This window comes from Sinorhizobium medicae, assembly GCF_007827695.1.
Lineage (GTDB): Bacteria > Pseudomonadota > Alphaproteobacteria > Rhizobiales > Rhizobiaceae > Sinorhizobium > Sinorhizobium medicae.
The window spans coordinates 1-90,637 of the sequence record NZ_VITA01000021.1 but is presented as its reverse complement, the minus strand read 5'-3'; the positions used below and the strand labels follow the sequence as shown (position 1 = coordinate 90,637).

The window sequence follows — 90,637 nt, the reverse complement described above, 5'->3', positions numbered from 1 at the left end:
TGCGATACCTTCATCGTCTTCCGTTCCTTTCCCAGCCAGGAAAATGCACCGGAAAACTCTAACCAAAACTGGTCCAGTTTGAAGGGTTCAGATCACCCTCAGGCGTCGAGGCGACCAGGGAGCCAACCCCGGACGTGAGATAATAAACATGGTCTATGGGGGCGCCGGCCTTAGCAATAAGAGCGCCCCTAGCCACTTTGACATAGGCGAGGTCAGGAGCAATCTGGTTATGGTCGGGCTCCGGAAGCAAGTCCAACAACTGGTTGTCAACCGCAGCTTGGACTGGAATTGCCATTGCCTTCCCCTCAATGGGAGCCGGGGGCCGCGGCTCAGTCGGCATCTTTCTGCCAAAAATTGCGGATCATGTTACATAACTCTAGCATGCCGGCTGCCCATCGACTATGTGCAAGCAGCAGCATTCTGAAAGGCCAGTCGTCTCCAATCCGACGGTGAACGTACGTTTCCGGACGCTTTGTCCTCGGGGCGAAGTATTGACTCGCCATGTAGACAAAGACGCGTAGACTTTCCCCGAGGCGGTCGCCAGTCCCGGGAGGAGAGCTAATGAGACCCCAAAGAGTATCCACCCTTGATCCACTAGGGCCTGACGAGCTCGAGTTGATCGAAGGCATTTTCCTTAACGAACTGCAATTGCGGGCCTTACCACTGAAGTCCGAGGAGGCTGCAATACTCGCAGCGAGGCTGATTGGTGCCTATCAGTCTGGAGTACGCGACGCTGCAGGCCTCGCCGCGGCGGCGGAACGTATGTGATGCAGCACCTCCCGATCACCTTGAAGCGCACTTGCGTACTCCCACGCGTCGCAGGTCACCTGCTAAAATTCGTGCAACTAAGGCAGGCTGCGTGGGCTATTTCCGCGATCGGAACGCCGTCATAAGCGTATCTCCGAGATAGCGCGGCAGCGCCATGCACGCCAACATCCATAGTGTGGTTATGCACCGACGTTGTTAATGACGAGTCGAGTCACATGAACAGGCGTACCGCGTAGGAGTGCGGAGCAAGGTAGGTTTGGACATGCCCTTATCCTCCTTGTAATGGTCTTTACCATCCGCAACCACACGGAGATTGCCCTGTGCCCAGAGCAGAGTCTCATGTAGCCCGAGTTGAAATGCAGTGCTGCGACCATGCGGATGCTGAGGGGCTGAGATGAGATATCCGCTCCAGCTGCAATTTTGCTGCACATGGACGAGTTCGACGTTCTCCGCGTCAGAACGCATTGAAGACGACGAACACAAGTCCAGAGCCTTCCGCACCGAATACCTGGCTGCAGATGGCGAAGCGGTTATCAGGTGCTCCACCTGCTTTCAAAGCATAGTCGATGCCAATGATGGCGGTGCCCGACCACGAAAAGGCGGTCGCCAGCTCTCGCAATAGAATGACGATGCCGTCGAATGCGCCGCTCAGGTTACGGAGTGCAAGGCACGCGGGTGAGTGCGTCAGAAAGCGTGATTGCGGTTCGTTTGCCCCCGCGTGTGAGGCGAACGCAGAAGATCCACTCGAAGCGCTCGAAGGGGGAAGATATGTCTTGCGGTCCCGCGATTCATGCTGCTGCTCGAGCTCACGCATCTGCGCCATGAGCCGGTCTTCCAGCCTGCAGGTGTGATCATACCGATGCGAATCGGATTGGCGACAGGCCGACAGCTTCTTCAGGCGATAGTCCGAAACGTGGAAGGCTTCCATGGGTGAGTCGCAAGGTTACGCGGGTCTGGCGACCCGAATCGCAGTAAAGGCTCCGAATGTGCGATATGGCCGGGGAGGCGGAACGGATTAGACTGAGCGGTCATGGCAGATCCCGCTGAACCGGAGGTACGCAATATTTTCGAGATCTGCATCGATTCCGTCGGAGATGCCGAAGGCGCCCAAGCGAAGTTGAGCGCCATCCCGACGATGAGACTGATCTAGCGTCGAGCATTGCATTGGCCGCGCGATCCTTCGGCCTTTCCGAAGGGCTTCTCTGAACCCAGTACTGGAATTTGTCAGGCAATGTACGCAGCCGTTGCTGAGACATGCGAAGATACAATTCTGCGTTGATTGTTGAACATCGGCGATACATCTGGAGAGCACAGCTTGGGAGTCGTTTTTTAACTCAAATGGAGTCTTTCTATGTCGTCTAATTCCTTGAGCCGACGCGGTTTTATGGCGGCTGCCGCGATTGTCAGCGCGGCATCCATGTTGAAGCCCCCCATGTCGTTTGCTGCCAGTAGTGCGGCGGACGAGATCCGACCCTTTAAAGTCAATATTCCCGACAGCGCGATACAGGAACTCAGACAGCGGCTTGCCGTGGCTCGCTGGCCCGCAAGGGAGAACGTTGCAGATGATTCCCAAGGAGTCCAGCTCGATCGTCTGCGTAGTCTCGTCGACTATTGGGCAGATGGCTACGACTGGCGAAAAGTCGAAGCACAACTCAACGCGCTGCCAATGTTTATTACAGAAATAGAGGGCCTCGACATTCACTTTATTCACGTCCGCTCAAAACACGAAGACGCCCTGCCGCTGATTATGACGCATGGTTGGCCCGGCTCAGTGCTGGAGATGCTCAAAGTCATTGATCCGTTGACAAATCCCACCGCGCATGGTGGCACAGAGGAGGACGCATTCCATCTGGTAGTTCCGTCGATTCCTGGCTTTGGCTTCTCGGGAAAGCCGAACGTCCGCGGCTGGGGTTCGGACCATATCGGTCGCGCCTGGGGCACGCTCATGAACCGATTGGGATATGAAAGGTTCGTCTCTCAGGGCGGTGATTGCGGATCGGTCATCTCTCAGCGCATGGCGCACCAGAACGTTCCTGGTCTTATTGGTATTCACCTCAACATGCCCGCAATCGTTCCCAAAGAGATCGTGCCAATTCTGGCCGCCGGAGCTCCCGCACCCGCTGATCTCACCGATGAGGAGCGTGCATGTTTCGACAAGCTCGCGATTTTCTATCGTGGCAGCGCCGCGTACGCACAAATGATGGTCACAAGACCTCAGACAATTGGCTATTCGCTCGTAGATTCGCCGATCGGAATGGCCGCTTGGATGTATGACAAGTTCGCTGAGTGGACGTATAGCAACAAGCAGCCCGAAAAGGTCCTTACACGCGACGAAATGCTTGATGACATTTCGCTGTATTGGTTTACTGAGACGGGTGCCTCGTCTGCCAAGATTTACTGGGAAGACCACACCAACAACTTCAATGCGCTTGAAAAGATACCTTCTGTTCCCGTCGCAGTTAGTGTCTTTCCGGGAGAAATCTATCAAGCTCCAAAATCTTGGACTGAGCGGGCTTTTGGCAACCTCATCTATTTCAATAAGGTTCCGAACGGCGGCCACTTTGCCGCATGGGAGCAGCCTACAATCTTCACGGAGGAAGTTCGGGCGGCGTTCCGGACCATGCGCTAACATACTTACCCAGTGGTCGCCGTTTATTGCGGCGGCCATAGCGCATTGCCAATCCCCCAGCATTAACCCTGACCGTGCTTTACTCAGCAGCCAATTACCAAGATGTGTCGTGCAAACGAAACTCGTATGTGGGCTTGGCATAGCAGTTCCCGCAAGGGCAGAATGATCTGGCCGCCCATAGATCCTTTGGGAAGAAGGGTGGAAGGATCCCGGGTTCTCCGTGAGAGCTGGCATGAGGGGAGCTCAGTCGCGGCGTGAGATCTTCAGCGTGTGTCTCTAGCGCGGCAGATCGATATTATTTCGCACTGATCTTGTAAGTGATGCGGAAGAAGAGCACGCGGATGGCCGCTGACAGCTTCCGGCCTAAAACGGAGCTTTTGGTAAACGCTGTGCCGGTAACACTTGGGGGCAATCATTGCGATTGAACCTGAGCCGTTCAACGTTACGGCAACCGGCCGATGCTGCGACATCGAACTTACAGGGGCAGGGCGCGTGGTGGCGTCCGATCAACCGTTCGGCGGTGGTAATAGGCCATTCGGCATGACCGCGACCTTTAGAACGCCGGACAGCCCAAAAAAAGAGGCCCCCACTACCGTCTAGGGTGACACGCCGCGGATACTGAGCCTCCGGCAATCGGATGCCGGAGGCGGAGGGTTAGTTGGAAGCGGTCTTGGCGGTCTTTTCGGTCAGACCCGCCACAATATTCGGATGAGAGACCATCGCTACATGCGAGCGGCCCTTCACAACGACGGTGTCTTTCGACTTCGCGCGTTCTGCCATCCATTTCAGCGCCTTGGGCGGAATATTTTTGTGCGTCGCCGTACACAAACTACGACGGATCGTTTTCGGCAGGCTCCCCGGCAGGTTCCTTAGGGGCAGCCTCCGCGACTGGCCGTTGACTTGCGGCCATTTGCTTGGCTTCCTTAAGGGGCAGGTCGCCCGCGAATTGTTTGCGGAACTTCATCTGCTCGATATAGAGATCATGACCGCCGTCAGGCAAGGCTACTGGGTCGGCGGGCGTGGGACCGGAGGTGCTTCCGGGAAATTTCTCGCTGAGTTTAATGGCACTTTCGCCAGCTTCCGGAGCAAAAGCCGCCACGTATACCAAAGCTTTCACGTTGTCATGTCCAACTGCCGCGCCGGAAATAACGTGGCCGCCATATGAATGTCCAACTAGAGCGACCGGTCTCTTGATGCCGGAGAGGGTAGAGGAGACGTACGCCGCGTCACTTTTGAGAGCCTGTGTCGAAGTTCTCCGGTCATTTCGTTAGTGTGGCGACGCCGCTCATTCACGACTTCCTCGACCGCAAGGTCGCCGGGGGGTACTGAATATAATACCGCGCAGCCCTCTAGCTGCGCAGTATTTATATCGTCATGACAGTACGGCGCGAGGTTCGAGAAATGCCTCGAGTCCGAACACACCGAATTCTCTCCCGATACCGGATTGCTTGAAGCCGCCAAAGGGTGCCAGCGGGTCATGCGGCGCATCGTTGATGAACACGCGGCCTGCTTCGATCTGGTTCGCGACGCGTTTCGCCCGCTCGACATCAGAGGAAAAGACGTGCGCCTGCAAGCCGTAATCGGTATCGTTTGCGATTGCGATGGCGTCTTCCTCATCCCTATAGGGGATCAGTGAGAGAACCGGTCCAAAGATCTCTTCGCGGGCGATGCGCATGTCGTTGCGAACGCCGGTAAAGATGGTCGGTTTAACGAACCAGCCGCGGTGAAGCCCTTCCGGCCGACCTTCGCCGCCTGCAAGCAGTCTGGCACCTTCTTCCTGTCCTAATCGGATATAGCTTTGTACGCGATCCCACTGCTTTTGGCTTACCATTGGACCTACTTGGACCTGGTCGTCTGCAGGGTATCCTGCCCTGAACTCCCTGACCGTGTGGCTGAGACGTTCCTCGATCTCGTTGAGTCTGCTTTCAGGAGCGAGGATGCGAGTTCCGGCGATGCATGCCTGCCCGCTGTTTCGGAACCCTGCTGCCAGCACCTGCGGGATGACGACCTCAAGATCGGCGTCGTCCAGAATGACAGTCGGACATTTGCCGCCGAGTTCCATGGTGACACGCTTCATGGTGGCTGCGGCGGTTTGGACGATCCGGCGCCCGGTCGCTGTGGAACCTGTGAAGGTGATTTTCGAAACGTCGCGGTGGGTCGTCAGAGCCGCGCCAACGACGTTTCCGTATCCGGTAACAATATTGAATATGCCATCGGGCAGGCCCGCAGCATGAAGGCACTCGGTGATCACCTGGGTCTGAAGAGCGCTCTTTTCCGATGGTTTGATCACCATCGTTGCGCCGGCAGCAATGGCGGCAGATAGCTTGCCGCAGATAAAACTATAATTGCTGTTCCAGGGCGTGATCGCGACGGCAACCCCTGAGGGCCGCATCTCCACGTCGGCGCTTCCCATCCGACGTCGAAATTCATAGTCTTTCAGCGTTCTTGCCATCTCCAGAAAGACCATGCCTGCCCTTGGTGCAGAAAAGCCGATGAAATTGGATGGCGCGCCATATTCTTCGCGCATGGCGCAGGCGAGATCGTCGGTTCGCGCCAATACCGCAGCATGCAAGCGGTTCAGCATGTCGATCCGCTCTTCCTTCGCCGTATTCGAGAAGGTCGAAAATGCCCTTTTGGCGGCGGCGACCGCACGGTCTGCGTCCTGCGCGTCCGCGAGCCGCACGCTACCAATTTGATCTTCGGTCGCCGGATTGAACAGTGGCGCCCATTCGTCCCCATGAGGCTCGATGAACTTGCCGTCGATGTAGGTTCGATCGATGATGTGCACGTTTCTTCTCCTGTGAAAGCTCGAGATGACTTCACAGCAAAAATGGCATGCGCTAGGTGTTGCGGGTAGTTGGACAAAATTGGACGCGCTGATGAACTGGATCGCGCAATGAGGGCAAGCCTCGTCGAGCTAGAAGCCGTTGCCGCAGTTGCGCGTCACGGCGGGTTCCGGCCAGCAGCGCGAGAGCTTGGTATGTCGTCATCGGCCTTGAGCCATGCGATCGCCGCGCTTGAGGAGCGCCTTGCCGTCAGGCTGTTCAACCGCACCACGCGTAGCGTGGCCTTGTCTGCGGCTGGCGAGCAATTCCTGTCTGAGATTGCGCCGGCGCTGCAGACGCTCGAGAAAGCCATCGAGAATGTGGGCGAACATTCAGAGCGTCCTTCCGGGAGACTTCGTCTGAATATGGCGCCGGGCGCAGCGCGCATTCTGCTGCAGCCGCTTATTCTCGAGTATAGCCGCCGATACCCAGAGGTCGATATAGAGGTCGTTACCGAGAATGCGCTTGTCGATGTAATCGGTAAGGGATTCGATGCCGGCATCCGCCTGACGGATTCGATCTCACCCGACATGGTTGCCGTGCCGATCATCCCCAAAATGCGTTCTGTCGTCGTTGGATCCCCACGCTATTTCGACGGTCGTCAAAAGCCAGTCGTGCCGGGTGATCTTTCGCAACACATCTGTATCCAGATGCGCATGACGAGCGGGAGGTTTTATCGCTGGGAGTTTGAAAAGCGAGGCGAAACACAGTCGATTGCTGTCACCGGTCACCTAACGTTCGACGGGTCTGACCTTATCCTGGAGGCAGCTCTTGCCGGCTTCGGCCTCGCCTTTCTGGGTGAGCACGCGCTTGCGCCACATATTGCTTCAGGCAATCTCATTCCCGTTTTGGAAGACTGGTCTCCCCATTACGCGGGGCTCAGCCTTTACTTCGCCCAACGCCGCCACATGCCAGCCAAACTGCGCGTTCTCATCGAGCTGATCCGCCAGAGCGCGACTAGGTACAACTGGTAGAACGGTGCCTGTCTTGAAGCTTAGAGTCCGAGGTCTAGGTTCGAAACGTAACCTGCATGCTTGCCGGCGCTCCCATATCTTCGCCAAAGCCTCGCCTGTTGGGAACCGGTGGGTCACAAGATTTCGAGTTTGCGTCGGCAGGCTACAGCGATATGCTTGACGGCGAATATCTGGGAGGAACGTCATGATACGCAGGCTTGCTTTGGTCCTGACCGCCTTGTTTTTGTCGCCGCTCGCGGCGGGCGCCCAAGAACCCACCATGAGCTTCTTCGTCACCAGTGCCAACCCGGGAAAGGGCGGTGATCTGGGAGGGCTCACTGGGGCTGACGCCTATTGCAATACTCTGGCAACGGCGTCCGGCTCCACGGGCAAAACCTGGAGAGCGTATCTTTCCACCGATAGCGAGAACGCCAAAGACCGGATTGGCGCCGGCCCCTGGCACAACGCCAAGGGTAAAAAGATCGCCGACGATGTCGCCTCGCTTCACAGTGATGGCAATAACATAACGAAGCAAACCGCTCTCAACGAGAAAGGTGAAATCATTCCCGGCCGCGGCGACAATCCTAACCGGCACGACATACTGACTGGCTCTAAGGTCGATGGAAGTGCTGCGCCGGAAACATGCGGAAACTGGACCATGGGAGGTGCGGAGGGTGCTGCTATGGTGGGCCACAGCGATCGCACCGGATTGGACGATTCCGCCGCAGCCAAATCCTGGAACTCTTCGCATTCGACGCGAGGCGGCTGCTCAATCGAGGCGTTCAAGACTACAGGCGGAGACGGTCTCTTCTACTGCTTCGCAGCCGATTGAGTGGCCTGCGTGACGCTCTCGGGTTGATGTCGCGGAGGCTAAATGCCGAGCCACGGTCGACACTATCTTAACGGTGATCCGGCGAAGGTGACCGGCGGCAAGAGAAAGCAGTAAGCTGGCCATGCTACAACGGGCCCGGCGTCTCCTGCCGTCGAATGCCGGAAGGTCCAGCCAAGATGCTAACGATGGTCTCACACGAAAAAGCCGACGTTGGCCGAGCGGGTCGAAGCGGCCGCCGGTACAAAAAGACGCTCTGGGCAGAGGGCCTGACTGCATACCTGCCGCAGAACTTGAGCGTTGTACGAAATGCGAATGCCGCAAGACAATGGTGAAAGAACGATCAATCGTCCAGCAAGAGCGTGCGCAGTGGATCGCCTCCGTCGATGAACAGTTGTCCTTCCGGCGTCAACGCCGCCGCAACACGGCGTTTCGCCCGTCGCCCCGCTTCGGGGTGGCGTCCGTCCAGAGCACCGACGCGCACGGCGACTGCGATATCGTACGGCATCTCACCCGCTCCCAGCTCGAATTCCTCAGCGGTAACCTGGCGCAAGCTCAGCCTTCCGGATTCAATCTCCGCCTGCGATGCGGATCGTGCCTGCTCGATCACTTTGGCGGATCGGTCAATGGCGAGAACGTGCCCGCCGCCAATCCGCCCCGCGATCTCACGGGCCATTGCACCAGGCCCGCAGCCGATCTCCAGCACGCGCATGCCCGGCCGCAGCGGCAGCGCATCCACGATGGCGAGAAGCCGCTTCGACAGGTCCTTGGCCATTCAAATCTCCTTCGCCCGGCTTGCCGGACATTGAATCCGCGCGCGTGCGGCTCACAGATGGTAACGCATGACCAGCGCGGTGGTAACGGTCGCGATGCCGGGAACGGAAGCGACTTGCGGCGCATATCCTCGACACTCTCGATTGAATCGGCATCGATGCTGACGAGCAGATCGATTTCGGCAGCCAGGGAATCGATCCGCATGACGAATAGGATTGCTTTCACCCGCAGCGCGAATTGGTTGCACGTTTTGCCGCTCTCGGAGCGGGCACGAAGAGGTGCGGATTGGGCGATGGCGCGGGGAGACCCCTGGACGAACGTATAGCCGGCCAGCGCCCCGCTTCCTTCCTGACGAGCCAACCGGTGCTGGGTGGCGTTGCGCGGCAACCTGATGTGCCGCGCCAGCGAGCCGATCGGGGCGCCGGCGTTCCTGCGCAACAGCGATATCAGCTCTAGATCTTTCTCGTCCAAGTCTTAGCTCTGGCGATTTGCATGCGAATTCGGCGAATTGCTGGCGGAAGCCCCGCGGCATCATAGGTCAAAATGGCTTCCTCAAGAAGACGAGTGAAGCGATGACATAGACAAAAGCACCAATCACCGCAGAGGACACGATTCAGGCATGGGCGGCCGCTATCACCGCACGCGACGTTAAAGCCGTCATGACCTGTTGCGCGGACCCGTTGCTCGTCTTCGACGTGGTAAGGCCCAGGCAGCGTGAGGGTCACATGATTTGTCGCCGGGCGCGGGAGGAGGCTTTACCGTAGCTGGCGGAACCGGAAAATACCTACAGCTTGTTTGTTACCGGCCGGGGCCCTGAATCCGTTCAATATAACGGTGCGCGGAGCGCGCAACCATATCATGACCGCCTTGTCGAACATTCTGGTGGGAAAAAGCCCCATAGATCCTTTCAAAACGCCACGGCGCCAACCGATCGGCGACACTCCTTACTTCCGCGGCGCTTAGCGGCAGCATGTTTGGATAACTCCACATGAACGACACATGATCGGCTCCGGGAGTGACCTGGACGATATCTCCGGCGAGCAGAACACCGTGCCCATCCTCACCCGTCCAATGAAGCACTGTGCCGCCGCCGAAATGACCGCCGCCATGAACAAGCGTGACAGAGGAGGAGAGGACGAGAGCATCCTCTTCCCATAAGCGGATGTGATCGGAAGGGCGGCAGATCCAATCCTTGTCCGCAGCGTGAAGATAGATCGGTGCGTCGAACGCGACGGCCCAGTCCTGCATCGTCGTGTAGTAGTGAGGGTGTGAGATGGCGATAGCGGTCAAGCCCCCAAGCGCATGGATGATTGCGTTCGTTGCTTCGTCAAGGAGAGCTATGCAATCCCAGAGCACGTTCCCGGCCGGCGTACGCAGAAGCAGGGCACGCTCGTTGATGGCGAAGGCGGGAACAGTCTGGATTGCGATTAGGTCCGGCTCAAGTTGGAGCCACGTGTTGCGGTGATCCAGAGCAAGATCCTCCATCGTGGTCCAAGCCTGCCCCGAGGCTGGCACATATTGTCGTTCGTCAGCGCAGATCCGGCATGTTTTTGGCAAGTGCTCTCCTTCATCGAAAGAGGTGCCGCAGGCGGAGCAAAGAAAAATCGTCACGAGAACCTCCTTAATGTCCTGACCGAATTCCCTCAAAAAGGTAGAAAAACGATGTTTGCGGTGGAAAGGGAGTCATTGCTTGCGTATAGCAGCTGTCGCACTGCATGCGTTGATCTTCGGCTATTCAGGACGACGACCGGCGGTTGAGACTTCCCCAATGCTTGTCAGTGATGCCGCCTTCAGGCCACCCGTCGAACTCCGGTTTGAAATTTTCTATCTTGAGTTCGACGCTGACGAAACAACGCAGTCGTAAATGATGGGACATAAGATCGAGATAGTAGTCCTGGCCGCCGACGCGAGGTAGTGCTGGCTGGCAACGAAGGTGAAGGTTTGCGACCTGGCGCGCCAAGATCTGCCGGCCGATGCTCTAGTAGAGCAAGATGAGTTCTCGATTGGCAGTGACAGCCGCCTTCAGGCGAGCCGTCCGGATCTTGTCTTAAGCTCGGGAAGAACGATTGGGCGTAGTTTCACGAGTTGATCTTTATCAGGGTGAGCCGTCACTCGATTGCGTGCGCCACTGATCAGCTGGTATCGCGTGGAGCATGGGTCGTTTAGCTGGCCGCTTCGGAAGGAGCGACCCGCGCCAGAAGCAGACGTGCGCCGGGCTCTCGTTCCGGCGCAGACCTTTCGTTCCACGACTGCGTGTCGTTTACCGCCGAGAGAAAGCCGGGCAGGCAGGTGCCTGCGCCGGTACGACGGGATCAAGGTCCTCGATAACCTCGCCGTCCGTGCGAACGCTTCGCGCTGCGATTGCCCTCCTTGTCTCGCTCTTGGACGGCGACAGCCCCGCGACGCTGCAGGCCTCACTGCGGCGGCGGAGCGGATGTGAGGCCGGCACAAGACATTCCGGTCAGTAATGGTAGATGCCTGCAACGGGTCGAGAGAACCGTTCTTCAAGGGCACGCGTTATCGCGAGGATGTTCGCGTTTCGTGCTAGAAGCATCGCGTAACATATCGCCTGGAAGGAATTGACACTGGGCTGTGTCGGCCAAAAAACTGGCTCACGTGCGTGGCGGCATCGTACTTGGTTCCTGATCTGCACAGGGTCGGCTATATTCTCGGTATGGTGGAACCGCTATATACTTTCGGCGACTTCGTGCTGGATCCCCGCAGCGGGCTACTGCGGCGGAAGGGAGAGTCGGTGGAAATCGGCTCCCGCGGTCTCGCGCTTCTCCAAGCATTGCTGGAAGCCAGGGGCGGGATCGTATCCAAGGCCGAACTGATCGAACGAGGTTGGCCGAACACGATTGTCGAGGACAGCAACCTTACCGTACAGATCGCAAGTTTGCGAAAGGCGCTTGGACCGTCTCCCGACGGGCGTGAGTGGATCACGACAATACCTCGGGCTGGCTATCGCCTAGTCACGGCTTATGCGGGAGCTTCCAGTCTGACGTCAACCAGGCCCGCACTGGCGGTTCTGCCATTTATCAATCTTGATGGCGGTTCTGACCAGGGTTATTTCGCGGACGGCGTTGTCAATGAGATCATCACCGCGCTCAGCCGCTTCAGAAGCTTCGCCGTGGTCGCGCGCAACGCATCCTTTTTCAACAATTTGCGATTTCCTGACGTACGATTGGTCGCCAAGGAACTCGGTGTCGGCTATATGCTCCAAGGCAACATAAGGCGTCCGGGCAGCCGATTGAGAATCTCGGTACAGCTCGTTGACGGCAGTGGCACACATCTCTGGGCGCATAGCTTCGATGAGGAACTTGATGATGTGTCCGTTTTCCAGGACCGAATAGCCGAGAGCGTCGTGTCACTGGTTGAGCCGCATATTCAAGCGGCCGAGATCGAACGCTCACGTCGAGACCGGCCGGGGAGCACTGCCTCTTACGATATCTATCTGCAAGCGCTGGCAAAAATCTCAACGGAGTCTGAACTTGACAATGCGGAGGCTTACGCCCTCCTCATGAGAGGCATTGAGGCCGAGCCCGACAATGCTCTTCTGCTCGCCCATGCCGCGTGGGCGCTCGAGCATCGGCACACGATGGGTTGGCCATCGCTTGGTGAGGACGATGTAGGAGAGTGTGTGGCGCTGGCGCGGCGCGGGCTCGAACATGCTGCGGGAGATGCGATGGTGATGGCGCATTGCGGCGTCGCCCTGCTGCAAACCGCAAAGGACTACGATTGGGCCTTGGCGGTCCTGCAATCTGCGGCGGAGGCTAATCCAAACAACCTGATGGTCGTAGTCCGGGCCGGCCTTGCGCACCTGCATTGCGGGAGCCTTGACGAGGCCCTGACCCACTTTCAAAGGGCAAGCCGGTTGAGCCCGGGGGACCGCGGCGCTCACTTCTCGCTCTGCGGTATTGCAGACGTGCACTTGATCCACGGCAACTATGCCGAGGCGATTACCTGGGCCGCTCGCGCGCTCGCGAGCAATCCGAATTTCGATCCGAACCTCTGGGTGCTGATCGCAGCGAATGCCCATCTTGGCCGAATGGAAGAGGCGGATCGGTATCTGCGTGAGCTAAGGCGACGTGTTCCGGAGGTCACAATCGCCCGCATCAAGGCCGGACAACCTCGCAAGGACCCGACGAGGACCGCCGCCTTGCTCGAAGGGTTACGCAAGGTCGGCCTGAAGGAAGGCTGATCCCCGGGCCATTTCGGCCGCATCACCAGAGTGGTCGGCTAACTATCCGGTTTGGAGCTGGACGAAACATAGAGAAACGCTACTGTCACCGGCGATTTCGGAACTTTTAGGGAAGCGATTCAAGACAGGAAGAGACCTGTTGAACGAGCCTGTTGCTACAGCGCATATGCGATGGAGGTCAGGCCAGATGGTTACAGCATTGACGGTTCTTTCCCTGGATCAGGGCAACATTCATAGATCTGCGGTTTACCATCGCGAGCGGCTCGTTGAACAACAGCAAGAGGCCAGCGGCGAGTGTGCGATGGGCCGAAGGGGATGCCAGACTAACGCTTCCATCTTCTTGGGATTCATCAAAGCACTTCTCGTTTTTCGATCTTCACCGAGTGAACCCGCGACGGGGACGGTCGAAGGCGGCGGGACATTGATGTGATATGCGCGATGCATCACGCCCGACTTCCACCACTCGGGCGTGATGCATCGCGACGGCCGGCTGTTCCCAGGACAGCATGCAATGAAGCCGATCAGCACGCGGCAGCTCTATCGCATCGTCGCCAGGGCGGTCCAGGCCGCCGACAAGCGCATCGGCCGCTCACGCTAGGCCACAGCTTCGCCACCCACCTATTGGAAGTCGGCACCGACATCCGGATCATTCGGGTCCTGCTCGGGCACGCCAAGCTGAACAACACCGCCTTCTACACTAAGGCCGCGATCCGCACGGTGCGAACGGTGACGAGCCCTCTCGACAAACTCGGCCTGTTCAAGCCGGGAGAGATATCGCCCATTGGTTGGAGCTCGCCGACATCTTCCGACTAACCGGGTCTGCCTACCGATCGGACCATGCAGGTCATCTGAGCCTGCAGCAACTCAAGGTCGGCAATTGAGCAGTGTCGCACCGCAGCCCTCAGTGGCCAAGTCGAGGCTTGCGAGGATTGCGGCCTGTGGCGCCGACCGTCAGCAGGTGACGAGGCTCGCAACCGACGAGTTCATCCACCGCTTCCTCATCAATGTTCTGCCGCGTGCCTTCCACCGCATTCGGCACTGAGGCCTGCTCGCCGGCTCCGCCCGCAAGGCCAGCCCCGCGCTCGCTCGCGAACTGCTCAACGTCGCCGCGCCACCTGATGACGATACCCCGGATGAACCCGACGGCTCCGGCCGCAATGCCCATGCTGCGGCGGCGCATGATGATCATCGAGATGTTCGAACGGTGGAGGCAGCTGCGTGGATCGCCAAACAAAACCCTGCCGAACCGGGAGACTGTCTCATGACCCGGCACGGTATGATTCGGCCTTCAGTCACAGGCGTTCAACCTCCGGCGAGTGGCCCACACGCGTCCACGCCCATGCTCGAACGTAAAAGGTGCGGGTCCAACCGCGCGACGAACCAGCAACACCGCGCGAGGGGAAAACAAAGTCACATAGCCGGATCCATCCCGGCGCTTCTTGAAGACGGTCGCGCCATTGACAAGACAGGCGGAAATCCGAAACCCGATAGCTATCTTGCCGTCTGCGGGTTCCTTGCTTGGTCGCTTTCGTACGCCTGCCGGCGCCCGAACGCTTCAAGGAAGGGGACTGTCGTCTATAGCCGCATTGCCCGGATAACTGACGTCTTGCAACGACCTGATTGCCGGCGTTCGCGCTCGACGTGCCGGCACTGCCTCGACTTCCATAGCGGTATGCGGACGGAGAAGCCGCGCAACGCCGCCAAAGCAGAGGTCGCCCGATGCGGTCTTTCACATGTTCGGGCGTGCGCGCTCAAAGGCTGAAGAGTAGATTGATCCGGAACAATGCGTTCCGTTCTACTTCGACTAAACGTTCAGCAATCATCTTCCGTTTGCATTTGCCGGCAGGGAGAACGCCAGCCAAAGGAGAACACCATGGAAAACTGGACCGCAAATCTGATGACGCGAACCGGCGTCAAGATACACGTCAGGCCCGTTCGGACTGCAGATAAGCCGATTCTTGCCGAATTCTTTACCCATGTCACCAAAGAGGACCTGAGTTTCCGATATCTTGCTGGCCTGAACGAGGTTGGCAAGGAGCGTATCGCGGCCCTCACCGACGTCGATCACGTCCGGACGGAGAATTACTTGGCTTTCGGCGAAAGCGGCGATCTGCTGATCGCCACCGCCATGCTAGCCTGTGATCCCGCGTTCGAGCGTGGCGAGGTGGCGATCAGCATTCGGTCGGACTACAAGAATCGCGGCGTTGGCTGGGAGCTCCTGGGTTTTCTCTCGAAGGTCGCCCAGGCGAAGGGCGTCAAGGTGCTCGAGTCCATCGAACGGCGCGAGAACCGTGCGGCGATTGAAGTCGAGCAGCAGATGGGATTTACCACCGTGACCGATCCCGACGACCCCACGATCCTCCTCGTCCGGAAGGAACTCAGAAAGGCGTGAGACGCCGCCGCGCTTGAGCAATTTGTTCGGCCGGAGCATCGCCGTTCCGTAGAGGTGCTGGCACGTCCAATCTGGACCACGATTGCGCGAATGACTGCGGCAAGTTCGACGCTACCACGGAGGCTGGAGCCTCTTCCGCTTCCAGACTAGGCGTTGGAACTTGAGTCCTGTCAGTGTTCTGTTGTCGCATTGCACAATGATCATCGACCGCGCTCTGGCCTCGGCTGGCTGACGCATCCAAAGCTCGCCCAGTCCGCCAACCCGCCGCTGCCGCCGCAGAACTATTCAGCCGCCAGGCGCTTGAGCATTTTCCGTTCGACGGTCTTGACAAACTTCTCGACCGTGGCGACGCAGTGGCCGCAGGTCATGTCTTCGACGTTGAAGTGATACATTGAGAATTTCCTCTCACTTGAGCGAATGTGGAGATTCTAACGATGGCTAGGCCAAGGGTGTGCTCTACAATTTTTGGCTGTGCACCGCTTGATGAGTGTGGCGAGACCAGAAAAGCCGAGGCAAAGATTGGCGCAATGCGGCTGACAGCCGGTAGCTCTATGCCCAGACGCGGCCGTTAGACAGGTCCACAGCCTGTCGCGACTCCCTGCTCGAAAAGCGGCAGGGCGGGTTTGCGGTGGACTTGACCGAGCTGAGATCGAACACTCCAGCATCCATTTCCAGCCACAAACTGGACAGTATCATTCGGTGCAATTCGTGCGTTGACGGTGAGAAATCACTTGTAGACAGTGAACGAGGCGCGCGTCGGTTGCTCGTGGTTCCTGGCGAATTTTGAATTGCCGCACCGCCTTGGCGAAGGCGCGGCTTGGAAGTAATCGGGGCTTGCGATGCACGCGCTTATTCAGTCTTCGTGCCCATGTCGCCACGCCTGCTAGCGGATTTGCGATCGAGGCTGCAGGAGTTGTGCAGAAACTGGGAACGGAGCAAATGACCACAAGCGTTTTGGAAGCAAGTGGCGGCGTGAAGCAAGTCATCTGCATCAATTGGGGCACAAAATATGGAGCCCCGTTTATTACGCGCAACATCACGCCGCCTTTTACCTTCACCTGCTTTAACACAATCGCGCAGTCAGCAGATTCGCAAGGCCGCAAAGGGCGGAGCGAACGGAAGCAATCTCGCGTCACGGTAACACAGCTTTGTTTGCCGCTGTGGGCCAAAGTGGTCCTGCGTCCGGTGCTCACGGTACAGTCGTCGCCCAAACGACGCCTCTCGCAGTGACAGGCCGGGATCGAACTAACTGAGGACGCGAGGTGAAGCCCTGACCGTCTCCGGTCAGGGCTCTTTAATCAATCTTTCGTCCTGCAGTATGAAGCAAGGACACGGAAATAAGGTCCGCCGCAAAGCCTACTACAAGCACTGGCTATGCTAGAGGCTGTGTCGATGCAGGGTCAATGTTATACGAAGGTATTAGCTTTTCCAGTAACACTTTAGGGGTTTTTGTCTTCCAATTTTACCGCCCATCGCACATCGGCGGAGTGCCTTCTCCCCAGGCCGCGATGCTACGCGATCCCGAGACCGCCCATGTGATTTCGCCGGTAGTCGCAGCTGCCGTCTGCATGTTTCCGGCGTTGCGCTGAAATAAATGAGTATGGCTTACACGACGCGCTTCCTCAGTGAGCTGCCTTCGTTACGGCGGGCTGCGCGAGCGTGCGGATCACCTCGGCGAGGAGCCGGCCGCGCCCCCGCTCAGGCCTGTCGAGATGAACGTAGTGCGTCGCCTCGGGGACCGTGACTGTGCGTACGCTTGCAGTCTCACTTAAATCCTGCGCCAGCGTAGTCACGGCAGGCCGGCTTCGTGCCCCGCGTGCGCCCAGGAAGCGCGGCAGATGCACACGATCTTGAGCTTGCTGCCGGCATGGGCGTGGCCTTCGCGCCCGAAGGGCGCGTTCGATGCGGGTGGACGGTGTGGGATGGTGCCCCTGACGGGAATGCCGGACGACCTCACCGCGGATCTCGCAATCGTATGGAAGCCACGCGGCGCTCGCCGGGCGCTGGTCGCGTTCCTGCAGACGGTCAGATCCATGCGGCGGAGTTAGCCTCGCGTTGTCCTGGCAAATTCCGCGAGGAACGGCCGAGGTGATCGGGCGCTCTTAAAACCCCCATAGTGCAGCGGCAAAGCTCCGACTGGGGACAGAAGCAGGCACTCGGCGAAGTAAGCTCACAAGGTATTGGCGCAAAGCCCGTTTGACAATCGAAGCGCCCGCGTTGAGTGGCATCACGCGGGCGCGGGAGAGTGCCGGGAAGGCGCCACTGCGAAGGTCGGTCCGTCTGGCGGTTGAATGATTCTACGCGACCTTGAACTCGGACGTCTCGCCCGAAAATGTGCAGGTCGCAGTCCAATCCATCGCGAAGATTTCGTCTTTGGGCGTTGCGGTAATATGGTACTTGTCGCCCTTCTTCGGGCGCTTCTTGGAATCGAACTTGCCGCAGGCGAATACCGTCTCGCTGCCGCTTCCGGTTCCATTTTCAAGCAAATGATCTTCTCCGCCAGCGTGTATAACAGAGACTTGCTCCCAATCAGACATGGTTCCTACCTCCATCTGGTGTCGACTGTGATGTGAAATGTGGTAAAACTTCTCTGGCGGATGACGCTCCGCAGGGAAGAACAGACTGGCGCGGCGAAAGCTATTTTCCGCCGCGCGCCTCCACCCAGGACTTGTCAGTCGGTGGCGGCAATGGGCCGGAGGGCTTGCCGGTCTGGCCCCAGGCGGACATCTTGGGAAAACTTGGGCCGATAAGTGCCTTATAAGATTCGACAAAGCTCAGACCGCCGGCGCCCGGAGTTGCCGAGAGGCAGGCATATACATACACGCCGCCGGAATATCCCTCGGGCAAGATGGTCAGGTTTTTGTTGAGGTCACGTGCCGTCAGGTAGAAGTCGTCCCCCTTGCTGCCGATCACGGGCTGGCCTTCGTCACCGAATGCTGCGCCGTGCGCCACAATGAACAGTTTCTCCGTCGGGCGAAGATCGGGGATGTCCCGGTCAAAAACTTTGTACCATTCGCCGAAGACATGGTGGTTGCCTTTGGCTGCGTCTCGAGCAATGTCTTCGACCATTCGATCGTCAGTGCAGGCTGCGATGATCATCGGAATCCTCCATCGAGTTGGTGTTGGTGGTCATTGGCATTCAGATCAGGTGAAGAAGCGCAGATAGAAGGGTTCGTCGCTTGGCGGCCCAAAGGAGCCGAAGACCTCCGTGATGTTGGTCCGGGTTTGCTTGTTCGAAAGGTCCAGCGTCGTCGAAAGCAGGGTCGAAGCGATCCTGAAACTCCCCGAACTGGGGCCATCCGTTACATTCAGGCACGTCAGGTATAAGTGAATCTGAGACGTGCGGGTTTGATCAAGGATGAGACAGTTGAATGCTGTCGGTTCACCGAACTTGCTTAGATAGGAGCCGATGGGTTGCGCCAGGGCTGAAGCGTGACTTCCCCCGACGATATTGGCGCAAATTGAAGCAAGGGCGCCCGGCAAATCTCCGATGGGCATCGTACGGTCCAGCGCTTGCGATGTTGTCGCGCTTTCCACCTGGTTTGGAACCATCTGCACGGCATTCTGCCAAGTGCTAGGCTCCAGGTTGCGCGACCGGTCGTCCGACAGCCTCTGGATCAAGGCAGAGCAAATCCCCTCTGCTTCGAGGGGGTTGTTGGTTTGGGGGCCGACCACTAAGAATAGACCCGCAACTGTTTTCGCAAATGGGTTCATGTCGGTTCCTTCCGCGAGCGGCAGCGGGCACGCGGCACCCGCCGTGCGACAGAGCATCGGTAGAGGTCGCCGGTTTGCTCTATCGCCCGGGGTCGAGCGGACACGTTTTGCACCGAGCCGCACCGTTTGTGTCTGGTGAGCTGCGTTTTTCGCGGTCGAGATCTGAAGCTCAGACCTGTGGTTTGATGTCGCTTTGAGGCGTGGAGCCGCCGTTGAAGAAGTTTTTGGCCTTCTTGAACTGCTCGGTGGAATTCTTGTTCACCAGCTCCTGGAAGTTTTTGTAATCGGCGCCGCCTTTCCTGATGCGCCGGGTCTGGATGAGGTTTGTGACCTCCGTATAGTCCATGTCGATATTGACGTATTGCGTCGACGAGCAGGAAGACTTTAACTCGAGGAAGTACTCCTTGAACTCGATCTGCCGCAGGACGATTGCGCCGTAATCGTAATATCCGCCGGCCCCGTTATCGAGAAGGTAGCTCTGATAGGTGCAGGTCAGCGCTTTGTACTGCTGCGCCTTGCTGCTGGCACTGAAGGTCAGGTTGCCCATTTCGGTCAGGAAGGACTGGAAGTCCGTCAGCAAAGATGCCCCGTCGGTGACGATCGCTTTGGCAATCAACGACAGGAACGTGCCGGAGACGGATGTACCGGCAAACTTGTTCGAGTAGCTTTTCTGCTTCTGCCCTCCGATTGAGAGATCGGGAATGTTACCGACGACGTTCGTCCAGGTGTTTATGTCGAGTTTTTTCGAGTCGATATCGGGATAGTGCGTATGCATGTAGTCGTGGATGAGACCGCCCATCGCTAGAAGATTGTCCTGATTTTCGTTCATGATCCCGCCCCATTTCGGATCATCGGTTTTCTGGCCAATGAGGTGGAATTGGACTGTGCCCTGGTCGTTGGCAATTTGGTCGTCGCTTGGGGCCTCAGTATCGGTCTGGGCCAGCATCAGGGGTTTGGCATAAAAGAAGGTACGTGCTGCATCGTAGCTCTTGTTCGAATAGCTCTGTTCATGTTCCTGGACATTCACTGCGGATACGCTCGACATGCTTGCCTCCTACTGTGAGATTTGAACGTTGCTCCGAGAGACGTGGGCTTCCCCCTTAAAACTAATGGGTGCAATGATCCCCATCTATGCTCTCATTAGCTGTATAGCAGGTTGTTTCGGCCTGGACCTTTGTCTCAGACAGGCTTTTCTCTGCGGAATGCAATTTTGCGGTAACTGAGCGGCGGCAGGCCATGAATGGCCTTGAACGCCGTCGAAAAGTTGTTGCTGTTCTCATAACCCAGCGTTTCCGCGATTTTGGCGACGCTTTCCTCCCCACTGCGCAGGCGCTGGGCTGCCTCGGCCATCCGGAAATGGCGCAGCCAGGTGATGGGCCCGCAGCCGAAGGACGCTTCAAAGCGATTGACGAGCGTGGTCCTGTTGGTCCCAACCAACCGGGCCAGCTCGCTCAGCGCGGTCTGCTGATTGATGCGCTGCGCCAACAGATCGCACGACTTTTGCACGAGCGGATCAGCTGAGAAGAATAGCCCGGCAGACCGCCGCTCGATCTCAGCGACGCAGCTGGCGAGCCGCCTGAGAACTTCCTGCTGGATCAGCGGCCACAGCAGGTAGTCCGAATATCCGCTGGCGAAAATCGCGTCACGGTGCAGGCTGCTTTCAGAAACGAGTGCCAGTTGCAGCAGTTCGGAAGAGAGTTCTGTGGGCTTGTGCTCGTCTCGCTGGCGCTGTCGGCAGTCGACGATAAGAATCTGTGCCGCGCGTCCCAATCGCAACCGTTGGTGATCGACAACTTCGACGTGCCGCAGGGAGCTTGCTAATCGCGACAGAGTGATAGCCACTTCTGAATCCGAGCCAAGATATGCAGCCAGGAAGGAAGCATGCACCTCGAATACACCCTGAGATTCTGGCCCACCGACGGCTTGCCTGAGGCCAATCCGGGGCTGGGAGGGTCGTGAGCTTAGTTTAGATCGACGGAGTTCAGCGCACGGATTGGCACATGTTTGCAATCAACGCGTCTTAATGGAAGAAAAAAACAACCTTTGGGTGAACAAACAAATACTCATGCTCCTTTCCGGATCGTGGATGGTAGGCGGACGTCGCACCAGTAACCGGTTCAGAGGGGCCGGGGGCCATGATTCAGGGAAGGGGGTACGGCGCAATGTTCGGCGTCGGTCCTCACCGGATGGGATACCTAGGACCGGAAAGTGCGGTCGTGCATGGGCGATGCAGTTGCGCTGGACGCGGAGGCTCTCGATACCCTCCGCGCCACGATCTATATCGGCCTTTGTCCGCTGGGGTGCGCCGAGCGGGGTTAGCAGTTCAGCGTAGAACCGCCGTTCGCCGAGCTTCCACTTCTCCCGAAATGGTGGGCGTAAGCCTGTATACCCGCAAGTGCCGCCTCAGAGATCTGAATTTCCCGCCGTCCAAGACAGATGATGAAGTCCCCTATAACAAATCTCTTGATCGGAGCTGTGGGGCGCTTTTGCAGCAGAATGAGCGGCTGTCAACTAAACTCCCGAGCGTAGCTCGATGGTGGGCTATTGTGCCAGACGGGACAATGGCAGGACTATGTTCACTGATAAGCCGGTCTTACGCCAGTCATAGCTGAGGATACCACCGAATTGGCGGGTCACAGTCGCGTCCACCAACGTGCTGCCGAAGCCCTTGGATACAGGGGGGGAGGTTATTTCTCCTCCCCCGTCTTCACTCCAAGTGATGCTCAGGTCGTCGCCATTGACTTGCCAGACAATATCCACCCGGCCATTGTCGCCGCGCAGCGCCCCGTATTTAGCCGCATTGGTTGTCAGTTCATGAAAGACCAGCGCGAGTCCGTTGACCGATTGCTCGCCGCAAAGAATTGCAGGGCCTTCAAGAGAGAACCGGCTCCTGCCGAAAATTGCCGCAGGCTTGTGCGGCTCGATGACGATGCTTATCAGGTCCGCAAGATTGGAGGCCGCCCCTTGGACGTCGCTAAACGATGGCTTCACCAAGGAATGCGCAGCGGCGAGCGCATGCAACCGGCCAGACAATAGCGAGACCAAATCATCCTTACTATTTGTGCTGCGGGCGCTGATGCGGACCATGCCGTCTACGATGGTGAAGAGATTTTTGAGCCGATGGCTCATCTCTCTGGTGAGCAATTCCTGCTGTTCAAGCGCCTGCAGGAGTTCCTGTTCGGATCGGGCCATCTTCAGTGCTACGCCGATGAAATCGGCAAGCTCCTGCAGAGTGGCTCCGTGACCGCAGTGGAAATACCCGATCCTGTCGGCGACGACCCAAAGGGTCCCGAGTGGTTCCGTCCGCCCAATATATAGCGGCACAAGCAAAACCTCTGGCAGCGACAAGCCCGATGGTATCCAGTCATAGACGCGTTCTGGATGGATCGCCAGCGTCGGTGCGCCGCGGTCGAGCGTGATACCACAGGGGGAGTAATCGCGGGGAGTAGTCGCCCCGTTGAACGGCGAGAGAATTCCCCTCAGATTATGCCAGCGGAACACCGGGAACGGTTCTGTCTGTTCGAGCAGGCTGACACCTGCGGAAATCGCGCCTGTCAGTTCCATGGCGAGTTCGACGAACTTTGGGAGCACCTCTCCAGGGCCATCGTGCATGCGTCCGGCGAGCTGAAGAAGTGCGGCCTTCTCCTGCGCGGCATCGCTGGGTGGCACTGGCCGCTGACTCAGGTCGACCGTGTAGACCGCCGCAACGTCGGGCTTGGACACCTTCGCCGCTTCCATCTTCTCGGTTCCCTTTCCGTGAGCGCAGACCCGCGAGATTGATAAGTATCCTATTTACACGATGTAAGCAAAACAGCCGACTTAGGCCAGTCCTCAGGATGCACCTGTTTGCGACGGTTATCTGCGCTCGCTGCCAGTACTGCCATTTGGACACGTGTGGCATCGTGCAGGAGCTCGCAGTGGGTGCAATCGCTGTATACGTGTGATGTCATGTTGCTCGCGGATCAATGTTCCTTGAATGCCATTGTCAGAATTCTGTCCTCGCTCATCTCCTCGCGCGAGAGGATGCCCGCCAGCCGGCCCTTCGACAGAATCGCGACGCGGTCGCAGAGGGCGAGGATCTCCGGGACCTCTGACGAAGCGATCAGCACGGTCAGCCCTCGCTCGGCCTCCCGCACCACGATTTCGTAGAGATCGGACTTGGCGCCTACATCGACCCCGTGGGTCGGCTCGTCCAGAAGCAGAATGCGCGGGTCGGCCATCAGCGCGCGAGCGAAGATGACCTTCTGCTGGTTGCCGCCCGAGAGCGTCGAGATTGGTTGAGTATCGCGCGCCATGCGGATGCCGAGGCGATGGCGGTAAACCTCCATACGCGTCACATCGCCTTTACGGTCGGAAAACAGCGTCCCGGAGAAACGGCGCAGGCTGCTGATCGCCGCATTCTCGCGCACGGAGTGTTGCGGCAGAATACCGGCAGTCTTGCGGCCTTCCGGCACCAGCGCGATGCCATTTCTGACTGCCGCGCTCGGATCACGGTGGCGGACCGGGGTGCCGAAGAGTGCCATCTCGCCCGATGCGAGCGGCCGCGCACCATGGATCACTTCAAGAAGTTCGGTGCGGCCAGCGCCTACCAGTCCGAACAGACCCATGATCTCGCCTTCGCGCACGTCAAAGCTGATATTCTCCAGATGGTCGCTGTCGCAGACCTGCCGCAATGACAGTGCCAGGGTGGTTTCGCGGAGCTGGCGTTGGCGGTATTCGTAAATCGCCGGCTTGCCGGTCATGTCGGTGATCAGCTGCTGGCGCGTGGTCTCGGCGGGGCGCCGTTCGCTGACGATCGCGCCGTTTCTCAGCACGACGAGACGGTCGCAGAGCGACAGCACTTCCTCCAGCCGATGGGTGATGAAGATGATGGCGGTTCCGGCCGCGCGGGCGGCGCGCACATAGGCGAAGAAGCCCTCAACCTCATGCGGCGTAAGCGATGAGGTTGGTTCGTCAAGGATGAGCAAGCGCGGATTTCGACCAGCCGCCTTGGCGATCTCGATGAGCTGCTGTTCACCGGCGCGCAGTGTCCCCGCCTCGCGGCGAGGATCAATGCCGCTCGCGCCGACGCGGCTGAGCAGCGCTCCGGCCTCGGAACGCATCCTGCCGAAATCGACGAAACCTCGCTTTGTGGTCGGCATGCGGCCGAGGTGAAGGTTCTCAGCTATACTGAGCGCGCCGATCACTGAGAGTTCCTGGTGCACGAAACTGATGCCCGCCTCAATGCCATCGGAGACAGTACCGATCTGTGTCGGCTGCCCGTCCATCTCGATCGTGCCGGAATCGGGATGGAGCCCGCCGGACAGAATATGCATCAAGCTCGACTTGCCGGCGCCGTTTTCGCCGAGCAGCCCGACGACTTCGCCCGCATGGAGATCGAGATCGACAGAATGCAACACCGTGTTGCCGGCAAAGCTCTTGGCGATGCCCCGAGCCCGCAGGAGCGGCCCGCAGGACGAGCTGCCGGCAACGGATTTGCTGCCGGCAGCTGTGGTCGCGCCTTTACTGTACATCTTCGGGCGTCAGGAGCTTGCCGGCAACGGGGATGATCTTTGACCGCGGCTCGGTGCCGGCGACAAGGTAGTTGTAAAGCATCACGCTGGAATCGAGCGCCTGCTGGTAGGGCGCCTGATCGAGAAGGCCGACCATTTCGCCAGTCTTGAGATACTGCATGTTGTCTGGCGTATGGTCGAAGCCAACGACGCCGACCTTGCCGGATAGGCCAAGGTCCTTGACCGCCTTGGCCGCGCCGAACGGACCGCCGGCGGTGACGTAGACCATAGAGAGGTCGGGGTTGGCGGTCATCATGTCCTGCACCAGCGAGTAGGCAGACTCGGCCTTGTCCTTGTTCTCGAACGGGCCGACGATCTCGATATCCGGATGGTTGGCCTTCAGAAAATCGAGCGCGCCGTTCATGCGCTGAGTATGCTGGGTAGCACCGAAATAGCCGGTGATCACGCCGAGCTTGCCGTTGCCGTTCATCTTCCTGGCGATGTACTCGCCGATCTGCTTTCCGGCTGACGTGGCGTTCTGGCCGATGAAGGCGAGACGCTTCGACGGCGCCGCGCCTTCGGCGATGATGTTGAACACGGGAACGCCCTCGTCGGTCGCTTCGTTGATGATGCGGGCCGTGCCGTCGAAGATCGGAACGACGACGATGCCGCTATAGTTCTTGGCCAGCGCTCCCTCGATCCCGGCGACAACGGCTTCGGCAGAAAGCTCGTCGCCGAGGTCGACGAAATCGACCGTTGCGTTGAACTTGGAGAGATAGTCGTTGGCCGCCTTAGCGCCCTCGGTTACCGGAGTCCAGAACGGGTTGTTCTGGAATGACAGGAACGCGATCTTGATCGGGCCCTTGGTGTTTTCTACTGCGACAACAGTGCCGCCTTCCGGCGCCTGTGCTGCGGCCGGCATCGCAAAAGCGATCGTGGCTGCTGCCGCGAAAGCCAGTGATCTGAAGGTCTTCAATATCATGTCTCTTCTCCTCAACCTTGAAAATCAGTCGTCGTCGCCGCGGCGCTGGAGCCCATCCAAGCCCACCGCGAAGATGATCACGAGCCCCTTGGTCACCACCTGCCAATAGGCGGAGATGCCGAGCAACACGAATGCGTTGTTGAGCAGCGCCATCAGCAGCGCGCCGATGATGACACCGATGATCGAACCGCGGCCCCCGCTGAGCGCGGTTCCTCCTAGGATTACGGCGGCGATAACGTCTAGCTCGTAACCCATGCCGAGATTGGGATCGGCACTGGCGAGATTGCCAGCAAGAATCAGTCCGCCGAGCCCCGCGAGCAGGCCGCATAGCGCAAAGACAAAAAGCCTAATATAGTGGATGTTGACGCCAGCCAGGCGTGACGCCTTGGGATTGTCGCCGATCGCGTAAATCTCGCGGCCGGTCACAGTTCTGACGGCGAAGATGTGAACGATAATCGCCAGCACGATCATCAGCAGGAACGAGACCGGTATATTGTGGATGCGGCCCGCACCAACGAATTCGGCGAAGCCGCCGAATGGCACCGGAATGCCGCCTGTCATCAATAACGCGATGCCGCGAGCGATTGACAGCGTGCCGAGCGTGGCGATGAACGGATTGATGCGGAAGCGGGTATATAGCAAGCCGTTGACCACGCCGCAGGCAAGACCCGTCGCAAGGCCACCGACCAGCCCGATCGTCTCGCTGCCGGTATCGCGCATCAGAACCGCCCCGACCACGGCGGAAAGGCCGATGACAGAACCAACCGAGAGGTCGATGCCGCGGGCGATGATGACCAGCGCCTGGCCCAGCGCCACGATCGCGACGACTGAGGCCTGCCGGCCGACATTGAGCAGGTTGCGCGGCTCAAGGAAGTAATCGCTGGCAAATGACAAATAAATGGCCACCGCCGCCAGCATCGCAAGCACCGAGGCTTCGCGATGTTTTCCAAGGTCACGGATGAAGGAAAGGCTCTGGTTCATTCCGCTCACCGTCGATTGAACACGGGCTGGCGCTTTTCCTTGAAGGCCGCACGGCCCTCGGCGGCATCGGCGGTCGCAAAGCAGATTGTCTGCAGGTCACGCTCGTATTCGATCGCCTTATCGAGCGGCATGGAAACCGCGGCTTTAAGATTCGCCTTTGCGGTTTCGGCTGCGATCGGCGCGCGGGCGGCGATTGCATCCGCAATGGCCCGGGCACGGGCGAGTAGTTCGGTCTGCGGCACGACCTCGCTGATGAGGCCCCAGGCCAGCGCCTTCTCCGCCGTGATCGGATCGCCGGTCATCAGCATCAGTGCCGCATTGGAGGCACCGATCGAATGCATCAAATGCGCCGCCATGCCGCCGCCGCCGATCCAGCCGAGCTTGATCTCGGGAGCGGCGAACTGGGCATTGTCGGAGGAGATGCGGATGTCGCATGACATGGCGGTTTCCAAGCCGCCGCCGAGGGCATATCCGTTGACCGCGCAAATCGTGGGCTTCAGCAGCGCGCGAAACGCGTCGCAATAGTCTGGCCGGTTGCGGAACTGCCAGGGGGTCTTGTAGGTGTCGAGCTCCTTGATATCAGAGCCGGCGCAGAAGGACCGCTCGCCGGCACCCGTGAGAATGACGCAGCGGATCGAGTCGCTATCATTGCATTCGTCGACCGCGGCGACGATTGCGTCGGCCATTTCGGGCGTGACTGCGTTCAGCTTCTGCGGTCGATTGAGCGTGATGGTGGCGATGGCGCCGTCCACATTGAACAGGATGTCTTGCGTCATGGTGATCCTACCTTTCGCCGCCCTTGCTGCCGCGATGATCTGCATAAAGTGTCTGGAGTCGGTTGATCACGCCCCTGGCCGGCGCCTTCTCGAGGAATGACTCGCGCAGCAGGGCGGAAGCCCTGCTTTGGAACGCGATGTAGCCGTTGTGGCGCGGACGCACATAGGCCTGCTCCAGCGTGGCGACGGTGTTCGAATAGAACCTGCCCCAGCGGGCATTCACGCCTGCATCATGCCAGGCTTCCCGCCGGGACGGCTGACCTTCATGGCACGGTATGAAGCCGATCTGCGCGTCGGCGCTCATCAGCCAAAGCAGGTGCCGCTTCAGTGCCGGCGTCACCTCGCAGCGGCGGGATATGCCGATTCCGGTGCCGCCGAGAGTGGAGCCGGGACGGTCGCCAGGTTCTAGCCGCGGCGCATTGTGGAAGGTGATCGGCCGGCCGCTTACCGGCGCGGCATAGTTCACGTAGCCGTAGACCAGCGGCACGAGGGCGACGTCGTCGTGGGCCGCCATGTGCTCGAGGATACTGATCGGGTTCTTTTGGCGAACCACATGCGGGCTGCGAGCCGCAAGCTCGTTCATTAGGTCGTAGACTTCGGTGCCGACTTGCTCCGAGACCAGAATGTCTGGATCCCGCTCGGCCGGCGGCTCGCCGAGCGCCGTGGCTATCGACAGGAAGGAGAGTGCGGCATGCGGTCCGGCCAGCGACAGCGCCACCTTGCCGGTTTTCTGCGACAGCAACAGCACCTCGTCCCAGAGAATGGGGGCGGGGCCGACGAGCAGGTCGGCGCGCGCAGCCATCACCTGGGTCGCCGCATCGAGCGGAAGGGCCCAGTGTTGGCCAGTGAAGTGGTAACTGCGCAAGGAGGGGCCGATGCTCTCGGCTCTCAGCAGGTTGATCGTCGCCTCCTCGAAGATGCTCTCCAGCGGCTGCAGGCAATCGCCATCCACCGCCTCGCCGACATGGGGATGATCGAGCACGACCAGGTCGTAACGGGCGCAGAGATCGGCGATCGGATAGGACTCGAAGCCTTCAAGCGGCTGCTTGTCCCAGTCGATTGCCAGGCCGCTTTCGGCCAAATCCAATCGGCGAGCCGCGGCGGCCAGCGCGTTATAGCCGCGCGGATGGTCCCAAGTCAGCGCTTTTAAGCGTTGCATAGTCACGCCTCTCCGGCCTTGACCGCACCGGCCTTTTCCAAGGCGCCGATGCGGGCTTCGTCGTAGCCGATATCCTTCAGGACCTCGCGTGTGTGCTCGCCGGTCAGTGGCGCGCCGCGCGCGATCACGGAGGGCGTCTTAGAGAACTTGATCGGGAAGCCCGGTGTCTTAACTCGGCCCTCGGTCGGGTGGTCATATTCGACGAAGGTGCCGTTATGCTTGATCTGCGCGTCCTCGACCAGATCGGCGTAGCCATAGACCGGTCCGCACCAGATGTCGGCGGCGCGCATCAGTTCCAGCCATTCAGCCGAGGTCCTCGTCACCAGCTTCTCGCGGGTCTTGGCAAAGATTTCGTCTCGCTTCGACCATGTATCGACTTCGTCCATCATGGTGAGGAAACTCTCCTCTCCGATCACCTCGCCCAGCGTCTTGAGCTTGGGGAAGGCGACGATGATGTAGCCGTCGCTGGTGGCAAACGCGCCGTAGGGGGCGCGGATATAGACGTGCGCATGGGGTTCGGCCGAACGCTGCTGCGGCTTATTTCCAATGGTGAAGACGGAGAGTTCCTGCATCTGTAGTGTGGTGATCGCATCCAGCATGTTGACCTGCACCAGTTGCCCTTCGCCGGTGCGCTCACGGTGGAACAGGGCGGCAAGCGCACCTTCGAATGCTGTATAGGCGGTGACTGCATCGACGAGGTACTGGCCGGCGGCAGTCGGGGGCTCGCCGAGGCGCCCGGCCGACAGCATGGCGCCGGACATGCCCTGCAGGACAAGGTCCTGGCCGGGACGGTCAATATAGGGGCCATCTTCGCCGTAGCCTGACATTGATACGTAGACGAGGCGAGGGTTGATCTTCGATAGGGTCTCGTAGTCGACGCCGAGGCGCTTGGCGACACCAGGGCGATAGTTCTGCAGGAAGACGTCGGCGGTCTTGACGAGGTCGAGCAGAACCTGCTTGCCATCAGCCGATTTGAGGTCGACGGCGAGCGAGCGCTTGTTGCGGTTTAGCGAGAGAAAGGAGACGTTGACCTTATTTCCGCCGGCGCCGCCGGCTGAGACATGGCGCTGCCATTCACCTGTCACCGGTTCGACCTTGATCACGTCTGCTCCCAGGTCGCCAAGGCGTTGCGCCGCAAACGGGCCAGCCATGGCGATCGAGCAGTCGAGAACGCGAACTCCGTTTAGAATACCCATTTATTTTCAGGTCCTTGTGATAATTGACGCAGTCAATGCATGACCCAGCCGCCATCGACATTCAGTGTCTGGCCGGTGATGAAGCCTGCGGCATCGGAAATCAGGAATGTCAGGGCATTGGCGATGTCGCAGGCATCGCCGCGGCGCTTGATGGCCTGGTGGTCCAGCACGAAGCGCGTGTAGCTTTCCGGATCCGAATGGATCTTCTCGGCATCCGTCGGGAAGGCGCCGGGTGATACCGCATTGACGGTGACCCCATAGGCGCCGAATTCCCGCGCCCAGGCGCGCGTGAGCCCGACCAAGGCGCCTTTTGACTGCACATAGGGCGCCAAATGGGACCAGCCGCCGTAAACCGTTACACTGGCGATATTAACGATGCGGCCCCAGCCCTGTGCACGCATGTGCGAAAGGGCTGCCTGGACGCAGACGATGCCGGCATCGACATTAACGCACTGGACCGCCTGGAACTCCTCGATCGTGTAGTCCTCGAAGTTCTTTGACGGATAGATCGCAGCATTGTTGATGACGATGTCAAAACCTCCGACCTCGGCAGAGACACGATCAAGTTCGACGCGAAGGCCCTTGAGATCTGAGAGGTCGAGCGCGCGCACAGTGAGCCCCTGCAGGTTTTCGCGCGCCGCGGCGGCGATAAGGCTCTCGACCTTCTCCGGATTGTTGTCGATGGCCACGACTTTTGCGCCGGCCCTCAGGAAGCTCAGTGTCGTGGCGGTACCGAGGCCACCGGCCGCACCCGTGTAAAGAATGACCTTGCCTGCGATGCATATCGCCGGATGAATTCCCTTGCCTGTCGAAATCTGCATGTTCATCACCGTCCTCTGATCGGAATGTGATTGCCGGTCGGCTGCGGGAATTCCTCATCAGGCTGGGCGCAGAGCGCACGGATGCGCCTCTCGCTCGCGGCAATCGCGGCATCATCAGTCAGGATGCGAAAGAGGCTGTCGTAGCGGCGCTCGTCCCCGTGCTCGAGCCAAATCAGTTCGTCGCGCTCGCGGGCGGCGGTATGGCCGAGCACGTGGTTTGTCGAAGGTTCTATGCCGAGCGCGTATTGGCCAGCCTGCAGGTTCTGCCATTCATACATGCAGGGGAACTGATCCTTGCGGGTGACGATCTCCAAACCAATGCCGAGTTCGTCGTTGACAAGTGCGACCGGCACTTCTCCCGACCCATGCGCCACGAGTTCGTGCTGCCAGACCTGCTCGTGAAAGTTCAACTGCGGCGCCGGCATGGTGCGATAGCCGACGTCCTGCTTCCGGTAGTTGTCACCGGCATGCGCGGCCCAAACCACTTCCTTCACCGGTGCGAGATAACGCGCGTTTTCCGCGAGCACGGGATGGCCGATATTGATGTGGTAGCAATACATGTGCGGCGTCTTGTAGAAACCGCGATTGATCACCCGGTCCGTCAACCGGATATCGTTGGTGCCGGCCTTTATCTCGATGCGGCGCAGTAGTTCCAGATGCTCGCCGAACACAGTGCCCTGGGTGACGACGCCTTCGCACCAGAGAACGCAGTCGTCGCCGCGCCATTCCTCGCCATAGCCGGAGAGCTTGCCGGGAATGGTACCGATGCGCCCATGCAGGGAATGGCTGATGGTCTTGCGCGGGCCGTAGACATAGGTGTCGCCCGGCTCGTCGTTCATGAACAGGATGTGGTCGAGACCGCAGGTTACCATCAGGCCGGAGAAGGAGCGCAGCCAGGCAAGCCCGCCTTCACCCTCGTATTCGGCAAGGCCGGGATGCTTAAAGCCGGCGGGCGAATTCCAGCCGATCGCCATACCACGATATTCGCAGTCGGCGATGTCGAGGGCGCGGTCGACCAGCACAGTAAAACGCAGGCCGGTGCCACTGCGAAATTCCAGCATCCGGATGCCGCGCTCGACACCATCGCCCAACGTCATCAGCCGTACGCCGGCAAATTGCGAAAAGGCTCCCGCGTGGGCAGCGATGTCGCGGCGCGACAACGCTTTTCCATAGAGTTCTACCATACTCTTTTCTCTCTTATGTGCCGGGTTTGGCGATGCCGGATGTCATGCCGATGGCGGTGGGTGGCAGATACTGGCCCGACCACCCTATGGGCGGATCAAAGACCCAATGCGCGCAGCTTGCCGTCGAGGAACTTCTTCGCCCGCAGCACGTCGCCCTCGTCCAAATGTTCAATGATCATAGGAATGTTCGGATGTTTCTTCGCGAGGCGTCTCAAGTACAGATCGTAGTTCAGCGAACCTAGGCCGGGGGCCGGAAGCTCGATCTCGCCGACGCCACGGAAGGTATGGCTCTCCAGCGCATCTTCGTCGCCAATATCGGCGTGCTTTTCCGTCTTGTCGTCGCCAGATCGCTTGACGTCCTTGGCATGGGCGATCTTGATCTTGTCCGACAGCGTGTCGAAGACCTGATTCAGGATATCGTCCATGCGGTCGATGTTGTGGGTCTCGAAGTAGTTGGTCGGGTCCATCAACAGGCCGAGACCGGGATGATCAACCTGCGCGAACATCTTTACCGTCTCTTCGACCGAGCCAACGACGTTGTTCACGTAGGTCTCCAGGAGGAAGACGGCGCCGTGGTCATAAGCATGCTGCGACAGGTCTGCGATGACCTTACGACATTCTTCGAAACCTTCCTCCGTCTTGTTCTTGGGGTGATGTACCCAGTCGGACTCGGTGTTGTAGGTACCGGTTTCGGAGATCACGTAGGGCGTGCCGAGATATTGCGCGTGGCTGATGATTTCCTTGAGGTAGCCAACGCGGCGCTCACGCTCGGCCTTGTCCGGATGGATAATATTTGTGTAGCCAGAAATGCAGGAAATAGGCAGGTTATTGTCACGGAAGGCCTCGCGGATGCGGACGCACTTTTCCTTGGTGATCTGCCCGGCCGACAGCTCCATGTCCTTGAAATGCATGTCGAGCTGCACGGTATTGAAGTCGAGCGCGCGGATCTTCCTTGCGGTCTCCTCCAGACCGTAGGGGAAGTAGCCCGAGAAAATACCAGTTTGCATCATAATCAAATTCCTCCCATGAAATTCAGATTGCGATTTCGGAAAGCCTTACCGTGCGCGCCTCCGCGATGGAGCGGTAACCTGCTTCCACCAGCGCAACGGTCTTCACGTTGTCGGCGACTGAGAGAGCCGGGGGCTCGCCCGAGTTCACCGCGTATTGCAGCTGTTCCATCACGCCGATGAAGGCGTGGGGGAACCACATCGTCTGCCATTCTGGCGTCACCCACTTGCCGCCTGTAGTCTTCTTCGATGCATAGGTGAGGGTCGAGGGCGAGCCGTCCGGCCAGCCAATCGATCCTTGGGCAACGCCATCGGTGCCCTCGACGCGCCACTTGATGTAGAAGTCGCTGTCAAAGCCATCTTCGCGCGGCCCTGCCCAGACGTCTTCCATAGACACGGCAAGAACGCCGTTCGGGAAGGTCAGCGTCGAGACGGTTATGCCGTCCTTGTGGTCAAAGGTCGTGCGTGGGTCCGTGCGGGTGACGGTGGTGATGGTTTCGGGATCGCCGAACAGGAAGCGCAGAACGTCGAGATGGTGCACGCTCATGTTGGACAGCGTCAGCCGGTCATACCCCTCGAGGAAGCTCTGCCAGTGCGGAATGGCTCGCATCTCGATGGTCGCCATTACGATGGTTCCCAGTTCGCGGCGATCGAGGATCTGCTTCAGCACCCGCATCGATTGGTCGTAGCGCATGTTCTGGTTGACCGAGAGGATCTTGCCGGCCGCGGCCGCCTCGTCGCGCAAGGCCTTTGCCTCCTCAAGAGTCAGCGCCAGTGGCTTCTGCGCCAGGATCGCCTTGACATGCGGCGCGCGAAGCGCCTGGCGGATCAGGGCCGGCTGTTGGTCCGGCGGAAACGCGATGTCGATGATCTCGCACTGGGTGTCGGAAATTAGGGCGGATGGCGTTGCGTGGACGGTCGGAATGTCCCAGCGCAGGGCCACTTCCCTTGCCTTGGCCTCGGTACGCGATGCGATCGCGGCAACCAGAAAACCGGCCTCTCTGTAAGCCGCAAGGTGGCACTCAGCCATGATCATGCCGGCGCCGATGCAGCCGATCCGGTAGTTATTTACCCTTACCGGCGGGTCGGGCGTGAAGCCATTGGCCGTGTGCATGCTGTCCTCCCAGATCTGTCATCCATCTCGATCTTGGGCTCGAAGGGCCCCTGGATCGATCCTCCGGCTTCCCGTCAGACGAGCTCCTCACTGCCGGTTCGGCCGGATACTGTTCCGACAGCCAATCAAAGTCAACATCAAATGCAATCATTTTTTTCGTCAAAATAGCGCAGAATTATACCAAGACAAAAAAACTGGGGGAGATTCAGGCGGATCAAGACATTTGACGAGGCTATCTCTTGCAAAATCGCAAAACACCGGTACATCAAAAGCAATCATTTGGTGGAGTTTTCGTGCGATCAACATTGGCTGACATTGCCCGAGAGGCTGGAGTATCTAGCGCCACGGTGGATCGGGTGTTGAACAATCGCAGCGGCGTGAAGGCGCGAACCCGCGATATCGTCATCGAAACAGCCCGGCGGCTAGGCTATTTCGGCGCGTTACAGGAAGGCGGTGGGTGCGTGCAGTTGGACTTCGTGCTGCCCGCTGGTACCAACACATTCATCGCTAATCTTCAACAACAGATAGAGATGCAGGCGAGCGGACGTGACGATCTGGATGTCCGCGTGCATTCTGTTGAAGGCTTCAATCCGTACACGTTGGCGACGAAGCTTAACGAACTGCATGGCAGGACCATGGGGGCGGGGGTGATCGCGCTCGACCACCCGGCGGTTCGCGAGGCCATGCGGTCACTCGCTGCACTTGGCGTGCCGATCATCACGCTTGTCTCCGATATCCTACATGTCCCAAGGCTTGGGTATATCGGCATCGACAACCGTGCGGCGGGCCGGCTAGCCGGCTACCTTTTGGGACGACTGCTGGGGCCGGGAGGCAGGCGCAAAATCGCCCTCTTTGCCGGTTCGCTGTCCTATCGGGGCCACGAGGAGCGGGAGATGGGCTTTCGTCATGTCGTTTCCGAGGAATTCCCTCATCTGGAGGTGGTAGAGCTGCGCGAGATCCGCGATGATCGAGCGCGCGCGCTCACCGAAACGCGCTCGCTTCTTCAGCGTCATCCCGACCTGGCTGGCATTTATAATATCGGCGCGGGCAATTCAGGTATCGGCGAGGCACTAATGGAATCTGGCGGCGCCCGCAACGTCATCTTTGTCGGACACGAATTGACTGAAAACAGCAAACAACTTCTGCTCAATGGTACACTGGACGCAGTCATCGACCAGAACCCGCGTGTGGAGGCGCGCGAGGCTCTGTCAATGTTGGCGCGTTCCGTGCGAGGTGAGCCACTTGAATATCATCCGCCGAGGTTGCAAGTTATATTCCGCGAGAACATTCCCGAAAATTGACGTTCCTTTTCACATGTGGAACGGCCCGGCTAGTGAGAGCATTTATTGCGGAAGTTCCCGTCCGACGGTGCAGTCATATGTCCGGCCTGTCTAACGCGGTCGATGACCGCTTGCCAAGATGAGATCCGCGATGCCGATCGCCTTATTCCTTTGTCGCGCTCGAGCCGCATAGACGATCTGATCAGTATCGAGATTTCGCCCATTGGGATCATCGCGCACTTAGCGCCTTGCCACTTGATCCGGCGGCAGAGCGCCGGAACCTCTTCTGTTCCTATGCTCTTAGGACATCGCCGGCATTTCATAGGTACCGCCCTTGACGAGAGTGCGCAGGTTCTCCGCGCGATTTTGTTGCCAGCGCAACGGCGGCAACCTTGTAAGGTCTTCGCGCCATCAGAGACGCCAGCCAGGCTGGCAGCTTTGCCCCCACGGCACGCTAGCTTCAGGATTGATGTCGCGCCGACGATGAGCAATGTTCTTAACCGCTTGTTGCCTTGCTTTGATAACCTGCCAAGGCGGGCAACAGCATCAGCCTTTACGGCCGCCGCGATTGTCGCATCGCGTTTCTTAATGCGGACAGTGAGCATCTCGATCTGATCAGCCATCTCAATCAAGGCCGCACGAGCCGCGTTTGGGTCAATGATCCTCGTAGTCGCGAAGGATGAGGATCATCTTGGCGACCTGGCCATTCCTGCTGCTGCGATGATGCCCATCTATGCTATGTACGCACGCAGAGCGTTCGCTGTCCGGCTGCGCTGGCGTACGAACAGCTGGCACGTCTTCAAAACGATGCAGGTAGCCTGCTCGTCATACGTCTTGGCCCAATCCATCGTCGGTCGCGTGACCGCCTCTCAGATTGCTTCCGCGCCTGTCTTGTTGCGCTTGACGTGAGGCCTTCACATAGCCAGCCGGCATCATTCGCACCTCCAAGCTGATTGAGTTCGCCCGAGAGTGGCCTCTGGCATAGGCCTCGGGGCCGACAAGGCAAGGCTCCAGCTTGCGAAAGAATTCCAGCACCTGCGATCGCGGTAAACCGCGGCGCGCTACAACACTTTCGTGCTCGGCAATGGCATGCACTTGAAAGGTCGCCTTGGTCAGGTTGGGGAGGATTGTAGTATTCTTCTCCATGGAGTGGCCAAGCGGCAGCATGCGTGCTCTGAGGAGCTCAGTGCCTGCTCTGCCATTGATTGTCTTCAGGCGGATGGATTTGTCGCTTTGCACGTAAAAGTGAGAATGCGGCTGTTTCAGCCGGATGTGGCAATTTAACTGCAGCTGCGAAGACGCCACCGAACGGCATGTACGGGTCAGGATCTCCCCAATAGCGCTGCTAAATCGTGCTTGATTCTGGCCCATCATTTTCGCCCGCAGCATTTTGAGCATCTCTAGAGAGCTCGACGATGGCTACTCTGGCAAGCAGAGCCGGTCGCAGATGCAGCGGCAGGATGGGACTTGCTGGAGTAGGCAGGTCCGTTCCGTAGCGAGGACACTATCGAGATCTGGAATGATGTGCCGAGAACCCTGGATCGCAACTGTTCCGTGGTGACGGGGAAGGGGGCTCGGCACGCTTCGCATTTGGAGCAGAGCTGCGCACCCTGCTGATCGCGACATGCGGCGCTTACGCTAGATGACAGTGATTTGTCAGGTCGTCTTGCTGGTGGCCTTGGTGCGCCGGAACAATTCCAGTTTCTCAGCGAGTTCTGTATCCGATACTGGTTTGCCGATCGTTGCAAGCGCCGTCTCCGGATGCTCAGCGGCAATCGCTTCCTGGCCGGTCACGAAGATGCTTGGAATGCCGCGATCGCGAAGCCACTTTGCGGCAACCGGACCAGTACGGCCATCGGCCAGATCGATATCTACCAGCACTCCGTCGACGTCGATCGCATCAAAGTTGCCAACGAGTTTGGCGAAGCTGTTAGCGGAGCCTGCAAAGACGTGCCCCAGATCCTCGATGATCGCCTCAATGTGGAAGACTATCAGGGGATTGTCTTCAAGATAGAATATCCGCAACGGTGGGGCGGAAGAATTCATGTGACCAATCTCCTATGCCTCCGGCTGCCTCGACGACAGGTGCGAAAGCGGGCCCGATACGCTGCAACGCAATCCCTGTGGATGAAACAGTATGAGCGGCGGCGTGCTAAACAGACTGGACAACGCCGAGCGGATGTACCGCGTTCCATATCCGCTCCTCGACGGTTCAGATACTGGCGGCCCTCCACTCTCGACCCATTCGAGGCTCAGCAGATCGGCTTCGTGCGAAGTGGACCATTGCAAGCTGACCCGTCCTTCTGGTGTCGAGAGCGCGCCATATTTAAGCGCGTTGGTTGCCAGCTCGTGAAGGCAAAGCGCAAGCGTGGTCGCGGCATCCTGACGTAGCAGGACCGTTGGACCTGTGAAGACAAGGCGATCAGTGTCTTTTACCCGGTAAGGACTGAAGGTCAGTTCAACAACGCTGGAGAGTTCTACCGCTTCACCGTCCGCCTGAAAGACGGCCGAGTGTACGTTGGCAAGCGCCGCGAGCCGGCCGGCGAAGTCGTCCGCGAACTCATCGAGCGAAACAGCTCGCCGCCGGGTCATCTGAAAGATGGAGGAGATGCTGGCCAGAATGTTCTTTACGCGGTGATTGAGTTCGCGTCGAAGTTCTATTTCACGCTCGATGCGATCGCGTATGTCCCGTTGGCGCAGACGTGCCAGCAGAATGGACTGGATGCCGCTAAGCAGTTCCAGCGTCGTGACAGGGCGCTGATAATAGAGTTGGCGCGAACGCGGCCAGGCTACCGACAGCTCGGCGCGGATGCGGGCCTGAGGCACGGCGCGGTCGAGCAGAATGACAAGGGGCATCTCGGACCATTCGGGCTGATCGATCAAATGCCGGCGGATAACTTCCAGCACCTGCGGATTGAGCGCCTCGTGGGTCGCGACAAGAACACCTGGGCCCTGTTCCAACAGCGCCGTCAGCTCTTGCACTCCCTCCGCGCGCCGGACGGGCAAGCCATTATGGGTCAGGAGCGTTTCCAGATGTTCGGCGTCACGCCGATAAGGTGCCATCGTCAACACCCAGTCGAGAGGGCTGTCGGTCGCGTCCACGAGAGATTACGCCTCCGGGAGCGGATTATACGGGATCACCGTGACGCCTGAGCTTTGAATGAACAATTCGCGTACGTCGAGATCGTGCGGGCCATGCCGCTTCTTCACGACCGTGATACTGCGCCGGAGCCTGCCCTCGTGTTCCGCAATTCGCAGTAGAAGCACGGTGTCACCCAGAAAGCTCACATCGACGTCGATGCCAACGCCCTGGCCAAGCAGGCCGTGCTGAGCGACGATGAGCATAGTGAGCACCCCGGCCCGGGCGAGATATTTGAGAAGCGACTGTATGTCGCGAACTGCCTTCTCACGGTGTGGCAGTGAATTCAAATAACCGGTGAAGCTGTCGATTACGACGACCTTCACCTTCGCACTCTTCACCGCCTGCTGGACAATCTGGCCGAACTCTCCCGGCGAGATCTCGTTGGGATTGAAGTCACGGATGATCAGCTGACCATCCTCATGGAACTGACGCAGAGCCATTCCTAGCCCTTCCGAGCGTCGGAAGAATGTCTCGATGCGCTCCTCGAAAAGGAACAACCCGACACTTTCGCCGCGCTTGAGGGCTGCGGTCGCATAGAGCGAAGCCATCGTCGACTTGCCTGTGCCTGCCTGGCCTATGACGAGCGTCGTCGTTCCGGATTCCTGACCGCCGCCGAACATTTCGTCGAGAGTATCGACACCCGACTTGATCAGCTGTGGCTTAACGGTTCTCGCCGCCGCACCCGGTACGATTCGAGGGAACACGACGACGCCTTCACCCTCGCGGATCGCCATGTCGTGATAACCGTCGGCAACAGGAACGCCACGCATCTTGCTCACCTCGATGCGGCGGCGGACACCCCCATATTCTTCGAGCGACTTGTCCAGGCGAATGACGCCGTGGGCGAGACCATCGACTTCTTCGCCAGTTCGATCCGTCTCATATGTTTGCGTGTCGAGCAGCAGTGCGACGATGTTGCGCTGGGCGAGAAATGCTTTAAAGGCGATCAGTTCGCGCCGGAAGCGGGGCGAGTCTCCAGTAATCAGCCGGATTTCCAATAGCGAGTCATAAACCAATCGGCTCGGCTTATGCTCTTCGATTGCGCTTTCGATCGTCTTTCTCGTCTCGTCGAGACGGAGTTCAGTCGTTTGAAAGATGGTCTGGTCGGCGGCCCGGTTTATCGAATCGGAAGCGGAAAGTTCCTCCACGCGGATCCCATCGAGGGTCCAGCCGTGTGACAGCGCGATCGCCTCCAACTCGGCCTTGGTCTGAGACAGGCTGACATAGATGCAGCGCTCGCCCAGCTCGACACCGGCGCGGAGGAATTGAAGCGCCGCGGTCGTCTTGCCCGACCCCGGTGCGCCTTGGATAATGTAGAGATTTGATGCTGGCAAGCCGCCGCGGATGATTTCGTCTAGCCCGGAGACACCAGAGCTCACCACTGTCTGCTTTTTTCGCTCTGCCACGTTCACCTCTCGATGATGTTCAACATTGAAGACGAGAATCGAAGTTAGGGCGCCCAAGAATGATTTCGAGTTCTTGAACAGAGCAGAACGAAGGCGAGGCGCTAAAATTCGCGGCTCGCCTTGCTAACCCGCCTACCGCCATTCGACGAAAAAGCATAGCAGCAGCGGCCCCAGTTCGTGACACCGAGAGCCGTTTCGTAGAAGGCAAGCAAGCGATTCACGGCGATCCGCTGAAATGCCAGGGATCGATATGGGTCGGAATGTTGATCAACCACGCTGCACTGGCAACGACGGCCGCGATCAGTCAGGCGAGAAAGGTCGATGCCCTGGAACAGGGCTCGCCTGAGTTCGCTTTGATGCGCAGGAGCGGTTCGCACGCGTCCTGCACAGCAATCTTGACGCCGTCTACAACGCCATCGGACTGCAGTGGAGCAACGGCCAAACGGAAGGCCCATCAGCCGTCTGAACATAGTCAAACGTGCAATGTATGGAAGAGCTGGACCGGAGCTGCTCAGGGCACATCAATAGTGCCTATCGTGGTGATGCCCCTCACCATAAAATAGTAAGGAGCCGTTCGCATGGAAAAGATTACCACAACCGGCCTGAGAGTGAGATGGCATCCTGTGGCGAGGCCGAATTGCGCTTTGCTACGAGTCGGACATAATATCCATAGGGGACATCCCTCAGCGGTGGCCCCCGAAAAAAACCATTACATGTTTCAGGTCCCCAGCAGCTGCGTTTACTATCTTGGTCTCGTTCGCCCCAACGAGGCGGAGAACGATGAGAAAGTTCCGGGCAACCTGGCGCGGTTCACACCGCGCGAACCCCACCGACTTGAATTTTGTACTACACTTCTTGCCCCACGCCTGCTAAAATTACTTCCCCTCCCTAGTGTCGTTTTTTGAATCATAAATAAACCAGTGCTCGCTAGCCAGATTCACAAGTCGTGAGAAGGATTTAGCCGATGTCAAACACACAAATTGCGGTGCTCGGAGACAAAAAATACGACCTGCGCTGGCGAAAGATTGGTCGAAATGCATCGCTACATGGGGGCGTTGTTCGAAAACTGCTCATGGCGGGCGCCCTTTTGGCAGGCACAAATACCCCGTCTTGGTCGCAAAGTATGACAGACCCGGTCAATCGGTACAGCAAGGAATCCATGCAGCAGGCCTTGCAGACCAGGGAGCAGTACGATGTCCATGGCCTGAGCTTCGACACCGGCCAGTCAACATTACAACCAAGTGCGAAGCCGCTTCTCGACGATATAGCGACCGCGCTCAAGAACTTCCCTGATTGGGGCTTGAGAATTGTCGGCCACACCGACGCAAGCGGCAGTGCCGAAAGCAACGAACGTCTTTCACTTGAGCGTGCCGACACGATCAAGGCGGCGCTGGTCGAACGAGGGATCGATGGCGGCAAGTTATTGGCGGCGGGCGCTGGGCAAAACCGGCCGATCGCCAGCAATGAGACGGATGAAGGAAGAGCTCTCAACCGGCGGGTTGAGCTCATGAGGTTCACCGACTCGGCCGAAGCCAAGAAGCTGCTCAAGGCCATGTCCGATTATCTAGCAGCCCAGAAGGCGATATCGTTCGAGTACGATGCCAATCTACAGGTTGTCACCAACAGTGATCAAAAACTCGGGCTGGCGAGTTCAGGGACTGTGAGCCTTAGCCGGCCGGACAAGGTGCACACGACCCGTTCCGGCGGCTTTGTCGATGTTGAGTCCCTTTTCGATGGTAAGACGCTCACTCTTCTCGGAAAGAACGTCAATAAGTACACACAAGTCGAAATCCCCGGCACGGTCGATCATCTTGTAGACGAGTTGAAGGACAAGTATGGATTGCCCTTGCCTGCCGCCGACTTGTTGTTGACCAATGCATATGACGAGCTGGTCCAGGGTGTTTACGATTCGAAAGACCTGGGGAGCGGCGTCATCAATGGTGCCGAGTGTGATTCGCTCGCCTTCCGCAAGGACGATGTGGATTTCCAGATCTGGGTCGCCCAAGGAGCACAACCTCACCCCTGCCGCTTGGTCATTACTTCCAGATTGGTCAAGGGTGGACCGGAATACAGCGTCCAGATCAGGAATTGGAAGTCTGGGGATGGGGTTATGCCGGGTGATTTTAGCTTCAAGAACTCGACGAATGCCGAAAAGATCGATGTGAACGATCTGAAGGGTAGCCTAGGCGAATTGCCGGAGAATTTTGTGGGAGGACAGGGGAAATGACCTTTTGTAAACGCACGATAATCATCTCTCTCACCTGGGCGGCAGGACTTTGCATCGGCGATCTTGCGCGGGACCAGTCAATTGTTTCGATCCCCAGCTTCGTCTCTTCTGCCGTTGCCAAGGTTGGTCGTCCGCTGACCCCAGTTAGTGTGGCCGGTGTCGCTCGACGAACGACCCGGCGCTGTGCTGCGGGTGTCTACAATTGCTAGTGTCACGCTTTCGACCCCCCGCTCAGAACGCGTCTCGCTGCTCCGTCTTGCGGCCGAGCATGCGCTCCAGTTCGCGCACGCGGCCTTCCAGCTTCATCACTTGCGAATTGCCGACGATCGGCTCGTCTGAATCCACGGCAGCAGCGCCTCCCGTGCTCAAGAACCTGCGCCATCGATAAAGGAGATTGGGCGTAACACCGTGACGGCGAGCGGTCGAGGACACCGTCTCGCCAGCTTCGAAACTCCGCTCGATGATCTGCAGCTTTTCTCGGTCCACCGCCGGCGGACACTTCCCGTGATCACCTCGATGCGTCGATAGTCGCTGGATAGAGATTTTTTTGCTCCAAACGACGGCTGGAGTTGCCCCCAAAAGACCGGACATGCTCAGGTTTGAGATTGCGAGCTGATGAACTCGCGCGGCGATTGATATCCTAAGGCGCTGTGCGGGTGAAGATTATTGTAATGCTCGAACCAGAACGGCAGTTGCGCCATGACGGTTTCGGCATCCGGGGTGGGGTTCACCGCGACGTAATCGCGCTTGAAGGTTTTGACGAAGGCCTCGGCCATGCCGTTGGATGGCATGGACACGCCGATAGCCGTAGGTGGGCATGTCGGCGATGATGGCCTTGATATTCTCCACCAGTTCCCGATCCGGGAGTGGTGGGCGTCCTCTGGCTCTGGAAAGGGAGCCTGTGGCACGCGCAGCGATATTCGAGCGGGCGACACCTAGAGTTTCGCAGACGGTCTTCATTCCAAAATCCCCCTCGGAAGAGAGAGCGAGCGCAACAGATGTTTTTTTGGGCCACCGGCGATTTCGAGGGCTTCCTTCAGGATTTCGCTCTCCATCGTCTTCTTGCCCAACAGGCGTTGCAACTCCTTCACCTGGGCCTGGAGCGCCCGGTATTCGGAAGCCGGAACGACCTCCTCTTCGGCGGCCGTCGCCGTCAGTGCCCCTTGGGACGCCAGCTTGCGCCAGGCGAACAACTGGTTCGGCTGGATGCCGTGCCGACGCGCGACGATGCTCACCGTCGCGTCCGCCTCATAGGTCTCGTGGATGATCGCCAGCTTCTCTGCCGTGCTCCAGCGCCGCCGACGTTCCGGCCCGGAGAGGACTTCCATCTTAAAATTGCTGCTAGTCATATTACCAACATTACTCCTACCCACTTAGCTAAGTGGGGGAGCATGTCCGGGCCTTTCGGGGGCTAATTCAGCTCCAAACGACGGCAATTTGCTTAGTGGAACGGTATGATCGGTGGCTTAATAGGGTCGGTGAGCGCGGCGGCCGTTATCATTGTAGCGATCGTGCTCTACGCCATCGGCGAAACCGAAAAAGCCGAAGCTTTGCCGAGTTTGAGTATGAACGACCGGAGTCCTGCTGTGCAACATTCTCCCACGAGCTGTCGCCGACCGGCTGAATTCGCAAACAGAGAAGGTGAGTGCAGACCGGCACGACGAGGCTTCAGTCCTTTTTGCAGGCATGGCCGGCTTCACGGCAGCAGCCGGCGAGACCAGCTGATCTCGTGAGATTCTTGAACGAGGTTTTCACGGCATCCGATCGTCTTGTGGAGCGCCATGGGTTAGAGAAGATTAAGACGCCCCCGGGAGCAACTATATGGTGGTCAGCGGGGTGCCCGTTGCAAGGCAGGATCACGCCGCAGCACTTCTGCGGCTGGGTATCGACATGCTCGAGAAAGCCAAGCAAATTTACGATCCAACCGGATGGGCCCGACAGCGCTGCTTCGGACTGCATCGGTAGGATTGTGGCGGCGGCGAGTGTCGCCAGGCGCTCGACGCTCCTGCGCACGCTCGCATCGACTTCAACGGCAGCCTTTATGCGCGGCGGACTTGCCAATTGACGCCTTTCTGGAGCCAATCCGAAAAGCATGACCAGCCCCTGATCATGACCTCGGCATGACCAAACATCAGGGGCTGGCTATCGTCCTTTGGTGAAGCGGGCTGTCCGACGTAGCTATTGTTGGATTTGAACGGCCGCTGGGTCGACGAGCATAGTCTGTCCGCGACCGACGCCGTTTCAGCCAGCAAACCGAACATAGCGGCCGCGCCCTTACAGCGGTTCGAGAAGACCAAAATCTGAAATAGTTGCCCCAAGGTACAATATCGCAGCAACTCGCCGTGAGGTAGAGTGACGCTTTCCATGAGTGTCGTCCGCAACCCGCGGCGGACACTCTGGTCGGATGCCGCCCCCGATCGAAGGCGTCCGGATTTTCAAGTTACTCCAGTTGTTTCGATTGATTTCAATTTGAATACGCGACCGGCGGCGCTTGTTAAATTCCGCGTGCGCCTGGGTGAATCACCGTTCAACCGGAGATCTCAACGGAGGACTCGTAATGAATCGCAGGATCATGCGCGGCGTTGGAGCGTTTGCTGCTTCAACCGTTCTTTGGTGTACCGCATCCAGCCTTAATGCCCAGGAGGCGCAACCGAAGCCCAACATTCTCTTTATCGTATCCGACGACACCGGTTATGGAGATCTCGGGCCCTATGGCGGCGGCGAAGGTCGTGGCATGCCGACCCCGAATATCGACAGGCTGGCGGACGAAGGCATGACCTTTTTTTCCTTCTACGCTCAGCCGAGTTGCACGCCGGGCCGCGCCGCGATGCAGACCGGACGCATTCCAAACCGCAGCGGCATGACGACGGTTGCCTTCCAGGGCCAAGGCGGTGGGTTGCCGGCAGCCGAATGGACGCTGGCGTCGGTTTTGAAGCGAGGCGGCTATCAGACCTATTTCACCGGCAAGTGGCACCTTGGCGAGGCAGATTATGCACTGCCGATCGCGCAGGGCTATGACGAAATGAAACATGTTGGCCTCTATCACCTCAACGCCTACACCTATGCCGATCCGACCTGGTTCCCCGACATGGATCCTGAACTTAGGGCCATGTTCCAGAAGGTGACCAAGGGCTCGCTTTCCGGCAAAGCCGGTGGCGAGGTCAAGGAAGACTTTAAGATCAACGGCCAATACGTCGATACGCCCGTGATCGACGGCAAGGAAGGCGTTGTCGGCATCCCGTTCTTCGATGGGTACGTCGAGAAAGCGGCAATAGAATTCCTGGATTCCGCGGCCAAGAAGCCGGACCAACCATTCTTCATCAACGTAAACTTCATGAAAGTGCACCAGCCCAACCTTCCGGCCCCCGAATTTCAGCACAAGTCGCTTTCTAAGTCCAAATACGCCGACTCCGTCGTGGAACTCGACACGCGCATCGGTAGGATCCTGGATAAGCTGCGTGAAACCGGCATGGACAAGAACACCCTCGTCTTCTACACGACAGACAACGGGGCTTGGCAGGACGTCTATCCGGATGCAGGGTACACGCCCTTTCGCGGCACCAAGGGCACTTTGCGCGAGGGCGGCAATCGCGTTCCCGCCATTGCCAAGTGGCCTGGAAAGATCAAAGCGCGTTCGAAAAACCATGACATCGTTGGCGGCCTCGATCTGATGGCGACATTCGCCGCAGTCGGCGCGGTGCCGCTGCCGGACAAGGACCGCGAAGACAAGCCCATCGTCTTCGACAGCTACGACATGTCGCCGATCCTGCTCGGCACGGGAAAGTCGGCCCGCGAATCGTGGTTCTACTTTACCGAGAACGAGCTCTCACCGGGTGCCATTCGAGTCAACAACTACAAGTTCGCGTTCAACATCCGCGGCGATGACGGGGCCTCGACTGGTGGGCTGGCCGTGGACACGAATCTCGGCTGGAAGGGCGCGGAGAAGTATGTCGCCACGGTGCCCCAGGTGTTTGATTTGTGGCAAGACCCGCAGGAACGCTACGACATTTTCATGAACAACTTCACGGAGCGGACCTGGATGGGCGTGGTGATGGGCGAGGAGCTGAAGAAGATCATGGCCACATACGTGCAGTATCCACCGCGGAAGCCGCAGAGCCTGACCTACAACGGTCCCATTACGCTTTCGGATTACGAACGCTTCCAGTGGGTCCGGGACTCGCTGGCGAAGGAGGGCGTCAGTATATCTCTCCCGACCGGCAACTGACCTTCATGCGGCGGCCACGGATCACACCGGAGGCCGCCGCCAGCTTGACCATCAAACCTCCGCACCCCAACTCTCTGGAGAACGCCCAATGTTCGCCATTCGTAATTCCCTTAAATTGGTCCGTGACGCGGCGCTGGCAGTTGCAGCGGGCCTTATCTTTGCCGTTTCAGCGCTTGCCCAAACCGACCCGCTTCCTTCGTGGAATGACACTGCCCCAAAAGCGGCTATCGTCTCTTTCGTCGAAAAGGTCACCAAGGAGGGTTCGCCCGACTTCGTTCCGGAATCGGAGCGCATCGCCGTCTTCGACAACGACGGTACGTTGTGGGTAGAGCATCCGATGTACGTTCAGCTCGCCTTCGCGCTCGACCGTGTGAAGGCCGAGGCACCGTCTCATCCGGAGTGGAAGGACACGCAGCCCTTCAAGGCGGTACTCGAAAGTGACATGAAGGCGCTCGCAGCAGCCGGCGAAAAGGGGCTCGTGGAGCTCATCATGGCGACCCACGCCGGGATGACTAGTGACGAGTTCCAGAAGATCGTTTCCGAATGGATCGCCACTGCGCGCGACCCGAAGTTTAAGAAACCCTACACCGAGCTCGTCTACCAGCCGATGCTTGAACTGCTCGCCTATCTGCGCGCCAATGGCTTCAAGACCTTCATCGTTTCCGGCGGTGGCATCGAGTTTGTGCGGCCCTGGGCCGAAAAGGTCTACGGCATTCCACCCGAACAGGTCGTCGGCTCGTCGATCAAGACGCAGTTCGAGATGCGTGACGGAACGCCCACCCTATTCCGCCTGCCGCAAGTCGACTTCATCGATGACAAGGCAGGCAAACCTGTGGGGATCAATGCGCATATTGGCCGCCGACCGATCGCCGCATTCGGCAATTCCGACGGTGATCTGGAAATGCTGCAATGGACGACAATGACGGGTGGGACGGCCCGTTTCGGTATGCTCATCCACCACACGGATGCAGAGCGCGAATACGCCTACGACCGAGCCACCGAATTCGGCCGCCTTGACAAGGCGCTGGATGCGGCGGCGCTGAACAAATGGACCGTGGTCGACATGAAGGCGGACTGGAAGCAGATCTTTCCGGAGAAGTAAGACTGCGTATCCGACACGCTCAGCGCTTTCACGAGGGGAGCATTGGTGAAAGTAGGTTCAACGAGACCGAGATGGCTTTTGGCTAAGTCTCTCGCCGAAGACTTTGCTCGCGCCTTCTCGCTTGACGTCCGGAGTCTGTCCGGACCGTGGCTGGGCAGAGTTCGGTCGCATTTGTGCCTCAGACGAAAGCCGGTTCTTTGGACGGTCTCTGCACTCTGTTGGCTAAATGCGCTCGCCGTGTCTGCGGCTGCGGCAGAAAACTCCGAAGTATCGGCGTCTGATCCGCTCATTGCCGTCCATGACGGTTTCGTGGACGAAAAAACCTGCGCGGCATGTCACGCCGATCAGGCAGCGGCCTTCGCCAAGTCGCATCACGCCAAGGCGATGGGTGTCGCCGACGACAGGTCGGTGCTGGGCAACTTCAACAACATCCAGTTCGATCGCGATGGCGTTGCCGCATTGTTTTTCCGCCGGGACGGCCGCTTCTTTGTCCGCACCGAAGGGCCGGACGGTAAGCAGGCGGACTACGAAGTCAAATATACGTTCGCCTATGAGCCTCTGCAGCAGTATCTAGTCGATCTCGGCGGCGGCAGGTTGCAGGCGCTCGACATCGCCTGGGACACCCAAAAACAGGAATGGTTCTGGCTGGGCGAAGGCAGTGCGGCAAGGCCGGGCTCAACGTTCCACTGGACGGGGCCCTTCTACCGCTGGAACCGCACCTGCATCGACTGCCATTCCACCGATCCGAGGACCAATTTCGAGCCGCAGACGAATGAATATAATTCGTCTTATGTGGCCACCAGCATTGGCTGCCAGTCCTGCCATGGGGGCGGTGCGAAGCATGTCGAATGGGCGAGAGCCAAAGCGGCAAATGCTTCAACGGCGGCGGCAGATCCCGGCCTCGCAAAGGTCGACTCGAACACCTGCTTCGCCTGTCATGCCCGCCGCACTAGGCTGGTCGATCGGTATCAACCGGGGGGACACTTTCTCGATCAGTTTTCCCCTGCATTGCTTCGCAGCGACCTCTATTTTCCGGACGGGCAGATCCTGGACGAGGTTTTCGAATACGGTTCCTTCCAGCAAAGCAAGATGGCAATGGCAGGCGTCACCTGTTTCGACTGCCACCGGCCGCACGAGGGTACCGTCAAGGCTGAGGGCAATGCGTTATGCACGCAGTGCCACGCTGAGACTGCCCCGCAACGTTTTGCAGGCAACGACCCGAGCGGCGCGTTCGACACCCCGGCACACACGCATCACCCTCAAGGTTCCCCCGGCGGTTCGTGCGCCAATTGTCACATGCCGGAACGGACCTACATGAAGGTCGATCCCCGGCGCGACCATTCTTTCGTTGTCCCCCGGCCTGACCTTTCCGCGCTCTACGGCACGCCGAATGCCTGCACCTCGTGCCATGCGGGCCAAACGAACGCTTGGGCGTCCGAGCACCTGGACGGGTGGTATGGCAAGGCTTGGCGTGAACGCCCGACGATTGCGCACGCATTCGCGCGAGCCGCGCAGAACGATGTTGCCGCGATTGAGAAGCTGCGCAGGTTTCTGACCGATCCGGAACAGCCGGGCATCGTCAGGGGCAGCGCGATCGGTGAAATGACAAGGCTCGATGGACCAGCCACCGCAGCGGATGTCAGAGTGGCCGCGGGCGATCCCGATCCGCTCGTCAGGATAGGGGCGGCGGAGGCGGCTGCCAACTTGTCAGCCGACTTGCGATTGGACGCGATCGGCGGCCTGCTTACGGACGAGACCCGGGCCGTCCGAGTGGCCGCCGCCAGGGTTCTTGGCGCCACGCCGTCACTGGACGTTCTCGGCGATCAACGCCGCGCCTTCGACGCCGCGGTCGACGATCTGCGTACCTATATGGAGGCCAACGCGGACGTCGCCGAGGCGCAGAGCAGCTACGGATCCCTCCTTTTCGGCCAAGGGCGAACGGACGAGGCGGAAAAGGCTTTCCGCCAAGCGATCGTTCTTGATCCGACGCTTTCTGGTGCGCACATCAATCTTGCCGAGTTCTATCGCGCCAGCGGTGACAATGAGCGATCCGAGCAGACTTACGCCGAAGCGGTCGCCGCAAATCCGGAGCGGGCAGATCTTCGCTACGGACACGGCTTGTCTCTCGTTCGCCTCAAGGCCATGCCGGACGCAATTGAAGAACTAACGGCGGCCCTGCGCTTGGATCCTGCCAACTCCCGTTACAGGACGACCGCAGCGATCGCGCTTGATTCCGTGGGCCGAACGGATGATGCGTTCGCTCTGTTCGGCCCCACCACCGCCGGTGGTGCAACTGTTGACGCCACTCTGCTCGGCACTGCCATTCAGCTCGGACTTAAACTTGGTCGCTATGCCGACACGCTTAGGTTTGCGGAGGCGCTCGCTCGTCTGCAGCCGAACGATCCACAGATCGAAGAACTTGTCAGGCAATTACAGGATGCTGTTCAACATGGCAGATAAGCGTGAGTTTGCACTGTGGCTGCGGGAATGAAATTTTCGGGCTGACGAGCAATGCCTTGGTCAAGGACGTCTGCCTAGGGAGAAGGAAATACCGTGAACATTGTAGCCGGCTTGGGCGATCATCTTCCATTTTTGTATTCCTTGCGCGCCGATGGCGCGGTGGAACGAAAGGCAAGCAGCGGGAAAGTGCATTGCTAACAGACCAGCGATGCGGGAAGCTGCATCCGATTTCTCGCGGCAATTACCGCGCAGTCCAAACGCCGGCCTAATGACGAGGAGCAGGCAATGACAACCTTCATCAGACTTGGGCTTTTCGTCGCTGTCGCGGCGATGATCTCTACGGGTGTTCAGGCGGCCGACGTCTCGCCACTGATGACGTCGCTTTCTCAGCCGGCCGCATCCAAGCTTGGCTGGACGTTCTCGGTGGCTCTGTATTTCTGGATGGCCGCGCGTCCGGCGATACGGCGCAGTTCGGGTTGCCGACTGCACACATGGAGGCTGATTTCAGCGGCATCGGCAACTTCATCTACACGAAGCTGTCCGCGCATGGTGAGACCCCCTTCGGTGTGCTGGCAACGGACATCGACGTGAAGTCCGAGAGCTTTTCGGGCTTGTTCGGCATGGCATATGCGGTTCTGGACAGCCCGCAAGGACACCTGGACCTGGTTGGCGGGTCAAGGTGTGGTCGGTCGAAACCACGCTTTCGTTCAGCGGCGGTCTCCAGGGCGGGATCGAGAGAGGACAGCGCCATTTGGGTGGGCGGAATAGTCGGCTTGCACGGGAGATATCCCTTAACGCCTGAGATCTACCTGACAGGAGGGGAGATCTGGTCGGCGGCGGCGGAGCCGACATCGACTGGGATGTCGCACTTGCATCGGTTACGAGTTCAACGAGCGAATATCGGCGATCGCTTTCTATCATGCGCTCGGGATCGACTACAGCGACGACGTTTTCATTCTCGATGCCGCCCAGCAAGGACCCATTCTCGGGGTCGCTATAAAGTTTGAACGTCGAGCGGCCGTCGGTCTTCTGCGCTTCGATAGGAGGCAACCGGATGTGCATAGTCTTCACGCATGGATATAGGGGGCTCGTTCACGCCTCGATCCTGCTGTTTGTCCAGTTCGTTTTCGGGCTAGCCGCTCCCTTGGCGGCTCAGGAGGTGGCGACACAAGCGCCGCCGGCCAAGGTCCAGCAACTCATCGAGTTGTTGGACGACCCGGACGTTCGGCAATGGCTTGCGGCCAAACAGACGACTGCGACGGCAGCCGTGATCCCCCCGGCGGGATATGCATCTCGTTTGGTCACAGGAATTCGGCGACATCTCATCGGCATGGGCCAGGCCATACCACGACTGGTCCCCGAATGGATCGCAGCGAGAGAGCGCATAGCACATGAACTTCAGAACGGAGCGACGACGGCGATCGTGTGGGGCCTCTCATTGGTGCTCATCGCAGGAAACGCCGCCGAGTTTCTCGTGCGTTATGCTCTGAGGCGGAGTGCGCGCCGAAGCGCAGCCGAGCCTGGGCCGGGACTGGCCGCTCTTATCCGCATTGCGCCGCTCGTCGTCTTCGCGATCGCAGCGGTCGCCGCTTTTGCGCACACCGGTTGGCCGAGCCGCCTGGAGGCGGCGGTTGCGCCGCTGCTCGTCGCATGGATCGGCGCTCGTTTGCTAAGCGCCGTCGCTTCGGCGGTGACGGAACCGCGATACACGGGCAGTGGCGCGGCAGAGGGCCGGGCGGGCGCGCCAGGGCCGGAAGTGATGCTATTCTGGTACAAACGTTCCGTGCCCTTCATTTATGCTATGGCTTTCACCTGGGCCGTCGTCGATATGATGCAGGCTCTAGCTCTCCCCGCCGATGTCCGAGATCTGACGGCCGCCGTGCTTGGCCTTGTCGTGCTTGGCATGGCGATCGACGCGGTGGTGCGCCGGCCATTGGTTGAAATGACAGCCGGACGGCGTGTATTACGCGATGCGCTCATCATCGGTTTGCTCGCGCTGTTGTGGCTCCTTTGGGCCGCTGGGATGAAGGTGCTCTTCTGGGTCGGCGTCTTCGCACTCATTCTGCCGCCGCTATTGCGTTTCACGACTGTCGCGACCCGGTCGATGCTGGACACCGAAGCGGCCGACTACATTCCTATAATGCGCAACGTCTTGATTGACCGCGGTATACGGCTCTTGATAGTTGCGCTGGCGGCCGCCTGGCTCGCCATGGTTTTCAAGCTCCACGGCAGCCCGGTGATTCAAGGTGATGTCGCCAAGCACATTTTTCGCGGCGTTCTCGCCGGGGTGATCATCCTGCTGGTGGCAGATTTCGTCTGGCAATTGATGAAGGAGTTCATCAATCTTCAACTGAAACGGGCCACAATGGAAAGTGGGGACTCTGCACAAATCGCCCGCAACATGCGGGTGCGCACACTGCTGCCGATCCTGCGCAATTTTCTCGCAGTCTTTATCGCGATCGTCGCCGGCATGATGATTCTCTCCAGCCTCGGAGTCCATATCGGCCCGCTGATCGCGGGCGCAGGCGTTTTCGGCGTGGCAATTGGGTTCGGCTCACAGAGCTTGGTCAAGGACATCATAAGCGGCATCTTCTACATGATGGACGATGCTTTCCGCGTCGGCGAATACATCCAGAGCGGCAGCTATATGGGGACGGTCGAATCCTTCAGCATTCGCTCTGTCAGGCTGCGTCATCACCGCGGACCGGTGTTCACCGTACCCTTCGGTTCGCTCGGCGCGGTGCAGAACATGAGTCGCGACTGGGTGATCGACAAGTTCACTATCAACGTCGCCTACGACTCCGATGTCGCCAAAGTGAAGAAGGTAGTGAAGGGCGTAGGGGCCGCATTGCTAGAAGACCCCGAACTCGGGCCGCTGATCATCGAAACGGTGAAGATGAAGGGCGTCGAGCAGTTCGGTGACTATGGCATTACGCTGGGCTTCGCCATGACCACTAAGCCTGGTCATCAGACCCAGGTTCGGCGCCGTGCGCAGGCCCTGATTAAAGATGCGTTCAAGACACATGGCATTCACTTCGCTTCGCCGACAGTCCAGGTCGCCGGCGACGAGGCGCAATCGTCAATGGCGGCTGCAGCCATGACGCGCGATACCATCGCCAAGAAGAACGCTGCCTTGGCTGCCCAACAGGGAGGTGAGGCGGCGGCCGAGTAGCCTGGACTAGGCAGCATCGTGGAGGCGATAAACGCTTGTGTATAGGTCTTGTCGAGCAAACGCTCGTTTGCACCCTGTGGTCATCCACATGGGGTTGGCCGGAACTGCCCGACGTCCTTAGCGCAAAGCAGGCTTTACGTGCATTTGATTTATCTTACAACTTGACAGCCCAGATAGTCGCTCCATCTCCCGACTGACGGATGATAGCTTCAAATTCCCCGTATCTATGTAAGGTGAGAAGGTCTGACTCGTCGAACCGGGGAATCCTCGTTATCAAAGTGTGGCTGGGCACAGGAGTCGCAGATTGCGCCCGGGGGCGTCACAGAGGACTATTGTTCCGTCTGATGTTGCAAACGCGCCCAATAGACTGAGGCGTGGATCTTTCACCAACGATCCTGCTCTTGCCCGTAATACTGGATACTACAGCGGCTATCTTCAACTTAGGCGAGAGCCACTATGGAACGCCTGGCATTGACCCGGATGACGATGGCGGTGTAAACCTTCGCCGAAGGAAATCTTTGGAGTGATCAGAATGTGGCGGAACATTCCGCCGGCCCGGTTGTTTGGGGTGCTATCCTCTTCATGACGGTGCTCTCCCAAGAACGGGTCGGCAATTGCAGCGCTCCAATTCAATCTGTCGGAGCGCTGCTTTTTCCAGCTTTTTCATAAATCGGCACCACGATCGGAGCCGGCGAAAGCCGCGATTTTGCCAAGAGCGAAACCCCAGTGCCCGTTCGGCGGCGTAATTCGCCAGGCATGCCGGCCGTAACCGAGGGAGCTGACAACCGTGCCAACGTGATGGGGATCGCTCCGGCAGGCCACCAAGTCACGTCCCGCCTCTCAAATACGTTTAAGTTCAATTCCTAACGCCGCAGTAATCAATAGGAAAATGCCGATTCTCGCTCAGGCCGAGTGTCAAGCTATGGGCAAAGAAGTGCTGAGCATGGCGGCGATGGCGGAGGCGAATCAGCATTGCCACGCAAGAGGGGCCAGGTTGAAAAACAGAAAATTAGCGATTCGATGGCGGTGAAATGCCAGCTGCGTCTGCCCGCGAGCATATGGCGGGGGACGCAGTTTATGCCAACTGTACTGTGGGCAATGTGGCACTATGCCCAAGGCTGCAGCCCTCGTCGCGCAGGTATGGTGACCTGCTCCACCTCCGGCATGTCTCTTATGGCTGACAGGCAATCGGGCACGGTCGACTCTCCACTCAGTCGAGCGAAGTGTATTCGCCTCAAACTATCACTGGTGCTGTCGCCCTTGACAGGAGCCGCCAGATCCACCCCCGGGAGAGCCTGAATCCTATTCAACAGGCGCTCGCGGTCGTCAACACTCACGCCAATACGGATCGTGAAAATGATATCAGTCATTGGTCCCAATGCAGGCAATCAATCGTTTCAAGTTTAAACGACCATACCCGAAATCGGGGGTAAAGTCTTGTCCGCCCATTGCCGGCACCTTGTCTGCACTCGCCAAAAGGGCGTCTCGGATCGCTGCCGGATCTCTGTCGCCTCCGTTTGCGATGAAAAGCGCCGCAGCGGCTGCAACATGCGGAGCCGCCATCGATGTGCCGGGCCAGGCGTCATAGTCTGTCTCGCGGATCGCGGCCTTTCCTTGCCACCAATGACCATCGGGGCCCTTTTCCGCTCTCCAGGCTGTTTGACCCGGGTAGGTCGGGAGCGTTGACCAGATCGCATCGCCCGGCGCCGCAATCGCTACGTGGTTGCCCCTGTTGGAAAAACTCGTAATGCGGTCCTGGAGGTTTGTCGCCCCCACAGCTGTGACGCCTGGCATTGCGGCAGGGTAGGATATCGGGCTGCCTTCGCGCCGCTCATTCCCCATTGCCGCAATAATGCTCGTTCCACCGGCCAGCAAAGCCTCGAAAGCCGCACTTTCGGTCGGATCCGGCGCCCCGCCGCCACCGATAGAAAGATTAATGACATCGATGCCCGCATCCACGCAGTCGAGCAGCGCACGGAGATACATCACCGGATCAACGAAATACGCAAACTCCGCTGTTCCGTCCGGATGCGTTAGCAGGTCGGGGCGATCGTCGAATATCTTCCAGGCATGGATTCTCGCTTGCGAAATGCCGTTAATGCCAACATCGTTGTTGATCGTCGCGCCAATCGTACCTGCCACATGAGTACCGTGTCCTATCAGATCTTGATCTGAACTGGCCCCCGGGAGGTCCGGGTGCTCATATATGTATCCGGCGATCTGGTCTTTGAGGTCAGGGTGACCAGCATCGATTCCCGTATCGAGGACCGCGACCTTGATCTCGCTCGCGTCATTGAAACCGTTCAGGTCGCGCGCTTCTTGCCAGTTAATTTTTCGAAGATTCCACATTGTGTAAGCCGGTGGCGGCGCCGTGGCAGTTCGCTCCCTGCCGACGGCTGATGGTTTGGACGATTTCCGGGACATTTTCGCTGTCAGATAGCGCCGCGGAACCCGTGAAACGGACGCGACGCTTGGATCTCCAGCAAGCGCGAGCTGAAGCTCTCGCAGGTCGGCGTCGCTCGCCAATTCGACAAGGCTGGCAGCGCCGCCCGGCGTTCGTTCGTCCACCGCAGCACTCAAATTAAGGGCGGACGCAGACCATCCCTCCGCGCCGTTTCCCGGAGCGCCAAGAAGTTCCGGCTTGACTCGGGCGTTGCGGGCGGACCTGACGAGCATTCGGCTGGCATAGTGCGGTGCCTCCTCCGAGAGAGGTGTAATGCGTTTCACCAATCCGGCCCGTTCATAGAAGGCCAACGCCTGGAGACCACTGCTCAACGGAGAACGCGCTGCGGTAAACGTCGCCTCGAAGCTTGCTTGGCGTTGCTGGGGCCGCATCCGCACGAACAACATTGCCTCGTGGTAAAGGGGAAACCCCGAATTCCTAAACAAAGGCCCCATAGGGACACATCCTCCGCCTCGTCTTACCTCCGAGGATACTGGCAACTGAAACCGCCGACAATTATGGGTTTATGCGGTGTCGGTCACATCCTTGCTGTGTCACTCTAGAGAGTAGCGTCAGCGCGTTGAATTCTCATTTCATGAGAGGGCCAGCCGCGTTTGCGTAATTTGCCGTTTTACTGGTTATGAGCACAGGGATGCGAGCCAAGGGCCCTTCTCATCGTTGAACGTGGGCGCGAGAATGACATCCTGCGGTCCGCAGTCTATTCAAGGATCGCCCAGGTACAAACTTGATCATCGAAGCAGAAAGGCGGGAACGCGACGCCGCCTGGTGGTTATGCTCCAGCCGGGCGAGTTACCAACGCGCAATCTCCGACGACAAGCCCTGCGAGGAGACGAACCTGGCTGCAGAGAAACAACGAACCTTCGCGCTGCCCTTCTCCAGCACAGAAACTCTGGGGCGGCCCTGAGCAATGGGAGGCCCTCCCAAGCACGTATCGAAAACTGGAAACTGCCACCGGAGTCTGGATTTACTGCAGCTCCGAGCGCGACGTGAACAGCATCACTCAGTTGGGTCCAAAATTGAGAACGTCGCGGATACCCATTGTAGCGACAGCGAGATCAAGCGGTCATAATGTCTGCAATTTCTGAGGTGTCGCCCCTTCAACCTGCAAGCGCCTGAATTTCATTGGCGGAAATCTATTGCCGGGGCGGCTGTCGAAGGAAGCTTCTCGTCAAGATGATTCCGGGTCGATGTGACCCGGATTTTTGGCGGCGGCCCTACCGTCGTGCTCCAATTCGCCTGCAGTTGCCTCCGAGGCAACGCCGATTATGGCGTAGCGAAGTGTCTCCGCGTGCTCCCGTCCCTCATCGGCCCGCCTTCTGTATGCGGCGGCGGCGGCGGCGAAACCGCTATGATCTGCATCGTCTGCCATTTTTTCGCTGAGAGTCACCCTCTCCTCGATTATACGAAGGGCAACTCTCAGCGCCTCGTCGACGGCGCCCTCCGACTCCGCAACCAAAGCCTCGGACGTATAGGCATGCCCGACTTGACACCGAAACCGCAGCGGCGGCCAACTCTTGATCTGCGAAAGCACGCCGCCGCAGGCGGGGCACGAGATCGGAACCGGGTCCGCGATGTTTAGCATTTTCTCGGAACCGATCTGCCGGCCGAGCGCGATATCGACCTCGAGCTTGATGTCGGTCGGGACGGGAATTGGCGGACCGGCCTCTTCGTGGGTGAGCTCGATGAGGAGTGCGGCGAGACCGTCGAGGGGCGCGCGATGATCGACGTCGCTTGCCCTCAGGGCCCCCATCGGCATGTCCGGTGCAACTGCGTCGCTAGGGTTCTGGACGACGGTCAGTCCACCGCACCGCTTGACATCGGCAAGGCCGGCGGCCCCGTCATTCAACATCCCCGTGAGTACGACCGCGATGGCGCGCGGTCCGTAGTTCAAACCGACCGATCGAAAGAGAGGGTCGACCGCCGGTCGGGCCAGGTTCTCGCGGGGTCCTCGGCCAAGCCTGATGATACCGTCGATGACGAGGAGATGGTGGTCCGCGGGCGCAACATAGACGTGTCCAGGTTCGACGTGCTCCCCGTCGACAGCGGTGGTGACTGGAATTTCGGCATGCGCATCGAATATATCTGCGAGTAGGTCATTGCCGCCTGCGCCGACATGTATGACGACGAATACAGCGGCGGCGAAGTCGCCCGGAAGTTTGCCAAGCAGGTGCTTCAAAGCTGCCACCGCGCCGAGCGAACCTCCTATGGCTATGACGTCTCGCATCGCGTGCTCCATCGGTCAAAAACGCCCGGCGAAAGGATAAGTTCGACCGCGCGTAAATCTTAGTCGGGGAGAAGATTTTCCCAGCCGACACTATCCGCGCCAATATTACAGCTGATATATGAGGATCGTGCAGAAAGCGTAAAATGGTGGCCGAGTCCCGGCTTTGAAGTGGTCTTGATAATTCCGGCAGACGCCGCAGTCGGGCAGGCGGTGCGTTCTGCGATGTTCCGGGGAACTTGGCCATGGTTCAAAAAGCTGATCCTCCGATTGTCGCGATTGGGGCTTCCGCCGGGGGCGTCCAGGCACTTCAGACCTTTTTTGATCTTATGCCGATTGACACTGGCGCGACTTTCGTCGTCATTGTCCATCTCGATCCGCACGCCAGAAGCGAGCTTGCGAACATTTTGGCGGCACGGACGCGCATGCCGGTTACGCAGGTCGAGGACCAGGCGCGTCTTGAAAGCAACCACGTTTACGTCATCGCGCCAAACCGTCGGCTTAAGATTGCCGACGGTACGATAGCCGCGCTCCCCTTCGAAGAGCCGCATGCCCTCCGCGCGCCCATTGATTTTTTCTTTCGATCGCTTGCCGAGGAGCATCGGAGCGAATTTGCGATTATTCTCACTGGTGCCGGGGCGGACGGTGCGATTGGGGTCAAGGCTATCAAGGAGGCGGACGGAATCGTGCTCGTCCAGGATCCCGATGAGGCAGAATATGCCTCCATGCCGCGCAACGCCATCGCCACTGAGGTTGCAGACTTCGTGCTGCCTATCCGAGAGCTTCCTCATCGGGTGGCTGAGTTGCTCGCCCGCCGTGATCAGCTTCCGTCCCACCAGTTCCGCGTAAACGATGATGAGATGATCGGGCGAATTGTGGCCCATGTGCGCGGCCGAACCGGACACGATTTCTCCCAATACAAGCGGGCTACGATTTTGCGGCGTATCGGACGGCGAGCGCAGGTTGCCAGGAGGGAGACCTTTGCGGACTACTACAACTACCTGCGCGAGAATCCAGAGGAAGCTCAGGCGCTGTTCAGCGACTTTTTGATTTCGGTTACAACGTTCTTTCGCGATCCTTCGGCTTTCGAGGTACTGGCCGAAAGAGTCATCCCACACCTGTTTGACGGAAAAGAAGTTGCCGACAAGATCAGGGTTTGGGTTCCGGGCTGCGCTACCGGTGAGGAGGCCTACACAATTGGCATCCTTCTGCTCGAGGAGGCGGCACGCCGCGACCTCTCGCCGGAAATCCAGGTCTTCGGCTCGGACCTCGACGAACAGGCACTTCGCATCGCGCGCGAGGGACGATACCCGTCGACGGTCGAAGGCGATCTCTCGGAGGAACGACTTCGCCGTTTCTTCCAGCGTGAGGGAGATCATTATCGAGTGCGCCGCGATTTGCGAGACGCGGTTCTGTTTGCCAGCCACAGTCTACTTAGAGACCCGCCCTTCTCCCATCTCGACATGATTTCCTGCCGAAACCTGCTGATCTACCTCGATCGGCAGCTGCAGCAGCAGGTGTGCAACACGTTTCATTACGCGCTCAACGCAGGTGGTTTCCTCTTCCTCGGATCGTCGGAAAGTGCTGACTGCCCCGGACTCTTCCGCCCTGTGGATCGCGAGGCGCGTATCTACAGGGCACTAGCGGGCGCCGGTGCTCGACCCATGGTGCTGCCGGCGCTGCTTGGGCCACATAAGCCGGAAATGAAATCGACCATTATTCGGACGCCGCCGGCAGGGCACGGCAGCGACGCAGCGGTACACCGCCAGATGCTCGAGAAAATCGCGCCTCCAAGCATGCTGGTTGATGAAAGCCACCACGCAATTCATCTTTCGGAAAATGCCGGACGGTTTCTCAAGCCGTCGGGAGGCCCTGTTAGTACCGCCGCCACGGATCTCGTGCGTGAGGAATTTCGCTTCGATCTAAGAGCAGCGCTGCACCGGGCCTTTGGGCGGAATGAACCCACGTTGAGCATGCCCATTCTTGCTGACCTCGATGGGCAGCCGCACCGGGTCTACCTGCAAGTGAAGCCTGTGGTCCGGGGGACGGAGCGTACGAGGCATGCTCTTGTGCTCTTTATCGAAGGTGAAGCCATCGACAAGACCCAGGAGGTCGTGCTCGATACGCTTGACGGGCGCCCGACGATTGACGAGGCGATCCGCCGATTGCAGGAGGAATTGCAGCTCGCGCAAAACCGGCTTCGCCTGACGAGCGAGGAGTCGGACACTGCTACTGAGGAGTTGCGGGCTGCCAACGAAGAGCTGCAGTCGATGAACGAGGAATACCGTTCGACGGCCGAGGAACTGGAAACGAGCAAGGAAGAGCTACAATCCATCAACGAGGAGCTGCAAACTGTCAACAATGAGCTCAAGCTGAAGCTGGAAAGCATATCGCGCGCTAACAGCGACCTACAGAACTTGATGGCCGCGACCGACATCGCGACGCTTTTCCTTGACCCCTCCCTGCGTATCAAGCGGTTTACCCCGCGTTTGACGGAAATATTTAACGTCACTTCGAACGACGAAGGCCGGCCGATCACTGATTTCACGCATCGCCTCCAATATAAGAGACTTTCTGATGACGCGCGGGCGGTGCTGGAGACACTCAAGCCAGTCGAACACGAGGTGAAGGGCCGCAACGACGGCTGGTATCTGGTGCGGATGCGCCCCTACCGAACAATCGAAGACAAGATAGACGGCGTTGTGGTCACGTTCGTCGACATCAGCGAGCGGCGCCATGCCGAAGAGGCGGCGAAGGAGAGCGGGCAACGCCTTGAGCAGGAAATGCGGCTTGTCGAGCTTTCGCGCTCACCGATATTCGTGTGGGACTTTGACGATGGCGTAATGCAGTGGAATCGCGGCAGCGAGGAACTCTATGGTTATTCGCGTGAGGAGGCGCTCGGAAGACGCAAGGAAGAACTGCTCAAGACCGGCGTTCCCGGCTCGTCCTTTGACAAGCTCAGGCGAACACTCAGCCAAAAGGGCCGTTGGAGCGGCGAACTGAACCATACCACGAAGGACGGTCGCGTGCTGACGGTAGAGAGCCAAATAGAGCTCGTGCCGTTTGGCGAGCGCCGCCTTGTGCTGGAAAGCACCCGCGACATTACCGACCGCAAGCGCTGGGAGCGGCGCGGGCAGCTCTTGCTGAACGAGCTAAGCCATCGCGTGAAGAACACGCTCGCTGTCGTCCAGTCGCTGGCGCGACAGACTCTCCGCACAACCCGATCGAGCGAGGACTTCGTCGAGCGCTTTGAAGGGCGCCTCGCAGCGCTTGCGAGCGCCCACAAGCTGCTTGTCGACTCTGAATGGAGCGGCGCTGAGCTCAACGAACTCGCGCGACGGCAACTCGATGCCTACGCCGCCAGCGATCGGCGCCGGCTGCAGATCGAGGGCGAGCCAGTGACGTTGCCGCCGGACCTCGCTACGCCGTTCGGTCTCGTGCTCCACGAGCTCGCGACCAATGCCGCGAAATACGGCGCATTTTCTACAGGAAACGGACAGATCAAGCTCAGTTGGAAACTCGGGAACAACGGCCGAAGCCTCGGGGTTATCTGGCAAGAACGCGGTGGCCCGCCGGTCGAGCCGCCGAGCGAGCAGGGTTTCGGCGGCGTTCTGATCGAGAAGAGTTTGCCAGGATCTACGGTTCATCGCGATTTCCAACCGGATGGCGTCGTCTGCACGATCGACATCGAGCTTCCGGAGATCCGGCCAGATGGTGGGGAAAAGTGACGATGGCAGGTTTCTTGAGGGCCTCAGAGTCTTGGTCGTCGAGGATGAGGTTTGGATCGCTCTCGATTTGGAAGCAGCATTTGTCGATGTTGGAGCTCAGGTGGTGGGACCGTGCGGGACCCTTGAGACCGCATTGGTGGCAGCGAAGAATGAAGCGCTTGCGCTCGCGGTGCTCGACATTCGCTTGGGAACGGCAACCACCGAGAGAGTCATCGATCTCCTCAACGAGCGGGGCATTCCATTCTTCTTCTATAGTGGCCAAACCCTACCCGACGAGATGCGAAAGAAAAGCAACGGCGCCGTCGTCATGGTAAAGCCCGCCATGCAGCAGGATATTGTTGGGAAGGCCGTGGAAGTGCTTATGGCCTCGAGCATGCCGATTTCCCCCTCGTAAGTTTCCATGACGGCAACTTGCTCCGGCGGAGAGTATCTTCGGAAAGTAGCTGGTAGCGCAGCCTGTGTATTAGCATGTCGCCGCATGCATCGATTGGAACGACCTCGTGAGCTGCTGCACGTGGCAATATGGAAGCCCACAATAGGCGCAGAAACCGCCGGCAACCTTGGTCCTTCGACCAGGACGCGGTAACCGATTACTGCTCAGTGCGTCCCAGCATGCGGGCATTCTTCTGCTCGAAGCTCATCCCCTCTCGCGAGCCAAGCGCAGTACCATGATCAACTCGTCGTTCTCGGTGCCGTGGCCCAGGAAGCCGTTTGGGATGCGGCCAACCTCTACGAAACCGTGGCGTTGATAGAACCGTATCGCGGCCGAATTGTCCGCACTCACCGCAAGCTCCACCTGCAGAACTCCGCGGTCTCGTGCATGCTCCGTAACGTCATGCAAAAGCTTTGCCGCGATCCCGGTCCTTCGATTGTCTTTCCGCACATAGACGCTGACAAGCCTCGTGCGATGCGCCATCTTCCTCGCACGCTCAAACCTGAGCCCCATCATGCCAACGGGCTGCCCACTCAGGAACGCGACAAACACTGGCTGATCCAGATGCTGGCGCCATTCGCGGTCGGAGAGATGGACCCAATCACCAAATACGCTCGCAAACGAAAAGGGTTCGTGTGAAAGCGCCTCCAGACGTATGCGGCGAAAAACGTCGATGTCATCGACTGATAACCGCCTGATTATCGACCCTTCTTCAATCGACACATCGACCTCCACCAGTTCCCAGGCTGCGCTGAAAACACCGTGTGCTGCCACCCTCTGATCAAATGGTACGACGACGCCCAGCATCGAAGCTGCTCAGCATCCTTCCTCGATCACGAACCAGACAATTGCCACTCGGTTGACCCTGAAGTGATGACCCCGTTGGCGATTTGCTCCGACAAGTTTGCCCAGATGGGATCCCCGGTGAACCTTGCGAGATCACCGCTCGACTTCACCAAAGGCATTTCGGCGTATTCTGAAAGGGGTCGCGGGGCCTCGCCGAAAAACCCGATGTCCTGGAATGGATAGCCGTCAGCAGGCTTCAAGACACGGTGGCCCCAAAGCCCGGGTCGGTCGTCCCCACGCAGGTCGGACAAGAGATCGAAATTACCCGATCGCTCAAGGCCAATCGCTGTAAGATAGCGCATGAGGGGGTAGTAAATGGTCTGGCGACATCCCCCGAGCGCTCTCACGCCCGGCAAGATGGAAAGCACCAGGAACACAGTATACAGACTGGGCACGATCGCTCGCTGGCGGAGCGCCGCAGCGATCCTGTCCGGCCGGAAGCTCACGGCGAAACTGGACGGGGTACGGGCCCTGAGGGTATTGCCCTGGAGGCGGAGCGGAACAATCCTGCCTTTCTCCAAGCGCCAGAAGAGATCGGTCGTTCTGCGTACCCAACCCTGCCACGACCCAATGTTCAGGCGATCCATGGCGTCCAGGATGCTCTCAGCAACCTTGCCGCCTCCGATAAAACGAGCCGACATCCAGGATCCAGCGTCGTCGAAATGGTCGGCGACCAGGTCTGCGATGTCGAAATCGTCGAGCTGGAGCAGCTTGATCGGGGAGGGGAGGTTGCCGCGCCAGAGAGTTTGATTGGCCGCCCTGATTGCGTCGGCCGCGGAGGAAAATTCATCGGAAGGCAGTTCGGAGAGGAGATAGGCGGCAGAGTCATTCGGTGCTGGATCACCTTTGGCATTCGAGAAAGCGAAACGATAGGGTCCATTCGAGCCGCAGATGCTGAATGAATCCATCTGGCCTCGAGGCAGGCCGAAGACGTTCAGCGGCTCGCCCTCAAGCCAGAGCCATCCGGGACCCTTCTTTGCCTTTTCCGCGAAACTGACGGTCGAGGCGTGATAGGTGATGTACCATTCGCGGCTATTGGCGTTCAGGCCCAACAGGCTGAACAGGTGCGTGTAGAACGCATCCGGTTCGATAAGCAGCAGGCAGTGCGGGCCGGTCTGCAGCACCGGCGACGCCATCAACTGCAGGCTGGCGCTTTGAGCTTCGTCATGGTCGTAACCGGACCTGCGTGCCGCTCGTTTGACGCAGCGGCAGAGCAGCTCCATTGCATGACGACGCGCGCTACTCTCGGAATGGAAGTTCTTGACGTCGTGGGCAACCGACGCATAGTCCCGAAGGGGGCGCTCCCAATAAGAGGTGAGATGCGGCATCAAGGCAGACAACGCGCGGCGCACGTCGGCTGTGCTGCAATGCTCGCCGGCCTTTCGGATGGCCGTCATTTCATGATGCCGAGCTTCGGCGCGAGCGGCACCATTGTGTTCGCGCTGCGCCACGTCAGATCAGGAGCCAACGCCTCTACCTCAGTATCGACGATCGTGGCTGGCAGGCGTTCGTGGCAATAGCCTGGTGGAATTGCCGGCTTCACCATCAGCGAAATCAGTTCCAACACGGAAGACCGGGAGTTAGATGAGACGATGGTGTAGAAGTTCCCGCTGTTCCAGGTCAGTACCGAGTAACGGAAAAACGCTCTCAGAGCGGCTACCGTGGTCGCCAGATCGACTTGAAGGTCCGTCATCGTGTTGAGGACTTCATCTTTTTTCTTGGATATGTGACCTGTCGAGAAGAACCGGGACTTGAAAACCTCGTCCTTCTGCCGCTCGCGTTCCTCATAGATGTCGCGATCTTCATGCGCGAGCTTCTGCACCTGCACGAGGAGACCGCCAGGCCGTATGCGAGGGACGACGAACTCGAGCTGCTTTAAACGATCACGGTCGTACATCTGAAACGTCGTATCCTCTAATAGCACGTCGAATCCGCCCCGAAACGGGAGGAGATCGTCATCGGTCGCGTATCGTTCGTCATCCAATTCGAAGAACGGGCCGTGAAAGAAGTGAGCGTGCTCGCTTGCCCGTTTCGCAAAGAATGATGTGCGGTTGGCAGCCGTTGGACTGCAGCAGAGCGCCTCGATGCGACCATTGCCAAGCGTGGCAAGCGTGCGCGCAAGGCAACCGGTGCCCGTCCCAAGTGTGTATATTGTTGTTGGGGAAGCGCTGCGTGCCCAGGCCCTCGATGCAAAGGATAGTATCGCAGCACCCAGGCGGCATTCCTCTTCGAGCCTGTAGGGGATGCTCGCGAAATAATGGCTGTCGAAGGGTCCCCATAGACGCCGGTGCGTATCGGAGAAAACTGAGACCTCAAGATCGAAGTCGAGCAGACTCATGTCGAGCTGCGGCTGGGCAAGGTCCGGCGCTCCACCCTGTCCGCTTGCGGTCGTTTCGAAGAACGCGGCCAAGCATGTAAGCCTGGGAGCGTTTCGCCAATGTTCAATCGTTAGTCGATCCACCATAGCCACCTCCCGAATAACGCCGGCGGGCGCTTCACCTCAGGTTCATTGAGCGTGTTTCGGCTGCGTCGGCATCTTCCGTGCGTGAGTTTGTGGGTGCCATGTGTGGACCCTTGGGAGGGCGCAGCCAATCTACCGAATTCGGTAGATTGATGTTGTTGAGAAGGCCCGATGGAGACATACAGACCTGGAATCTGCGATCGAGCGCTCAGATCTTGATCAACTCGAGGAAGCTCGCCCGGGCAACGGCCTGATGACTTGTAGCAGCTCCCAGCTTCATCCTTGCCGAACGCAGGTACAATTTCACGGCGTTCTCCGAGATGCCGAGGTCCGCTGCTATCTGCTTAGAAATCCGACCTGTTGCAAGCAACTGGAAGCACTGACTTTCGCGCCTGGAGAGGTTCCGATAACGGTCGGTCCCTCGCAGACCGCTGGCAGAAAGCACGGTCTCATGAAGATAGTGGGAAAGGATCTGAAGTTCGTGAATACTCGAAGCGCGTAGCCGTGACCAATGGCGCCCGGGTAGGTTCGACGTCACGGAGAGGAGACATCGTTCGCCTTTAGGACCCCGGATTGGGATCGTCAGGCCATGAGGGCCGATATCGTACAAACGAGCTTCCTTAAACAAGCGGTGGGCCTGTTCTGATCGCCGATCGAGAGAGGACCAGTCCACCGGGAGGAACCCCCACCGAATCACGTCGATCACCGGGTCTATTTCGAAAAAGCACTTGCCGACGTATTTTTCCGTCCACCGTTCCGGATACGTCGTGCAACAATAGGGGTACGAGCCCGATCTGCCACCGCTGCAAACCACAAGAATTGTCATGTGCGACACGCCGTAGTGCTCGCAAAGTTCGCCCAATGCGGACTGAAGGTCCGCGCGATGCTTCGCTGCCTGAAGCGTCCTTAACGACGCTGACAGTCTACGGTGGTTGACCATCGGGAGTAATGCCTGCTTGCCATTTCGCACTGTGTTTCAAATCAGAAATTCGTATCATAATGGCGGCTGTCGGCTTGCGATACTGTAGGAAGTACGAGGGCCAACCCGGCAAGTAGGCGGGCCGCGCGGAAGCTCGATGGATGCTGTTTTGTTCGCACCTGGCCAACAGGCCGGCGAGGCGCTCGCACATCGCCGGCAAGGAATTCGGCATCGATCTTCTGATCGAAGATCCTCAAGAAGTTGCACTACCCGGCGCTGGCTCGCAGCTCCACGGCAGCGGAGCGGCCGTCAGGCAGCATATAAATCGTGTCGAGGTGGGCAGTCCGCCCTTGCCGCCGCTAAAGCCCACTAAAGGATCGATTCGCCCATGGCAGTTGACCACCACGGCGCCCGCGTGAATCCGATCGGAAATGCCCGTTGCGGCGCCGGGCAACCCGAGCCAAATCCGCATCAAACGAGGATCTCCGGGGATTTGCCGCCCAGCTCCAGCTAGAAACGCTTGATGACCTTGGAAGTGGTAATGATCTGGCGCCGGATGGCCCTTTGCAGAAGAAGGCGGTTGATCGGCTGTATCCTTCGGGTCCGTATTGGTGGCAGTCTCCCCGAACCCATTTGGCCTGGAGAAGAATGCCAGGTTCAATGCGTGCGCACACCGCTTGCGCACGCTTCGTTTCATTCGGACTGGCTGAACTACGACATGATTAAGCCGCATCGACATTGATGGTCGGGTCGGTGCTGTAGCTTGCATGCTCAGACGCAAGAAAGGCGACAAGTGAACCGACTTCAGCGGGCGTCCCGGCACGGTCCGGGGGAAAGCCGTCGACCCACTCACCCCTGAGTTCGCCTGGACCGTACTCACCGTTGTAGTGCCACATCTTGATACCGGGGCAAATTGCATTCACCGTAATGGCCAGGCGAGCGAGCTCTTTTGGCAAGGCTCTGCGTTAGGCCGACAACACCGAATTTCGAGACCGCGCAATGCACAGTGTAGATGAAGCCCTGGCGGGCCTGGCGCGCTTTGGTGCCGCTGGTCGGAAATCGGCGGACGGCCTCCGGGCAGAAGAGCCACCTTCGTGATCACGTCGAGGTTGACGTAGCGCAAGCCGAGCTGCAGTGAACTTTTCGGTGACAAGCACATCGATGATGCCCAGCTTCATAGCGCCGGCAATGGCCTGGGTTTTGGATTCTCCGCCCGCCAGTGCGATAACCCGGTGCGCATTGTCCCGGATCGGAAGAGTTTGGCAAACGACAAAATTGTCGACAATAGCCGCTATTCTCTAAGCGCAAACCTTGTGACCGACTGCGGCTTTGATCCGCGGATAGGCGTAAGTGTTGACCTTGGAGGTCGTATATCCTGCTCCGATTAGCGCTTCCGCCATTTTGACTGCGGCAGTCACACCATCGATCACCGGCACGCCTGTCGCCTCCTTGAGACGGTCGCATAGCGACGACATTCCCGCACAGCCGAGCACAATCGCTTCGGCGCCATCTTCTGCCTTGGCCAGCTCGATTTCCTGCAGCAGGAGCCGCTCGGCCTTTTGCGGATCTTCCTCGAGGGCAAGGACCGGAAGATCGATGGCACGTACTTTTCGGCAGTGACGCTCCGCACCGTAATCACTTATCAGATCTTCGATGATCGGAACCGAGCGGGGGAGGGTGGTTATGACCGAGAAGCGGCGGCTGATCGTCATGGCTACCTGGACCGCGGCCTGGCAGATGCCGATCACGGGCCCCTTGGCGACTTCGCGCGCTGCGTGCAGTCCGGGATCATCGAAACAGGCAATGACATAGGCGTCGACGCCCTGCGCCTCGCCTTGGCGGATTTCCGCCAGCATTCCCGGCACCGCCATTGCCTCGTCGGCGCCACCCTCGATACTAACCGGCGTATCCGTCGGATTGGAGGCAGAGACGCGGGTGTGAGCGTGCTTGACCAGCAAGGCACTTTCCAGCGCCTGCGTCGTCATGGAAGCTGTCGAATTGGGATTGATCAGATGAATATGCATGGGGAAATTCGGTGCCTGTCGTTGGAGCCTATTTCTTCGGCTTTATGAAATCGGCGATCGGCGGGGCCTTCAAAACGAATTGGCGGTCTGACGTGATGTAATTGTCAGCGTGGAGCCGGGCGATGGGCTGGTATTGTTCCGGGTTCACATAATGACCTGCGGCATCGAGGCAATCGCGCCGTACATGCATGTGGACCACCTCGCCCAAAACCAGCGTGCGGCGTGGATAGTCGATCAGGCGCTCGACTCGGCATTCGAAGACGCACGGTGCCTCCTCGGCATAGGCAACATCTATCTTGCGGCACGGGGTCGCTTTCATTCCCGCCATTTCCAGCTCGTCGACCTCGCTCTCGAAGCCGAGCCCGCAGACCAGCATCTGCTGAGACAAAGCCATATCGACCATGCTGATGGCGAATTCACCGGAGCGGCGAATATTGACCATCGTATCCTTCGGCTCTCCGGTCAGACGCGGCTGGATACCCAGCACGACGATGGCCGGATCGTGTGAGAATACGTTGAAAAAGCTCATCGGCGCAGCATTGCTATGCCCGCTCCCGGAGCGGGTCGTCACCAACGCGATCGGGCGCGGACCGATGAAATTCGTCAGCAGCCTGTAGCGGCTTTGCGGTTCGAGCTCTTCAAAATCGAATTCCATCAGGGTTCCAAAAAATATCGACTGTATGATCTACAATAAGCTTTCATATTGTAGACAATATTGCAAGCTATTTGAATCCGCGAGTTGACTTTTTCACGCGCTTCGCGATTGTCTGCTTCAGCAAGGAGATCAGAGTATGAGCGAACAAGCGGCGATGTCGGTCGAGCAGATCGTCGAGAAGGTATGGCTTTCCATTGCCCAGCGGCGATTGCGTCCAGGCGTGCAGCTCAAAGAAGAACAACTGGCCTCGATTTTTTACGTCAGCCGCGCACGTATTCGTCAGGCGCTGACCGTTCTCGCACGCGACGGTCTGGTTACGATCATCCCCAATCGTGGTGCTTTTGTCTGCAAGCCCTCCGTGGAAGAGGCCCGCGATGTGTTTTCCGTTCGCCAGGCGGTGGAACGGTGCATTGTGGAACGCCTATGCACGTCGATGTCGAAAGAGAGCGTGAAGCGGCTTCGCGACCACGTCAAGAAGGAGCGGATCGCCAATGCGGAAGACAGCACCACGGACATCATCAAACTTTCCGGCGGCTTCCATCTTCTCCTGGCGGAACTGACCGGGTCGGATTTCCTGTTTACGACCATGCGCGACCTCATCGCTCGCAGTTCTTTGATTACCGCCGTTTACCGAAACACCACGCGCTTCAATTGCGGCCCGGACGAACATGCCGATATCGTCAAGGCAATTTCGGAGAAGGAGGCCAAAAAAGCCGTTCATCTCATGGCGCATCATCTGGAGCATGTGGAAGCCGAGCTGGACTTGAGCGAGATCAGGGACTTTTCGCATGATCTGCGCGCAGCCTTGGGATGAAATGGCGGAGAGCTGGTAAGCGGCTTTCCGCCACTCCTCATCATTTCGCTAACCCGTCCTCAACCAGATGACAGGTCACACGGGTACCGTTGGGCAAGACCCGCACCTCAGGCACTTCCTTGGAGCAGCGCCCGATGGCCACCGGGCAACGCGGGTGGAAGGCACAGCCGGACGGCGGCTTCAGCGGGCTCGGCACTTCGCCGCTGGCGGGCTCCCGGTTGCGGTTCGGCGCCGCGATGTTCGGAATCGTCTGCAGCAGGAGCTGCGTGTAGGGATGACGCGGCTCGGCAAACAGCTGCTCCGTGTCGCCCTCCTCCACGATGCGGCCCAGATACATCACCGCGATGCGGTCCGACATCTGGCGAACGACGCTCATATCATGGCTGATGAAGAGATAGGTCAGCCCCAGTTCGTCCTGCAAACGGCGCATCAGGTTAAGCACCTGTGCCTGCACCGACACGTCGAGCGCCGAGGTCGGCTCGTCGCAGACCAGGAATTCCGGCTCGCTTGCCAGCGCGCGCGCGATCGAGATGCGCTGGCGCTGACCACCGGAAAATTCGTGCGGGAACTTCTCACCGTCGGATGGCGATAGCCCGACCGTGTGCAGAAGCTCTTCCACACGCTCGGTGACTTCGGCGGCGGTCTTGCGCAGCTTCATTTCGCGCAGCGGTTCGGCAACGATATTCTTCACCCGCCATCGCGGGTTGAGCGAGGCGTAGGGGTCCTGAAAGATCATCTGCGCCGAAAGGGCCGCGCCGCTCTTTCCGGGCGCGAAGCGCATTGCGCCGCTGGTCGGACGGTGCAGGCCGGTGACAAGGCGGGCAACGGTGGATTTTCCGCAGCCGCTCTCGCCGACGATGCTGAGGCAGCCCCCGGCGGGCACGGTGAAGCTGATATCGTTCACGGCTTGCAGATACTGCCGGGGCTTGCGCTCCACCACACGGTTGAGCCAGGGAGCGGACACATCGAATGTCTTGACCAGGTGGTCAACGGTCAATGCCGGCGTCTTTTGCAGCGGTTTCGTCATGCGGTGCCTCCTGCGTTCAGCCAGCATGCGCTTGCACTATGGCCTGCAAAAACAAGCTCCGGCTGCTCGCGCCGGCAGCGCGGACCTGCCATGCTGCAGCGCGGATTGAAGGCGCAGCCGTCGGGTATGGCGTCCAGGCGCGGCATGGAGCCGTCGATCTGGTTGAGCCTCTCGACCCGCGCACCCAGCGACGGAATCGAAGCCATAAGACCTTGCGTATAGGGATGGCGCGGCTGGTGCAGCACCTGCTCGACGGGCCCGATCTCGACTAGCCGTCCGGCATACAGGACCGCAATGCGGTCGGCAGCTTCCGCGATCACGCCCATATCGTGCGTGACGAGCATGACGGCGGTCTGCTTCTCCTTGCACAATTTGCGAAGGAGCGAAATGATCTGCGCCTGGATCGACACGTCGAGCGCCGTGGTAGGTTCGTCGGCGATGACGAGTTTCGGCGACGCCGCAAGCGCAAGTGCGATCACGACACGCTGGCGCATGCCGCCCGAGAACTGATGCGGATACTGGTTGACCCGGTCCTCAGGCGAAGGAATGCCGACATCGCGCAGCAGTTGCACGGCGCGGGCACGGGCTTCGGCCTTACCAAGACCGAGATGCCGGCGAATGGTTTCGACGAGCTGAGCGCCGACCGTGAACAGCGGATTGAGCGAGGTGAGGGGGTCCTGAAAGATCGCGCCGATCTCGCGGCCGCGGATCTTTTCCATGGCGCGGTCGTCGAGCGTATCGATGCGGCTCTCACCGAGCCAGACCTCGCCGCCGGCAATATGGCCCGGCGCTTCGAGCAGACCCTGAATGGCAAGCCCCGTCATGGATTTCCCTGCGCCGGATTCGCCCACGACACCGAGTATTTCGCCCGGCCGAATCGACAGGCTGATACCCGACAGCGCCGTTACGGTGCCGTGGCGGCCGGGAAAATCCACACGCAGATTGCGGACTTCGACGACTGGTTCCTGCATGTCACCCATTGACGTTCCCCTCTATCGGATAGCTGGGCGGGAAGATTTCGGCGACCGGAGGATTGTTCCAGCTCCGCTCGGGATATCGGGCGACCAGCCCGTCATATTGTATCTGCGCCCGAATGCGCGCCTCCTGCATGTCGAAGCCGGCCAACCGGCGATCAAGCATGGAGACGCGGCCGTCGACGAAGACCGCATGGGTGATCTTTCCCGAACCGCCGGTGACGATCGTGGTGATCGGGTCGATTGACGGAGCCATGAAGACGTCGTCGAGTCGGAAGATCGCAATATCGGCGCGCGCTCCCGGTGACAGATGGCCGAGATCGGAACGGCCCAGCGCCTTAGCGCCGCCGATCGTCGCCGCATCGAACAGGTCGGCTGAACGCAGGCGGTCCGGTGCGCCGTCGGCGATGCGGCCCGTGATGAGGCCCGCCAGCAGGTTCATCAGCATGTCGGGCGGGGTCGTGTCGGTGCCCATGGCAATATTGATCCCGCGTTTCACGCAGGAGGAGAAGGAGTTTAGGATCGAACCGCCACGGCCCGAGACGAGCGGACAATGGACGATGGAAACGCCGTTCGCCGCGTAATGGCCGAGGTCTTCGTCCGTGGCATTGGTGGCATGCGGCGCGATCAGGCGGTCGCTCAGCAGGCCGTGGTTTGAAAGCCAGACCGGTGCTGTCGAGCCGTGCAGCATGCGCACAGTGTCGACTTCCATCGCACCCTGCGCCATATGCAGCCGGAATTTGCAGCCTAGATCGCGAGCGGCGGCATCGGTGCGCTGTAAGAGCCCGATCGTCGAGGTCTCCACTCGGTCCGGCGCCAGCATGCCGCGCACCAGGTCGCCATGGCGGCCATTCTGGCGTTCAATGTAGGCAATGGCGTCTTTCAGACCCTGAATACCGCGCTCCTCGTCGAAGACCGGCACGATCTTGCCAGGCGCTTCCAGCACCATTCCGCCCGAACGATAGGCGGGGCTCAGATAGACACGCAAGCCAAGTTCCCCCGCGGCCTCCGCAGCGGCGTCGAATTCGGCGACCGTTTCACCCCATTCTCGATAAAACAACGAGGCGATGGGAGCGGCCGTGGTAATGCCGTTCAACAACAGCTGGGCGAAGGCGAACCGCTTCTGAAAAGCAAGCTCCTCCTGCGTGTACATTTCATAAGGACCGGCCTCGACATAGGAGCGCGGCCAGACGCGGCCCTTGGCCCAGCCGGGATGATTGTCGATGCCGAGGATGGTCGTATCGAGATCGGACAGCGCGTCGAGATCGATCAGGCCGGGGCTGATCAAGGCGTCGCCGAAGTCGATCCGGCGCGCCGTTTCACCGGCGAAACGGTGCCCGACGAACAGAATCTCGCCGTTCTCGAAAACCACCTCGCCATTGCGGAGAAGCCGGTGTCTGCCGTCCTTATGCCCGACGACCCAGCTTGCGGTGATCAGTGTGCGGCCTTCCGGCCGGCGCCCGAGCGGAAGGGTATCGAACGCTCCGCTCATTACGGCATCTCCACGACGGCGACACCCTGACGGGCCGTGACGCGACCCCCTTTGACGACCAGCGGACGCGGGGCGACATCGACCACGGCATGCGCCAGCGTCTCGCCGGTCAACAGGGTGAAGTCCGCATCGCGGCCGACTTCAAGGCCGTAATTTTCAAGCCGCATGATATCCGCACCGCCTTGCGAGACGATGTGCAGCAAATGCTCCAGATCGTGATCCGAGCGCACGCCGTTCTTCATGCCGATAACCTTGGCGCGGTCCAGCATGTCCGGCTGGCCCCATGGTCCCCAGGTGTCACGGATACCGTCACAGCCGCCGCCGACGCGCACGGCCGCTTCCTTCAGGCGCTTGATCGAGGGCACCGTGGCCGAAGGCGCGCCGGTGGTGAGGATCGCGACGTCGAGAATAGCGAGCTGCTCGATCAGCTGGCCGACGCGCAGATAGTCGTTCATGCCGAGCGCAAAGGCGTGGCTGATTGCCACCTTGCCTTCCATGCCGTTGGCGCGGATCCGCTCGAAGATGAGTTCCATGGTGAAGGCGCCGAGATCGCCCGTCTCATGCAGGTGAATGTCGATCGGAACGCCATGCTTGGTGGCGAGTGCAAACAGAATGTCGAGCTGGCCCTTCGGATCGCGGTCTATCCCGCACGGATCGATGCCGCCCAGCACTTCGCAGCCCTGACGCAGCGCCTCGTCGAGCAACTCCTTCGTGCCGGGCATGACCATCAGGCCTGATTGGGGAAACGCGACGATTTCGATGTCGATGATGCCCCTGAGCTTCTCGCGCGTTTCCCAGACGCCCTCGACCAGCGACAGGCGATGAACCGGATCGATATCGACATGGCTTCGGATATGCGTTGCGCCATGCGCGGCCAGACCGATCGCATGACGCATCGACTGGCGGTGCGGATCGATGCCGATCTCCAGACGATGCTCGCGTTCGAAATCGATACGCTCACGCAGGACTGCGGCGCGGTTGTTGACATGCCACGGCATGCCCCAGGTCGTCTTGTCGAGATGGGTATGCGCATCGATCAGCCCGGGGGCGGCGATGGCGTTGCCGCCATCTTCCACGGCCATGCCTGGTTCCGCTTCAAAACGCCCGAAACCGGCGATCTTTCCGTCCCTAATCAGGATATCGCAGCTTTCGCCTGCCATGGGCCTGACGTTGCGGAGCAAAAGGTCGTTCATGGGACTTACCTCAGTTTCGGATTGAGAGCATCGCGCAGCCAGTCGCCGAGCATGTTGACGGCCACGACCAGCATGCAGAGCTGCAGGACGGGGAAGAGGACGATCCACCAGGAACCCGAGAACAGGAACTGGTTGCCGATGCGGATCAGCGTTCCCAGAGACGGCTGGCTCGGTGGCATGCCGATGCCAAGGAACGAAAGCGTGGCTTCCGTGAGGATCGCCATGCCGAAGTTGAGGGTGGCCGCTACCATGATCGGCGTCAACGTATTGGGCAGGATGTGACTGGCCATGATGCGCCGGGCAGGCACGCCGATCAGCCGCGCTGCCGAAACGTAGTCCTTGCCGGTTTCGACAATGGCCTGCGCGCGCACCGTTCGGGCATATTGCACCCATGCCGATAGCGCGATGGCCAGGATGAGCACCGCCGACGCGCCAACCTCACGCAGGCTGACGGGCAGCATCTGACGCACGACGGTCGAGACGAGAATGGCGACGAGAATGGTCGGAATGGAGAGAGTGATGTCGCCGATGCGCATCAGCAGATTGTCGATGAAGCCGCCGAAGAAGCCGGAGATCAGCCCCGCGCTCATGCCGATCAGGAGGGAGAGCGCGACCGAGGCTATACCGATGATGATAGAGATGCGCGTCCCATAGAGAATGGCAGACAGCATGTCTCGCCCTTGCGTGTCGGTGCCGAGAAGAAAAGGCCATTCGCCGCCTTCTTCCCATAGGGGCGGCAGTTCCGCCTTCCACATGTCGAGCGCTGCCCCGTCATAGGGATTCTGCGGCGCGATCAGCGGGGCGAAGAGGGCGGTCAGGATCAGGATCCCCAGGAGCGCGGCGCTGAACATCGCGGTCTTGCTGTGCGTGAACGACCACCACAGATCGCTTTTGCGGATGCGCTGGAGAAGCGAGGGACGCGTGATCGGCGGAGTTCGGGAAGTCTGGGTGCTCATCGGTCTTGGTTCCACACTCGGTTCGACGGGCGTTTCAGCGGGCTGTACGCAGGCGGGGATCAATGACCGCATAGGCGATGTCCACCAGCGTGTTGAGCACGACGAAAATGAAGGAAATGATGCAGAGATAAGCCGCCATCACGGGGATATCGAGGAAGGTGACGGCCTGGATGAACAGCATGCCCATGCCCGGCCACTGGAACACGGTTTCAGTAATGAGCGCGAAGGCGATCAGCGAACCGACATTCATGGCGGTCATGGTCACCACCGGCATCAGACAGTTGCGCAGCGCATGGACGAAATAGATGCGCCAGCGCGGAATGCCGCGGGCCCGGGCAAACTTGACGTAATCCGAGCGCAGAACTTCCAGCATTTCAGCGCGGACCAGACGCATGACCAGCGTGACCTGATAGAGCGAAAGCGCGATGGACGGCAGCAGGATCGCCGCGCGGCCTGAAGGCGTCAGGAGGCCCGTCGACCACCAGCCAAGCTGCACGACGTCGCCGCGCCCGAAAGCCGGAAACCAGGCGAGCGTAACCGAGAAGACGAGGATCAGCAGAATGCCTACCACGAAGCTCGGCAGCGACACGCCGACGATCGAGAGAAACTGCAGACCCTCCGTGTACCATTTGCCGCGCTTGATCGCCGTCAGCACGCCGAGGGGAAGGCCGAGCAGCAGCGAGATAAGCGTGGCGACCAGTACCAGCTCCAGCGTCGCCGGAAATCGTTCGGCGATCAGGCTCAGCACGTCTTGACCGTTGCGGTAGGAGATGCCGAAACTGCCCTGTGCAGCATTGACCACGAAACGGGTATATTGCGTCATCAGGCTGTCATTGAGACCCAGCCGTTCGCGCAGATTGTCGCGGTCGGCCTGCGTCATCTGCTCGTTGGCCATCATCTCGACGGGATCGCCCGCAAGCCGGAAAATCAGAAAGGCAAGTAAGGCGACGGCCAACATCACCATGACGGCGTTTGCCAGGCGCTTTATGATAAAAACCAGCATTGGAATTCCTCGGTCACGGGACGCTCCGGGGAATCCTCCTCCCGGAGCGTCGTGATTGATTTACTCGGAAAACTGCGTCAGCCAGTGACGCGGCTTGTTGTCCGCCAACTGCACGATCTTGTCGATCTTGTTCGACATGACCCAGGCCATCGGCTGCTGGTGCAGGGGCAGCATCACGATCTCTTCCTTCACCATCTGCAGCGCTTTGGTCTGCAGCGCCAGACGCTTGGCGCGATCCATTTCGGTCGATGCCTGGACGATCAGCTCGTCGATCTCCGGATAGCTCCAGCCGCCCCAGTTGAAGACGCCGGCATTGGCCGTCTTGGTCTGCATCATCTGGAGAAGGATCGAATAGCTGTCGAGCATCGGTTCAGTGGCCCAGCCGATCAGATAAACGTCGGACTTGCCGCTGGTACGCTTCGGCGCCTGTGCGGCGGTGGGCGCAATGTCGAGCTGCGGCTTGAAGCCGGCGCGGCTCAGCATATTCACCAGCCCCTGGCACAGCTCCTCCTCGTTCACATAGGCATCGGTCGTGCAGACCAGCGTGAACGGATATTCCGCAGCGCCTGCCTCGGTCAGGAGCTTTTTCGACAGGGCCGGATCGTAGGGGAGCGTGGTGTCCAACTCGGGCGCGTATCCCGGAATCTCCGGCGCGACCACCGCTCCTGCGGTGCGCGACTTGCCGCGCATGACGCGCTTCTGGATCAGTTCCCGGTCGAGCCCATGGGCGAAAGCCTGGCGCACACGCAGATCGTTGAACTTGTTCTCCGAGCCGTTGGCGAGTTTGGGCTTGCGGTTGAAGCCGACCATTACGGTACGCAGATCGGTGCGTTCCATGACCTTCAGCTCAGGCTGCGCCAACAGACGCGGCAGGTCCTGCGACGGCGCGTTTTCGGTGAAATTGATTTCGCCGGAAAGGAGCGCGGCCACGCGCGTCGCCGCCGAGGTGATGGGCGTGAACTCGATGCGGTCGATGTTCGACTTGGAGGTCTTGTCCCACCAGTCCGGGTTTTTCACGAGGATCGTCTTCGAATCCGGCATCCGGCTTTCCAGCTTGAACGGGCCGGTGCCGTTGGTGTGATAGGTGGCGTAGCCTTCGATCTTCGCGCCGACATCGGTCGGCTTTTCCGAATTGTTGGTCTTCAGCCAACCGGCATCGAAAACATGGATATTGGTGAGGTCGTTGAGAAGCAGCGGATAGGGCCCGCTCAGCTCGACGTCGATGGTATAGTCGTCCACCTTCTTGGAGGACTTGTAAGCCGGCAGGTTGCCGCGCAGCGGAGAATCCGGATCACTGACGCGCTTCAGCGATGCGAGCACGTCGTCGGCAGTGAATTCTGCTCCATCGTGAAATTTTACGCCCTTGCGCAGGTGAAAGCGCCAGACGGTATCGGAGACCGTTTCCCAGGATTCGGCGAGGGCCGGTTCGATCTTGAGATTGGCGTCGTAACGCACCAGGCCTTCGTAGATATGATTGAGGAAGGACAGCGTATAGCTGTCGCCATAGGAATAGGGGTCAAGCGAGTAGATATCGCGCGCAGCGCCCCATTTAAGCGTTTCGGCGTGGCCGGACACGGTCAGGCCAACCAGTATCGTGGCCGCGAGGCCCAGTTTCTTCAACATCATTTGCTCCGCTTCTGGAAATTTGCCTCCTTATCGGAGGTCTGTTGTCATCGCCGCATCCGTCGCCGGCACGGTCTTTTCAAAGAACTGCGCCGGATAGGCGCGTGTCGGATCGAGTGTGGATTACCTCCCTGTAACGCGACCTGCCTCCAGGTCATGGGAACAGTATGGCGATCAGCGAAAAGTTGTCAACGTGATTGTCGACAATATTTGTTCAATCTTCTCCGTCGTTATGTCGACAAAAGTGCCCGGCAGATGCGGGAACCTCTAATCGGCGGTCCATATCGGATAGCTCGGAGAGAAGATTTTTCCGACAGGCGGATGCTGCCAGCTCCGATCAGGATATCTGGCGATCAGGCCGTCATACTGTGCCTGCGCCTGTTCGCGCGCCGCAATCATGTCAATGCCGGCAACCTTGCCGTTCAGCATCGAAAGCCGCCCGTCGACAAAGACGGCCTGCGTCACCTTGCCGGAACCGCCGACGACCAGCGTGGTGATGGGATCGACGCTCGGGGTCATATGGATATCGTCGAGGCGGAAGACGGCAATATCCGCCTTCGCGCCGGCGGCGAGCCGCCCGAGATCGCTGGCCCCCAGTGCTTTCGCGCCGCCGATCGTGGCGGCATCGAACAGATCCTTCGAGAATATGGCATCCGAGGCCTTTTCGCTGATACGGCATGCCATCAACCCGACCAGCAGGTTCATCAGCATGTCGGGCGGTGCCGTATCTGTAGCCATGCCTATATTGATGCCGAGATTATGGCAGGCGGCGAAGGAATTGAGAATGCTGCCCATGCGCGCCGACACGAGCGGCGAATGCGCAATCGAGACACCATAATGCGCGTATAGCTGCAGATCCTGCGCCGAGGCGTGGGTCCCGTGCGGGGCGATCAGCCTTTCGTCCATCAGCCCGTGATCCGCCAGCCATTGCGGCCCGGAAACGCCATGCAGCTTGAGCATGATGTCGCGTTCCAGATTGCCCTGCGCCATGTGAAGCCTGACGCGACAGTCGAGATCGCGCGCCGCCGCCACGGTGCGCTGCAACAAGGGCAATGTGCAGGTTTCGATCCGGTCCGGTGCCAGCATTCCATTGACGAGGCCGTTATGACGGCCATGGTTGCGCTCGATGAAATCGACCGCTTCCTCAAGGCCCTGCACGCCCCGCGCCTCATCGAACATGGGCGCGATGCGCCCCGGCTCCTCAAGGATAAGACCGCCGGAACGATAGGCGGGGCTCAGAAAGACCCTGAGCCCCAGATCGCCCGCCGCATCGGCCGCGGCCTCGAATTCAGCGACCGTTTCGGCCCATTGGCGATAGTAGAGCGATGCGATGGGCGCGGCGGTAGTGATGCCGTTCAGCAGCAGCAGGCCGAAAGCGAAACGCTTCTGGAACGCCAGCTCCTCGGCGGAATACATTTCGTAGGGCCCGCGCTCTACGTAGGAGCGCGGCCAGATGCGCCCTTTCGCCCAACCCGGCTGGTTGTCATGGACGAGCAGGTAGGTGTCCAGATCCGACAGGGCATCGAGGTCGATCAGGCCGGGGCTGAGCAGCGCGCGACCGAAATCGATACGGCGCGCCACTTCTCCCCCGAAACGCGGTCCCGCATAAAGCACCTTGTTGCCCTCGACCACGATTTCCCCATCAGGGATTAGAGAGTGGCCGCCATCGCGCCAGGCAAGCACGCATTGGGAGGTCATCAGGGTCCGTCCCTCAGGCCGCTGACCGAGAACGAGCTGGCTCGAAAGATCAGATTTCATGGCGTTGCGATCCGGCTGTAAAAAGAGCGTCTCACCGGGGGTGAAACGCTCTGATTGCGGGATGGTAAGGTGTAATGCCTTATTCGGCCATTTGCGTGTGCCAGTGGCGCGGCTTGTTGTCGGCGCGGAAATCCACGCTCTTGACCGTGTCCAGCATGCCCCAGGCAATCGGCTGCTGGTGGAGCGGGATCAGGATCGCCTTGTCCTTGGCGATTTTCAGGGCCTGTTCTTCGAGTGCGAGCCGCTTTGCGGTGTCAGGTTCCTGTGCCGCCTTCTTCACCAGCTCGTCGAGCTCCGGGTAGGACCAGCCGCCATAGTTGGAAACGCCCGTCGAACCGCTGCGCGTGGAGAGGACTTGAGAGAGCAGCGAATAGGCATCGAGCGTCGGTTCGTTTGCCCAGCTCAGGTTGAAAATGTCGGCCTTGCCATTGGTGCGCTTAGGCTGCTGCACGGCGCGCGGTCCCATGTCGATTGTGGGCTGAAAGCCGGCACGCTTCAGCATGTTCGCGATGCCCGAGCAGAAGTCTTCCTCGTTGATGCTCTCGTCGTTCATGCAAAGATAGGTGAAGGCAAGACCCTCCTGGCCGGCTTCCGCGAGCAGCTTCTGGGCAAGCTCGGTGTCGACGGGCTGATAGGTATCAAGCGATTTCGCATAGCCGGCGATTTCCGGTGCAATGAGCGAGCCGGAGGGCCGCGCCAGACCGCGCATGATCTTCTTGTTGATGAGATCGCGATCAATGCTTGCGTCAACGGCCTGACGAACGCGAACGTCGAGGAACGGGTTCGCACGCCCATCTTCAAGCTTCGCCTTGCCGTTGAAGCCGATGAACACGGTGCGCAGCTCCGTGCGCTTGCTTACTTTGATACCAGGCGAGGATTCCAGGCGAGGAAGGTCCTGAATGGGTGCGGAATCGACCAGATCGATTTCGTTGGAAAGAAGCGCTGCGACACGCGTCGCCGCCGATGCGATCGGAACATACTCGATCCGGTCCAGATTGTGCTTCTTCTGATCCCACCACAGGTCGTTGACGATGAGAACGGTCTTGCTGTCCGGAACGCGGCTCTCAAGCTTGAACGGGCCCGTACCGTTCGTGTTGTGCGTCGCGTAGTTCTCGGTATTGGACGCGATATCGGTCGGTTTTTCTGCCTTGTTATCCGTCAGCCATTTCGCGTTGAACATGAAGATATTGGTCATGTCGTTCAGGAACAGCGCAGTCGGCGCCGAAACCTCGATGTCGACCGTGAAATCGTCCACCTTCTTTACGCCGACATAGAGCGGGATGTTGCCGCGCAGAGGCGAGGCCGGGTCCGACACGCGGTTCATGGAGGCGACAACGTCGTCTGCGGTGAAGTCTGCGCCGTTGTGGAACTTCACGCCTTTGCGCAGCGTGAAACGCCAGTGCTTGTCGTCGATCAGCTTCCACTCGGTGGCGAGCGCCGGCTCGATCTCGAAGTTCGGTCCATACCGGATCAGACCTTCATAGATGTGGTTCAGGAACGCAAGGTTGGATGTCGAGGGAACGGAATCCGGATCGAGCGAATAGATGTCTGCGCGGCTGCCCCAGCGAAGCGTGGCGGCACTTGCGGAGGTGGACAGCGCCGGCGCGGTAATCGCCGCTACCGTCAGCGCCGAAATGAGAAACCTGTTTAAACGCGACATGCTCTTCCCCTTATGAATGACGATAGGTTCGTTGATCCGATTTTTTGGGCAGTATCATAATCCGTTGTGATATTGTCAACGATATTGTCAGCAATTATGATTCATAAGAGACCCGATGCGCTCCGTAAATCGGGCATCGATTCACCGCCGATGTGAGGGGAAGTAAGAAATGGATGGGCTCCTGCTGCTTCACGGGACGATCGTGACCGTCGACGACAAACGGCGGATCATCGAGGACGGAGCGCTGGCGGTCGAGAACGACAAAATCGTCGACATCGGCACATCGCAAGCGTTGGCTCCGCGCCATGCCGGAAAGAAGGTGATCGACTGCCGGGGAAAGATTATCATTCCCGGATTGATTGATGCTCATGGACATGCCGGTCACGCTCTGATCCGCAGCATTGGTGCCGACACCAATGCGCTCTGGATGCGTATCGTCACCCCGACCTATTATCACTATGTCACCCGCGATTACTGGTATGCGGACGGCCTGGTTTCCGGCCTGGAACGGCTTCGAGCGGGTGTGACCACCTCGGCCAGCATCGTCACGTCGATGCCGCGCAGCGACGACCCGGTTTTTGCGATTAATCACGCACGCGCCTATTCGGAACTGGGCCTGCGCGAGATCATCTGCGTCGGCCCTGCGGGCCTGCCCTGGCCGCAATCGGTCACACGCTGGGAAAGCGGCAAGCCGGAGCGGCGCAGCGTTTCCTTCGAGGCAATGATGGAGGGCGCGGAAGCCGTCATCGAAAGCCTGAACGGAACGTCCGAAGGGCGCATCAAGGTCTTTTTGACGCCATTCACCATCGTGCCTTCCGTGGAACCGTCGAACGCCTCGACACCGGATTTCGCCGTCAATCTGACGGAAGACGACCGGATGCAGGCGCGCCGCATCCGCGAAACCGCACGCAAGTGGGGCGTGCGCATTCATTCCGATGCTTTCGCCGGACAGATACGCATGGCCTGGCAGGACAGGGAGAATGCGCTGCTCGGTCCGGATGTGCACCTGCAGCATTGCTGGGGAATTTCCCACGAAGAGATCGACATCCTGGCCGAAACCGGCACCCATGTCACCCATGCGCCGCCGGGACGCAGCACCCCGGTCATGCAGATGATGGCCCGGGGTGTGTCGGTCGCAATCACGTCGGACGGCGCGGCTCCGAGTCGCCATTTCGATATGTTCCAGATCGCGCGTACCGCGCAGGCCACCCAGCACATCCTGCATAATCATGACCGCTACATCCTGCCGCCGGGCAAAATCTTCGAGATGATCACCATCGACGCGGCCCGCGCCATCGGCATGGGTCACGAGATCGGTTCGCTCGAGGTGGGCAAGAAGGCGGACATCGCCGTCATAGACATGCGCAAGCCGCATCTGACGCCCAACTGGATGCCCGTGCACCGGCTGATCCATCAGGTGCTCGGAAGCGACGTCGACACGGTGATCGTCGACGGCAGGATCATCATGGAGGAAGGCAAGGTCCTGACGGCCGACATGTACGAGGCGCTTGCATTCGGGGAGGCCGAAGCGAAGGCCCTTGTGGAACGGGCCGGTTTGCAGGCCCACATGCACGATCCCGGCTGGGGGCAATTACATCGGACCTTTGAAAGACCTGTTCCGCTCCCGACACCGCCGGATTGTTGAACCCGGCCGGGAGCAGCACGAGAGACCTTTTGCTCAATGGCTTCGAGGCGCGCCGAGCCGCAGGCCATGCTTCTTCCTGGCAACGTGCTCTTGCAGCCGCATCTGGCCTCGGGCACTGTCGAGATCGGGCACGGCTTCATCCCTCGAGACAGCCTCGGATAAAGGCTGGCCAGCCCGCATTCGCATAAGAGGACCCATGAGCACTCGACTTTTTGACCTGACGGGCAAGCGCGCCCTCATCACCGGCTCCTCGCAAGGGATTGGTTATGCCTTGGCAAAGGGGCTTGCTGCGGCCGGCGCCGCGGTCATCCTGAACGGCCGCGACGAGGCAAGGTTGAGGGCGGCAGCCGAGAGTCTTGGGGCAGGGCATACACTCGCCTTCGACGCGACGGATCACGCGGCCGTGCGCAAGGCTATCGACGCCTTCGAGGCGGAGACCGGTGCGATCGACATCCTCGTCAATAATGCCGGCATGCAGCACCGTACGCCGCTGGAGGACTTCCCCGCCGATGCTTTCGAGCAAATCCTGAAGACAAACATATCGACCGTCTTCAATGTCGGCCAGGCCGTGGCCCGCCATATGATCAGGCGCGGCGCCGGCAAGATCATCAATATCGCAAGTGTCCAGACGGCACTCGCCCGCCCCGGTATTGCGCCCTATACCGCAACCAAGGGTGCGGTGGGCAATCTCACCAAGGGTATGGCGGCGGATTGGGCCAAACACGGCCTGCAATGCAACGCGATCGCGCCCGGCTATTTCGACACGCCGCTGAACGCCGCTCTTGTCGCCGACCCGGCCTTTTCCGCCTGGCTCGAAAGCCGCACTCCGGCTGGCCGCTGGGGCAGGGTCGAGGAATTGGTCGGCGCCTGCATCTTCCTCTCGTCGGACGCCTCCTCATTTGTAAATGGACACGTGCTCTATGTGGACGGCGGCATCACCGCGTCGCTCTGAGGCCGGTTTGCCGTCCGATTTCCTGCGGGGCAGCGATCAGGTCGGATCGCCGCCGCGGGTCGGCCTATAGCCCTTCCGATGCTTCCGGCGCGCGAGATCGAGAAAATGCGCCACGGCCTCCGTTCGGTTCCGAACACGTCGGTCCTCTCGCCGCCACGCCTGCCGATCCGTCCCCAGCTTCGCACAACTGCAATCTCACCGAACAAGGTCGGCCGGATCGCAAGCATATAGTATCGCGCCATGTTGCGGCTGGCGTCGATACGCTGACAATAGAGGTGAAAAGACGTTGGGCTCATGCGATGAATCATCGCCGGAGATGCCCGTCCCGTCCAATGAGAGTTTTGAATCCATAACCGTCTATCGATTCAGATTCGTGATGTGTCGCAGCCGGCGTCCTGGAGCGGGATGAGGAGAAGTGTGCGCGGTTTCCCCCCCGCATCCCGCTCTATCGAAAACTAAGGAGTTGCGCGGCAAGGGTGACCTGCCGTTACCAAAGAATGCGCCCTGGCAGGTCAGCAAATCAGGCTATCGCTTGAAACTGCGTCTGACCTTCATGCAAGAAGCAGGCTTTAGAGAAAAGGCCAATATCCACTTTGTTGGGCAAGCGTATGTCGTGCATATCCGGCAAAGGCTGTGTCTCAGGATCGTATGAACGGTCGATCTGGGAGAACCCTCATTCCGAGCATGAAACGCAATCCCTCCTTATGCGGCGCTCGAACATGGTTCGATGATCTCAATGCCCCGTATGAACGATACTTCCCCAATAGGAGGGAGAGGCGCGGGCCGAGCCTGTTACAACTTGTAGCTTGAGAATGGAGGCCTGTGCAAGGCGGGACAGCCGATCATGCCATCAGTTGTATAGAGATAGCGCTGCAACTTTGAGATGATCGGATCAGATAAGGCTTATTATGGAACTTCTCTATTCGGCGTCTTGAGGTCAAGCGCTATTGCAAAACGAACTCCAACTTTTCCCAAACGAACCGATAGCATCCGCAACGAGAACCCCAATTCTTCCGCAACTCGCGAAATCGGGAGTTTCAACGCTTTGGCCCCTTTTTTACGGTGGAGTGTTTTTAGGCGGCACTGGCTCAGGCTTGGCTCTAAAACCCGACTGGAAACACCTGGCGGAAGACGTTCGGAACGGGTTTCACCCAGAGCTGATTGCAACAATTCGCCTGCCGCCGGCACGAGCGCGAAGCCGGATTATAAAGCGCATGGGAACCGTTCATTTAGGAAGTCCCCTAGCCATTTCTCAACCCATGAATTGTAGACGTCTCGTACGAAGCACTCAGAGAGACGCGAAATGCAATTCGACGCAAATTCCACCACCTATGTCATCGGTCGTTGTGACGGCCTGGCCTTCGAACTTCGCGCATTAATAAAATGGCTGGAGCAGGCCGCTGCTGAGAGGAATGCCGAGGCCCGTGTCGTCTTCCTTGGCGGGGTTGTACGTGGAAATGAGACAAAGTGATCATGGACGAAGTGTATCACGTACTCGACGCCCTCCCTGGATCAGCGATCATTATGAGCTATCGCGAACAAGGGCTCTTGGACTTTCTCGAGGGAGATTTGAACCGAGCTCCGACGATGCGGTGGATGGCTCACGGAGGCAGGGCCATAGTGGAGTCGTTTGGCGTCGACCCGCTTGATCGCCGGCGGGATCTCGATCGCCTCGTCAGCGCGGACCGGCGGCGTATGGGTGATCGGCAGCACGCGCACGACCGGCGTGCCGTCCTCAAGCGTGGTGACCAACGCCAGCACCAGGCAGGGCCGATCCTTGTCGCCCTCTTCGCGGCCTTCGAGGTGTTGCCAGTGCCAGAGATACGAATACCGGAAGACGTGGCCGACCTTGATTTCAGTCGGCAGCATGCTTGTCCGTCAGTAGTTCGGCATTGAGATGATCGAAGCCCGGCTTCATTTCGGATTTTTCGACCGCGGCAAGATCGTTGTCGCTCAGATCCGCCGTCGCCTCGACGGGACGGTCGCGGCGCGACAGCCGCAGATAGTCCTCATAGGCAAGGAGCACGGTACGCGGGCGACCATTCTTGGTGATGATCACCGGCTCGCGCACAGCGGCATCCTGGTAGGCCCCGAAATTCTTGGAAACCGCCGCGGCGGTCACGGTCGACGTCATTTCAACACTCCTTTTTCCGGAATATACGGATTTTCCGTAACTTCCGCAAGAGCACCGAAGGCTACGCACCATGGTCGATAATCCTAGAGCGGCGGGCTCAGACAGCCAAGCGGTCCACCGCCGTGCCGAACATCTAAACGCGCTCGACGCCATCCTGCCCTTCGACCGGCGCGATCAACTCGCCGCCTTGCTGACCGACGACGACGTCGCCACACTCAAGCACCTGGCGCAGGAGGGCATGGGCGAGAATACGCTGCGCGCGCTGGCCTCCGACCTCGGCTAACTCGAGGCCTGGTGCCAGCTGGCGACGGGCGCCCCCCTCCCCTGGCCGGCGCCGGAAGCGCTGCTGTTAAAATTCGTCGCCCATCGACAACTGATTCGGCCGCCGAAGGCTGATGGGATTGACCATTGAACACCTGCCGAATGATCCTCGGACGTAACACCTTATCTTACCGAGATATGTTTGCAGATCATTACCTTGCCTCCCAGATCTCACCGTAATATGTATTCAGATCAAATCGAGCAAATTGATCTGTAAAGGATTCATATGAAAGCCGAGGCAGAAGCTCTGGACATGATCGGCGACCATTTTCGGCGCGCACGGCTGGCGGCGGGCCTGACGCAGGAACAGGTCGCCGATCTCGCCGGCATATCCCGTCCCCGCTATCGCGATGTCGAAACCGGAGCCGCAGCGGCACGCGCCACGACTCTGATCAATATTGCCAGGGCGCTTGGCCTGGAGATGATGCTGGTTCCTCAGGCGATGGTTCCGGCCATCCAGGCGCTACTCAGCCCGCAGGGCGACGACGACCGGCCGGCTTTCAGCCCACAAGCGGAGGGTGATGATGAATAATGCCCGCCCCGCCGAAACCGTCATGTCTCTCGATGTTCTCCTCAATGAGGTGAAGGTCGGCACGATCGTCAGGACACCGGGCGACTTCAACGCCTTCAGCTTCGATCCTGCCTACCGCGCGAGCGGAGGGCATCCTGTGTTGAGCTTGTCCTTCCGCGCGGCGACGGGAGGATTGCGCAAGGATCCACGCCCGGTGGCGGGAGCTTTGCCGGCCTTCTTCGCCAACCTCCTGCCCGAGGACAAACTGCGCGAGGCGATGGAAAAGCATCACGCCCGGACCGTCCGGCCCGGCAATGATTTCGATCTGCTGGCCGCGTTGGGCGCCGACCTGCCAGGCGCTGTGCGGGTTGTCCCGAGTAACGGGGATATCGTCGCCGCAACGGCTGCAGTTGAGGGTGAGCCGAAAGCGCGCTTCTCGCTCGCTGGCGTGCAGATGAAGCTTTCGGTGATGAAGAACACCGGCAAGGGGGGCGGATTGACAGTGCCGCTCGGGGACAGCGACGGTCAGTACATCGCCAAATTTCCTTCGACCGCCTTTCCAGGCGTGTCGGAGAACGAGTTCGCCAATCTCGCGCTGGCGGAAGCGATCGGCATGGACGTGCCCGAACGCGAGCTGGTCGGCAAAGACCAGTTCGAAGGCATTCCCGAAGAGTTCGAGACCCTGGCCGAGGGGCTGGTCCTTCTTATCAGGCGGTTCGATCGCGCCGACGGCGCGCGACGAATCCATATCGAGGATTTCGCTCAGGTCTTCGGCATCTATCCGGCACGAAAATACGAAGGCGCGGCCTATCATGACATAGCCGCGGCGCTGAATGTGGCGATCTCGCCGGTAGCGGCGCTGGAGTTCGTCCGCCGCCTGACCCTGTCGGTGGTCATGGGCAATGGCGACATGCACCTGAAAAACTGGTCACTGATCTATCCCGGTGACGGTAATTCGCCCGCCATGGCGCCGATCTACGACGTGCTTTCGACGGTCCCCTATATTCCGGCTGACAATCTGGCTTTGTCACTTGGCGGCGAGCGCGCGTTCAAGGCACTGACGCTGCCACGGTGGAAGGCTTTCGCCAATCGGGCGCGGCTTCCAGAACCCGCCGTCCTCAAAACTGTCCGCGAGACGGTCAAGCAAATCGATGCGCATTGGTGGAAACTGCCGGAACGTGATGCTGTCCCTTCGATCGTTCTGGAGCGGATCGACGCCCATGTGAGGGCCATGATGCCTGTCCTCTCGGATTGAGCGCCGTTCTGGGTGCGCCTGGCAGAGAAATGGCCCCAGGGCTGGACCCAGGGCAACCGCCCTTGCTCCAGCTCGTTGATGATTTTCGCGGTGATCTCGTCATAGAGATTGGTGCGGGCGCCGCCGTCGCGTGCGGCGCGGTTCTGTCTGTCCATCGGGATTGCCTCCGCGACGGGCGCCGGAAGCCTCTCTCCCGACCTCAACCGTCACGGCAAGCCCCGTCCGCACTCTCACTCTAGGAGCCGCGGCGCGTCGCTGGGATAGGCCACGCTCCCGAGAAGACACCGCGATCGACATCGGGACTGTCCGATTTGCACGCCATGGCCGGCGACCATTCGCGGCGGCCAATTTCTGCTGGCCCTTATCGGCATATATCGGCTCCAATTGCATCATCGCACCACGATCAGGAGCCTCAGATGCCATCCGTTAGCGAAAGGCCCGTCAAACGTTCGATCCGGAGGAACGAGCTGCGAGAAATCGTTCCTCTGGCGGACAGCACCATTTACGAGATGGAGCAGCGCGGAGAATTTCCACGCCGCTTTGGCCTTTCACCCAGATGCGTCGTCTGGGATCTTGCCGAGCTCGAGGCGTGGCTCGAAAGCCCGCGCACGCGGCCAATCCCGCGCGCCAAACACCCCGACGTCACCCAGCGGAAGTTCCGGCCGGTCAAAGGGCAGGGTCGGGCTCAAGCATAGGCATGGTCGGGGGGAGCAGGGTGACTGGCCGCTTGCGGCCTTCCACCCACGCGTCAACGACGTCCGACCATTCCTGGAGCATATGGCGGCGCTGAACCTCGTTTCCGCCTTGTTGTAGACGCCGCGCGAAGATCGCCAGTCCTCGTGGCAAGGCATTTCTCGATCCAGTCGCTGTTAAGCCGAGTTCATTCAGCAACGTTGAGCCGTCGTAAGTCGTGGACTGTAAACGGCTCCAGTGGCAGCCGCTCCTTCTGCGCCAGATTGACCACCGCGTAGACTGCGTCGCGCCCGGCCCCGTCGAAACCGACTTCTTCCTCAAGGGCAAGACCAGGGAGGAGATCGCCGCCCGCGCAGCAGGCGCGCCCGCTGGTCGCCTGGGGCGGCAGGAGGATATTGCCGATGCCATTGAGCTACTGGTGTCCCGAAAGGCGCAATGGATCAGTGGCCAGACACTTCGCGCCAATGGAGGTATGGCATGAGCGCCTTGGGCGATGACCACCCGGTGGCGCTGGTGACGGGCTCCGCTTTGGGCATCGGACGGGCGATCGTCGAAGCCCTTCGCGACGCTGGCTACGTTGTCTATGCCAGCATGCGTGGGGTGGAGGGCCGGAACGCAGAGGCCGCCCAGTCGCTGAAGGCGCAAGGCGAGAACCGCGTGCATCGCATCGAGATGGATGTCCTTTCGGAGGAAAGCTGCCAGGCGGCGGTGGAGCAGCTCTGTCACGCGAGCGGCAGGCTCGATGTGGTGGTGAACAATGCCGGGATGCTGATGAACGGCATGGCGGAAAGCTTCACTCCGCGCCAGTTCCTGTCGATCCTCGATACCAATGCGGTTTCCTGGCTGCGCGTGAATCGCGCCGTTCTGCGTGCGCAGGGCCGAGGAACGATTGTCTATGTCGGCAGCACAACGACCTACGTCCCCGAACCCTTCATCGGTCTGTATCAGGCCAGCAAGGCTGCAGGGGACGCGCTTGCAAGAGCCATGGCGCTTGAGATCCGGCCATTCGGGATAGAAAGCCTGTTTCTTGTCCCGGGCGCTTTTCCCGAAGGAACCGATCATTTCGCCGACGCCCAAAGCGGCGATGATCCGGAGCGAACCATCTCCTATGGCGCTCTGACGGATCGTCTGCCTGCCCTGACGGGGCGGATCGAGACCATAGACCGGGAGGAAGGTCTGGAGCTTGCGGTCCGTTCGGTCGGCGAGCAGCTCGCGCAGGCGCTGGAAAAGCCGGTCGGCGAACGGCCCTCCCATGTGTTTATCGATTGGGCAAGCGAAGGGCGCCGATGCCATCGCCGAGGTCGTCGGGCAAGTCCAATCGCGCTTCATCGAGAGGCTGGGATTCGGCGACCTTCTACCGGCGTTTAAAACGATATCGAGATAACGAGATCGGTATTGCGGCTCACGCCGCCTGACTTGTACCCGAAGGTGCAATACAGGCGGCGTGCACCGTTGAGTATTGCTAAACTTCAAAACCCATCCGATACGCGCGACAGACAATCGCAACCTTCTGATCGGCCCGTTTACCAAGGCAGGGATCGCCCTTTCCAGTCAAGATAGATCGGTCTGCTCGGTCATAGCGCTGGCGGCCGGCCCGGCGAGCGCTTGATGCGACGGCTCGGCATGCCTTCTGCGCGCCATCTATCGACCGTTCGACCTGGATCGAACTGTCGTCTCAATAGAGCGTAGTTCAATTGCGGTGGTGACGATAAATCGCACTGCTTTGGCGGTGCACATCGGCACCACTACAACGAACCTCGCGCATTTGCTCCTGGCGTTGCAGCAAGCAGGCATCATCCGCGCTCTTACGCCGCGGCGCTTTGAGGTACTCGAGGAGACACGGCTCGCCGCGTCCTTGCCGCCAAACCCTCAGTCGGCTGGGCAGACCTCGAGCCCTACCATCTGATTACCGCTCATCGTTCAAGCGGAAACAGAACCTTGCTTGCGCGGCGGCAATCAAGGTGAGATTCGCATTGCCTCGCCGAAACTGTTCCCGAATATTCAACCGTTGCCTCACATAATTTGCTCCCTACCGAGGGGTATGAACAGGGGCGACTATGGGAC

72 protein-coding genes and 16 pseudogenes are annotated in these 90,637 nt (G+C 59.4%); 33 read left to right on the top strand and 55 right to left on the bottom strand.

The annotated features are described in order from the left end of the window. Nucleotides 1-91 precede the first annotated feature (91 nt). A pseudogene (locus FB009_RS33015) lies at nt 92-295 on the bottom strand (Crp/Fnr family transcriptional regulator); the annotation flags it as partial. 266 nt (nt 296-561) lie between these two features. Here FB009_RS33015 and FB009_RS27185 point away from each other — a divergent pair. Beyond that, the gene (locus FB009_RS27185; RefSeq protein WP_011970545.1) at nt 562-768 is read left to right on the top strand and encodes a hypothetical protein; all 207 of its coding nucleotides are present in this window, start codon (nt 562-564) and stop codon (nt 766-768) included. A gap of 454 nt (nt 769-1,222) precedes the next feature. Here the strand turns inward: FB009_RS27185 and FB009_RS27175 are convergent, their stop codons facing one another. Then, complete coding sequence (locus FB009_RS27175) at nt 1,223-1,696, bottom strand: hypothetical protein (protein ID WP_011970547.1); 474 nt, start codon at nt 1,694-1,696, stop codon at nt 1,223-1,225. Between the two features lie 423 nt (nt 1,697-2,119). Between FB009_RS27175 and FB009_RS27170 the strand changes: the two genes are divergently transcribed. After that, on the top strand, nt 2,120-3,397 hold the full coding sequence (locus FB009_RS27170; RefSeq protein ID WP_011970548.1) for an epoxide hydrolase family protein: 1,278 nt from the start codon (nt 2,120-2,122) through the stop codon (nt 3,395-3,397). A gap of 654 nt (nt 3,398-4,051) precedes the next feature. Here the strand turns inward: FB009_RS27170 and FB009_RS27165 are convergent. Both FB009_RS27165 and FB009_RS27160 read right to left on the bottom strand, forming a co-directional pair. Continuing rightward, nucleotides 4,052-4,628, bottom strand: a pseudogene (locus FB009_RS27165) (alpha/beta fold hydrolase); the annotation flags it as partial. A gap of 141 nt (nt 4,629-4,769) precedes the next feature. Next, a complete protein-coding gene (locus tag FB009_RS27160; RefSeq protein ID WP_011970549.1) occupies nt 4,770-6,185 on the bottom strand; it encodes an aldehyde dehydrogenase family protein in 1,416 nt (471 codons plus the stop codon). Nucleotides 6,186-6,293: 108 nt separating this feature from the next. On the opposite strand from FB009_RS27160, the gene FB009_RS27155 reads away from it, so the two are divergent. Both FB009_RS27155 and FB009_RS27150 read left to right on the top strand, forming a co-directional pair. Further along, the gene (locus tag FB009_RS27155) at nt 6,294-7,196 is read left to right on the top strand and encodes a LysR family transcriptional regulator (RefSeq protein ID WP_011970550.1); all 903 of its coding nucleotides are present in this window, start codon (nt 6,294-6,296) and stop codon (nt 7,194-7,196) included. A 184-nt stretch (nt 7,197-7,380) separates the two neighbouring features. Further along, complete coding sequence (locus tag FB009_RS27150) at nt 7,381-8,007, top strand: hypothetical protein (RefSeq protein WP_011970551.1); 627 nt, start codon at nt 7,381-7,383, stop codon at nt 8,005-8,007. 340 nt (nt 8,008-8,347) lie between these two features. Here the strand turns inward: FB009_RS27150 and FB009_RS27145 are convergent, their stop codons facing one another. The 3 genes from FB009_RS27145 to FB009_RS33400 form a co-directional block, all read right to left on the bottom strand. Beyond that, nucleotides 8,348-8,779, bottom strand: a complete 432-nt coding sequence (locus FB009_RS27145) for an SAM-dependent methyltransferase (RefSeq protein ID WP_011970552.1) — start codon at nt 8,777-8,779, stop codon at nt 8,348-8,350. 797 nt (nt 8,780-9,576) lie between these two features. After that, on the bottom strand, nt 9,577-10,389 hold the full coding sequence (locus FB009_RS27130) for an MBL fold metallo-hydrolase (RefSeq protein ID WP_011970553.1): 813 nt from the start codon (nt 10,387-10,389) through the stop codon (nt 9,577-9,579). A 124-nt stretch (nt 10,390-10,513) separates the two neighbouring features. Then, entirely contained in the window at nt 10,514-10,654 is a 141-nt protein-coding gene (locus tag FB009_RS33400; protein ID WP_234711287.1) for a DUF1016 domain-containing protein, read from the bottom strand. A gap of 798 nt (nt 10,655-11,452) precedes the next feature. Between FB009_RS33400 and FB009_RS27120 the strand changes: the two genes are divergently transcribed. The 5 genes and pseudogenes from FB009_RS27120 (at nt 11,453) to FB009_RS27095 (ending at nt 15,371) form a co-directional block, all read left to right on the top strand. Continuing rightward, nucleotides 11,453-12,979 (top strand): winged helix-turn-helix domain-containing protein, encoded by a 1,527-nt coding sequence (locus FB009_RS27120; protein WP_024311997.1) that lies wholly within the window; start codon nt 11,453-11,455, stop codon nt 12,977-12,979. Nucleotides 12,980-13,417: 438 nt separating this feature from the next. Further along, nucleotides 13,418-13,792: a tyrosine-type recombinase/integrase gene (locus FB009_RS27110; RefSeq protein WP_101777513.1), complete on the top strand. Its 375-nt coding sequence runs from the start codon at nt 13,418-13,420 to the stop codon at nt 13,790-13,792. Further along, nucleotides 13,753-13,957: pseudogene (locus FB009_RS34085) on the top strand (IS91 family transposase); the annotation flags it as partial. The gene FB009_RS27110 and the pseudogene FB009_RS34085, both read left to right, overlap by 40 nt. Next, nucleotides 13,920-14,244: pseudogene (locus FB009_RS34080) on the top strand (transposase); the annotation flags it as partial. The pseudogenes FB009_RS34085 and FB009_RS34080, both read left to right, overlap by 38 nt. Before the next feature lie 608 nt (nt 14,245-14,852). Then, nucleotides 14,853-15,371 carry a GNAT family N-acetyltransferase gene (locus FB009_RS27095; protein WP_011970557.1) on the top strand — a complete coding sequence of 173 codons (519 nt, stop codon included), beginning with the start codon at nt 14,853-14,855 and terminating at the stop codon, nt 15,369-15,371. Nucleotides 15,372-15,652: 281 nt separating this feature from the next. Here FB009_RS27095 and FB009_RS27090 read toward each other — a convergent pair whose 3' ends face one another. Beyond that, nucleotides 15,653-15,763, bottom strand: a complete 111-nt coding sequence (locus FB009_RS27090; protein WP_127582104.1) for a heavy-metal-associated domain-containing protein — start codon at nt 15,761-15,763, stop codon at nt 15,653-15,655. A 547-nt stretch (nt 15,764-16,310) separates the two neighbouring features. On the opposite strand from FB009_RS27090, the pseudogene FB009_RS27085 reads away from it, so the two are divergent. Next, nucleotides 16,311-16,436: pseudogene (locus FB009_RS27085) on the top strand (glycosyl transferase); the annotation flags it as partial. Nucleotides 16,437-17,668: 1,232 nt separating this feature from the next. Here the strand turns inward: FB009_RS27085 and FB009_RS27070 are convergent. The 16 genes from FB009_RS27070 to FB009_RS26990 all read right to left on the bottom strand — a co-directional run bounded on the left by FB009_RS27070 (nt 17,669) and on the right by FB009_RS26990 (nt 33,797). Beyond that, entirely contained in the window at nt 17,669-17,857 is a 189-nt protein-coding gene (locus FB009_RS27070) for a hypothetical protein (protein WP_127582107.1), read from the bottom strand. A 151-nt stretch (nt 17,858-18,008) separates the two neighbouring features. Next, nucleotides 18,009-18,470 (bottom strand): hypothetical protein, encoded by a 462-nt coding sequence (locus FB009_RS27065; RefSeq protein WP_011970558.1) that lies wholly within the window; start codon nt 18,468-18,470, stop codon nt 18,009-18,011. 45 nt (nt 18,471-18,515) lie between these two features. Continuing rightward, complete coding sequence (locus tag FB009_RS27060) at nt 18,516-19,085, bottom strand: glutamate acetyltransferase (protein ID WP_153423508.1); 570 nt, start codon at nt 19,083-19,085, stop codon at nt 18,516-18,518. A 169-nt stretch (nt 19,086-19,254) separates the two neighbouring features. Then, nucleotides 19,255-20,130: a hypothetical protein gene (locus FB009_RS27055; protein ID WP_018210552.1), complete on the bottom strand. Its 876-nt coding sequence runs from the start codon at nt 20,128-20,130 to the stop codon at nt 19,255-19,257. 134 nt (nt 20,131-20,264) lie between these two features. Next, nucleotides 20,265-20,927: a helix-turn-helix domain-containing protein gene (locus FB009_RS27050; protein WP_234705495.1), complete on the bottom strand. Its 663-nt coding sequence runs from the start codon at nt 20,925-20,927 to the stop codon at nt 20,265-20,267. 699 nt (nt 20,928-21,626) lie between these two features. Beyond that, a complete protein-coding gene (locus tag FB009_RS27040; protein ID WP_011970562.1) occupies nt 21,627-22,823 on the bottom strand; it encodes a sensor histidine kinase in 1,197 nt (398 codons plus the stop codon). A 224-nt stretch (nt 22,824-23,047) separates the two neighbouring features. Then, a complete protein-coding gene (locus tag FB009_RS27035) occupies nt 23,048-24,598 on the bottom strand; it encodes a sugar ABC transporter ATP-binding protein (RefSeq protein ID WP_018210557.1) in 1,551 nt (516 codons plus the stop codon). Next, nucleotides 24,588-25,559, bottom strand: a complete 972-nt coding sequence (locus tag FB009_RS27030) for a sugar ABC transporter substrate-binding protein (RefSeq protein ID WP_018210558.1) — start codon at nt 25,557-25,559, stop codon at nt 24,588-24,590. Before FB009_RS27030 ends, FB009_RS27035 begins: the two co-directional genes overlap by 11 nt. Before the next feature lie 24 nt (nt 25,560-25,583). Beyond that, the gene (locus tag FB009_RS27025; RefSeq protein WP_011970565.1) at nt 25,584-26,540 is read right to left on the bottom strand and encodes an ABC transporter permease; all 957 of its coding nucleotides are present in this window, start codon (nt 26,538-26,540) and stop codon (nt 25,584-25,586) included. Nucleotides 26,541-26,545: 5 nt separating this feature from the next. Continuing rightward, on the bottom strand, nt 26,546-27,316 hold the full coding sequence (locus FB009_RS27020) for an enoyl-CoA hydratase/isomerase family protein (protein ID WP_020493302.1): 771 nt from the start codon (nt 27,314-27,316) through the stop codon (nt 26,546-26,548). Nucleotides 27,317-27,323: 7 nt separating this feature from the next. Next, nucleotides 27,324-28,475 (bottom strand): type 2 periplasmic-binding domain-containing protein, encoded by a 1,152-nt coding sequence (locus tag FB009_RS27015; protein WP_018210560.1) that lies wholly within the window; start codon nt 28,473-28,475, stop codon nt 27,324-27,326. A 2-nt stretch (nt 28,476-28,477) separates the two neighbouring features. Then, a complete protein-coding gene (locus tag FB009_RS27010; RefSeq protein WP_011970568.1) occupies nt 28,478-29,671 on the bottom strand; it encodes a CaiB/BaiF CoA transferase family protein in 1,194 nt (397 codons plus the stop codon). Between the two features lie 32 nt (nt 29,672-29,703). After that, nucleotides 29,704-30,498 carry an SDR family NAD(P)-dependent oxidoreductase gene (locus tag FB009_RS27005; protein ID WP_011970569.1) on the bottom strand — a complete coding sequence of 265 codons (795 nt, stop codon included), beginning with the start codon at nt 30,496-30,498 and terminating at the stop codon, nt 29,704-29,706. Next, nucleotides 30,498-31,676: an aldose 1-epimerase family protein gene (locus FB009_RS27000; protein ID WP_102045460.1), complete on the bottom strand. Its 1,179-nt coding sequence runs from the start codon at nt 31,674-31,676 to the stop codon at nt 30,498-30,500. Before FB009_RS27000 ends, FB009_RS27005 begins: the two co-directional genes overlap by 1 nt. Nucleotides 31,677-31,771: 95 nt before the next feature. Then, on the bottom strand, nt 31,772-32,686 hold the full coding sequence (locus tag FB009_RS26995; protein WP_018210562.1) for a sugar phosphate isomerase/epimerase family protein: 915 nt from the start codon (nt 32,684-32,686) through the stop codon (nt 31,772-31,774). 22 nt (nt 32,687-32,708) lie between these two features. Continuing rightward, nucleotides 32,709-33,797, bottom strand: a complete 1,089-nt coding sequence (locus FB009_RS26990; protein ID WP_024311981.1) for a Gfo/Idh/MocA family protein — start codon at nt 33,795-33,797, stop codon at nt 32,709-32,711. Between the two features lie 293 nt (nt 33,798-34,090). On the opposite strand from FB009_RS26990, the gene FB009_RS26985 reads away from it, so the two are divergent. Continuing rightward, nucleotides 34,091-35,098 (top strand): LacI family DNA-binding transcriptional regulator, encoded by a 1,008-nt coding sequence (locus FB009_RS26985; protein ID WP_127581967.1) that lies wholly within the window; start codon nt 34,091-34,093, stop codon nt 35,096-35,098. 804 nt (nt 35,099-35,902) lie between these two features. Here FB009_RS26985 and FB009_RS33385 read toward each other — a convergent pair. The 4 genes from FB009_RS33385 to FB009_RS26965 form a co-directional block, all read right to left on the bottom strand. Next, nucleotides 35,903-36,475 carry a hypothetical protein gene (locus FB009_RS33385; protein WP_024312285.1) on the bottom strand — a complete coding sequence of 191 codons (573 nt, stop codon included), beginning with the start codon at nt 36,473-36,475 and terminating at the stop codon, nt 35,903-35,905. A 258-nt stretch (nt 36,476-36,733) separates the two neighbouring features. Continuing rightward, nucleotides 36,734-37,123, bottom strand: a complete 390-nt coding sequence (locus FB009_RS26975; protein WP_018210564.1) for a response regulator — start codon at nt 37,121-37,123, stop codon at nt 36,734-36,736. A 12-nt stretch (nt 37,124-37,135) separates the two neighbouring features. Further along, the gene (locus FB009_RS26970; RefSeq protein WP_018210565.1) at nt 37,136-38,179 is read right to left on the bottom strand and encodes a sensor histidine kinase; all 1,044 of its coding nucleotides are present in this window, start codon (nt 38,177-38,179) and stop codon (nt 37,136-37,138) included. Between the two features lie 6 nt (nt 38,180-38,185). Then, complete coding sequence (locus tag FB009_RS26965) at nt 38,186-39,625, bottom strand: ATPase domain-containing protein (RefSeq protein WP_024325640.1); 1,440 nt, start codon at nt 39,623-39,625, stop codon at nt 38,186-38,188. A gap of 305 nt (nt 39,626-39,930) precedes the next feature. Between FB009_RS26965 and FB009_RS26960 the strand changes: the two are divergent. The 3 genes and pseudogenes from FB009_RS26960 to FB009_RS33380 all read left to right on the top strand — a co-directional run. Beyond that, a pseudogene (locus FB009_RS26960) lies at nt 39,931-40,153 on the top strand (ISL3 family transposase); the annotation flags it as partial. 544 nt (nt 40,154-40,697) lie between these two features. Continuing rightward, entirely contained in the window at nt 40,698-41,852 is a 1,155-nt protein-coding gene (locus FB009_RS26955) for a DUF2092 domain-containing protein (RefSeq protein ID WP_162303357.1), read from the top strand. Beyond that, entirely contained in the window at nt 41,849-42,061 is a 213-nt protein-coding gene (locus FB009_RS33380; RefSeq protein WP_011970579.1) for a hypothetical protein, read from the top strand. Before FB009_RS26955 ends, FB009_RS33380 begins: the two co-directional genes overlap by 4 nt. A gap of 43 nt (nt 42,062-42,104) precedes the next feature. Here FB009_RS33380 and FB009_RS26945 read toward each other — a convergent pair. Together FB009_RS26945 and FB009_RS26940 are read right to left on the bottom strand one after the other, a co-directional pair. Further along, nucleotides 42,105-42,370, bottom strand: a pseudogene (locus tag FB009_RS26945) (transposase); the annotation flags it as partial. A gap of 75 nt (nt 42,371-42,445) precedes the next feature. Continuing rightward, nucleotides 42,446-43,201 (bottom strand): annotated as a pseudogene (locus FB009_RS26940) (transposase). Nucleotides 43,202-43,673: 472 nt separating this feature from the next. On the opposite strand from FB009_RS26940, the gene FB009_RS33980 reads away from it, so the two are divergent. The 6 genes and pseudogenes from FB009_RS33980 to FB009_RS26900 all read left to right on the top strand — a co-directional run bounded on the left by FB009_RS33980 (nt 43,674) and on the right by FB009_RS26900 (nt 52,811). After that, a complete protein-coding gene (locus FB009_RS33980; protein WP_018210568.1) occupies nt 43,674-43,817 on the top strand; it encodes a hypothetical protein in 144 nt (47 codons plus the stop codon). Nucleotides 43,818-44,409: 592 nt separating this feature from the next. Continuing rightward, nucleotides 44,410-46,077 carry an arylsulfatase gene (locus FB009_RS26920; RefSeq protein WP_011970582.1) on the top strand — a complete coding sequence of 556 codons (1,668 nt, stop codon included), beginning with the start codon at nt 44,410-44,412 and terminating at the stop codon, nt 46,075-46,077. A gap of 88 nt (nt 46,078-46,165) precedes the next feature. After that, the gene (locus tag FB009_RS26915) at nt 46,166-47,179 is read left to right on the top strand and encodes an HAD family hydrolase (protein ID WP_024325643.1); all 1,014 of its coding nucleotides are present in this window, start codon (nt 46,166-46,168) and stop codon (nt 47,177-47,179) included. A 45-nt stretch (nt 47,180-47,224) separates the two neighbouring features. Continuing rightward, nucleotides 47,225-49,639: a tetratricopeptide repeat protein gene (locus tag FB009_RS26910; RefSeq protein ID WP_026183692.1), complete on the top strand. Its 2,415-nt coding sequence runs from the start codon at nt 47,225-47,227 to the stop codon at nt 49,637-49,639. A gap of 285 nt (nt 49,640-49,924) precedes the next feature. Further along, nucleotides 49,925-50,644: pseudogene (locus FB009_RS33375) on the top strand (hypothetical protein); the annotation flags it as partial. 49 nt (nt 50,645-50,693) lie between these two features. Next, nucleotides 50,694-52,811 carry a mechanosensitive ion channel family protein gene (locus FB009_RS26900; protein WP_011970586.1) on the top strand — a complete coding sequence of 706 codons (2,118 nt, stop codon included), beginning with the start codon at nt 50,694-50,696 and terminating at the stop codon, nt 52,809-52,811. Nucleotides 52,812-53,917: 1,106 nt separating this feature from the next. Here FB009_RS26900 and FB009_RS33370 read toward each other — a convergent pair. The 3 genes from FB009_RS33370 to FB009_RS26880 form a co-directional block, all read right to left on the bottom strand. Further along, on the bottom strand, nt 53,918-54,181 hold the full coding sequence (locus tag FB009_RS33370; protein ID WP_018210573.1) for a hypothetical protein: 264 nt from the start codon (nt 54,179-54,181) through the stop codon (nt 53,918-53,920). Then, nucleotides 54,174-55,709 carry a S8 family peptidase gene (locus FB009_RS26885; RefSeq protein ID WP_011970588.1) on the bottom strand — a complete coding sequence of 512 codons (1,536 nt, stop codon included), beginning with the start codon at nt 55,707-55,709 and terminating at the stop codon, nt 54,174-54,176. Before FB009_RS26885 ends, FB009_RS33370 begins: the two co-directional genes overlap by 8 nt. Nucleotides 55,710-56,443: 734 nt before the next feature. Continuing rightward, entirely contained in the window at nt 56,444-57,499 is a 1,056-nt protein-coding gene (locus FB009_RS26880; protein WP_011970589.1) for a chemotaxis protein CheB, read from the bottom strand. 242 nt (nt 57,500-57,741) lie between these two features. On the opposite strand from FB009_RS26880, the gene FB009_RS26875 reads away from it, so the two are divergent. Together FB009_RS26875 and FB009_RS26870 are read left to right on the top strand one after the other, a co-directional pair. Continuing rightward, nucleotides 57,742-61,224 carry a chemotaxis protein CheB gene (locus tag FB009_RS26875; RefSeq protein ID WP_011970590.1) on the top strand — a complete coding sequence of 1,161 codons (3,483 nt, stop codon included), beginning with the start codon at nt 57,742-57,744 and terminating at the stop codon, nt 61,222-61,224. Then, nucleotides 61,208-61,618: a response regulator gene (locus tag FB009_RS26870; RefSeq protein ID WP_018210574.1), complete on the top strand. Its 411-nt coding sequence runs from the start codon at nt 61,208-61,210 to the stop codon at nt 61,616-61,618. Before FB009_RS26875 ends, FB009_RS26870 begins: the two co-directional genes overlap by 17 nt. Before the next feature lie 243 nt (nt 61,619-61,861). Here FB009_RS26870 and FB009_RS26865 read toward each other — a convergent pair whose 3' ends face one another. From FB009_RS26865 to FB009_RS26825, 8 genes and pseudogenes are all read right to left on the bottom strand, one after another. Then, the gene (locus FB009_RS26865; protein ID WP_011970592.1) at nt 61,862-62,392 is read right to left on the bottom strand and encodes a GNAT family N-acetyltransferase; all 531 of its coding nucleotides are present in this window, start codon (nt 62,390-62,392) and stop codon (nt 61,862-61,864) included. A 98-nt stretch (nt 62,393-62,490) separates the two neighbouring features. Beyond that, nucleotides 62,491-63,900, bottom strand: coding sequence for a hypothetical protein (locus FB009_RS26860; RefSeq protein WP_011970593.1), 1,410 nt, complete (start codon nt 63,898-63,900; stop codon nt 62,491-62,493). Beyond that, complete coding sequence (locus FB009_RS26855) at nt 63,897-64,967, bottom strand: class I SAM-dependent methyltransferase (RefSeq protein WP_024312297.1); 1,071 nt, start codon at nt 64,965-64,967, stop codon at nt 63,897-63,899. The genes FB009_RS26860 and FB009_RS26855 overlap by 4 nt, the downstream gene beginning before the upstream one ends. 205 nt (nt 64,968-65,172) lie before the next feature. Further along, nucleotides 65,173-65,904 carry a helix-turn-helix transcriptional regulator gene (locus tag FB009_RS26850; RefSeq protein ID WP_011970595.1) on the bottom strand — a complete coding sequence of 244 codons (732 nt, stop codon included), beginning with the start codon at nt 65,902-65,904 and terminating at the stop codon, nt 65,173-65,175. 690 nt (nt 65,905-66,594) lie between these two features. Beyond that, nucleotides 66,595-66,972: pseudogene (locus FB009_RS26840) on the bottom strand (SDR family oxidoreductase); the annotation flags it as partial. A 32-nt stretch (nt 66,973-67,004) separates the two neighbouring features. Beyond that, nucleotides 67,005-67,115, bottom strand: a pseudogene (locus tag FB009_RS26835) (sugar-binding domain-containing protein); the annotation flags it as partial. Nucleotides 67,116-67,181: 66 nt separating this feature from the next. After that, nucleotides 67,182-67,907: an aspartate/glutamate racemase family protein gene (locus tag FB009_RS26830; RefSeq protein ID WP_011970597.1), complete on the bottom strand. Its 726-nt coding sequence runs from the start codon at nt 67,905-67,907 to the stop codon at nt 67,182-67,184. A 28-nt stretch (nt 67,908-67,935) separates the two neighbouring features. Then, entirely contained in the window at nt 67,936-68,562 is a 627-nt protein-coding gene (locus tag FB009_RS26825) for a flavin reductase family protein (protein WP_011970598.1), read from the bottom strand. 136 nt (nt 68,563-68,698) lie between these two features. Here FB009_RS26825 and FB009_RS26820 point away from each other — a divergent pair, with 136 nt between their 5' ends. Further along, the gene (locus FB009_RS26820) at nt 68,699-69,376 is read left to right on the top strand and encodes a GntR family transcriptional regulator (protein ID WP_145162345.1); all 678 of its coding nucleotides are present in this window, start codon (nt 68,699-68,701) and stop codon (nt 69,374-69,376) included. 40 nt (nt 69,377-69,416) lie between these two features. Here FB009_RS26820 and FB009_RS26815 read toward each other — a convergent pair whose 3' ends face one another. From FB009_RS26815 to FB009_RS26775, 9 genes are all read right to left on the bottom strand, one after another. Then, on the bottom strand, nt 69,417-70,403 hold the full coding sequence (locus FB009_RS26815; RefSeq protein WP_011970600.1) for an ABC transporter ATP-binding protein: 987 nt from the start codon (nt 70,401-70,403) through the stop codon (nt 69,417-69,419). After that, nucleotides 70,400-71,383, bottom strand: coding sequence for an ABC transporter ATP-binding protein (locus tag FB009_RS26810; RefSeq protein WP_011970601.1), 984 nt, complete (start codon nt 71,381-71,383; stop codon nt 70,400-70,402). The genes FB009_RS26815 and FB009_RS26810 overlap by 4 nt, the downstream gene beginning before the upstream one ends. Then, on the bottom strand, nt 71,376-72,869 hold the full coding sequence (locus FB009_RS26805; RefSeq protein WP_011970602.1) for an amidohydrolase family protein: 1,494 nt from the start codon (nt 72,867-72,869) through the stop codon (nt 71,376-71,378). Before FB009_RS26805 ends, FB009_RS26810 begins: the two co-directional genes overlap by 8 nt. Further along, nucleotides 72,869-74,062 (bottom strand): amidohydrolase family protein, encoded by a 1,194-nt coding sequence (locus FB009_RS26800; RefSeq protein ID WP_011970603.1) that lies wholly within the window; start codon nt 74,060-74,062, stop codon nt 72,869-72,871. The genes FB009_RS26805 and FB009_RS26800 overlap by 1 nt, the downstream gene beginning before the upstream one ends. Nucleotides 74,063-74,067: 5 nt before the next feature. Continuing rightward, nucleotides 74,068-75,018, bottom strand: coding sequence for an ABC transporter permease (locus FB009_RS26795; protein ID WP_011970604.1), 951 nt, complete (start codon nt 75,016-75,018; stop codon nt 74,068-74,070). Between the two features lie 34 nt (nt 75,019-75,052). Beyond that, nucleotides 75,053-76,021, bottom strand: a complete 969-nt coding sequence (locus tag FB009_RS26790) for an ABC transporter permease (protein ID WP_011970605.1) — start codon at nt 76,019-76,021, stop codon at nt 75,053-75,055. Between the two features lie 60 nt (nt 76,022-76,081). Continuing rightward, the gene (locus tag FB009_RS26785; RefSeq protein WP_011970606.1) at nt 76,082-77,644 is read right to left on the bottom strand and encodes an ABC transporter substrate-binding protein; all 1,563 of its coding nucleotides are present in this window, start codon (nt 77,642-77,644) and stop codon (nt 76,082-76,084) included. Nucleotides 77,645-77,911: 267 nt separating this feature from the next. Continuing rightward, a complete protein-coding gene (locus FB009_RS26780) occupies nt 77,912-79,402 on the bottom strand; it encodes an amidohydrolase family protein (RefSeq protein ID WP_018210582.1) in 1,491 nt (496 codons plus the stop codon). A gap of 79 nt (nt 79,403-79,481) precedes the next feature. Continuing rightward, nucleotides 79,482-81,062, bottom strand: a complete 1,581-nt coding sequence (locus tag FB009_RS26775; RefSeq protein WP_011970607.1) for an ABC transporter substrate-binding protein — start codon at nt 81,060-81,062, stop codon at nt 79,482-79,484. Nucleotides 81,063-81,231: 169 nt separating this feature from the next. Between FB009_RS26775 and FB009_RS26770 the strand changes: the two genes are divergently transcribed. Then, a complete protein-coding gene (locus FB009_RS26770; protein ID WP_011970608.1) occupies nt 81,232-82,707 on the top strand; it encodes an amidohydrolase family protein in 1,476 nt (491 codons plus the stop codon). A gap of 196 nt (nt 82,708-82,903) precedes the next feature. Beyond that, nucleotides 82,904-83,659: an SDR family oxidoreductase gene (locus tag FB009_RS26765; protein WP_011970609.1), complete on the top strand. Its 756-nt coding sequence runs from the start codon at nt 82,904-82,906 to the stop codon at nt 83,657-83,659. 36 nt (nt 83,660-83,695) lie between these two features. On the opposite strand, the pseudogene FB009_RS26760 reads toward FB009_RS26765, so the two are convergent. Then, nucleotides 83,696-83,967: pseudogene (locus tag FB009_RS26760) on the bottom strand (WGR domain-containing protein). Nucleotides 83,968-84,962: 995 nt separating this feature from the next. Between FB009_RS26760 and FB009_RS32860 the strand changes: the two are divergent. After that, on the top strand, nt 84,963-85,130 hold the full coding sequence (locus FB009_RS32860) for a hypothetical protein (protein WP_018009781.1): 168 nt from the start codon (nt 84,963-84,965) through the stop codon (nt 85,128-85,130). A 41-nt stretch (nt 85,131-85,171) separates the two neighbouring features. Here the strand turns inward: FB009_RS32860 and FB009_RS26755 are convergent, their stop codons facing one another. Both FB009_RS26755 and FB009_RS26750 read right to left on the bottom strand, forming a co-directional pair. Continuing rightward, nucleotides 85,172-85,528 carry a hypothetical protein gene (locus tag FB009_RS26755; protein ID WP_127581734.1) on the bottom strand — a complete coding sequence of 119 codons (357 nt, stop codon included), beginning with the start codon at nt 85,526-85,528 and terminating at the stop codon, nt 85,172-85,174. Continuing rightward, nucleotides 85,515-85,793 carry a type II toxin-antitoxin system Phd/YefM family antitoxin gene (locus FB009_RS26750; RefSeq protein WP_011970612.1) on the bottom strand — a complete coding sequence of 93 codons (279 nt, stop codon included), beginning with the start codon at nt 85,791-85,793 and terminating at the stop codon, nt 85,515-85,517. Before FB009_RS26750 ends, FB009_RS26755 begins: the two co-directional genes overlap by 14 nt. Before the next feature lie 70 nt (nt 85,794-85,863). On the opposite strand from FB009_RS26750, the pseudogene FB009_RS26745 reads away from it, so the two are divergent. The 3 genes and pseudogenes from FB009_RS26745 to FB009_RS26735 form a co-directional block, all read left to right on the top strand. Further along, nucleotides 85,864-86,160, top strand: a pseudogene (locus tag FB009_RS26745) (integrase); the annotation flags it as partial. 180 nt (nt 86,161-86,340) lie between these two features. Beyond that, a complete protein-coding gene (locus FB009_RS26740) occupies nt 86,341-86,646 on the top strand; it encodes a helix-turn-helix domain-containing protein (protein ID WP_011970613.1) in 306 nt (101 codons plus the stop codon). Then, nucleotides 86,639-87,880, top strand: a complete 1,242-nt coding sequence (locus FB009_RS26735; RefSeq protein WP_018210584.1) for a type II toxin-antitoxin system HipA family toxin — start codon at nt 86,639-86,641, stop codon at nt 87,878-87,880. The genes FB009_RS26740 and FB009_RS26735 overlap by 8 nt, the downstream gene beginning before the upstream one ends. A 23-nt stretch (nt 87,881-87,903) precedes the next feature. On the opposite strand, the pseudogene FB009_RS26730 reads toward FB009_RS26735, so the two are convergent. Continuing rightward, nucleotides 87,904-88,035 (bottom strand): annotated as a pseudogene (locus FB009_RS26730) (ArdC-like ssDNA-binding domain-containing protein); the annotation flags it as partial. Nucleotides 88,036-88,296: 261 nt separating this feature from the next. On the opposite strand from FB009_RS26730, the gene FB009_RS26725 reads away from it, so the two are divergent. After that, the gene (locus tag FB009_RS26725; RefSeq protein ID WP_127578583.1) at nt 88,297-88,575 is read left to right on the top strand and encodes a helix-turn-helix transcriptional regulator; all 279 of its coding nucleotides are present in this window, start codon (nt 88,297-88,299) and stop codon (nt 88,573-88,575) included. Here FB009_RS26725 and FB009_RS33360 read toward each other — a convergent pair. Beyond that, a pseudogene (locus FB009_RS33360) lies at nt 88,547-88,850 on the bottom strand (tyrosine-type recombinase/integrase); the annotation flags it as partial. The gene FB009_RS26725 and the pseudogene FB009_RS33360 sit on opposite strands and share 29 nt — an antisense overlap. Between FB009_RS33360 and FB009_RS26715 the strand changes: the two are divergent. The 3 genes and pseudogenes from FB009_RS26715 to FB009_RS34075 form a co-directional block, all read left to right on the top strand. Then, on the top strand, nt 88,791-89,054 hold the full coding sequence (locus FB009_RS26715; RefSeq protein WP_018009624.1) for an SDR family oxidoreductase: 264 nt from the start codon (nt 88,791-88,793) through the stop codon (nt 89,052-89,054). The pseudogene FB009_RS33360 and the gene FB009_RS26715 sit on opposite strands and share 60 nt — an antisense overlap. Continuing rightward, nucleotides 89,051-89,941, top strand: coding sequence for an SDR family NAD(P)-dependent oxidoreductase (locus tag FB009_RS26710; protein WP_011970616.1), 891 nt, complete (start codon nt 89,051-89,053; stop codon nt 89,939-89,941). The genes FB009_RS26715 and FB009_RS26710 overlap by 4 nt, the downstream gene beginning before the upstream one ends. 486 nt (nt 89,942-90,427) lie before the next feature. Further along, nucleotides 90,428-90,517 (top strand): annotated as a pseudogene (locus tag FB009_RS34075) (LysR substrate-binding domain-containing protein); the annotation flags it as partial. Nucleotides 90,518-90,637: the final 120 nt, after the last annotated feature.

What these genes read in the sequence shown, in the direction of transcription:
- FB009_RS26870 (WP_018210574.1), top strand. Translation starts at nt 61,208, where the DNA reads ATGGTGGGGAAAAGTGACGATGGCAGGTTTCTTGAGGGCCTCAGAGTC.
- FB009_RS26795 (WP_011970604.1), bottom strand. Translation starts at nt 75,018, where the DNA reads ATGAGCACCCAGACTTCCCGAACTCCGCCGATCACGCGTCCCTCGCTT.
- FB009_RS26830 (WP_011970597.1), bottom strand. Translation starts at nt 67,907, where the DNA reads ATGCATATTCATCTGATCAATCCCAATTCGACAGCTTCCATGACGACG.
- FB009_RS27005 (WP_011970569.1), bottom strand. Translation starts at nt 30,498, where the DNA reads ATGAACATGCAGATTTCGACAGGCAAGGGAATTCATCCGGCGATATGC.
- FB009_RS26750 (WP_011970612.1), bottom strand. Translation starts at nt 85,793, where the DNA reads ATGACGTCGACCGTGACCGCCGCGGCGGTTTCCAAGAATTTCGGGGCC.
- FB009_RS27150 (WP_011970551.1), top strand. Translation starts at nt 7,381, where the DNA reads ATGATACGCAGGCTTGCTTTGGTCCTGACCGCCTTGTTTTTGTCGCCG.
- FB009_RS26710 (WP_011970616.1), top strand. Translation starts at nt 89,051, where the DNA reads ATGAGCGCCTTGGGCGATGACCACCCGGTGGCGCTGGTGACGGGCTCC.
- FB009_RS33380 (WP_011970579.1), top strand. Translation starts at nt 41,849, where the DNA reads ATGACCTTTTGTAAACGCACGATAATCATCTCTCTCACCTGGGCGGCA.
- FB009_RS27060 (WP_153423508.1), bottom strand. Translation starts at nt 19,085, where the DNA reads ATGAACCCATTTGCGAAAACAGTTGCGGGTCTATTCTTAGTGGTCGGC.
- FB009_RS26860 (WP_011970593.1), bottom strand. Translation starts at nt 63,900, where the DNA reads ATGACGGCCATCCGAAAGGCCGGCGAGCATTGCAGCACAGCCGACGTG.
- FB009_RS27065 (WP_011970558.1), bottom strand. Translation starts at nt 18,470, where the DNA reads ATGATCATCGCAGCCTGCACTGACGATCGAATGGTCGAAGACATTGCT.
- FB009_RS26785 (WP_011970606.1), bottom strand. Translation starts at nt 77,644, where the DNA reads ATGTTGAAGAAACTGGGCCTCGCGGCCACGATACTGGTTGGCCTGACC.
- FB009_RS26885 (WP_011970588.1), bottom strand. Translation starts at nt 55,709, where the DNA reads ATGGGGCCTTTGTTTAGGAATTCGGGGTTTCCCCTTTACCACGAGGCA.
- FB009_RS27030 (WP_018210558.1), bottom strand. Translation starts at nt 25,559, where the DNA reads ATGATATTGAAGACCTTCAGATCACTGGCTTTCGCGGCAGCAGCCACG.
- FB009_RS26725 (WP_127578583.1), top strand. Translation starts at nt 88,297, where the DNA reads ATGCCATCCGTTAGCGAAAGGCCCGTCAAACGTTCGATCCGGAGGAAC.
- FB009_RS26810 (WP_011970601.1), bottom strand. Translation starts at nt 71,383, where the DNA reads ATGGGTGACATGCAGGAACCAGTCGTCGAAGTCCGCAATCTGCGTGTG.
- FB009_RS26740 (WP_011970613.1), top strand. Translation starts at nt 86,341, where the DNA reads ATGAAAGCCGAGGCAGAAGCTCTGGACATGATCGGCGACCATTTTCGG.
- FB009_RS26735 (WP_018210584.1), top strand. Translation starts at nt 86,639, where the DNA reads ATGAATAATGCCCGCCCCGCCGAAACCGTCATGTCTCTCGATGTTCTC.
- FB009_RS26800 (WP_011970603.1), bottom strand. Translation starts at nt 74,062, where the DNA reads ATGAACGACCTTTTGCTCCGCAACGTCAGGCCCATGGCAGGCGAAAGC.
- FB009_RS26900 (WP_011970586.1), top strand. Translation starts at nt 50,694, where the DNA reads ATGTGCATAGTCTTCACGCATGGATATAGGGGGCTCGTTCACGCCTCG.
- FB009_RS27010 (WP_011970568.1), bottom strand. Translation starts at nt 29,671, where the DNA reads ATGGGTATTCTAAACGGAGTTCGCGTTCTCGACTGCTCGATCGCCATG.
- FB009_RS27110 (WP_101777513.1), top strand. Translation starts at nt 13,418, where the DNA reads ATGCATCACGCCCGACTTCCACCACTCGGGCGTGATGCATCGCGACGG.
- FB009_RS27120 (WP_024311997.1), top strand. Translation starts at nt 11,453, where the DNA reads ATGGTGGAACCGCTATATACTTTCGGCGACTTCGTGCTGGATCCCCGC.
- FB009_RS26975 (WP_018210564.1), bottom strand. Translation starts at nt 37,123, where the DNA reads ATGAATTCTTCCGCCCCACCGTTGCGGATATTCTATCTTGAAGACAAT.
- FB009_RS33370 (WP_018210573.1), bottom strand. Translation starts at nt 54,181, where the DNA reads ATGACTGATATCATTTTCACGATCCGTATTGGCGTGAGTGTTGACGAC.
- FB009_RS26915 (WP_024325643.1), top strand. Translation starts at nt 46,166, where the DNA reads ATGTTCGCCATTCGTAATTCCCTTAAATTGGTCCGTGACGCGGCGCTG.
- FB009_RS32860 (WP_018009781.1), top strand. Translation starts at nt 84,963, where the DNA reads ATGCAATTCGACGCAAATTCCACCACCTATGTCATCGGTCGTTGTGAC.
- FB009_RS27095 (WP_011970557.1), top strand. Translation starts at nt 14,853, where the DNA reads ATGGAAAACTGGACCGCAAATCTGATGACGCGAACCGGCGTCAAGATA.
- FB009_RS27020 (WP_020493302.1), bottom strand. Translation starts at nt 27,316, where the DNA reads ATGACGCAAGACATCCTGTTCAATGTGGACGGCGCCATCGCCACCATC.
- FB009_RS27090 (WP_127582104.1), bottom strand. Translation starts at nt 15,763, where the DNA reads ATGTATCACTTCAACGTCGAAGACATGACCTGCGGCCACTGCGTCGCC.
- FB009_RS27025 (WP_011970565.1), bottom strand. Translation starts at nt 26,540, where the DNA reads ATGAACCAGAGCCTTTCCTTCATCCGTGACCTTGGAAAACATCGCGAA.
- FB009_RS26790 (WP_011970605.1), bottom strand. Translation starts at nt 76,021, where the DNA reads ATGCTGGTTTTTATCATAAAGCGCCTGGCAAACGCCGTCATGGTGATG.
- FB009_RS26880 (WP_011970589.1), bottom strand. Translation starts at nt 57,499, where the DNA reads ATGCGAGACGTCATAGCCATAGGAGGTTCGCTCGGCGCGGTGGCAGCT.
- FB009_RS33385 (WP_024312285.1), bottom strand. Translation starts at nt 36,475, where the DNA reads ATGCTCAAAATGCTGCGGGCGAAAATGATGGGCCAGAATCAAGCACGA.
- FB009_RS26875 (WP_011970590.1), top strand. Translation starts at nt 57,742, where the DNA reads ATGGTTCAAAAAGCTGATCCTCCGATTGTCGCGATTGGGGCTTCCGCC.
- FB009_RS27185 (WP_011970545.1), top strand. Translation starts at nt 562, where the DNA reads ATGAGACCCCAAAGAGTATCCACCCTTGATCCACTAGGGCCTGACGAG.
- FB009_RS27040 (WP_011970562.1), bottom strand. Translation starts at nt 22,823, where the DNA reads ATGGAAGCGGCGAAGGTGTCCAAGCCCGACGTTGCGGCGGTCTACACG.
- FB009_RS26990 (WP_024311981.1), bottom strand. Translation starts at nt 33,797, where the DNA reads ATGCACACGGCCAATGGCTTCACGCCCGACCCGCCGGTAAGGGTAAAT.
- FB009_RS26855 (WP_024312297.1), bottom strand. Translation starts at nt 64,967, where the DNA reads ATGGTGGATCGACTAACGATTGAACATTGGCGAAACGCTCCCAGGCTT.
- FB009_RS26780 (WP_018210582.1), bottom strand. Translation starts at nt 79,402, where the DNA reads ATGAAATCTGATCTTTCGAGCCAGCTCGTTCTCGGTCAGCGGCCTGAG.
- FB009_RS33400 (WP_234711287.1), bottom strand. Translation starts at nt 10,654, where the DNA reads ATGTCCCATCATTTACGACTGCGTTGTTTCGTCAGCGTCGAACTCAAG.
- FB009_RS26850 (WP_011970595.1), bottom strand. Translation starts at nt 65,904, where the DNA reads ATGGTCAACCACCGTAGACTGTCAGCGTCGTTAAGGACGCTTCAGGCA.
- FB009_RS26775 (WP_011970607.1), bottom strand. Translation starts at nt 81,062, where the DNA reads ATGTCGCGTTTAAACAGGTTTCTCATTTCGGCGCTGACGGTAGCGGCG.
- FB009_RS27000 (WP_102045460.1), bottom strand. Translation starts at nt 31,676, where the DNA reads ATGGTAGAACTCTATGGAAAAGCGTTGTCGCGCCGCGACATCGCTGCC.
- FB009_RS27015 (WP_018210560.1), bottom strand. Translation starts at nt 28,475, where the DNA reads ATGCAACGCTTAAAAGCGCTGACTTGGGACCATCCGCGCGGCTATAAC.
- FB009_RS26755 (WP_127581734.1), bottom strand. Translation starts at nt 85,528, where the DNA reads ATGCTGCCGACTGAAATCAAGGTCGGCCACGTCTTCCGGTATTCGTAT.
- FB009_RS26920 (WP_011970582.1), top strand. Translation starts at nt 44,410, where the DNA reads ATGAATCGCAGGATCATGCGCGGCGTTGGAGCGTTTGCTGCTTCAACC.
- FB009_RS26815 (WP_011970600.1), bottom strand. Translation starts at nt 70,403, where the DNA reads ATGACGAAACCGCTGCAAAAGACGCCGGCATTGACCGTTGACCACCTG.
- FB009_RS27035 (WP_018210557.1), bottom strand. Translation starts at nt 24,598, where the DNA reads ATGTACAGTAAAGGCGCGACCACAGCTGCCGGCAGCAAATCCGTTGCC.
- FB009_RS26820 (WP_145162345.1), top strand. Translation starts at nt 68,699, where the DNA reads ATGAGCGAACAAGCGGCGATGTCGGTCGAGCAGATCGTCGAGAAGGTA.
- FB009_RS26805 (WP_011970602.1), bottom strand. Translation starts at nt 72,869, where the DNA reads ATGAGCGGAGCGTTCGATACCCTTCCGCTCGGGCGCCGGCCGGAAGGC.
- FB009_RS26770 (WP_011970608.1), top strand. Translation starts at nt 81,232, where the DNA reads ATGGATGGGCTCCTGCTGCTTCACGGGACGATCGTGACCGTCGACGAC.
- FB009_RS27055 (WP_018210552.1), bottom strand. Translation starts at nt 20,130, where the DNA reads ATGTCGAGCGTATCCGCAGTGAATGTCCAGGAACATGAACAGAGCTAT.
- FB009_RS26995 (WP_018210562.1), bottom strand. Translation starts at nt 32,686, where the DNA reads ATGATGCAAACTGGTATTTTCTCGGGCTACTTCCCCTACGGTCTGGAG.
- FB009_RS27155 (WP_011970550.1), top strand. Translation starts at nt 6,294, where the DNA reads ATGAGGGCAAGCCTCGTCGAGCTAGAAGCCGTTGCCGCAGTTGCGCGT.
- FB009_RS26825 (WP_011970598.1), bottom strand. Translation starts at nt 68,562, where the DNA reads ATGGAATTCGATTTTGAAGAGCTCGAACCGCAAAGCCGCTACAGGCTG.
- FB009_RS26765 (WP_011970609.1), top strand. Translation starts at nt 82,904, where the DNA reads ATGAGCACTCGACTTTTTGACCTGACGGGCAAGCGCGCCCTCATCACC.
- FB009_RS33980 (WP_018210568.1), top strand. Translation starts at nt 43,674, where the DNA reads ATGGTGGTCAGCGGGGTGCCCGTTGCAAGGCAGGATCACGCCGCAGCA.
- FB009_RS26955 (WP_162303357.1), top strand. Translation starts at nt 40,698, where the DNA reads ATGGCGGGCGCCCTTTTGGCAGGCACAAATACCCCGTCTTGGTCGCAA.
- FB009_RS27145 (WP_011970552.1), bottom strand. Translation starts at nt 8,779, where the DNA reads ATGGCCAAGGACCTGTCGAAGCGGCTTCTCGCCATCGTGGATGCGCTG.
- FB009_RS27170 (WP_011970548.1), top strand. Translation starts at nt 2,120, where the DNA reads ATGTCGTCTAATTCCTTGAGCCGACGCGGTTTTATGGCGGCTGCCGCG.
- FB009_RS27175 (WP_011970547.1), bottom strand. Translation starts at nt 1,696, where the DNA reads ATGGAAGCCTTCCACGTTTCGGACTATCGCCTGAAGAAGCTGTCGGCC.